The organism is Ktedonobacter robiniae (genome assembly GCF_016587375.1).
In the GTDB taxonomy this organism is placed as follows: Bacteria; Chloroflexota; Ktedonobacteria; order Ktedonobacterales; family Ktedonobacteraceae; genus Ktedonobacter; species Ktedonobacter robiniae.
Window position 1 is genome coordinate 1,033,725 of sequence record NZ_BNJG01000003.1, and the last position, 115,343, is coordinate 1,149,067.

The following is a 115,343-nucleotide window of genomic DNA, read 5'->3' on the forward strand; positions in this document are numbered from 1 at the left end:
GGCCTCTATAAGCGCGACCTTGTACGAACAGCCAGAGAAAGACAGGTCCACACTTAGATTTTCTCTGTTGCACAGGAGGTACTGAGCATGTTCAGTACCTCTTTTTGTATTGCGTAATCATCAGGAGTGAAGAAATCATATGTCGCTTTACGTTTATCCTCTCTTTGAACCGCTGCTCTACTATACCGTTAGCGCCAAAGAAGTTCGCCCTGATATGCCTACGGTCCCGGTGTTGCTTCCAGCAACAAGCTTTGTCACCAAACACACTGATGGGTCTGTCTCCTTGCGGAAGCCACGGCTTCCCGATCATGTTCGCTTACGAGGGGCCGATTGTGGAGCCTATACTGCGACCACGCGCTGGAATGGAGCATACCGCTTTACCCCACTCCAATATGTACAGTGGCTCTCATCATGGCACCCGCAATGGGCTTCGACATTCGATCTTTGCTGTATTGAACCAGATGGATCGTATCCAGGACCAGCAGAAGTGAAGCGACGTCAGCGCTTCACGACGGAGATGGCCTGGTATTTCTGGGAGAGAATGCGCCAGGCTGAATGGTGCTGGTGTCCTTCAATTCAGGGTTTCACGATGAGCGAACTGGAGCAGCATGCCTATGAACTCGCCCCTCTCATTCGTGCAATGCACACCTATTACTCCGACCCAGGATGGGGAGAGGAAGAGGATGGGTATCATTTCAGGATCGGAATTGGAAGTCTCTGTCGTCGCCTTCCTTCAAAGACAGTCCATGCCATTGTGCAGCGGGTATCCTCAATCATCGGCCCTGACATCTCTTTGCACCTCTGGGGTACAAAGTTGCGGTTTCTCCAAACACCCATTCAGCTTCGGGGGGCACTTTCACTCGACACAGGAGCTTGGAACGGTCTCTTTGGGCGTGAGCACGAAGCCCGGCGTCACAGCGGCTTAACGGTTGTAGAGTATAGTTGGCAAATCTCCCAGCCACGCTATGCCCACAAAATACAACAAGCTCTTGATGCTCCCAAGCAGATGCTTCTCTTCTCATAAACCAGGCTGCATTCACGTACCGAAACAGAGCCTGAGGTATGTTGTCTGCCCCCATGAAAAGCACAGCGCTACCTTTTATTGATCGGCTTGAGACTCATTTCCTCACTTTGACCAAACATCACCTTTTCGCGCTCATAAAATGAGCTTCCAGCAACAGAAACCTCTCAAACGTCAGGAAAGAAATCAAGTCAACACTTCTCCGTCCTTGAGGAGGCAAACACATATTGCCACTTCGTACGCGCAATAAATCTCCACCACAACGTTTCGCCTCTTTAAACATCTGAATCGCCTACGATTCAGATAAACGCTCACGCAATACCATCCTAAGGCCAGTTCTCGACAAATAGGAAGCTTGTCGAGAACTGGCCTCTTTTTGCAGAAAGAGAAGGCTCTTCTTGATGGAATATTATAAACAATTACATGACATAGAGCAGACCTTACACAATTACGAGTCAACACTCGCCTTGCTTGCCCCTGCGCTCAGTGCGACCGTACCACTCTACATCTATCGCATTCAGCAGCGAGGTGGCATTACAGATCTCGATATTGTACGTGTGCAATCATACACCCAAGACCTCATGACACGTGGTGAGGATCTCTACTTCCGCAGGGGAAAAGACGGGGAAACAGGCACGCGCTTTGACCAAGTTGCTGAAATTATTGCAGTCCTGGCCTTCTCCCCTGGCGGCATTACTGTCTTTGGACTCCATTTCAATGCTTATGTACAGCGGCATGTTCTGGAAGAAGAGTAAGATCCAGATCTCATAACTCGCTGTAGCAAGTAAGCTGTGTCCCTCTACAAAGAGCCGTAAATAGAGGGAGGGAAAAGAAAAGCAGGTGGTAGGGAATACTGCACCATTGAAGTACCCCTACCACCTGCTTTTAGGACAATTTATCGCTTACTCTTCCTCACCATTCTCCAAGGCGCTTCCAAAGCGACTTTGTATCTCCTGAATCGCTTTACTTCTTGCTACAACCATGGGAGCGATCTCTTTCTCTGTCGCATTCTTTCGTATTCGCTCTAGTTTCCAGCCCTCCTCAACATCACGATACAAGAGCAAATAAAAGCCGTTCCATTGAGGATAGTAACCTTCCTTGCGCTTATAAGGTCGACGAGCGAAGAAAGAAGCCCAAATATGAGGAAGCGGCGTAAACGCCTTTGCATCCGCGCGAGAAAACTCGATTCCTCCCATATCTTCTCTCTCGTCTACAAGCAAGCCTTCTCTCTCGATCCAGGCATCGAGCACCGTGAGAGCCTCTGCTGGAATCTGTGAACGGTCCAAAGGTATCTTCATCAGTTTGTATTCTTCAGGCGTCAAGCGAGACGGTTCTCTCATTTCTCTTTGTCCCTTGTCACTCATGGGCATCGGCTACGAGTCCGATATTGAAAGGCATACGTGGTGGTGCTGTCTTCCAAAGGACAGCAATTTCTTCCTCTGTGAGACCATACGCTTGATTGACCAGATCACCAATTTTGCGCTCTAGCCTCAATGCTTCGGCCTTATCCTGTTGTAAAGGCTCGATCTGCTCTGTGTAGCCAGCTTGCAAAGCTTTCAATGTGGCAGGGGTAATTTTTTTTGCCGTTTTTGAGCGTCGTTTGCGTACCTCATCCACAAATGTTTGGAAATCTAAGTCAACAACATTCATGAGTTGCCTTCCTGGTTCCTGTACCTCAAACTCCAAACGTAGCCAATCGAATAAGAGCTGCCGAGCTTCCTGGCTAGCACGTCCAATCTGAATGAGCCTTGTTACCGCTTGCTCTATCTCCATACGTAAAGTATCAGTGGGAGAAGCTATAGGTAGCACTTCCATTTTTTCTCCTATAGGACTCAAAGCTTCGTCTTTCATGTGTGGAAGATAACGCCAGTTATGCCACCACATGAGTGGAGAGTTTAAGACAGCGAGCAGGTAAAGATTTGGGTTTGCGAGAAAGAACACTTTATTGTTGGGAAACAAGCCACTCGTATCAAGACAATAGGCTGGATGGAACTGAATCTCTTGGTACATGATTTTTGGTCGCTCAAACAGAGACCAGTAATCAACGGCATCTTGTATTTCATACCATTGGTATGAGCCTGCTTTTCTACCAGCCCATTGCTCTCCTACCCAATTCTTAGGCTTAGGTTCTAACTGTTCTCGAAAGGGCAGAAGATAATTTTTAATTGCCGGATAGACATCAATATCAATACCTCTGCGAGTAAAGATCATCCAGACGCGCGCCCATTCCGCCGACCAACGTTTAATGTCTTGCCCACGCAGGTATGGCTTAATAATCTCTGCGCAACGCGGGTCATCATGTATCAGCCGATTTTTTGTTCGCTCATCAATTAAGAAAGCCTCGTTTAAACCTGTCAGCACACCGCGGTAGGGCTTCAAACCTGCGAACTCTGTGAGCGGGATACCGACACGTCGTATCTTTGCAAGCAAATCATCCACAGCTGAACCCTCTAGATTCCAGGGTGCGCTAGTAAAACGATAATGTGGAAGGCTATGGCTTTTCTCCTGAACATAACTATTCAGGCTTTGCTTTTTTTGAAGAATACGACTTAGTTCTTCACGTGGAAAGTTAAGTACATTTACCTGGCGTTCTGATGTATCTTCTAAATCATGTCGCTGTGGTTTATTAAGCACTAGAATGCAAGGGAAAACATCTGCATCTTCAAAAATGGGTGAGTGACCAAAGTCAATAATTCGCTCCAGAGCACCCTCCTGCGCAAATAAAGCACGGAGAGACTGCCCATAGCCAGCACGCATCCATTTGTTGGTCACGATGTAGGACATACGCCCCCAGCACACGTCAGATGCAACCCTTGTTGATAGAAATAGACATAGAGGTCTGCCACCCCATCGTATGTTTCTGGGTACTTCTTGGCAAAATATGGCTTAAACGGTCCCAATTCTTCTTGACGCACATAGGGAGGGTTGCCGATAACCACGTCAAAGCCTGCATCTGTACCCTTATGTTGACCGTACTGATTGAAAAAGACTTCGGGGAATTCTAGTTCCCAGTGGAAGAAGTGTTGTGTGTCAGCAATTTGTGTTGCTGCCTGCAGCCACTCCTCAAACTGAGGCGGTGCGATAGGAGTCCTTCCAGTTGCATAATCACTGAGCGGTTTCCAGAATGCTTGATCTACAGCCACGCCGAAACTTACCGCAGTGACAAGGTTTGCTAGCCTGCTATATTTATCTGTCAGTTTCTGACGTATCTCTTTATAGGCTTCTTCTTGCTCTTTCACTTCTTTGATGGTCTGGGCTGGACTCACTTCAATCATTAACATCTTGTCAACAGCGCTCGTCATGACCTGACGCAGACTTTCTTCATCAAAAAGCATAGGTTGAGCAACATCAGCACTCGAAAGTATTGTTTTGGCTTTTTTTCCATTCTTTTTTGCGTTGGTGGCATTAATTTTTAGCTCAGCCAAATGTGCAAACAACAACGCGTTGCCACAACGCAAGTGGTGATCTAAAAACGAGAGCGGTCGCCCTTTAGCAACGGTTGCAAGCCAGAGTGAGAGCTGGGCAAGATCAACGGCAAGTGGATTGAGATCGACGCCATACACGCAAGATTGAGCCACACGTCGCCGCCAGAAAGCAAGTTCGCTTTCGCCTCCAGTCTCGCTCAAGGTCTGCTCAATATGCTGTACCAAGAAGCGAGCAATGTAATCAACGACTTCGACAGGGAAATGACCGCTGCCCATTGCTGGATCAAGGGCTTTGACATTGAGTATGGCCTGTATCTTCTCCTGCTCACTCGTCGCACTGTTCACAGCCTGACGTAAAACTGGCCCGAGTGTTTCTTCGACCATATACTTCACAATGTAGTCAGGAGTGTAGTAGCTGCCAGTAACCTTGCGCTCACCCTTTTCGTTCTTCAGATCAATCGTCCACCCATCTTCAGGCTTCTCCAGCACTTCCAGGTGAAATTCCAACAATCCCTCATAAATGGTACCGAGATGTCGTTCTGCTAGGTCGCGATAATCGACAAATTTCCCTTCTACCCGTGCTAACTGATCAATTGCGCGCTGAAGATGGAAATCGCCAACTGTATAGTCTTCGAGAAATGGATGACGTTCTGGGTTAAAGAGACCTCCATTGAAGGTGGTAACATTCAGGTCTGAATCGCCCTTTTCAATAATCTTAAAAAGGGCCTTGAGTTGTCCCCACAGCGTTGCGGCGTTTGAGGAGAGTCGTATACCCATCTGCAAGTTTTGCTGAATACCTTTTTTGATATGATCCAAGCTATAATACTGACCATAGCCTGGACTCTCATGAATGGGAAGCAGATCGCGGGACTCTGCATACAAAATAAACAGCAAGCGATACAGGAGGATAAGGGAATTATTATAAATGTGCTTGAGAGTTTTCGCATTGGGTTGGAGTCGATTCGGTTGATAATCAAGGAACCCTTGTGCTACATGACGAAGTGCTTCAAACACCTGGGCTTTGAGCGAGTTGCTAACCCCACGCGCATAATCAACACTTGCCTCGCGAATAGTATCAATACTGAGGTTTCCAGGGTCAAATGCCTGACGGCGAAAGAACACATAAAAATACAAGAAGCGATTCACTTCATTGGATTGGAGCAATTCTGGAAGATTCACTTCATAAAAGCGATCCAACTTGTGGGCTGTGTCTTTATGATAAAGTCTCCAGAGACGACCATTGGTAAGAATGCCCCAATCTAAACCGCTGTGTTGCATATAAAAGGCGATTTGATACGAGGGGTTTTTATTGGTAAATGGATCACCACCTGCACGCTTGAGAGAGACATCTAGCGGACGATCCCAGTACTTAGCATCGCCAACAGCAAGAGCACGACCTTCTAAGAGGGTCTCATTCAGTTTCTTTTTTTTGTTTGCAACAAGTGTTACTTGATCTCGATACAAGACATAATCTGGCGTTTTCGTACCATCAGGCGTTTCCAGGGATGGTTGAACTTCAAATGTATGGCCTAGTCGTCGCAACACGGGCTTAATAAAATCTTCCTCGACCTGAGCTTCCTTATCACTAGGTGTATAGTTCTGAAACAAACGCTGAAGATTTTCCAAAACAAGCTTGGCTTCGTCCTTTAACCTCAGCCATTCCTCTTGAGTTGGCAAAATAGCATTTAAATAGTAGTCTGAAAAAAGCTGCTGATTACGGTGTGGTTCAGAGGTGAGCGAGAGTTGAACAAACTGTGCCGCATCATTTTTTTTAGCATGCCTGCTCGTATTCGTGTTGCTTCCCATTCTGGCTGCCTTTCTCTCAATATCCCTAGAATATTATCATACTATGCCAATTTGGCTCAAGAGAACGTCGTTTTTCATGATTTTTCGTTGTATCTGATCACCATTTAATTTTTTATGAGACGATACGTATGGAAATGAGTACTCATTCGACTTCTCTATTCTCTGCGAGAGACGTAAAAAGGGAAAATATGCACTCCTCCTAATAAAATTTTTGCTTTCACCATTTTCAAGACACACTCCTAAGATAGGCAAGTTTACTCAGAATAGCATCTACCGGAATTTTTAACCGTCACCAGTTTCTTGCCAGCTTTTTGGCCTTTAAAAAGAATAATATAGTAACTGCTATTATTTAGGAAGCAGCAAGACTGACTTTTAGCTATTTTGAGGTGGTGCAAGGTGAATGACAAAGAATGCGAAGATGTATATCACCAATTAGTAAGCATGTTGAGTAATCAGCATATGGAGTGGGTAGTGCAAGAAGCGGAAGAACGAATAAACAGGGAGCAGCTAAAGCCTCTTCATGATATAAGCGACATAGATCATGAACAGTTAACCCTGTTTGGGGACCTCAATGCCCTTCAAAAAGCTTCTCCGCCCAAAAAGATATCAGTTGCCAAAAGACGCTTAGTCACATTGATAGATGAAATAGATCATGCAGTCATCCATCCGGCAGAATGCCGACAATTCCTGTTCCGTTTTCTTCATAGAAAAGAGATTCGCGAAGTGATTTTTCTATCACCTAATGGAGATGGAAGAAAATTAGTGCTAGAGAAAGATTCTATTCAAGAGCAACGGCTTATTGCAAAGAAGCTTGGTCATATCTTGCACTCCTTGCGTGATGCTGTTGTTCAGGAGGCATAAATAGTGGCAACTCTTCCAAATAAAACTGCGCTTTTGAATCAAATTGCAAATCTTCTCCCTCTTGCACTTGATCCTGCGTATGCTACGCGAGCAGCAACAAATGACTTGTATGAGGTGGTTAACTTTTGTCTTGTTGTGCAAGCAGCTGAAGACGCGAAGGGAAATATAACCTTCAAAGATGGGGATGACAATGCTGTTACCTCTCTCTGTTTTAGTACTCAGCCACATAACATTTCAAGAGGTCCTTACACACATGCGTTAATTGAGTTCGAGAACAAGCTTCCCCTTGAAGCACATCTAGGCATATACGTCTCTCCGCAATCTGTTGTCGACCCTATGGAATGTGATGTGTGTGTCGTTCATAAAAGCGAGGCTGAATTTTTCAGAAATAACGCCAATCGTACAGTTAAAAACAGAGGAAAACGCAAAGGACCTGATGGGCTTAAACTTCTCATAGCAGTAGAATGCAAGTACTGGAAAAATGATCTTAACTCGGCTAAGGCTTATGAGTGTATCGGACGATTTGCGAGTCTTTCAGCAAAGCATCGCCACATTGTGGCTGCTACCCCATCAAAAAGTGCTGGCCGAAAAATCCTTGAGAGACTAAAATGTTATGTTTGGCAACCCGAATTGCTTCCAACTAACATTCCTGCAATGATACGCTTTCGCGGCCTTTTATCACAAGAGTTTATAGATTATCAGGCTGAAAGTAGAAATAACCAACCCTAAAGAGGATTTTCTTCAAAGAAAAGCTTTCTTCCTTGCAACATTGGTAATTATCAGGGCCACAAGGAGAAGAGTGAGTCTCTAAACAAAGTGTGCAGAGACTTACTCTTCTCCTCGCGGTTGTTTTGCGCTTACAAACTGTGGCGTTTGTAAGGGGGCTATCTACCACTATCCCAGGAATGTCATGCTCTCATACACATTTCCACAAGTCTTCTACCTGTCTATGAAGCAGACTTTAAGGCTTTCTCAGAGCGTGTAGACTCAGATGAAGCCGTTACCAGAGTTGGAAGTTAGCTGGCTTTTATTGACGTTGGAAAGTGCATATCCTCTGCAAGCACTCGCTATCAGCATCCTAACTGTTGACATTACCGTCATCACCTATATGAGAAGAAGAAACGAGGAGAGCGCAAGTTTCGCAAAATTCCTCGGCCCCTACGCTCTTCTGCCCTTATCTATGTATTATCACTCTAGATCTTCTGAACGTCCTTGTGTCGCAGCTACGCCTGTCGTTGTCAACACCTTTATGAGTATTGCTGGATGAAAGAGGGCCAGCGGCGAACGCAACATGTTAAGGACCTCTAAAAAGGTTAAAAACACTTTTGGATCCTTGGGCAAAAGCGCAATCACACGTTCAACATATCGTTGGAGCAAGCGCGAGCTCCCCTTTGCTTGCACATTATTTGTGGAAGGTGCATCAGACATGGTCGCTAATTGCCAGGGACCAGCTATCACTCGTGCGACCTTGCGTTGGAACGTGCGCGTCAATTGCCGCTGGGTCTTCTTTAAACAAGCATCAAGCACCTGGGCTTCAAGAATTGCCACGGTCATTCCCTGACCATAAATAGGATTAAAGCAACAGGCAGCATCCCCCAGTACAAGAAATCCCTCGGGTTGGCGTTGAAGACGTTCAAAATGTCGCCAACGATTCTCCGTCCGTCGATAGCTATAGATGGGGGAAATCGGCGTGGCCTCCTTCATGGCCTCATATAAGGAAGTGTCTGGGAGGCTCTTTGCAAAGGCTAAAAAGCCTTCATCATCGGTTGGCGGGTAATCTTTATTGACCCCGGCCAGCACTATCATCCACTGCCCTCCTTCCACCACCATCAAGACTCCCCCGCGTCGCTGTTCCGTTGTGGCTTGAATGGCAATACTTTTCCAATCATGTTGGATGGAGGCAACAGGCTCATAGGCACGTGTCGCATATCCCAGATATGTATTGATGGTTGTCTCCTCTGGAGAGGCATGGCCCAACATCTGCAACCATTGAGGTGCATGGGAATCTCGACCACTGGCATCCACGACGAGATCGGCCTGGAGGTCAGTTACATGCTCCTCTTCGCCAGGTACGCGCGGCTTGCGTTCGCGTACACGAACGCCAACGATACGGTGCTGTTCCTTTTCCTCGACCAGGCCTATTACTTCCTGTCCTTCAAGGAAATGTATTTGCTCAAAAGGCACCAGTTCCTGGCGGATCTGCCATTCGAGGAGCACACGTGAGGCATTCCACCCTACCAGGACAGGCGGGACTGTATGCGCAACGGGGGCGCCATAATAAAAGATGCCTTCCGCATAATCGCGTTCGATGGCCCCTTGTACCAACAACTTGCTTTTGAGCGCTGGGAACAAATCCTCCAGCACGCGTTGCCCCCTTAGCAAGATGGTATGCACATGCCGACCTTGCGGTACCCCTGGCCGAAATACCGGCTCTTCTGGATAATGGTCTCGCTCAATCACTGTGACGCGCTCATAATGCTTAAGCAGCACACGCGCTGTAACCAGACCTGCTATCCCTCCACCAATCACAATGGCATGAGTTCTTGATGTGACACCTTGTGCTCGCATACATCCTTCCTTAATAGTATTAATCCATCCGGTATTGCTGTTCTGTCTTGTGTTGACCATAAGTGATCAGTATATAACAACGGATAGAGATAGATGAATAGTGCCTATGCAGATGCAACGCGTTGTTCTCAAGCCTCATTCCTCACGTCGCAAACAGATAAGATCTATTCCAAAAGGCGTTCTGTTGTTGACGCATCCTTACGATTGGCAAAATGCTCAAGCAAGAGACCGTGTGTAAATATGTATCCTCCACCCACCCTTCTGAGCAAAATACGATCCTTGGCATATTGAAGAAATGCTGCGTAATTCCACGGTATATCTCCTCGCCGCCAGAGGTAATACCGCAGGATATAGTGCTCTACACAAGCGATACCTCCGTGAAATGCAAAGAACCGCGTGGCAAAAAGAATGCCAAAAACGATACCACATCCCATGCCCAAAGGGAACCATCCAGTCAGGCCTGCTGCCCAAAAGGCAAGATCGCAAGCCAGGCCGCTGACTATTCCTCCCACCACACCAAAAATGCCTCCTGCAAGGAGTCCATTGCGTAAGGAAAGCCAGATGCCTTGATTGGGAGAGGAGAATCGTTGTTGATCATCGACGAGCGTACTTGACCAACCACTGGTGAGAAAACCCGCAAGCGTGCCTGCCATTGCACCAATAAACCCAAGAATAGCTCCATAGATCAATCCAAAACGTACGCCGTACTCCAAGCCATAAAACGAGCCACTAATACCAGCCAGAGCAAGTACAGTAGGGAACATGATGCCTATCCCAAGAAGCACGCCCTTTTTTGCGTGGTGCCTGAACTGCCGCCATGTTCCCGACCAACGCACCACTTCTGCGGGCAGGATTCTGACACCAAGTTCAGGGAAAAGGCCTAATCCCAAGCCCGACCCAAAAACAAGCCCATAAAAGATGCCGAGAATCAGAGCATAACTCACAACCAACGCATTCACCGTTCTATACTCCCAAGCGTAGATCAATCCCGCCCCCACTCCCGCACATCCCGTAAACAGGAGGGTGTTAAGTAAGCGATCCTTCAACTTCTGCAAGAGAGAAACCTTTTTGAGAGGCGGATCTGCCCCGTGCATTGGTTGAGCAGGGACGCCAAAAAGCGTAATCAATCCACTCACAAAAGCTGTTAATACACCGCAGTATGCCCCGGTGCCAAGTCCGCGATAAAAACCATACCCTATTCCACCATCCAGGGCAAAAATCCCGCCTGAACAAAGGCCAACAATACTTCCGACAAGAAGCCCATGGCGAACGCCATGAAATAGTCCTCGCCCAATAGACTTCCATGAAACGGAAGGAATGCCGCTTCGACCCAGTAATGCCAAAAGCATCATGACGAGACCAACAACAATCTGAAGGGTGACGAAACCTTGAAATCCTCCCCCTAGTCCTGGTGCCATCCAGCCAAGAAGGGAAATGCCTTCTCCTCCTCCGAGCCAGGAAAACAACCCTGGCTGAGAAGGCAGCGCATCATCTCGAAAAAGCGCAAGCAGGCTTGCGCACACAAAAATTTCGATCCCAACCACCACTCTGATGACCATATTCTGATAATGGCGTTGCTCACTCTCAGGAAGCCAATCTGGCTGAATGCGTTCGAGATAGAATTCCACTTGTCGGTGTTGTTGCATCTGGCTGGCCAAGAACGCAAGGTACCGCTTCGTATCCACAGGTCTATATTCCTTTTTCGGCCCTCGTTCCTCCAGCACTCGATTTACATATCGTTCAAAAATAATGCTTCGCCGCATCTGTGGCTCCCCCACCACCAGAGGAGCTTCCTGTTCAACGCCAGTGTAGGTTACCGCTAAGATATTGAGCATCAATGGTGTTGATGCAAGTTCTTGCAACACACCATCATATTCGAGAGCCAGTCGTAGGGCAGCTAAATCGGCTCCTGATTGCGCGATAAATTCATCTATCTGCTCAATACTTAATGGTTTTACCGTGATGGCCTTATTGAGTATGAAACGAGCTGGTTGCGTGATATAGTCTTCATAACGACAGCACACAACGAGTGAAACAAATCCATGCTCCCGCCGATACGCGTTGATCGCTTCAATACAAGAAGAGATGTTTTCAATGCCAACATCATCCAATCCATCAAGCAGCAGAATCACCGACCCTGCATCCATCCAATCACGAGCAACTTTTAAAGGCACCCGATATCTCGCTACGATCTCCTCAATCAACCACACATGGAATGGTTGTCGCTTTGCTACCCATGACAATAAGTTAAAATAAATGGGAATAGGATGCTGGTTATATGATCTGGCCCGTTGAATGAGGGTACGCGTTAATTCCAAGATCAGCGTCGTTTTCCCTGCACCTGGTTCACCAAGGATCAAAAGTTCTCCATCCGCCGCATCATAGAGTTGCGTTATCCTCGTCCCAAGAGGCAACGTCCGTGATGGCAACAGCGTCTCTTGCATCGCCTCTTGCCAGGGATTTTCAAGCACGTCTGGCTGTTCGGAAAGTTCCAAGATCAGCAGAAACGAATGATACAGCGAGTCCTCAAATAATCCTTTGATCCATTTCTCATGCACACGGGTCAGCATACGCTGCCGGTTCACATCTTCATAGGCGTAGGGAAGGGCCTCTCGGTGATCAGGGAATGCAGGAAAGGAAGGCATTACCTGCGCATGCGTGTCTTCAGACTCTTCAGCAGAGAGCACGACCAGTGATACAGGCGCAGTCCCCTCTTCTCGATCCTGCTGGCCTGGTAGCAACTCGCCTTCTTCTTCAAGAAGAGGTACTCCCAGTTCCTCTGGAGATGCCCCCAAGATTTCACTCAACCGTTTACGGAACTCAAGCTGGGGCGCGTGTTTGCCTTGCTCCCAATTACTGATCGTTCGAGCATCAACGTTGAGTTGCTCTGCTAAGTCTTCCTGAGTCAGTCCGTGCTTTCTTCTCGCATTTTTAAGTAAGGTATTTGGTTGCACCATTATTCTACCTAAAGTGTAGTTCTGTCAAAATTAATGCATTACTATCACTTCTTATGTCTATACACAAAAATTATTTTGCTAATGATTCATAAATGCTGCGACTTCCTTCTAAAAAGGGTACCATAACCTTTTCTCATCAACAATGGGACAAACGATGTGAAGCCAAGAACAACGGCCCTATTGGGATGCAACATGGGTCCTGTGTAGATCTTTTCGGGTCCTTTTCGGGTCCTTTTCGGGTCCTTTTCGTTCTCTTTCGACGCCCAAACAGGCACAATACCCATCAGACAAGGACAGCGCGAAAGCAGTAGCACCTAGTTGGAAGGCAGGCAGATGAAAGAGCCAATCTTTGCAGAAATCCCAAACGAGGCACGAGTTTTACAGTTTGGTGACCGTGTTAGCCGCTTCACACCAACGGGTTTCCAAATCATCGGAATTTTGCGGCAGACATCGATTATCCGAAATAACCAACTCAATGAGATCTGTCAAAGCGGTTCTGCCTACGCACATATTGCCAATATCCGATGTAAGCTGCGCGCAACAGATATGTCTATCCGACACATTGCGAATCATGGCTATGTGCTCCTTACTCCCCAGACAGACAAGCCCTCTCCAAGGATCTGATGCTGTTTTCACACCTTGAGGAGAGTGCTTCTTTGTTCGGCATTCCTATTTTTTCTTCTTGAAGGATGGATGTTTATGGCTGATACACTTTCGGCACCCACTCTTAAACGACAAGAGCCACAGGAGAAGCGTCACCCAGTCGGGCTCGGCTTTCAAACGCTCCTGGCTCTGACCAATGCTGCTGCCTGGATGGCAATTATTCCGCTTTATCAGTTGTGCCTTCCACTCCAGGTGGAAGAGCGGGACTCGCTGTACAAGGAAAGTGAGCTTGCATTCGTAACCTTTTTAGCTGGCATCACCGCACTCGTTGCCCAACCACTTGCAGGTCCATTCAGCAACCGAACAAAGGGGTGCTGGGGATGCCGCCGTCCCTGGCTACTCCTGGGCACAGGACTCACAGTAAGTGCGATGCTTTTACTTGCCAATGCCCATAGCGTGCTTGCGCTCACCTTGCACAAGTCAAGGCCTCGTAACCAACACGGAGCCAGAGTATACGACCCCATACACTTACATTTTTGCGTGAGCTGTTATCCTACCAGTTCTTGCCGGTACGCCATCTCATCTATTAGAAACAATTGGAAGGCTGAGGATTACTTGTTGCCTCACTGAGCTTTTTTAGTTGGACAACCTTCAGGAATTCCATGAAGCATGGATTGCGAACGCCCCCAAGCAATTTGCTCACGGAAGAGCTTCTCTTTCTCGTGGCCGTTTGCCCAATACGTTTATAGCGATGGCCTTTCTATACCTTTTAGCTAGAGTGGAGAAGCAATTTTATGACAAACAAACGTTGGAATCATCATGCTATTTCTTATTTTCGTCGGCAATTGTCTCTTTCACAGCAAGAATTGGCATCCCTCATGGGTGTGAGCCGCAACACTATTCATCGATGGGAAACAGGATATTCATGCCCTCAAGGCTACTCTCGCATCAAGCTCTGCGAAATTTTGAAGGTAACAGCAGACGAATTAGGCTTCTTCTCGCCTCCTCGCGCTTCTACTCAGGCACCAACTAGTTTTTATTGTGATCTGGCTACGCCTCAAGTATCTTCAATCCCTCTCATAGGACGCGAGATAGAAATCAAACACCTTCGAGAATATCTCTGTCAGAACTTCCATTCTCTGGCCGCTCTTCATGGCTTGCCAGGTGTAGGGAAAACAGCCATTGCCAGCGCACTAGCTCATGATGAAGCTATTCGAAATCACTTTTCTGATGGTATTTTGTGGGCAGAATTAGGTCCGACCCCAATAATCGAAGAAACCTATCGTCGCTGGGGAAAGATGGTTTGCCTTTCGCCTACAGAAACATTCGCAAGTCAGAAAGCCTCTTTCATGGCACTGCGAAGCGCCATTGGCTTCCGAAAAATGCTCATCATCCTCGATGATGTCTGGAACATCGAAGATATCATCAGGCTCAAAGTTGGTGGCCCTAACTGTGCCTACCTCCTTACAAGTCGTTTTCTTCATATTGCGTCAAGTTTCACTGTGAACAGCCTGCTGACAGTTCCAGAACTCAACGAAGAAGATGGACTTACCTTGCTCAAAGCCCTCGTGCCATCGCTTGATATGCTGGTACCACTTGACGATCAAGCACGTTGCCTAGTACGAGCAATTGGCAGTCTTCCTCTAGCGCTCACCTTTATGGGTCGCTATTTACGCACTCAGGGAGTCTCTGGGCAGGCACGACGCCTTGAGGCTGCTTTCCATCATCTCTCTGATGTCTACGAACGCTTGCATTTAAGTGGTTCAGTAGAGTTGACTTCGGGAGATATCGATCAGATGCCATGTAGTCCATCATCCCTGTATTCAAAGATTATGATGTCGGATGCACTCCTCTCTGAGGGTATGCGTAGGGATTTTTACGCGCTTTCGATATTTCCATCCAAGCCTGCCAGCTTTTCAGAAGAGGAGGCTCTTACCAATGCTCAGTGTTCTCTTGAAACATTAGATTTCCTCACTGACATTGGTCTTATTGAAAGCGGTGGCTCTGGTCGTTACATGCTCCATCCAACAATTGCCGATTATATTCGCGTGCGTTTGGAAGAAACAACAGCTCAGAAAGCTTCGTAGTGACTCTCGACATCATCTCATGGAGTGGAAGAAAAAACTATGGAAAAACTGATTGTTCTTTATTGTTGCATATGTAACAGTAAAAATTTGATACAGAAAGTGTTACAGGTTGTGGCTTTCTTTTTGAAGCCGGAACAGGTATAACTAGAGCACAGAGAGAAATGCTCTCTGATGCGCTTGAAAGAAGCTTTCAGACAAAGACGAGAGGTATTGATCGACACTCAATAGAAAGGAGATTGCCTAGAGAACAATACGATGAAGTAGGGTGTTTTAACCGGAGAAAGAGCCTTTTCAGTCAACCCGGTGTATAGCATTCAAGCCATACATCAGGTTGACTGGTCATATGCTAGAAAATACTGATCACGATACTCCTCCTGTGTTTTCCCGGGACCAGCACCTTTTCAAAAGCCCTTCAATACATAGAAAAGAGGTGATTCTATGCTTTGGCAACCCTGTGACATAACCATTCAACGCTTCTCACTTCCACGACAACCACCTTCTGTTGTCTTCAAAGGATTTCGCATCACATTCATTTTCCTGGGACTACTCTTTGGTGGATGGGTCCTTCTCGGAACGATGTTCTCTCCATCCCCGTCCTCAAACACGCCAAGCAGGTTCACACCTGCTGTTGGCAGAGGAGGATACGCAGGGACAGAGAGGATAGAAAAAACAATATCGTCCACGAATGGCACAGAGACACCACCCACAAGGGAAGGTAGCTTCTCGAAAAACGCAGGGACGAGCACAAGTACGACTATTGATCCGCCCTGGAACTGGCATTTTGACCTCCCAGATCCCAAACAATGGGCAGTAGATAGCTTTAAGGGTCTGGTCAGGTATACGCTTCATGGCATCGCCAATACCTTGGAGGGGATTGTGCAGTGGGCCGATGGTTGGGGCGTCATCAATGCCACGCCAGCCAATCTGACCTACGAGCATGCTACCGTCAAACAGCTCCATGCCTGGAGCGTTGGTGTTCTGGATGCAGCCCTGGCACTCTTTCTGGCTATTGGTGGCTATACCTATATGCTGGGTGGCTATCGCGATTTTCGCCAGGTGGCGGTTCGCTTGCTGCTGGCAGTGATCGCGGCCAATTTCAGCCTGCTCTTCATCCCACAGATCATCGAGGTGCAAAATACACTGACCAGTGGCATGCAAACCTTCTTTGGCGGCAAGGTCAATCTTCTTCCAGGTGGCAAGATCGATACCGCGAGTAATTCTACAGCCTTACGGCTCTCGTGCTTCTACCTGGCAGAACTGGCAATGTCGATCATTATCCTGGCACAGCGAGTGATCTATCTGGCCCTCCTCGACTTCTTGATCGTGCTGGCACCGCTTGGGATCGCCTGTTTTGCCCTGCCACAGACGCAGGATTGGGGCAACTGGTGGGTCCAACTCTTTGTCTCGACCTTGCTCATGCCTCTCTTGCAGAATCTCTGCATCAACCTCTCGTCATCCATTCTGATGACGGTCGGTCCCAAAGGGGTCTCGATTGTGGGCATGTTGATCGGCATTGGTGGTCTCTATCTCGCCTTTAAGCTTCCCACGATGCTCGTCTCCAAGCCGCTGGGGCTGCTGATGCGCGGTGTGCCTGATGGCGTCTCTATAGGTATGGCCGGGGTCCAGGCCGTTCAAGGAGCAGCGGAAGGCACCGGAGAGGGCATTGCCAACATCGCCAAAACAGCGGCGACGCTGGCAGCCTGAGGAGCGGAGCGACATCTATGGGAATGTTGATTCGCTTCGGACTTGCGGCAGTGGCCTTCCAGGTGCTGGCCTGTATGCTCTTTGTCGTCATTATGATGGCTCCCCTGGCGGGAGTCTTCCAATCCTCCGAGCAAGGGAATGCAGTTACCATGACCATTGAGAAGGGGAAAGGCGCAGACTCGATTGTGGCGGCAGCTAAAGCGCTCTCGCAGCACATTTCGGGGTATCGCGCCAATCTCTATGATCCCAATGATCCCTTCATGCGCCCGGTGTATACCTACTGGGAGAGCATCTGCCCTGGGGTGAACGGTGATGTCTGCTGGTATGCCCATACGGGGAGTCTGCAATGTGTCTACTTTGCAGTAGGAGCGTATTTCCTGGCGGGCTATCCTGTACCCGACATCTACGATGCCGTCAATTTCTGGCCCAACTACCAAAATCGATCTGGGTGGCGAGAGGTTTCCTCCACGGAATATCCCGTGAGCCAGCGTGGCTTGCCTGCCCCTGGTGATCTCATGATCTGGAAAGGTGGTGATTTCGGACATATTGCCGTGGTACTGGAGGTCGTCCCACCTCACGATGGAAAAGATGGCTCCGTCACCGTGGCTCAGGGCAACGCGCCGGGAAATCGCTGGCCTGCCAGTCATGACACGGACCCGGCCAACTGGTACACGATGCCGCTACATCCTGACCTTTCGATTGGCACCTGGACCCAGCCTTACCTCTTTACCGTCCGTGGCTTCATACGCCATGTATAGCGTTCATTATGTTGAGCAGACAAACGTGTCAAATTTTTGAAAGGAAGCGTATTCTATGCATTTACACCTCACTGCCCTGGTGCAAGCGGCTGACATCAGCTCCGCCTTTAGCAACCTGACCACGCTCATTACGGGCTATCTCGCGCCAGTGGTGGGTTTCGCTCTGGCGGTGCTCGGCTACATGTACATTACCGCTCTCGATGACTACCAGCGCGCGGCACATATCAAACGCGCCATCGGCATGGTGATTGTGGGAGCCATCATTGTCGCTATTGCGGCCACCGCCTCCACAGAACTGGTCAACAACATCAAACGCTAAGGAGCACATGTAATATGGCGGTCTCATCACCACCGCAGAAGCAGAGTTATCAGATTCCAACCCATCTCAAGATTGCGGATACCTTTACCCTGGATCTCTTTGGCTTCTCTCTGACCATCACCATGCGCCAGGGGCTGATCGCCCTCATTGGTGGCAGTTTGGTCTATAGCCTGTGGAGACACCTCTTCTGGCTCGATCAATGGGCCGGAGGAGGGCCACTGCTGCATTACCTGCTTCCAGGGCTGCTCGCCTTTCTGACGGTGCTCCTGGCAACCTTCACGTTTCGGGAACGGCATCTCGAAACGTGGCTCATGCTCCTGCTACGGTATCTGGTGCGTTCGCGCACCATCGCTTGGCACGCTGCCACCCTCGTGTTTGCCGAAGACGAGCAGGGAGCATCCAGGGGGCAACATGCAACCCATCGCTTACATCAGAGCATTCACCACTCACCCCTTGTAGAGGAGGAAGAAGCATGAAGACACATCTTGTCATCCCCAAACACACAACAAAGCCCACAGCGAGCAAGCCTCGTTTCGGCCAAAAGCCTCGATGGGTGCAGGAAGAGATTGTCAAGGCACGTGCGATTGCCCACAATGTGCTCTGCCTGGCCTCGGAGACGCCTGGCGGCTTTGATTATGTTACCGTCCTTCAGGTCGAAGGCATCTGCTATGACCTGAAGGGAGAGGAAGAACAACAGCTCATCAACGAACTCTACCAGGCCTTCCTGGCCTCTCTGCCTTATGATATCCAGATCCTCTGGCGCGTCCTGCCCCTGGATATCCAGCAGTATGGCGCGCAATTTACGTTGAAGGAGAGCATAGTATCGCATCCCGGCGCTCCTGAACCAGTGATTGACGCTGACGAGCTACAGGAGCCATGGGAACCTGTGGCAGCAGATCATGCCACCTTGCTTTCTCATCTAGGAGCACAGCGTACACTGCTGGAACGGTCACTCTATCTTTTGCTTCGGGTCGAGGGGACGCCACGGAGCCAGGAATCGGTGCTCCAGCGCTGGACGCAGACCTCACGCTCCAAACGCATCAGTCAGGCGGAAGCCTTTGAGCAGGCTCGGATGGAACTCAATGTGCGTGTGCGCGAAGTCTCACGCCTGCTCTCCAATATGGGCCTGACCGTGAAACAGGTCGAAGGGATGCGAGCGCTCACTCGTTTCTACTCTTCCTGCCTCCTCCTGACGCGTCATCAGCAGGCCCCGCTTCCTGATGAGGTAATTGAGAGCCTGGGACGCCCACTCGATGTCACTGGCTGGCTTGCGCGGCAGAAGCGTTCCACAACGGCGGCGGCTTATTTCTTTGAGCAGAATCCAGCGGAAGCGCAGAATACTCTCTTGCTCTCCCAAGCACCTGGGCCAGCCCCACGCCGAAAGGGGAGGCATTCCACCCAAGAGCCAAGGATTGTGGGGCGTGACTTTACGCAGCTCGCAGACCTGGTTTCACCCGCTGGAATCTCCATCGAACGGGATTGTGTGCGCATCGAAGAGGAGTATGCGCGCGTGGTAGTTGTGCATCACCTGCCTCGGCGGGTACATGCAGGCTGGCTGAAACCCCTCGCCGATCTCGACGAGCCGATGGAAATCTCTTTCCATATTCACCCCTACCAATCAGCGCAGATGATCACGCAGTTCCGCCGACGCCAGATGGAGTTTGAGTCCTCCATGCTCGCCTCGCGCAAGGGCAATACGCCTGATCCTCATACCCAGGTCGCTGCCGCTGATGTCGCGTCGCTGATCACCAAGCTGGCATCAGGGGAGGAACGCATGCTCGATGTCTCCATGCACATTCTGCTGCGCGGCACAAGCAGGCGAGAACTCAACGAGCGCACGCGGCGGCTCCTCTCCATTCTTCAGAACATGCTGCTTGTGGCACGGCCAGCCCTCTTTGAGCAGGAGCAGGCATTCTGCTCTTGCCTTCCCCATGTGCGCAATCATCTCAAGAGCGCGGGGATGCTCCTCAATAGCCGCAGCGCCTCGGCCATGTTCCCCTTTCTCTCGAATGCGCTCTACCACTCCAGTGGCATTCTGGAAGGGGTCACGCCCGCTCGCGACCTCGTGACCTTCGATGCCTGGTCGCGTGATGTTCCCAACGCCAACCGCATCGTGCTAGGTCCTCCTGGTTGGGGGAAATCACATGCCGTCAAAAATGGGGTGCTGCGTCTGGCGCTCAAATATGCTGTCGCTCAAAAAAAGGCACGGCGGGAGAGAGAAGAGACGCCAGGCACCAATTTCCAGGCTATCATTGTTGATCCTGAGGGAGAATATGGCTACCTCTCCCGGCTCTTTGGTGGGAGTGTCATTCGTCTGGCTCCAGGCTCTGCCCAACATCTCAATCCCTTTGACCTGCCTACATCCCAGAACAGCGAGCATCAGCAGGTGGAGCATGGAGATCGGCTGGCCGATCATGTGCAAAAGCTGCATTCGCTGCTGGATATCATGCTTGCGGATCGCACACCCGATGGCGCGGGCAGGCTCAGCGCCGAGGAGAAAGGGCTGCTGGATCGTGCACTCTTTGAAACGTATCGCAGGGTCGGCATTACCAGCGATGTACGTACCCATGATCGTCAGGTCCCTTTGATGCGCGATCTCTACCAGGTCCTCGAAAGTGGCATCTGTGGACCTGATACGAGCGGCCTCCTGCAACGGCTCCATCGCTTTGTCTTCGGTAGCCTCTCAGGTCTCTTTGCCAACCAGACGAATGTGAACCTGGATGGCCGGGTCCTGGTCTTTGATATTCATGATCTGGAAACAGAACTGCGCCCGGTTGGCCTCTTTCTCGTCTCCAACTTCATCTGGACCCAATCATTCCACTCGACGATCCCGCGCCAGGTGATTATCGATGAAGCAGCCACCTTAATGCAGTACGAAAGTGGCGCGCTCTTTCTAGAAGATTTTGTGCGCCGAGCACGCAAGCACTACATCGGCGTGACGGTGATCTCGCAGCATCCACGCATCTTTGAGCACAGCTCCATCATCGCCAACTGTGCTGTCCATGTCCTTATGCGCCAGGATGCCAGTACGCTCGATCTCATGCGCGAGATGTTCAAACTCTCCACCCATGAGGTGCAGATCCTCCGGCGCTTAGGCGTTGGCGAAGCCTTATTCCTTACGAATGAGAAACGTTTGCAGCTCGCCTTTGAAGCCAGTTCTCTAGAGCATATCCTGGCGAGCACCAATCCACGCGAACTGGCCCAGTGGCGAGATGATCCCAGGTATCAACACATCGATCAGCTCTTAGAGGCACTTCATCATCCCCAAGGAGAACCAGCCATACTCCGTGCAGCGCTCTGTGCTCTGGCCGAGAGCGGATATCCAGAAAGCGAGGTGCGCTATGCTTGAGGCTTTATCCTTCCATCAGGGGCAAGGGAATGCCTCCTACGCGCTCCAGATCATTCCATCCTCGCAAAAACAGGACAATCCTAGCGCGATGGCCGCAGCGATTGGGAGCCTGGTTCTGGATCAGCGTCATCCCCTGGCCCTGGAATTGGTTGGAGAATCCCATCAGCGTTCGCTGCTTATTCGAGCGACCACCCAGGCGGCGTTACGTCATGTCCAGCTTCAATTGCGCGCTCGCTATTCACATGTGCAGATCAAGCCAGTAGAGCCAGGTGCGGACCCCTTTCGCCTTGAAGCAGGCGAGGCCGCATCAATGCTGGAATTACGAGCAGGGGCCGCATCCTATCTCCCACTGCAAACGTGGGAGGCGAATGGGAAACAGGATGCTGCGGCGAGCACTGATCCAGTTCTGGGACTCCTTGCCGCGCTCGATGCGATTCCAGAGGAGATGCGGGTCGTCGCGCAACTGGCGTTAGTGCCTGCCAGAGCAGGCTGGGCACGTCGCTATCAGCGCAAAGCCATCGAGCATGCCCTGGAGCCTGAGCGCCGCGAACAACAACAGCTTCTCTCTGAAACTCGGCAGGAGGCTGGCGTCCCCAAAACGGGGATGCTGCTTTTCCTGGCTGGATTGCTTGGCATCTTACTGGTGGTCAAGCAGCATGTCGTGTCTCTTCCATCCTGGATGCGCCAGCCTGTTCATGAACTGCTCCATGGGCAGGTGCCAGCGCTTTCTTCCATGCAGCAAAGCATGCTCATGGGAGGGTTCATCGCGCTGCTGCTCCTGGTCTTTGGTGGCTTTGTCCTCTTCGACCAGTTTCGTCGTCGCCTTTTTCAGCGACCGGTCTACGATATGCGCCTGGTAGCAAGTAAGACCGCGCATGCTGCCTATCATGTACGTCTCCGCCTCTACGCGATCAACCCTGTTTCATCTAGAGAAGGTAATGTCCACGATCATCGCAACGATGAGCAGGCCCGCCTGGAGATCTTACAGGGGGTAGTCGCAGCGTATCGGCAGTATCACCTGGAGGCAGGCAACTATTTCGTGCCAGTGAAGGCATCACGCTGGACCACATCGCGCTGCCTATGTGGCATCCAGTGGCGGCGCTGGTCCTGGGGCTGGTGGTCGGATGTGGCCCGTTCCTCGCATCTGATGAGCGTGGAATCGGTCGCCGACCTCTGGCATCTGCCCGATCCATCCCTCCTGCCACACCTGGCACAGGTCGCATACCGACAACATCGTTCCCTGCCATTGCCACTGCCACTAGCGAAAGCGGCACGGGATGGTATCCCGCTTGGATACTGTGAGCATGCAGGCCATCGCGTCCCGTTTCGCTTTCCAGCATCAAGCGCACGCCACCACATGCTCATTTGTGGCAAATCTGGAGAGGGCAAATCGACCTTGATGGAGCACCTGGCTGGCGACGCCATGCAGCAAGGAGGCCTCCTTGTCGTCGATCCGCATGGGGACCTGATTGATCATCTCTTGCCCCAGGTGCCAGCGCAACGTCTCGAAGAAGTCATGCTCATTGATCTGAGTGAGACCGACTATGCCATCGGCTTGAATCCTCTCGATGCCACGATGGGCAAAGGGCGTGATAAGGCTATCTCCGATTTGCTGCATACCCTGGCGCATATCTGGGCCAGCAGTTGGGGACCACGCATGGAAAATGCCTTTGAATATGCCTTGCGCACCCTCTACGAGGCCAATAAGGTCCTGTTGCAACAGGATGTCTACACGGGAGCCTCGAAGCAATATACTCTGCTTGATGTGATGCCACTGCTCACCGACGAGAGCTTCTGCCATTCTCTGCTTCAACATATCAGCGATCCCTATATCCTTCGCTGGTGGCACACCTACTATGAGCCACTCCCGCTCGCTATGCAGCGGGAGCGCATTGATCCTGTGCTCTCGAAGGTTGCCAAGTTTGAAAGCCTGATTGCCCGTCGTATTCTCGGCCAGGGTCAATCGACCGTCGATTTTGCGGCGGCAATTCGCGAGGGCAAGATCATTCTGGTGAAGCTTGCAAAAGGCGTCATAGGTGAAGATACAGCGCGCATTCTCGGTGCCACCCTGCTGGGTCTCCTCCAGATCACCCTTGAGGAGCAGGCAACGCAGGCGGAAAGTGAACGTCGCTTCCTCCCCATCTGTATTGATGAATTTCAGGTCCTCCAAGGCGTCGATTGGGCGGGACTGGCAGAGCTCCGTAAATACGGCGCGGCCTTTACCCTGGCGACCCAATCGCCAGAGTATCTCCGCGAGATGGATCAGCAACTCCTGCCCATGGTGCTCGCCAATGTGAAACAGATGGCGGTCTTCCATGGCTCAGCGCGGGACGCGTTCCTCCTACACAAAGAATTGGGCGTCGATGAGGAGGATATTCTGCACCTGGACAGCCATCAGTGTTATCTCAAGCTGACCTACGACAATCATCGGCAGCCCACCTTCTCTCTGGCTGTACAACGGCCTCCCGTTGGGCAGCCAGAACATAGCGAACGTATCCGCGTGCATGCACGTACCCACATGATGCTTCCAGTTAGCCAGGTAGATGCGCATCTCTTGGAAGCCATCGCTCGCCCCTTGAAAAACCAGCCCACGACGTTGCAGGAGCGTCTTCCCTTCTTCTCGCCACCCTCACGAGAAGATCCTGATCCGGCTCCTGAAGACAAACCATCAGTTATCGATGCCGATGGCGCTCGCGCCAATGGCTATCGTGGGCGCAAAAGCCAGGAGAAGCGTCTGAAAGAAACCACCATCAGGACGGAAAAGATCGCGATTATGGGTTGGGACGAGACCGTAGGAATGCGAGAGAGAGAAGCATCACAGATCAATGAACCCCATGAGGAGGAGATCCAGAATGAAGCCAGTGCGTGATCAACAGGAAGTCAACAGTACAGAGCCTCAGTCGATTTCTGAGAGAGAGGCGCATCTCACGTCAAAAGAGCGTGTGCTTCTCTGGTTGCTCAAGCATCCCTTTCAACGGATCGAGGATCTCGCCTTCGCGCTCAAACTGCACGTCTCTTCGGTCTGCCGCCACCTGGTCGCCCTTGAGCAGCAGGGCATGATTGAACAGGTCCGTCCACCACAGGTAGGAACAAAGCCACAAGCAACCTACTATCTGACAACTACAGGCTTGCACGCCATCGCCAACATTCTGGGAGCCGATCCCGCCAAGCTCGCTCAGATGTGGCGCGTTGGAGAAGGCCACCTGCTGCGCCTTATTCCTCGCCTCTCGACATTCATGCTCCTGCACGATCTGGTCTCTGGCATTGTGGCATATGCACCAACCCGGCTGATGCATCCAGGTGGATATCCTGCCACCATTCGCTGGCACTGGGTCCACGATTATATGCATTCCTTTGTTTGGAAAGGGACACGGGAACGCTGTCGGGCAGACGCAGTGCTCGCGATGACTCGTGCTCTACCTGGCACAGGTACACAAAAAGCCGAGACACTTTTTACGGCGTTGTGGATGGTCGATGCTGGCCTCCTTGGAGGAGGAAATCAGCGGCTCATTCAACAGCGACTGGAAGCTCTGCTGAAATTTCGCGAAAGTACCGAGCGCTGGCGCTCGTATTCCCATTTCCCACCACTGCTGGTCGTGACCAGGAGCGCGCGCAACCACCTCCTTTGGCAGCAGTGTGCTCTCGAAGCCAGTACACGGAAGCGTGTCGCTCCGCTCGCCGGGGCCATTGTGACGCTTGAGCCTGGTATTCCCAAGCAGAGTGGATTCCCATGGACGCTTCCCTGGCAACACCTCACCACAAGCCGTCCTTGTCGCCTTGAGGACCTCCTGATCCCAATACCAATAGACTCCGCTCTCCCGAATGTCCTGGCCCCGAGAATGATTCCCGAGGGAACATTCCAGCACAACCAGGACGACACCGAGCAGACAGACATTATCAAAGGGCGTTTTAGCGCACGATCACACCAGCGTACAGAAAGCGAACAAGAAGCTCTATCTCTGCTCGGTTTACAATTAGGATACCGGCATCTTGAATGTCTGCTCCAGCTCTATCAACATCCTCTCCTCTCACGGGAGGAGGTCGCCACGTTTGGACATCTTCAGCCAGAAACAGCGACCCGCTATCTCTACGATCTGCGCGCCCAAGCCTGCGTCGAAATCTATCACACCTCACGAGGGAAACGTTATGCCTTGAGCGAACGTGGTGGGCGCTTCATTGCCATGTACCTGCATATCTCCCAGCGACATATGTTTGAGAAGGAGGCGTCAGGAGTACGTGTCCAGCGCGGCGTTCCCTCTCTCCTCCAGAAGATTAAGCACACAGCGGGGATCTATCACTTTCTGGCTCGCGTGCAAGAGGAGGCCAGGCAAGAGGGCCATCTCCTCGAATGGTGGGAGGCGGAGGCTCGGAGCGCTCGGCGCTATCGTTCCCAGAAGCACTGGCACAACTTCCTGCCCGATGCCACTTTCGCCTATCGTGCAGAGGAAAAGCGCTTTAGCGCCTGGCTTGAATGGGATGAAGGCACGATGCATACCAGCGATCTGACCGCCAAGTTCGCTGCCTATGCTCATTTTCTAGAAACCAGGGAATGGATGAAAGACCACATGACCTTACCCATCCTGCTCATGGTCACACCTCACCCCGGCCAGGAACAGCGAGTGAGCCGCATTGCCCAGCGAACGCTTGCACATACTTCGCTAGTAGTTATAGTCACCACGCAGACGCGTCTGGGGGAGCATGGACCACTTGGCCCAATCTGGCTGCCAGTATTGCCGCATACATTCGAAGATCAGCGCCGAAAGCTCCTCGATCCTTCCTAGGACAAAGAAGCGTTAGTTAACCATCTCATCTGAAAGGAATGTGCAATGTCTACCGCTTTTTCTGCTCGCTTACGTCAGGCTCGCCAGGCGTGTCGGTTAACGCAGGAAACTGTGGCCGAATACCTGGATGTCTCGACGCTCACTATTTCCCGTTGGGAACGAGGCGAGATCGCACCGAATGTACTCTATGTCCAGCGTCTCTGTCAGATCTATCACATCACGCCCAATGATCTGCTTGCTGAAGGAAACATGCTCAGCACATGTACATCAATGCTCTCCCATGGGGAGCATCACATCACTGTTATGATTCAGCTCTCGGTAGTCGCGAAGACAGAGAAAGACAGAGGCTTGCCTCAAAAAGACGCTCATCTGTGTGCCTCTCCACCACTGCGTCTCCTGCCAGATACTGGCAAACAAGCCAGAGAACTAGAATCACCTGTGATGACCATTCACATTCAAGAAGTATCCTAAATGTATTTTTCACACACAATGAGGAAGATCATGATCCAATATCACCAACAAGCAGCCATTCATCCTATCAGTTGGGGCGTGTCACCGTCCTTTTTCAAGCCATTCTTGTGGAGAAAGCTCCTCCCGTTTCGGAAAAGCACAAGAGAAAAAATGGCGACGATGGCTCACCAGACTGACAGCGCGCACTCTTTATTGCCGCGAAATACCGTGGAAATGAAGAGACAAGATTTTCAGCATTATCTTCTTCGTGCTATACTCAAAGGAAATGCGCTGGCTCCCCTGCACAATCCCACCAGTATCTTAGACATTGGATGTGCGACGGGACGCTGGTGCCAGGAGATGGCAGCAACCTATCCTTACGCAAATATTGTTGGGTTTGATCAAGTCTCGCCGCTGGCCTTGCCCCGAAGTCTGGCGTTCCCTGAAAATTGCCGCTTTGTGCAGGGTAATGTGCTTGAAGAATTTCCTTTTGCGCCGCACAGCTTTGATTATGTGCATCAGAGATTGCTCGTCTTTGCTCTTCCCGTGGAGCGATGGCTGAGCGAGGCCAGGGAACTGGTCAAGGTCACACGCCCCGGCGGCTGGGTCGAAGTAACCGAAGTCGATATTGCCTTTGAACAGATGGGGCCAGCGAGCGCACAATTGGCAGCTTGGATCGCAGAAGCTAGCCGACGTCAGGGAATTGATCCCTCAATGGCCCGTCGTACTCATACACTGCTCGAAGCGGCAGGGTTTACCAATATCGTCTATCGACAGGTTCCCAATCCTATTGGCAAATGGGGAGGACATATCGGCACCATGGCAGCCACAGGTGTTCAGGCAATCAACAAAGCCATGCGCCCACAAGTGCTCTCTCAATTAAGCATTTCGCCAGCACACTATGACCAGGCTCTCGCAGCATCCCTGGAAGAATATGACAGCTACAAGAGCTATTCCTATACCTTTATTGCTTATGGGCAGCGGCCAGCATAGTCGTAATTGTTCAATGACTGCCTATGAAAAGCACAATATACATACTCACGGTTCGCTCATTTTTTTGTCAAAACCGCTTGCACAGCCGAATGCCATTGCTGAGTACTCGCTTCTTTTGCGAGTACAAATTGGCTTGTACGTTGGCTTCGCAAGGAACGAGCGAACGGAGAGTACATAGGCAGTCATTGCAGCTTTCTTGTTTGCGATGAACCTTAGAGAGGTTCCGACTCCTGCTCTTTCGCTTGATAGGGGAAATTGAGCGTAAGGGTATCCTTGAGTTTTTCAAGAGAGCGGGTTATCATTCCCGAGAATGAGATATTTTCTCTTGCTTCCTCTCTTTCGCTCTCCTCTTCTAAGAGTTTTACCTGATTTCGCAGCACTTTGATACTAAATGTCTTCTCCTTAAAGGTGGCAGTCCCATCAAGAACACTCAATTCTTTTATAAGCGGAAGAATATTCGTTTCGTAGCTGGTTGCAACACGATTAAATTCTGTGGTGACATCATTCACTGCTTTCCTTAATGATTGCCATTGACGGACCCACCCTTCTAACTCTTTGTGGAGCACTTTACTCTGATCAATAATCTGTTGGACATTTTGTGCACGTAATTCCTGGCACCATCCATGAGCTATCGCTTTTAAGAGCGCAATAAGGGTAATTGGCGAAGCAAGCAACACATTCTTTTGCGTCGCCACATCTAATAATTGCAGATCAAATTCGAGGGCCGCGCGGAACATGGCTTCATTGGGAAGGAACAAAATGACCAGAGATAGCGACGATTCAAGTTCTTGCCAGTATTCTTTTTTCGCCAGGTCGTTCATTCTGTCTCTTACCGTTCGTGCATACTCTTGCAGCTTGATGGCCCGTGTCTTTTCATCCTCACAACTCATAGCATCAATATACGCCTGACTTGGCGCCTTGGCATCGACAGCAATCGAACGATTATTATGCATATGAATGACAAGATCTGGAACCTTTCCATTTGGCAAACGCGGCTTCAGATCAAAATCACAGTGTTGTATCATTCCAGCCAATTCGACGACTTGTCGCAATTCTCGCTCACCCCAGACTCCTTGTTGATAATTCGTGCGAAGCGCACGGCTTAATTGCGAGGTCTCTTTTTGCCAATTGTTCATGAATGCTTGCGAATTGTGCTGAAGTGTTCTCACCTCTTGCATAAGTGTTTGTATAGCTTGTATCTCCTGGAGAAAGATCCTTGTTTCCTGCTGTGTTGTGGAAACCATGGTGCTGGTTGAAGCTTGAGCAATTTGGAGTTGCTTGATGTCTTGCTGGGTTGTCGCCTGAAGTTGTTGGATATCCTGTTGCGTTGTCGCTTGAAGCCGCTGAATATCTTGTTGTGTTGTCGTCTGAAGATGCTCAATGCTCGCCTGAGTGCTTATATGAGCAGTGTATAGTTGAGCGATATTACTCTGCATCGTTTGCACACGTCTCAAGACAAGAAGACAGATCACAAGAACGAGAACGAGAAAGATGGTCAAAATGCTTGCCAATCCTATACCCACAATGCTTGATGGTATGCTCTCTAAAGGCATCAAGTATTTCCTCTTCCAAAGCCTATCTGAATCTTTATACAAGAATTACATCTAACAACTAAAATATATCATATAATGCAACAAGGCATTCTTAACAGCAGAAGAGTTGGAGGAAATGATTGTGTCAGTCCAATCCTTTTCACATTCTCATGCGCCTCCGTCTTTTTCTGCATGTTTAAATTCCCTTCAAGGCCTGCAAGGTGTGGGAGGTAAGTTGATGCACATAGGGTGTAGAGCTTGCCTCAAAAAAGAGGAGTTCTTGCCGCATTGGTTGGCAAATACCTTCTCGAATTAGGGCTTCCAGGTGCGTAAGGCCTTCTTGGGCTATGCTCACATGAGCCAGCAAAGCCTGAGTAGCATCAGTCTCTTTGGCATCAATGGTCCAATATCCTAAACTAAGCAATGCTGAGCGGCATCTCTCGACATCGTCAAGAAGGTCGTCCACACACTTTATCACTTCACCAATATCTTCAAGTAGACTTGGCAATGGAACTCCTGATGGCATAGCTTGAAACACATCACTAGGAACTCTAGCGAAGGGTACGCATCTTTCATCGTCACTCGCCACTTTTTGATGTACTGTATTCAAGTCCACCTCTCCTTTTTTTCTACCATGTCTAATTTGCAAATTATTTTCAATCCTGTTTTTTTATGAAACGTGCTTATGGGCCTTCCTTTTCCTCGATGTGAAGGAGCTTTCCTTCTCCGTTTGCCTGGTTCTCTTCCAGAGACCTGCTTGTCTCTCGAAAGCGATAGCCAATCCCAACAACCGTTTCAAGATAGGAGCAAGCAGGGTCTTCTTCGAGCTTGCATCGCAGGTGCTTAATATGCACGCGTAGCAGCTTTATCTCATCTCGATACGCCTCACCCCATACCGTTTGCAGCAATGTGGCATGCGTCAACACTTTCCCAACGTGGGTGAGAAAGAGCCAGAGAAGCATATACTCTGTGGGGGTCAACAAAACCTCTTTTCCACGGACAATGGCACCTCTTTGTCGCATATCAAGGCGAATCTGATGATCCTGGCTCTCTACTGCTGAACGAGACAACGTGTAATTGGCTTTTCTGACATGCGCGCGCACACGAGCACAGAGTTCCTCCTGCCCACAGGAAAACGCAATATAGTCATCTGCGCCATCATTGAGTGCTTGCACAATCGATGTTGCGGCACCATCATCTGACCAGACGGCCAGGGGCATTGAGGGAAAGAGAGAACGCAATCGTGTTATTTCCTCTCGCCATCTTCCCTCAATGAGCAGAAGATCGGGCTGTGAGAGCAAGAGCGCGATCAGGGTCGGCTCGTGAACGTGAACTGCCTGAATATCCCCATGCTTCAAACAGGTTTTGAGTGCGCGATACAGCTCACGATCACAGACACACGCCACACACAAGCTCTCACTGTGGCAAGCATCAAGAAGATCTGGCATCTCTCATTCAGCCTTTCCGAGCAGATCCACCGAGATGACCTATACGCTTGTAGAAATCAGGCCCCTGATTCTGCTTCGTGGCATTGCCACCCTTCTTGTCCATCGCAGAGAAGTGGGCAGGGCCATACTTTTCGAGATTTGCACGCCCACCTTTCTGGGCAATACTGCGATAATATTCAACGCCACGCTTCTCCTTTAACGCGTTGCCGCCTTTTTTCCCGATACGCCGATAGTGGTCTTCATCATATATTTCATGAACCTTTTGCACTGCTTTCGACTCTGATGACGCAATGTTAGATAGTGTGCCGGTCGCGGATGAAGTGCTCTTCATCAGTTGCCTTTCCCTTCACATTTTTTGCAAAAGAGGAGCGCTTACCGAGCGAGTACCAGGAGCGCCGTTTCACAAACCGCAATTCCTCCAAGCCAGCACAACGCAGTACGCCACTCATGAAGAGCAGGAAGTGGAGGGAAGTCTTCTGGATGAGGAAGCAAGGTTTTCGTCTCTGGTTCTGCTGGTTCAAAGGTCAATGGCGTGGGCCATCCCGCTGTTTGCACAGAAGGACGTTTCCCCGATGGCGCTGATGATGCTCCTGCTCCAACAGCCACTCCCTGTCGTTGATATGCAGGCGACTGTGCCGCAGCCAACACGCGCCGCTGTGAGTTGTGGGCTTCCTCTAAGGAACGCTGTTCCCCGCCTAATGCCTGGTATAACTCTGCTGGATGTTGAAAGCGTTCCTCGGGGTGAGGATGTAAACCTTTCGCGAGGACAGCGTTCATTTGCGTACTGATGTTTGCATTGAGCCACTGTGCCTGTGGGATCGCTCCACCATCCTGTCGTTGCCTCCCCGGATGCGTTCCCGTCAGGGCATGATAGGCACACGCCAGAAGGGCATAGAGATCTGCTCGAGTGTCTCCACCTTGCCCTTGGAACTCAGGTGGATAGTAGGGAAACACTGATGATGAGACATGGGCCTCCCCTCTCATATTCATCACGCTACTGGCAAGAAGCAGAGAGGGCTGGCTCACGATCCAGCGAGGACCGAAGACTGAACGCGTGGCAATCACATGATGAGGGGTAATACCACCATGCGCTATGCTTGCCATCCCTTGCTGGGCCTGAACATGCGCAAAGGCATGAAGCGACTCGATGACTGCTAAACAGCACAAGCGCACATCTTCTTCTAACAACGAATTTCTCTGCATGAGTGTGCCCAGCGTTTGTCCGTGAGGGGACGCAAAGACAAAGTAATGAGAAGCGTGTTCCGAAAACATATCTTGAAGCTGAACATGTTGTGGATGCCCTTGCAACGCAAGCAGCGTTCGCAACATGGGTTGTAACTGTTTCGTGAGAGTTGCCCCGGTGAGAGGAGCACGTACTTCCGCAATCAGGCGCTCGGTCGAGGCCAGTCCCTGCTCATTTTGCCTCAATGTTGAGCGCGCCAACCACCAGACTTCTGAAAACGAGTCTGACCAGGCTGAGCGCTCCAGTGGGCGCACCAGGGTATATTGACCATCTTGTAAACGCATATGTTCCCTTGTCTGTAGAGACATATATCTTCTCCTCTTTCTTTTTTCTCCTTTTGAGAAGCTACTGAGAGATGAGAGGAGATGTAGCGCTCGTCGCCACCACATCTCCTCGAACCAGTGAGGTCGTATAATTTACGCCTCTTCTTCTCTGTGTGTGTGTACCTCCTCTTCTTCAGCGATCCCATGGTTCCCACCCTCAGCGCTTTCTTGCTGAATAATCAGGCCCAATTGCTCGTAGCGCTCTGGCGCTTTTCTTGAGAGATACCAGGCATACCCAAGGCCAAGGGCGACCCATAGGAGCACAAAGAGGGGCAATATATTCGTGGGGAAAGGCGTTGGCGCAAACCCAAGCGCTGTGACCCAACTCCCAATAACTGGTAAGGGAGGCAACACATACGAAGCGAGTGGCAGGAGGAGCAGGAGCGTACTCACGAGAGGTGCAACGGCGTGCGTAAACACGCGGAACTCGTGGTGCCGCCGCGCAAAAAGAGGCGAGGCCACATTCGTCATCAGGTAGACAAGCAGAATGCACATGGTGACGACACTGGCGAGCCATTGGAAGGACACGATGCCGCTCGTCTGTGTCCATGTGTCATGTGGGAAGCCCAGGGCAAAGGTGATACTCCCATCTGGATGGCTTTGTTGCAGGACCAGTCCGAGCAGGAGAATGACGATACCTGTAAAGCCTGTTTGTACGCAGGAGGCCAGGTAGGGGCTACGCCAGCGAGGGTGCGTTTGACCAAAGACCCGTGGCAGAATTCCCTCACGTCCCATCGCGTAGAAGTAGCGAGTCATCACCTGGTGCATCGCAAAGGCGCTGGCGGCATTCGACGTGATGACCAGAATCACTAACGCAGCTCCCAGCCAACTGCCGACGTACCGATTCGCCAGGAGAATATATTGCTGTGGTGCATCGGCCACATTACCTAAAATGTCACCAGCATGCTGCCAACCGATGCCAATGGTTGCAGCGTAGCTCGTCCAGATATACAGCACACTCAAGAAGGCAAGCAAGGCATAGGTCGCAATGGGAATGACACGCTTGGGGTGGCGGGTCTCCTCGCCATAGGCCGCTCCCGTCTCAAAGCCAATAAAGGCTAAGATGCCTAAGATCATGCCGAGGCCAATCCCAAGGGCGCCACCTGGTGCAACGCCATGCAGCGTTGAGCCTGCTGGTGTCAAGGTATGCAGGAGATCCTGGCCTCCAGATCCTCCCTTGAAGGTGATCACTCCATCAAGGACCAGCAATCCCAGAACTTCAGCGGCGGCAAAGGGAGCCATCACCCAAAGAGAAAACTTCACCCCAAAGTAGGCAATGACTCCAACAACTAACGTCAACAGCAAGGCATACGTCACCCATCCGCCAGGCAGATGAAATCCCAACGTAGCGAAATTGCTATCGAGTGAGCCTCCAACGGTCGCCTGTAATGCGGCCTCAAAGAGGGCATACGCTCCCATCATGAGCCAGCCGACCTGAAAAGCTGTTCCCTTTCCTAAAGCGTGACGAATCCAGGTATAGAAGCCCCCGGCGGAAGAAAGCTTGCTGGCAAAATAGATCACAGAGACACCGAGAAAAAGGACGCCAATCGCTGATAAGAGAAAGACCAGGGGAGATGCCGCTCCGGCTTGCGAAGCAATCACTGGCACATTGAAGAGCATTGAGGCAGCGGGCGCGATAGCTGCAATGCAGAGCAAAGCCAGGCCCGCTGGTCCAAGCGCATTTTGGCGCAGACCAGATGTGGGAACGACACCCACTCCTTCCTGTTGCTGCTCATGAGATGATACTATTTCTGGTGATGATGACATGTGACATGATCCTTTTCTGAAAAGTAAAGAGGAAACAAAAGATTTGATGACGCCTCCACGTTACCGCTACACATGTGTAGCGAGAGGCAGTTGCTGATAGGTGGTCCAGAGTGGCTCATACTCCCACCGGGACCAGAAACGCACCGCCCGTGGATTATCCGGGTTGTACCAAAGCACATAGCCATCGAGCGTCAACTGCTGCATGCTTTCCCACATCTCAAACGACGCGTGGAGGAGGAGGCGGCCAACGCCTTGCCCACGCCACTGCTCATGAACGCAGACATTATCCAGGCAGCCATACTGCCCAGGCGGGGTAAATCCTGGCTCGTCCATCACTTCAACCGTCAGAAGGGTGTTTTCGGCCATACCAAGAACGTTGCCCGCACGTTCCGCCACCACGATGAATGGTGCGCCTTCACTCACATTGCGGCCAGCCCACAGACGTGCAAGCTTTCCTTGAAAGGCGCTCAAGACGACGGAATTACTGCGCACAAAAGGAGTGTAGTGCTCATGAAAGGTCAGTTCTTCTTGGAAGAGGCCAATGAGCGCGCCTTCGTCCTCTTGACGTGCAGGACGCACCGTAAACGATGAGGCGTGCAGCTGTGCAAACACAGGCGGGTGAGGACGCAGCGCACACACACTATCGAGGGCGAAGCCATGAGCGATCAAGAGGGATTCGAACCAGGGATCACGACTGGGCCAGCGAATCAGATTCCCCGTGATGTGCTGTGTGTGCCAAAAGTCAGAGAGTGCGAGCAGGACGATGGCGGCGACCTCCTGCGCATCAGGCTCCTGTGGATCAGGAAGGACGAGCGCATGGGTAATGCCATTTTTTGGGGTGAGAAAGGCGTGAAGAAGACTGGTCTCAGGCAACGACCAGATTCCCGGGTGGGCATAGCCACGTACCTTCCCATCCTCTCCAAGCACGACAAGACCATGAGCAAGACCCTGTCGCACGCTGCGCTCCAGATCGCTCGCTGGCAATGGCGCATGCAATCGCGAATCGAGTTGCCGTTGGCGCTGCTCCTGTGCCTGCCACAGCGCGACGATGGAAGGAATGCTCGCAGGATGGTCCTTGAGGTTGTGGACATGAGAGGTTGCCATTAATTTGCCTGTCCTTTCTGCTGGTGCTGCCCTTGTGGGGCAAGGGCAACAGATGCTTCGATGTTTTGCTCTTGCAAGGCTTGCCACTGCGCCTCGCTATTGGAGAACATACTATAGAGAGCAGAAATCATCAGGCTGACACCCGCCACGGCTCCCACAACCCAGCTCCAGGTTTCATTGGGCAGGAGGGTAGGGATGAATGAGTTGGTCAGGGTCGTGACAAATGTGACCAGGCAGATGCAAACGCCAGTCACGACACTGATCGCGAGGAGAGGAAATGGAATGAGGCAGACCTGTCGAAAGGCTGGCCCTTGTCGTCGAGCCACAATCGCAAGAAGCAGGAATGGGAACACAAACGAGATGGCCCACACCAGGAGCAATCCAGCCCCTAAAACGTTATAGGCAATGCTACTGAGGTCTGCCGATTGTTTCAGGTTGAAGAGAGGCACGGCAATATAGATCAAGCCCGTAAATGTTATGGCGATGAGGACCTGGTTGCGCAAGGCTATCGCAGGCACACGCTGACGATTGAGCTGTGCAAAGTGCATCGAGATCTGTCGATGGAGCGCTGCCACCACCAGGAGGCGAGAGAAACAGAGATTAAGGGCGACAGGAATCATCAAGAAATAGAGCAAGAGGCAGAATGCCATGATGCTTCCGACAGCTTTGCCAAAGGCATGATCTACGGTCCCAATCAGGAGCGCCATCGGATTGAATGTCTGTTGAGCCGCTCCAGCACCTTCAATCACGAGCACACCCAGGGTAAAGACCAGGTATCCTCCAAGCGTCAGCAGGGTTCCCCAGGCCAGGTGGCGAGGAAGCGTTTTGCGATGCCTGACCTCACCGGCCAAAGCCAATGGCATATTGGAGCCAAAAAGCGCTAATGTTGCGCTTCCAAGGAGTGCGAGATTCCCCTGTGGACCCAGCGTCAGTCGCCAGCCTGCGGCATCCGCAAAATTGGTCATGGAAGGATGCCCACCCAACAGCCACATGCCAACTGCGGTCATCAGAAGACAGGTCGCGATCCCCATCGCGGCGACCGCGACATTCAGCATATGCTGCACCACACGCGTGCGCTGTGCAGATATCCCCCAGGTCAAAAGCAACAAGGCAACAATGGCACAGCCCTGCTGCCAGGGTTCTGACAGCCAGGTGGCATTGAGAAACTGAAGGAGAGAGATACTGGCCGCACAGGCATTAATCATGGAGAGAATACCGGGGAGCCAGGCACACAAGCCCACGAAAAAGGCCCAACGAGATCCCAGGATATGGTGGGTCCAGTTATAAATGCCGCCTACCGAAGGATAGAGATAGGCGAGTTGTGCCATCACCAGCGAGCAGGGGACAAAGAACAGGAGACCACAAATGGTCCAGTAGGTAAAGCTTACTGCTCCTCCAGCAGCAAGCGGGGTGATATTGGTCACCCAAAAGACATTCAGCAAAAATAAGCTGGTCATATCCAGCGAGCCAAAAACCGCAGGCATCGTTTGCTGGACGTAGCGCTCTGATGGCAACAGGGCATCGTGCGGCTGAGTTGAGATCGGCGGAGCCATCGGTCCTTGCTGGCTCACAGAATGCATAACAGACTCCAATCTATTGTAGAAGCACATGTACACCCATACGATGAGATAGGTGTGATGCGAGCATGCAACGCTCTTGCTGCTTGCTCGACGGTGTATGTATGATCGAAGAGATGAGCACGAGTGAACTGGCCTTCCCATCGGCTGGGGGGCGGTCCAAAGGAGTACCGAGAGAAAACCAGTTCACGCCTACTCACCCCTTTCTCGTGCCTCACTATGCCCTTCATGCGAAGAAAGGGCTTGTCTCATGTCGTCGTTGTCTTTCTCTTCTCTGTTGTTGCAAGATGACGTTGTGTTGGGATACGACGAAGACGCGTCGTTCGCCATCAAGCGTGGTTGCGAGCTCATAGAGGGCAGGCATGCGTTTTGTGACAGGAATAATCGCCAGGACGGTGACTTCAAGCAGAATCTCATCCGTCGAGATCTGAGTCTGCTGTCCTGCCAGGGTCGAGAAGGTGAGAACACATCGAGGAATCAGTCGGTAGAGATGCCCTGTTCTCACCCTGGAAGGGGTATGCCATTGATATTCCATGTCAAGAGTTCCTCATCCATAAAGCAGGCGTTGGGATGCTTGCTGATGGCTTATGTCTCCTGGTTTCGTCTGAGCTTCGCGGATGGCTTGTAACAGCATCTGCGTCGTAAAGGGCTTGGCGAGATATACTTTTGCTCCAGCAAGCCGGGATTTTAAGCGCTCGACCACCCCTTTATGCCTGGAGATCATCATGATAGGGACAGTTTGCCAGGCTGATTTCGAGCGCAAATATCTTGCAATCTCATACCCATTCATCTTGGGAAGCTCAATATCAAGAATCAGCAGGCCAGGGAGGTGCGCACCTGGCTGTTGCAGCGCAGCCATCGCTGCGACACCATCAGGAAAGCTCTCGACAAGGTATCCTTCTCGCCTGAGCGTAATTTCCACCAGCTTACGTATGGTCGCTGAGTCATCGATCAGCATGATTGTTCGTTGGGGTTGCATATACTTCTCCTCACCACCCTGTTCAAACACAGATGGTAGACGCTTGCTTAAGATGCTCAAGAAAGGGAGCGACTCCAGCATCGAGAACAACAACAGGAAGAGGCTCTTGAGATGCTGTTACTTTTGAGAGAACATTATTCTGAGCGCTCATTGGTTTTTCGCCCCACGCAGTAAATAAGTACAGTATTCCGCTAAAGGTATTGAGTATCTCCTGAGATGTTTGCTTGAATAGCACATCAAACATCTCCCGGCTGAGAAGATGTGCTTCAATCATGGTCGCTGCATGGTTCTGAAACCACAGCAGATATTCTGAAGCAAAGGCAAGATGCCCTTCCGTCCCGGCGGAATGGTCGATGGCTGCCGCCACGCCCTGAACCGCTTCAAATCCATGCCTCCGTAAGAAAGGTTGTAGGAGTGGAGTCAGGGATGTAGGTCGGTCGAGGAGCGAGAGTAGGGGAGGCTGAGCATGAGCCAGTGCCTCTAGCGTGAGCGAGAAGAGGCGAGCGAATGCTGCAGATACCATCCCTAGACATCCCCATTCCGCTTCCGTGATGCGAAGAACGCCTCCTGGCCGCAAGAGACGCTGACATTCTTGCATCAGTGGCTCCCATTGCTCAGGAAGAAGCGTATTCCCCAGGAGACGAATATTGACGAGATCAAAGGACGCATCCAGAAGTGGCAGGGGCTGTGTCACGTCCATCACCTGAAAAGAGGCATTTTCGAGTTCTTGGATGGAGGCAAAGCTACGGGCGCAGTGAATGAAGGTCTCGTTACAATCGACCCCCACAACAGTCATTTCGGGATAGCGATGAGCCATCTGCGCAGCCCAGCCACCACATCCACACCCGAGATCGAGTACATCGTAAATACGCTCCAGATGCTCTTCGCTTTGTTCTGCGAGGGGACCTCCCATCGCTTGGGTGAGAAGGACATCCCGGCGTAAAAGGTGAACATGTGTGTTCGTCTCGTGTATCAAACCACCTGGTATGTCCGTATTTCGGCTCATTGGTAACTGCATGTCTCTTTACTCTCGTCGCATAGATTTCTCAGGTACCAGATTCAACGCATCAACGCGTCCCTCTCCGGTTCACTTCTGAGCATAGCAGATCGATTGGGACAGAAGTGGGACGGTAAAGGCGTACAACATGCCAAATTTGGGACAGGAGTGGGACAGCAAGGAGAAAAGGAGAGAAAAGAGTAAACAGATACAGAGAAGCGTGATATACTTTGGACAAAAGAAAAAGCAGAGCGTTTTTCTCATGAATGATGTTGAGGGAGCAGGAGTAGACACCATGGACAATGAGCGGCCTGAGAAGCGGTACAGTCAAACTGAGGTTGACGTGCATTCTCTTTCCAAGGCCAGGAGTGAAGAGGAGAACCCGCTGCTACGTGTCTTTCTCTTTGGCCCCTTTCGCGTGGAATGGCTCACTCCATCACAAGACTCTCATGCTTGGGAGAGTCGCACCTCTGCACGCTCCCTTTTCAAGCTGCTTCTCTGTGCTCCAGGGCGACAAGCAACAAAAATCCAACTCGCTGGGATACTCTGGCCTGAGAGTGAAGAAGACAAAGCTCGTGAGTCCTTGCGTTCCGCATCAAAGACCCTGGGAAAGGTCCTCACCACGATCACTGGGGAAAAATTGTTCGATACCTCACAGCGAGATCGCTTAAAACTAGCTGATCAGTCGCGCCTCTGGGTCGATGTCGATGCGTTCGAACAATACGTTATTCAAGCAGGACAATATGAGAACCCGAAGGATGCAGTCGCTCTCTGGCAAGAAGCCAAAGACCTTCTTGGCGGCACGTTTCTGGTGGAGGATCGTCATCAGGAATGGGTGACGCATACCTGGGTCAAAGCTCGCAGACAAGGCTTGCTCAAAGACCGTCGCAAAATGATTCGTTCGCTGGCAGATGCGTATATTGAAATAGGACAACTCTCTGCTGCCGAAGACCTTCTCTCGAACCATCTTCTCCGCTTCCCAACGGATCAAGATGCGCTCCTCCGCCTGCTTGTTCTTCTGGTGCAGCAAGGATGCCCTGATGAAGCGCTTATGTATTATGAGAAACTGCAACGCTTGCTTTCAGCAAGTGGTAAATCTCTCTCCACTCATATCACGGCCTTTGTAGGCCAGCTTCGAGAATCACTGAAGGGTGGTGGCGAATATACAGCCCAAGCATTATTACATACAAGCACTTTTTCTTTTTCCCCAATTGGGTTGAGCGCTTTGAAAAAGGGAGATGAATTAGATGAACAGAATGTGAACAAACTGCGCCGACAACTGCTCGCTCAATTAGGAAGAGGCACCGCAGGGGCATTCATTAGTTCAATAGGGCCTTGGACGGATGGAGAGCTTATAGAGCGATTTGCCAAAGCAGTTCAAAAACCATCAAGCATTGAACAAGCATTTATTACCCATTTAGAGACGACTACAAAAAATAATCGTAAGCGCTTTGTTCTCTCGAAGAACTCAACTGAAGATATTCACTCGCTGTATCGAGATGCCTCTGCACATCTCCTGACTCTTATGCACCTGCTTGAAGAAACACCCGCGATGCGTTTACAATTGTATTCTCTTACAGGGGAAACATCACAGCTTCTTGGAGATATTTGCTTCTTTCAGGGGCAAAATGAGGCTGCTTATGGCTATTATGAAACTGCTTTAGCATCAGCACAACAAGCACAAAACGATGTTTTACAAGCGGTCATTTTAGGAAGAAGAAGTTTCCTTCCACTCTACACAGGAAATGCTTCCCTCGCACTCTCTTTCTTACAACAAGCACATTCTCTAGCAACTTCTAGGGGTTCCAATATTATTCGGGCCTGGTTAATGGTAGTTGAAGCTGAGGTACATGCAAGCCTTCGTAATGCTCATGCATGCCAAAAAGCTTTGCAACAATCGGAACACCTGCTTCGACAGCCTGAAACAGGCATGGCAACCTGTGCATTTTCCATAGAAGCTTCGTATGCTCCATTCAATTTGTCTCGACTACAAGGATATATCGGAGCTTGTTATCTCCGTCTTGGCCTTTTCCAACAAGCTGAGTCCCATCTCCAAGCAAACCTTAAAGCAATACCTGCATCTTCATTACATAGAAAATCAATTGCATACGTTGATCTTGCACAAGCATACGGCCTCCAAGGAGAAGTAGAGGCAATGTCTATTTATGCGACCCAAGCCATACAGGCCCTTGAGCAAACACAATCCCCGAGGGTTATCCAAAGGCTTTACGCACTTCGACAGCAATTGCAACCCTGGCACAATACCAGTTATGTGAAACAGCTTGACGAATATTTTACTGATGTTCCCTCATTCTTTCAGCAAAAATTGATGTGATATACTGCACGAAGGTAGCGAAACGCCTATTGAGGGAGCGCATCATCTTATGAAGAAGGTTCTCTATATTCTTACCTGTGCTAGCTCTTCAGCCCCGCTTGTCTATGATCTTATTCCGAAAGCGCAAGATGAATGGGATGTTTGTGTCATTCTGACTCCGCAAGCCAGAAAATTTGTTGATACTCCACTTTTGGAAAAAATGACGGGGCATCCAGTCAGAAGCGAATACAAACGCCCCGAAGAACCAGATGTGCTGCCGCGCGCTGATGCGATTCTTGTTTTTCCTGCCACCTTTAACACGATCAATAAATGGGCTTTAGGTATTAGTGATACATTGGCTCTTGGATTACTTGCTGAATATACTGGACTCAAAAAGCCTATTCTCGCGGTCCCCTGTTTCAAAACTGGCGGTGGACTTGATACCAATCCAGCCTTTCGGAGAAGTATCCGTCTGCTCAGGCGAGCAGGAGTTCAGGTTCTCTATGAGCCGGATATCTATCCACCTAAGAACCAAATACCGCCTTCTGTTCTGCTGCAAACGCTACATACTCTTCCGCGTTAAATGATGCCGACTAATATGCTTTACCAATCTCTTCATGAACGTTGGGCACATGAAGAATGTGTAAACAGAATCAAGCAAATTCTTCCTTGACGAGAAAAGAAGCATTACTTGTTAAAGGGGTCGAAACTGTTAGGTTCTTGTCGCTCGCTATAGATAGTCCAATCTACTTTTGTATAGGCGAGACGGAGGCCCAATCTCTCCATATTCCGCTGACTGATCGTTCCAACGCCAGCTTGCCCTACGACAAGCTGGCACCCTTGACTCGCTGCCTTCTCAATTCTCACCTGGAGGAGTGCCTTATGGCACCCATATCCACGAAACGATGGTAAGGTAGCTGCGAGCCCGAGGTAGCCAATCTGTTGCGTAACCGAAAGAACCGCGATGGCAGCAACTCTCTTTTCAATGAATGCAAAGAAGCACTGGTTGCTTGATATATCGATAAGAGTACGAATACTATCGCGGACATAATTGTTCGCACTTGTCTTCGAAACTCCAAAACTCGTGAAATAGACATCAGCGAAGAGGTCCTTTTCTTCTGGCTCAACAGCACGAATGTCTATATGTGGGAAACGCGCTGTCTCTGTACCTGGAAGACCATATAGCACATTATAAAATCCTGATTGATACAATCCTCGTTTCGCAAAATGCCAGAGCAGTGAAGGCGAGGTAAGAAGAGGAATAATTTCAAAGCTGCAAACAGCATCGTAGCTGCGATACCAATCAAGAATAGCATCCAGATAAGGAAGATCATTTTTACTGATGTGATGCACACGATTAAATGCAGCACTATTCGCTCGTTGAGCGAGGAAGGCATGGGCCTTGCCAAAGGAACGAATAAACACTCCATAGGGATTACCAGGCAGCAACGACAACATTCTTTGCTTCTCCGCAGAAAAAAAAGTAATACTGTTTTCTAATTGAGCGGCCAATGCTGGCGTCACTGCCGGGATGGTTTTATCTATGATCACAACCTCCCATCGCAGGCTATTGTTTCTTTTGTTTGTCCTAGAGCAGCAGGCTTCAGCATCCAGAAGTATTTTACTTGGTCTTCCTGGCAATTAAGGACCTTCGCAAGTTGCTTGATTGTGCAATGCGGCCTTTCAAATTCAGCCAGGAGGAAATGTTGACCGAATTTCTCAGTATTGTATCACCAAACGAGCGTAGAGAGCTATAGGGGGCTTCTTTATTTAATAGCGTCTCAACGGTATCTAAGTGTTCAGGTGAGAAGCAAGGTCTCAGCAAGTGAACGGACTCTTTCATCGCAACAAAATGTTTTCGCGAAAACATTTTGTTGCGATGAAAGAGTCTCGCTCTTGAAAAGTGCGCATGTTATGAACGCAGAGACACTCCCACAAGAACCATCAGCCAAATGAGCGCAGCCAGACTTGCAATAGCAAAGGTGGTCACACTCCAACCAAGGAAGATACTGACAATGACGACTGCTCCTACGCTACTCATCACCCATGCAGCAAGTAGCGTCCACTGCCACCACAAAGGCCGCCTGTGCAGATAGCGCAGCATAACCGGTGCATCTCTTGCCGTCTTCCTACGAACGTCGAAAGGAGCTACTTTCTTGATCGAAGCGACCTTGAGGAATATAGACGTTATAGGCCTCAAGATAGGTCATAAGGTGAGTCTTAAACGCCTGTTTTCGCTCTTCCGTATGCATGCCAAAAGCTTCAAGCGTTCCATCTAATCCCTGATCTAAAAGTTCATCTCCTGTCAGAGCATCTCCTGTGCGTTCATCCTGCTCTTTATCGCGATGAGCACACTGTTGTATCGCACGCTTCCAGGCAGGAGGAAGTTCATTCTTGCTCGTTAACTTTGCACCGTGCAAATAGCCCTCTTGATACGGTGCCTCAATCGTCTTCACAATGAGAGAAATTTCTTGCGTGAACGAGGCTTGTCGCTCAGGATCTTTCACATACTGCGAGGCATACATCATCGCTGCATCTTCGAGTTCACCTGGAGAGAGTAGAGCATATCTTTGCCGATCTTTCAACCCATGACTGTTTCCTTCAGCAAAGGCACTATTCCCTACATGGATCAGAGGATCAATGGCTTCTCGCACACGACCATTCGCATGTGAGGCATCAACAGAGCCTGGAGGAGGATAAGAGGCGCCAGCGCTTCCTGCTGTCCCTGGTACACCTGGATTCTCGTGATTCGCCAAGATGAGGACCACCCTTTCTATGGTAGGAGGAAGGTGAAGAAGGATGAAGACCATCTGTAATGGCGTGTGGTACTGTTCATAACGACGCTCTCTCCAACGTCGCCATGCGTGTGGGCCATGTCGTCCATAACAGTGGGCGTCATCTGCATGCATATCCATTAATACATCCTTGCACAGGATACAACCTACAGGAAAAACCTAAGCAGTGAGAGGCACACTACTAAGTTTAAGAACATAATAGGTGCAAGTCAACGTAATTATGTTCTAAACAAAGAATCTCTGCAAAAATGTTTTCGCGAAAACATTTTTGCAGAGATTCTTTCCTTCAAGTGATATAAGGCTGAAATCGAATAATAGACAGAAGGTGAGGGATATGGTAAACTTGGTCGATAGTTGGAGTATTGCTGTGAAGGTTCTAGATCCCTCTTTATACCAATGCAATATCCCTGATGCGCAGAGCGAGGAGCCTTCTGTGTCGTCGCAAACCTTCTTGGCTCTACGCATCGCTCTCATAAGAGAGAGTTTTCATGCTATTACCATTTGTCGCCAGTACAACAAAAAGTGTCTGTAGCTACAGACACTTCGCAAAATTTCAATCTCTTGATGAACCGATTCCGAGCTACAACCTCACTTCCCCTCGTTCAAAGGCACAGATTTGCTCTGCTAATAGCCTAAGCAAGAGAAGACTCTGTACAGATAAATGAGGCTCTCCATACTCTACTTCTCGACCATGTAGAATAATATTTCGATCTCCACCTAATTTTTGCTGAATCAATGCCGCCACGCCATCTAAGATTGGATGTGTTGCCCATTTTGATGTACGAATTAATCCACCTAAACCTGTTATCTCGTCAGAACGATTGGGTTTACCATTTTGCTTCAATTTAAACTGGCCATTTTCATCTCGACGATACAATTTGTTTTCTTGCTCTCCAACATCACCTTTGAGTATCAAAGCATCCCCTATCATCCCCTCCACTTGAGCTAAAAGTATGGGAATAGAAAGCAAGTATCGCTTCTCCTGATGAACTGCAAACGCCTCACGAATGACTGACAAGCGCCTTCGTAACACCTGCGACTCCTCCACCAGCCCAATAAACACTTTCATAAACCGCTCGTCATTCGTTTTTTCTATAAGCTTATTTGTGATTTCTTCTTCCCGTGTTCCATCCGGGTAAGAAGCAAATTCAAGTAACTCAGCATTAGTAAGAAGGCGACTCATGAAACCATAACGAGTTACCTTAAAAGTGGCTTGAGCCTGCTCTATAAGGTCTTCACTAGCTCCTTCTTGTAGGCTTAAGACCTCTGATTCTTCTATTTCTCCTAATTCTACAGCAACTTCATTTAGATCAGGCAGAGCCTGAAAGAAAGCTGTTGATTGTAAAATATGAGGAGACAAACGCTCCAACCAGTTAAGCTGTGGCTGTATTATATTGGTAATCAAATTTGCACTTTTGAGGCTTTGTTCGAAAAACTGAAGAGTTTCTTGGGACTGTCGAAACAAGGCGGAATAGCTCTCGCTCATACTCCCAATATGTGAGATAGCAGACATAAAACCAGGAGATGGCATGAATAAATTGTTTATTCTCGATACCGACGCTACAATGCTGTTAATGCCCAAAACAGACGCTGCCAAATTATTATACGAATCCGCAGCGCTCTGAATGCTTGTCCGTAGTGGGCGAATATGGGCATCATAGTAGTGAAGCAATGCAACTTTCACAGATTCTAGAGTTGCATCATCTGATAGCCTTTCCTCGTGCTGTAGCTCCTCCTGTTCATTCCACCACTTAACAGCAACGATCTGAAGTTGTTCATCTGGCCAGGCAGAGATAGTCTCTGGTGAAAGTGCTGGCTCCAGAAGATGATTCTGGATCAGTTGAACTACAAAAGCGCGAGGCGGGAGACTGTGTACGTGCTCATCGCTCAACCAAGCATAGTCGTTTCCTATAAGCACCAGCAACACAAAAGTGCCATAAGAATCAATAGCAAAGGAAATAGTTCTCTCATCTTCTGGAAAAAATGAAGCTGTTGATGTAGTCGTCATAATTTAATGCCTCTACTTAATTTTTACATGCTGTTTGGCAATACTTTGATCAAAGGAGAACCAAAAATGGAGCAAAGAGCTTCGCTCTGAGCCTCCCTTTCGCTCTCCATACAGGGAAGAGTAATCAATGAAAGTTATGGAGCAACTTCTGCTTGGTCGAGTAATCGCATCGTCAAGCTACTCAAACACAGGTATTCGTACGCTTGTTGTGAGTCATGTATTTTTGCATTCGAGGTATGACTTTTTTCATTCCTAAACATGTCTATAGCCATTGTTAAAAATTTTACAGCGGAGTTAAAATCGTTATCAACGTTTGGTGCTGCTGCACCTTTAATATGAATTTTGCCCTTTCCAAAGGCTTCTGCACCTTTCTCATATCCAGTTAGAGTCCTTAATTTGTCTCGCACTACTTTAAAGCTTTTTTCAACAGCTTCAGCGTAAGCTCCAGATTCAACTAAGTTTTGGCACTTGTTTTGTATTTCTGGGTGTAAAAGGAGTAAATTGGCATCTAGCAGCTTAGAGCCAGAAATGGTTGAAGCATAGGCTTGAAATTTGGGTAAGTTGACAAAACGCTCTACCAATTTTAAGCTTTTTCGAGCACTGGTAACAGCAGTCTCAGCTTGAAGAGCAAGAGCTTCATAGTAAATAATTACAGGAGTTATTATTCCCTGAGACACTGCCTCCATATCTCTTGTTATTAGATTTTGGGGCTTAAGACTTTTTATAAAAAGCTCTATCGGCTCAATCTTTTTTAGCTCTGATAGGACAAGTTGCGAACTGGAAGTTGGAGTAGCGGTTGCAAATAATTCTATTTGTGTTTGAAAGTCTTCAACATCATTTACCAACTCTCTAACTTTCTTTTCGAACTCATCTACATTGAAATTATCTCCAACTAATTGCCTTAATTTGGTTTTTACCTCTTTAGAGCTTCTCTCTCTCCATTCCGGTGAGAAAGTATATATCCCTCCCCATTCTATGCTAAACCTCTCATCTCTTGGTGGCTTACTAAAATTTCCGTAATAAAGTTTGCTATGATAGCCAAACCAAGATCCACTCCAAGAATCCTTAATCATCTCGCACGCCAGCATCATTTTTTCTCTATTGATAGCAATTTCTTCAATCAACGCAGAGTGATTGTTCTTGAAATCAGCTATGATTTCTTCTAATTGAAGCATATTATTTGCCTTTCCAGCCTAGTCGAAGAGTTCCTTGGGGATAATAAGGGATTTAGAATTAGATTGATCATGCTTGTAATAATCATTTGCGCCTCTTCTCCTGTTTTCCAACCGGCAACCCTTTACAGAATGTCGAAGATTGCTAGTGTTAACTCTGTAAAAATTGACAGAATTAACACCACACCCACAAAAGACACATTACGAAACAATAGTTTTCGTCTTGATTCCCTCGATGGCATACTTTAAACTGTCTGTAGCTACAGATAATTTGTTTTCGCTATGATGCACACTGCTCGCTTTGCTAACATCACTCTGCCCACCTAGTGGAGAAATGCGAGGCAGTGCTAACGGGATACTACCCACCCCTACCCAGACATGCACCCGCCTGCTCTGGCGCACTATACGCTATGATCAGATAGCTGCCAGATGCATGCCTGAGTAGGGTCCGTAATTAGCGTTTTTGGGTGGTAAGGGTAGCACCCAACATAGCGTAAATACCTCAAAGGCATCGATATCAACTCAGAGGCAAGATTGATCGGCAAGTTTCAGCACATCTCGTTGTGAAGTATCAAGGAGCGTTTTCCCGTCGTCAGTTGAAGAACGCGTCTTAGTACTTTCGAAGCTGAACGGAAGGACTCTCGCGCCTTCTCTTCATCTGAGTCGGGCCAAAGGATACCTGCCAATTGTGATTTTGATGCCTGCCTATGAGGTGCGCATAAGAGAAGTTTGAACAATTGACGCGCTGAGATACGACTATTCCATGCAAGGGGATAAACTGATGGGGTGAGCCATTCTACCTCAAAAGGCCCAAAGAGAAACACACGAATAGCAGGCATCGCCTGAAGCTGATCCTCTATGAAGCTCTTCTGATTCTTCTCGTCCTGCACTCTCTCTCTCCTCTGTTTTACGCAAAACCAGCCCCTTCTTCTACAATCCTATCTAGAAGGATTATAGCATGATTTTGTGCCTTTTATGAAAAAATGCCATACTATCCTGTCTCTGTCCCATTCCCGTCCCACTTGATCTGCTATGCTTTGTAAGCGAATCAGCGAAATAGTATCTAGTACATGGTCCACTCATTGTTTTTGGGCATGAAGGGAGGGAAGGAGGTCTATACCAACGAAAAAGATTTCATTCCTAAGAAATGTCTAAACACGTAGAGCTCAAATCTTTGATCAAAGACAGCAGCATGTTTGAGCATGGCGAAAGAAAGGATGTATGTATGCAGAACACATCAGACACGTTAAGGCGTTCTCGCTTCAAGCGCTTTGAGATTGTTCACGTCTCCCAGTTACCCGCCTCGGTCTCTCTTAATGAATGTAAGGAAACGTGTAAACTGCCAGCACCAACACCAGCCCCTGACACCTGCAAACTCGAATGCCACTCGGGATCACCATTCAAGGAAATGCGTGAGGATGCACCTCGACCCATCGTGTGTTAGCACCATGGCCGACACCTTGGCGAGGTAGCATGGTGAGAATAGGCAAGAGTCGGTGCAGCTTCTAAGTTTGATGTTATTGAGTGTTGTCTGTTTCGTGTCAGCGTAGATGTATCTTCTTACGGAGCGCCTTGTGGTCACATTGAGCTCAGGCCGCCCCGTAAGATCTTCACTTTGGCTGAGAAGGCTGATAGACACGAAGAAAAGGATATATACCATGCCTTTGACTATTTGTTTGATAGGAAAATATTTTCCGATCCAGGGGGGAGTAAGCAAAGATAACGTGTGGCTCTCGTATCATCTCGCAAAGGCAGGCTTTCATGTGCATGTTGTCACGAATGCAGAAGAAGTTGAGCCGCAGTATCGTAGCCTTCCCTGGTCTCCGCCCCCACTATTACCACCTGGCTGTACCGGAAGTATTACCGTTCATACCACTCAACTACAAGAGCGCCGGCATTATATCCCCTATGCAAATCCTTTTGTGTCTAAATTAGCATCTATCGCAACAGAGGTGGTTCGTACTCATCGCTGCGATCTCATCTATAGTTATTACCTCGAACCATATGCAGTAGCAGCTGCACTCGTCTCTCGCTGGACCAGAGTCCCCTACGGTGTGCGCCATGCTGGCAGTGATGTCGGAGCATTGTTACAGTCACCCGAATTACAAACGACGTACCAGGAGGTAGTACGAGGCGCTGACTACATTGTCGCAACTTCATCAACCTTCCGTCGTTTCCTGCACCTGGGAGTCCCCTTAGACCCACGGATTGCGCAACGAGTTGTAACTGGTAGCCCATCGGCGTAGAAATGTGGCTCCTTGAAGAGAACGATCACAACTGTTCTCAACAAGGAGGTCCAGGTATGACCAGTATCGCCGATGGTTCAGTGAAAATCCAGACCACTCCGGAGTCGAACCTCTCAACCCCATCGTGGTTTGGAGAAGTCGTGGTGATCAGCACGTATCTTCGCACGCAGGGTGTGTTCAAGAAGATCAACGAGCAGGTCCGCTTTGCGCGGAAGCGTTTTGGCCAGTATGAGGTGATTGACTTCCTCGCGGTGCTTTTCGGCTACGCGATCAGCGGAGAGCGCACGCTCGAGGAGTTCTACCAGCGACTCCAGCCGTTTGCCGTCCCGTTCATGGCCCTGTTTGATCGCGACCGGCTCCCCTCACGCTCAGCGCTCTCGCGTTTTTTAGCAGCGCTCACCCAGGCTCCGGTCGAAGCGCTGCGGACCCTCTTTCTCGATGATTTGCTCGCGCGTCCTCTGACCCCCGACAAGCAAACTGGAGGACTGGTGGATCGAAAGGGTGCCCCCTGGACCGTGTTCGATATCGACGGCACACGGGAAGCCGCCCGCCAACGTGCTTTACCCCAAACCGATGAGCTGCCCCCGCCCTTTCGCCGGTTGGATGAGGTCTGCGCACCTGGTTACCGGGGCCGCAAACGGGGGGAAACGGCCAGGACGAGGACCACGGTGTCGCAGGCGCACAGCTATCAGTGGGTAGGCACGTTTGGCAATCGCGGGAACGGACACTATCGCGAGGAACTGCGCAAGGGGCTTGCGGCCATTGGCCGGTATCTGGCGCCCCATCAACTCTCCCCAGAACGTACGCTGCTCAGGCTCGATGGGCTATATGGCAATGGGGCCGTGCTCGCCGAGGTGGCGGGGTTCGCGTTTGTGACCCGTGGGAAAGACTATCACCTGCTCGATCATCCGAGCGTCTCGGCCCGGTTGCATCTCCCACCTGATCAGATCCAGCAGCGTCCCGAAAGTCAGATGGAGCGCAGCCTCTACGATTGCCCAGAGATCCCGGTGGGATCTGATGGCGTCTCCTGCCGCGTGCTCGTCGCGACCCATCCGGCAGGCAAAAAGAAGAGTCCCATTGGGGTCACACGCGCAGGAGTGGTCTACGAACTCTTCTTCACCAACCTGCCCCAACAGGCGTTTACCGCCCGCGATGTGGTTGAGTTGTACCTGCATCGCGGCGCTTTTGAGCCCGTCCTCTCAGATGAAGACCAGGAGATCGATCCCGACCGGTGGTGCAGCCATTCGGCTTGGGGACAGGAATGCTGGCAACTGGTCTCCCAATGGGTGTGGAACCTGAGACTCGAACTGGGCCATCAGCTCACACCAGAGCCACTGCGTATGACCGAGTTTGCTCCTCCTCTCCCACCACCTCCACCACACGCAGCGCCTGCCTCTGGCTATGCTCCTCCAGAAGTGGGTTCGGCATGGAAGGCTGGTCGCTTTTCAGGCCAGGACTTTGCGCTCCAGCCCGATGGAACGGTGCGTTGCCCTGCTGGGAGCGCGCTCCTGCCGCATGAACAGCGCCGAGAAGCCGATGGGAGCCTGCGCGTGGTCTATGGGGCCAGCATTCGGAGTTGTCGTCCCTGTCCCTTGCGCGAGCAGTGCCAATGGAACGGCAGTACAACGGCCAAACCGCGCCAGGTCAGCGTTCTGCTTCATCCCCTGGTGGTGGGATCGGATCCGCTGCTTTGGCGGGACTGGAGCCGGCGACATCAACGGCAGGCGTGCTTGCACTTGCACCGCCAACGCCTGGACATCCAGATGGGGCCAGTTCTTCCTCCCACCCCAATCGTCTCCCCTCCGACGATCTCTCGGGCCCAGCGTGCTCATTACCGCTTGTCGTGGGATGAGCGGCTTGCACGCAATGCCCGCGAGGCTCAGGCTGGCCAGCTCACGTTCAAGCTGTTCGGTATCCCAGAGAGCTTTGCTATCTGGCTCGGTCTGATCGCGGTGTAGAGGGAACGCCAGCGGAGAAAGGTGGCTGATAGGCCCGGTTTCCACCTATCGATCCGGCCTTCTTTCTTTCCAGAACAGAGGCACGGAGCGCCTCCACATGCTTTCAGCTTGAAAAGGGTGCCCCGCCCCTTTCTGCTCTCTGATCCCAGAGCAATACATCCTTGAAGAATTCAGGAGTCGCCACCACAAAGTGAGCTTCGTATCCATCGTCTCCCATGTCCTCCGAGCAGTCAAGGATGTCGATCCAAGTGGTTTCCACTGGGAGATCATCAAGAGTGGTAATAGAGAGACGCTGCGTAAGCACATCTCGCTGTTGGTAGTACTGCTGCCAGGCACCTTCGTTCCGTCTCCCGCTCTCAAGCTCAGCAGCGATAAGCTGCCCAGAGATCTGAAACACAGCGCGAACGCTTTCATAAGCTGGAAACGGGACAAACGGGCCAATGACGATGCCCTGCCCAACATCCGCTTCTGGATGGGTGATTTTTGCGATTGCTTGGCCTTGATAGATGATCAGATACTCCATAACTCCCTCTGATGTCAGATGCAAGCGGGAAATCCTACTCGTTGAGCCAAATGAAGAGGATAGCTCTTCAACAGTATATCAGTAGTATATCATTTGGCTCAGTTGTGAGCGTACAGAGGACGTTGCTTCCTTCATATCCGACCGATTGATTTCCGCCTCAATGGGCTCGTCACACTCATTGCGCAATCCGTGGGTTAGAAAGACTCTATTTCCCGGTGGGCTCATGTCTTCCCGCTGAAATTTTTACACCAGAGGTTTCGCCGCTTGATATGCAAACGTTTCTTCCCTGGGTTCAAGATAATCTTCCCACAAATAGCTACTATGACGTGTTTCGCCGTTTTTTGGAGAAGCCATTTAACCCACACATCCCTACTATTGGAATCTATGGAAAAGCGGGAACGGTCAAAGGAACGTTTGACCTCGTGCAAGCATTGGGCTTACTCAAAAAACAACGTGTGCCTTTTCAGTTCCTCGCTCTCAATCAAGGAAGTGAGGCGACGCTGGCTGCGTTTGCCTCCTCCATCGAAGAACACGACCTCTCAGACGTGACCTGGCTTCTTCCCTTTCTTCCCCACTGGTCCGTGCCGCAGTTCATCCGATCCTGTCTTGTTGTTTGCTTTTTAGAACGGGACTTTCCCATCCCAATCCATACGCCCCTCATTCCACAAGAGGTTTTTGCCTGCGGAACCTGTCAGATTCTCTCCCATGAAATAGCTCAAAAGCAGACCTACCACGCGCGTCTTGAGCACGGTCGCAATGTGTATCTGGTTGGCCCACATGACCACCAGGATCTGGCTACCATCCTGAACACCGTTGTCTCTCATCCAGAGGCCAGTCGACACATAGGACGACAGGGATACGACGATATAGGCCGAGATCGAGGACAATTTGCAGCCGAGGTAGATGCCTGGGGAAACCTTTTTACGCGTATCCACAGCGAGGTCCAACAGAGGAGGAACTTGATGAGTATTGCCGAAATGCAGTCCTACCTGGCACAGCTCTACACGGATGACTCTTTACGGCGATTATTTTCTCTCGACCCAGATGTCTCTTTTGAGGGATATCTGTTGAGCGAGGAGGAAAAGCAGTCGCTGCGGGCAATCGATAGGAAATTGTTAGAGTACTTTGCAACTTCATTGAAAATGAAGCAACTAGAGCGTTTACGCTCGATCTACCCAGCGACCTTCACACTGCCACAATCGCTCCTGGAACGTCTCTTTGACCGCTTCTACCACCACTTTCCGGTCCACTCACATGACGAGACATTGATGCGGATTGACCAGTTTGGTGTGTTTTTTGAGCAGTCGCTCGCCATTGACGAACTTGCCCCATGTTATGCGAGCGATATTGTCCGCTATGAACGATTGCGTTACTACTATACCTATCAACCAACACTGGAGGATGCGTTTTCCGCGATCAACGCACCCTTAACGGTAGAGGGACCACCTTTCAAGAGAGACGCCTCTCTTGTTCTCCTACCAGGTGTCTATCGTGAAACCTTTTCCTATCCAGTCGTGGACCTTGTTGCTCCCCTGGTGCAACAACAGCCTCTGGACGACCACCTGATGCAACCTGGTCACTATCACCTGGTGTTTCAACGCGAGAGACATTCACTCACTATGAATGTTTTCACGCTGAACGAGGAAACAGCACTGTTATTAGATATCTGTCAGCAAAAAAAGAGCGTAGAGGATGTGATCCGAGAAGCTGAACAGCAATTAGGTGAAACTGACCTGGCCGATGATATTCTCGCTATGCTAGCATTGCTGCAAGAAAAGCATCTTGTGGGAGTACACGAATGATCAAAGGCGCTTTGGAAAAACAAGGTTCACACTCTCGGTTTCACCTTGAGCATGTTGGCAAAAATCAACAACAGGGTTTCATAGTCGATACAGGGTGCCAGCGCTGTCAGCAGTGCGCTTTATGGCGTCAGTTGGTGTCTGTCGACACGCGTACCAACCTTTCAAGCTCTCCCAGGACACAGGAGGAAAGGGATCACCAATGCAAGAAATAACCAATGATACAGCCGCTATCCCGGCGCTTGGGGTTGGAATTGGCTATCGTTCCGAACTGAGAGAGGGTATATTCTCCAACCGAGAGCATATTGATTTTCTGGAAATTATCACTGAGAACTATCTCTCGCACCCGGATGCCCATCGATCATTGGAAGAGTTGTGTGATCACTTCCCCGTCATTCCCCATGGCGTGGATTTGTCAATTGGGTCGATGATGCAGTTTGATAGAACATATCTCAAAGCCATCAAGCGCATTTCGGATATGACGAAGGCCCCTTACTATAGTGAACATCTGTGTATGACCAAAACACCAGGGAGATATATTGGTCATCTCGCGCCCCTGTGGTTCTCAGAGGATGTATTACAGCATAGTATCCGTCGTGTTCAGATGCTTCAGGAGTATCTAGAGAAGCCGCTTATCCTGGAGAATGTGACCTATATGCTAGAAATTCCCTCTAGTCCAATGGGCCAGACCGAATTCTTCCAACGGCTAGTTGAGGCAACAGGCTGCGGCATTTTGCTTGATGTCACCAATGTTTTTATCAATGCTGCTAATCATGGGTTTGATGCTCGAAAGTTTATAGAACAGATGCCACTCTCCCATCTGGTACAAGTCCATCTCGCTGGTGGATATCAGAGGGGTAGTTGGTACGTTGACGGACACAGCGAGCTTGTGCCACCCGATATTTTCCATCTTTTTGCATACCTGGTCTCACGCTGCCAGGTAAAAAGTGTCATCTTTGAGCACGATGCACATTTCCCTCCCATCGCTGATTTGCTCCAGCAGATCGATCAAGCACGCGCTATTGTACATCGACAACAGGGAAAGAAGATGCCAAACACACACGTTTCTTCAGAAATATTGACGGATGAGCACGCCAAGAGTAGGATACACGATATATGCAACAAAAGAGAGAGGAACAAAATCTAGATACGTATAGATGTGCTGTATCATACTGGCTAAATGCCGCATGAAAAGCGAATGTAGGCGCATATCTTCTACAAACAGCGAATAATAAGAGGAAGGTAAAAATCGTTTGAATCAGCCTATGACGAGTCTCCAGCTCAACCATTTTCTCATTGAGAGCGCTAATCATATGCATCCACAGCGATCTCAAAGCGAAGACTATGTTCTGGTCAATCATGAGAAAGGTCTGCTTGGGGTATTTGATTCAGTGGGAGGAAGAGATCAAAATCTCCTGGTTTCGCATCTTGCAGGCCAGACAATCTCATCCGCCTTTGACACTCTCCTTGAAACCGATAGTCAACTTGGGCCTACGGAAAGAGAAGCCGTCTTGCGGCAATTAATACAGCTTGCGGATACCGCTATTGCTTCACTCGCCCTTCCTCCAGAACAAAGAAGGCCCGCGACAACCATTGCACTTGGCATCCTCTCTGTTCTGAAATCGCAGGTCTTTTTCTCTTTGGCTTCTATTGGAGATAGCAGAATCTATCTGTTGCGAAACGGGCAACCCCTCCAACGACTCACGGAAGACCATGGATACTTCTCGTTCGCTATTGAGCAAGGCCGCTTGAGTGTAGACGAGAGCAGGCGTATTGAACAGGCCAGGAACGCACAAGATTTATCGTCATGTGACAAAGAGCATTTTGAAAAAAGAAATAAAATTACCTGTGCAGTAGGATGGTCTGACTTTACGTCGATTCCAACCCGTTCTCTTGCCCTTCTACCTGGAGATCGTGTTGTATTTTGTACGGATGGGATTCACGACAATCTAACTGATCAGGAAATAGAAGATATTCTGTTGGCTTCAACAAAGAATTCCGCGCAAAGGCTGGTATCTACCGCGTATCATCGCTCTCAACAACCTGATCTTCGCGCGAAGCCAGATGATATCAGCGTAATCCATGTGTTGTACCAACCACATTAACTATCCGTAGAGCGACATCATGTATGGCGGAAACACCGCTATTTGACATAAACTGACCTCCTCGGATAGCGTTCTCTAGTGTTAAGTTCGATTAGATTTTATAGAGGGATTTACAGGTACGTATCACGAGCAAGTCACGGTGGAGTACTCATCCAGCAAACAGCAAAAAGGTCTAGCGCGAACAGGTTACCCATTGCCTGAACGCATACGTTAGTCTTTGCTTTCTACAGTCGCTTCTTCTATTTTCTCCAGCATCTTCGTCCATGTAGGAAGTACTTGAATGTCAAGTATATGCTCCTCAAATGGATTAATTGGAACCTGTTTCGCTCCATACGCAAAAATAGTCATGCGCCCATACAAACTCATGGCAATATGTGCGTAATCGCACGCCAGCTTGCGAAAAAACGAATGACGTCTTCAGCATGATCATCGAAGAGAAAAATATATTCATCAGGGTCAGCAGCGTCATAGGCGGCAACATACTTGAAATGGTAATGATCGCAAATATAGACCTGCTCAGAGCATGGGAACCCATGGCGAGCAAGCCAGCTTTGCGTCAGGCCTTTGCTTTCCTGTTTCCGACAGGTTGCATAGATAACCTTACCTGCTTTCGCAAGTTGATTCACCACGCTTACTGCATCTCTTGTAGGAACCAAAGATTCTTGGACTCCTGGGTCATGCTGCGCTTCCTTGTAGGCATGTAGATAGCGTTCTTGATTACGAGGATTATTTTGAACGAAGGCCTGTACCGTAGGAAGTTGTGTGAAAGCCCAATAATTTTTGAGTTCTGCCAGGGTATCTTGAGAAAGGCCAAGTTCGAGATGCTCATTCAAATAGTAGCTATAACCATTAAATCCCTTGCCAAGGGTACCATCAATATCAAAGACATATAGCATTGATCCCCTCATCTCTTCCCACTTTTCTTTCTTTCATCATAGAGTGTCTTTCAGCTCGGTCCAATTGGAAGCAGATCGGATAGGAGTTCACACCTAGCTTGCCAATTGGGTAGTGGAATCACACGCAAGCCATGGGTACTCAGGTCATCGGGAAGTACATCTATTCCAAATGCAACCAAAGTCATTTGCTGCTGAAGGCCCAATACAGCCTTGTTATCAGGGTATCGAATCAAAAGTCGCTCGTACGCGGTTAAAACATCCTTCCATCTGTCGTCAAAAAAGACAATAGGAAGATTTCGAGCGTGTTTCCTAATGAGCAAAATTTTTTGTTGAAATGAAAAGGGAAAATACACCTCGCCAACAAAACCGTGTCTATTGAGCCATGCTCGTGTCACCGCCTCCATCTGCTGGGACAGGGCCTCCTGGCGGCTCTTGCGAATCGTATAGTACGTTACCTGAAATTGAGAGAGCATACCTTGCGCATAGGGGATAGGTATGCAGTCCTCTAACACTTGGAGACTTTGTTGTGACTCTTCATAAAACTGGATCAACAAGTCAGGGTTTGCTTTTTTCCAGGTACGAAACTTCTCCCCCCGAAACAGATCAGCATAAGTGCGCATCCCCTCTAATTCCTCTGGCGTCCATAGGCCCAGTTTCCCTTGCCAAAATACTTTGTAGGCCTCGACACGGTCAGCGATAGTTCCATCGACATCGCTGGCAACATACCACATACATCCTCCTGGTCGCTACGACTACAATATACTCACAAAAAACACACTTTTTATTCTCGGATAGTATCATAGGCAATAAAATAACGCAAAGCTTTTTTACCTTTTATCTAATACACTTTCCTTTAAAACATTATAAAGTAGATGAAGTTTTATTCTGCAATCTCCAATAGTAATAAGACCGCAACATCATATCTCAGGTATGACCTGGGTCATCATACCTAGCGCACAAGCATAGATATAGACATAAATAAGTGCAACAGACCCATCAAAGCGTCAAGCTAGCTCGTTCAAGCTCAAATGAATAGCATAAGCTGGCAATGCTTTTACAGCCTCCTGTAAGAAGCTGGGAACCAGGGGAAGAGCAGGAAGGGAATCAAGAGGTGTCCAGTAATACGTACTTTTGCCCTGTGTCCAGGAAACATCAAGAGGAAAAGGTTGATCAATTTGGAAGCCTTCGCAAAGAAAGTAACCACAAATCTCATGATATCGCCCCAGAGGCGTAGGGAAAAAATTCTCTACTGTCCACAGCAAACGCGTTCTCGGAAGCGTTACCTCAAATTCTTCACGCAATTCGCGTTGCAGTGCTTGCTCCATAGATTCCATCAACTGAACGCGACCACCAGGAAGAAAGCAAAAATTAAAACCTTCGACGTGCTGAACAAGGAGATGGTCCTGAGAAAGAATCACAGCCGCAACTCGAAAATTAAACCAATTCTGGCCTTCATGGAAGACAATATCTGTCATTTATGGCTCCTTGTCTCCTGGTATTCTGTGGAGACATCACAACTGGAGGTTTCTATAGCACTTCTATTCAGGGTCATTCCTCAGCTGCTGAAGATGTGAAATGCCAATGTTTATAGGAATGAGCCCAACCCCAAGCAGACAGCCCATGAGCCTGTACATACAAAGTAAGGTCATGTTCACACACAATACGTTGGCGTTCCTTCTGCGAATATTTATATCCACTCAGAACGTAGCGTGTCTCTCTAGTTTCAAGGATTGTGATATTGTGTATTGTTCCAGTCGCTGACTTTGCGGCAGTGAGAATCGGAGCAAGCTCCCAAGCTCGACAAATCTCTGAGAGCGAGTGCATCTCTTTTTCTTCTGAGGTCAAATGATACCACCTTTATCTATTGTGATAGGGATGCGAGCGTAAGGTATCGCTCTTGTAATTCTGTTGCCCACTCCTCGGTCTCTGAAAGAGGCATACGATTACATTCGTAACCTAACATATCCCGATAAAGTGTCATCGCCTCATCAGTAAAGACGACGGTTCCGTCTTCCTCGATGCCTTCAATGCCATCCAGGCGCAGTCCGGACTGGTTGATCAGGAGCGCTTTGTGCATATGTATCTGGCGAGGTAAGGCAATATCAATGCCCTGGGCATGGACAGCAACAGGATATCCTCCTGGTAGCCCACATGGACCAGGAGCATGCAATATCTCATGCGTATCTTTTACCATGCCATTAAACACTGCCATCGCTGATGCTGCCGTCATTAACAGCCCAGTATCCCCACCTGTACGCCGAAATGTCGTTAGCAATGCCTTAAACACTTGATCCACATCGACCTGAGGGGTGATGTCCTCTCCATTCCCCAAAAGAGTGATGTGGAAAGGCAGGCCCTTGATGCTAGCGCGAGACATTCTATAACTTACGGCACGAGCCATAATCAGACGCACATCCACTTGCTCAAGGGGCTGATTCACATATGAAGCTAGAGCCAGTTTTATGGCGGGAACATTGTTGGCAAGATCGCCAACGCCAGTTGTCGGAGCGAGTCCAACCTTCTGCAAAATAGGGTGAATCACATCGGGGTAAATGGCATTGAGCACAAGTGGCTTTGTCTCGCTGAGTTTTACCGCTTGCATCAGTTTATAGACCAGGGAGAGATGGAGCGGGAGGCGAGGACCCATCGGCGCACGCGCCAGTTGTGCGGCAAGTGATTGTGGCAGGTGTTGTGCGCCTCCTAAGCGTTGCCGCGTCGCGGCACAGACCACAATGGTTGGCTGGAACTGAGCTATCGTTTCCGCCACTTGCTCAATATTGTTGAGATCAAGAAACCTACATCCTACCTCTGGCGTATATCCTAATTGAAGCGCGCTCAAGAGAGAGAGGTTCACGCGTGGTTGAAGACGATCAGGCTGTCTTCCACCAACGAGGAACTGATGTTTTCCTGGGATACGCAGGAACAGATCCAGCATCAGGGACCCAAGATTCCCTAGTCCTACAAAAAGTATGCGATGGTTCACTCTGTCTCCTGAAGAAATGGATATTGCTCACCGATGTGTCTCAGCGACTTTTCATACTGCCAGGCCACTGGCACATCACGTTGAAAAATGGTAATGACTTCGTCTCGTCGTTTCTGGCTCTTGAGCGCAATTGCACCCGCCAGACCCTCTTTTAAACAGTGGACATAAGAGTCCAGATTCTTCGCGCCGATGGCTGCTCTGCCTTTGTGATTGAGAATCTCAAGCTGGTTCCGCTTTGGAACGTCATTTGGAGAAACAGCCGTGTGATAACCGTCAAAGGCTTGTAGTGCAAGCTTCGGTTCCTCTAAGTCGAGGTACGCGATACCCTGGTAGTATGCTAGCATATAGATGCCATGATCTGCCGAGAGGAAGTGCGGATCATCGTGTGGATTCTGAGGGAAGCAGGAATAGCCCATATCGATATACCTTTCCATTTCCTGTTTCCGTCCCTTGTGGGCAAAGGCAGCAGCGGCACCAGCATAAATGCGAGAGCGGATAAGTGGGGCTGCTTCTTGACAGAAGCCCAGCGCTTCAAGATAGGTTTGAAATGATTGCTCTGCTTGTTGATTGTATTTGTACGCCACAGCCAAGCCGTTGAGAGCTGCACAGATGATGCTCACATCGCCCGAAAACTTTGCATAGGTCGTTGCGTGACGACAAAGGGGAATCATGGCAGACACGTTGAGCTGATGGGCCTGAAGAATACTGCGAAGCACAAGCCCTTGAGCAGCAAGTCTGGCTGCTTCCTTATTTTTGGACGCTTTCAGAATCACCTCTGGTAAAAAACTGGAGAGCATGTACTCGGCCAAACCCCACTCACCAGCGTTACATAGCCCCCATCCATTTTCAATCAACTGCTGAAAATAGTGACCTTCCTCTTCTGTCAGAGACGGAGCGTTTTGTTGCCCTAGATGCTCCCACCAATCCAACGGAATGGTATTAGCACCTATGAGAGCAAGGAATCCTCCAAGAAGCTGGCGACGTGATGCGTCCATATACTGGAATGAACCTCCCTGGTGTATGGCTTCTGCAAACAGTTGCTGCACGTGTTCCTGTGATTGTTCCGGTCTATGTGACAGTGTTAATGAGAGCTGTGAGCGTGACGCGTCTGGCAATGATTGAGAAGGAACTCTTTCATATCCTGACTCCTTTTCAATCTCTTCTCTCACGCTCATCTGTCCCTGCTCTTTTAGAAACGTGATGCGTACCGTCTTCTTTGGAATATCTGCCATAAAGAGGTCAATGTGTTGCGCTGTTTTCTTGCCCTGGGCAAGCAATGAGCGCCTGGTTCGCTCATACAGTTGGAAGGCTTCATCGGGACATCCTCGCTGAACCAGGAGAACCAGGAGACGAAACAGAGCATCTTGATCAGTTGGAAAACGGACAAGATGTGCTTCTAAAATCTCTTCGGCGGAGGCTGATTGCCCTAAACGTAGGTGTGTGTCAGAGAGGTTTCTTACCATGCGGCAGCGTCCTAGCCACAACGCCTGGCGTCGCTTTTTGATCCACTGATATGTTGCCCATTGCTGTAACCGATCCTCAGCGAGCAGTTCCCCTCGTAAGAGATTTCTGGCTTGCTGCCAATACACTACTGCCTTCTGGGGATCTGGTGTATGCTCAGCGGATGAGACAAATAGTTCAAACGCGTCAATATCAGCCCATATATGGGACTGATCAGCAAGTTTTAAACGGTCTCGCTGTGAGGTATCAAGCAATCTCTCACCAGTAACCGTCGTAAGCACCTTTGCTAGTATCTTTGATGCTGAACGTAAAGACTCGCGTGCTCTATCTTCCGGACTCTCCGGCCAGAGTAGGCCAGCAAGCTGTGCTTTTGGAGCTTGTCGCCCAGGAGCGCAGAGGAGCAACTTGAACAACGAGCGTGCCGAGGTGCGGCTATTCCACGCGAGTGGTGCGATAGATGGAGTCAACCATTCCACCTCAAAAGAACCGAAGAGAAACACATGCACTATAGGATCATGTATTTCTGCTGTCTCATCCCTATCCTGCGCGCCAGTTGAAGCATGGAAGGTTATCTCTTCACGCATCTTGCCTCTCCTCTGTCTTGTCTATAAGTGGGCGTTCTTATCATCAATCCATTTAAAAAGCATTATAACATGGTTTGCACTACCTTAACGGAGCAAATTTGCGCTACCTTACTGCCCGTCCCATTGCTGTCCCACTTCTGTCCCAAATATGGCGTTTTCCCCTGCTATGCTGTCCCAATTTTGTCCTTCTCGGTTTGTTATGCTCATAAACACGAGTAAAACAAGCAGAAACAATCTCAGATAGCGCAAAACATATTTCCATCGTTGGGTTCCTATGTTGTTGCCTTGCTATCAAGAGGTGAGAAAGGATACAAGAGGAATGAATTTGTATAATCCACTGCAACATCGGCTTGGTGTGAAATCTCCTCAAGCTGAGGAGTTTCCCCCCGTCTTGCAACGTGTAGGAAATCAAGACATTGATGTTCATGCTCCATTTGTAACGACTGAGCGAGTGACCTACCAGGCCAATGAGGTGTGTAACCTTGCCTGCCCTGGCTGTTACATCGGGCAATGGCTAGAAAAGGATGGTCGCGTCTACGTTCAAAACGCACGAAAAGTCGTTCCCTTCGAGCGTGTCGTCGAACATCTGGAAGCTCTAGGAAGTGGATTGAAGGACCTCTTCTTATTGGGGGCAGAAGCAACCATGACCCCAGATCTTTCACGGAAGATTCTTTATCATGCATATGAGAAAGGTCTCTCGTTGATGAGTATCACCAATGGTGCTGCTCGCCCTGAAATCCTGGATCGAACGTTCCTTCTCGCTCTGAAAGAGCAGGCATTAGAGAAATTAATTATCAGCATCGACTCAATGGACGCTGCTCTCCATGACCGACTCCGAGGGAAGCAAGGGGCGTTACAAAGGACATTGGAGAGCCTGGATAAATATATTCAGAGTGGCTTTCCCATCAAAGTTCAAATGACTGTCTGGCCACAGAATTATGCAAGTATTCTGTCCAGCGTACAGAAACTCTACGAGGAGCATGGTGTGCGCCGATTCGCGTTTCACTGTGGTTCTTTAGAAGGTGTTCCTCCAGATCGAGACCTTTTTCATCTCCATCCCATTGCCTGGCGTGCGCTTGTTGAAATGCTCTACGCCTTTCGCGAAGTCTATAGTAAGGAGCAGGAAGCAATTACAGAATTTAATATCCCACTCATTGCTTTTACTGAGGAAGAAATGCGTCGCTTCGTCATTGGCGATGAGGAATTAGCTGATCAGTATTTCGCTCATGTGAATGCCATCGAACAAGGAAATCACAAGCCAATGCCGTTTATTGGTTGTCCTGCTGCTGGTAAAGCAAACGGCTACCCAAATCAAGTTTACCTGTTTGCCAATGATGGTCCAAATGGTGAAGGCGAGCTGTCCACCTGTATCGTTTTGAGCAATGCTCGGCCAGGCATGCATTATGCGCGTTACGTCCCGCAAACCCGAGCTTTTCAAGTGAACACTGATCCAGCCACATCACAAATGCAGGCGATCAAGGAATCTCCCTACTTTTGCCCAGCACTTGAAGGGGCAACTGGAGCAGGATCTGATAGGATACTCACAGAAAAGGGACCACTTTACTTTGCCTGCCGGTATTTAAGCACCAATCAAATCCCTTTTCTCTCGGGACAATTTACTCCCCAAGATTACTTTCGCTATGTGCGACTCTATCAAACACACATGCTCTCAATGATCCACAAGCGTCATGGAAGACAAGAAATAGATGGGGCCAACAAAGCCTTGTCTTCTTAAAGAGAGGGTCATTCATGAACATCTTGATTACCGGAAACCTTTTTTCCTCACGACACCATGATATGGTGAGACAACTTGGATATACTCTTCAATTGCCGGTTGACCCAGAGCTTTCCGAAAATACATTGCTTGAAGCTGTTGCTGATTGTGATGGATACATTGTTGCTGGCCATGAGCGAGTGACGGAGCGCGTTCTCAATGCGGCTGTGCGCTTGCGGGGCATCTCGTTTGTCGGCACTGGCTATCAACAGGCCATTGACATCGACGCAGCAACGAGACAAAACATTCCTGTAACCACTACTGCTGGTGCCAACGCGCGAGCGGTCGCCGAATTTACAGTGGGATTGCTTCTCAGTCTTGCCAAGCGATTCTCAACGTTGTGCCAATCTGTACATGACGGAAGTTGGAGGAGTCAGGAAAGCCTTCAGATGCAAGGAAAAACACTGGGAATCGTTGGCATGGGTATGATTGGTACCCAGGTGGCAATGATGGCAAAGAATGGATTCGGTATGCATATTCTCTATACCAGCCGTACGCGCAAATTGTTCCTAGAGAAGGAGAGTGGCATACAGTATGCTTCATTCGATGAAATACTCAGACAGTCCGATGTGCTGAGTCTTCATTTGCCCTCTACTTCAGGAACACGACATCTCCTTGGGGCAACTGAGTTGCAGCAGATGAAACCCGGTGCCATCATTTTGAATACGGCTCGCCCCTGGCATATTGACCCATTCGCATTGTACGACGCAATACAACAGCAACACATTGCAGCTATTGCGATGGATGGATACTACCAGGAACCACCCAATCTGAAGCAGGACCCATATCGCCTCCTGATGTGTCCAAATGTGATGATTACCCCTCATTCGGCCTATAGAACACATGAAGCAGTGGAACAGATGATAAGACAGAGTATTGAGAATATTCATTACCTTCTCTGTGGAGGGCAGATAGCTCCTCATTTTTTAGCAAACTCATACGTTCTGGCACGAAGATAATTGTCAGGAGCTCAGGTGTTATAATGTTTCATGATGTTCTTCTTTTTCTCCCTGCTGTTGCACTTGTATTACTCCTTTGATAGTGCAAAGATCATGAAGAAGAGGTGTTAGAAAAGACAGACCTTGCTTGGGCGTCGAGGGTTGTACAACTACCGTGAGCAGTGCTTGCCCATGCGTTGTCTCCGAATTGAGTGAGAGAATATTGAGTCGGGTCCTCGTCAAGAGATCTGCAACGTCTCGCAGGAGACCTGCACGGTCATTTGCGTGAATGCACAATGTGATACTTTTGGCGCCTGTTATAGCCTGTTCAGACTTGGCTTCCTTTGAACATTTCTGGTCGTCAATGGGCGTTTCTAGTTTCAGAGCATGTCGAATCTTGTTGCGGGCCGCCGCTGTATGCGCAAAGGAGAGCCATTCATGGTTGGGAGTCACATCTGGCTGGGAGAGAATATCAACAATATCCCCTTCTTTGAGCTCATAGTCCAGGGGAGCCAGGCGCGTCACAAGAAGGCCTTCCTGATTTCGTGTGGTGATGCGTGCTCCAGCACAATGATCGCCGATATCACTTCCCAAGCGATATGCCAAATCGAGCGGCGTGGCTCCGCGTGGTAAATCAATCACATTTCCTGCTGGGGTAAACACAAATACCTGCTTTTGAAACAGGTCATCTTGAAAGGCAGCGAGAAACTCGCCTGTGCTTTGAGGCAAGGCACGCTGCCACTGTCGTAACTGCTCCATCCAGTTGGTCATTTCACGATAAGATATCCACCAGCTCGCATAAGCACCTTGCTGAAGGCCAACCTTATGATACCGTTCACGCAGATACCAATAACTGGCTAATCCATAGTGCGCCAGGCGCAGCATGTCTCTCGTGTAAATATGGATCTCGACCAAGCTATTATGCGGGCCAAAGACCGTGGTATGCAGGGCCTGATAGCCATTGAGTTTGGGCGTGGCAATAAAGTCTTTGATGCCTCCATCTTTGGGGCGCCAGCAGGCGTGTAGCTGTCCCAATGCCAAGTAGCACTGGTCATCTGTTTCGACGATGATGTCAAGCGAGATGAGATCATGGATCTGGTGGAGCCAGTGCTCTGAACCATGTTGAAGAAGATGGGCAACTTTGCGTCGGATGCTAGCAAGATGTTTTTGCTGAGCCTGTATGGTGACAGCTATTCCAGTTTGAGAGAGACTGCTTTCTAAAAATTGTCCAATTTCATTCAAGCTGAGGAGTCGCCTTGGGACTTCTGCCGCCACCTCCTGTGCAAGTGTTGCATAGACTTCAGGCTCCAGGTACAGCAACGCCAGATCTTCTAGCTCAGCCAGAGCGAGCGACATCCCCAGGCGTCGAGCCAGAGGAATGTAAATTTCCCTCGTCTCACGAGCAGTCTTCTGTTGATGGGCGACAGACATCGCATCCAATGTCCGCATATTATGGAGTCGATCAGCAACTTTCAGCGCGATGACCCGAGGCTCTTGAGCCATCGCTGCAAACAGCTTGCGCACCGTTTCGGCATGCGCACGCTTCTTGTCAAATGATGGTCCCTGCGAGAGAACAGCAAACTTAGTGACCCCATCGACAATCGTAGCAACCGCCGGACCAAAGCGTGTCTGAAGCTCGTCCAGTGTCAGATTCGTGTCTTCAACCACGTCATGTAGCAAGGCCGCAATAATCCCGTCAGCGTCGATGCGCATTTCTGCCAGCAAGAGTGCCACCTGCACAGGATGAAGGATGTAAGGTTCGCCTGATTTGCGTAACGCTCCTTGATGAGCCTGATATGCCAGCGTATATGCATCCTGAATACGATCAAGATGTCGCTGCGTATGAATGTACTGATGTACTTCTTCCATGAGAGTTGCAATATCAGAAGATGAACTTTTTAATGCCTGCATATATCGCGGGCGCAACATCTCTGGCGTCAAGAGCATGGCTTTTTCTTCGCTGTTTCTTTCTGATTCTTGTCTTTAACAAAGAAGTGTTAATAAAGTAATTCTACATGAAAAGTCACAAGAATACATGGTCAACAGTAACAATAGCCTATAGTTGATACAGGCCACAAATCATTACTTTGCTGTTTTCTTAGCCTTGTTGTAGAAATACATCCTTACGCATATTCATATGGTATGGTATCTTTTCCTATACATACAGAGACGAGGAGCATGAAAAATGAATGCATTTCTGATAGGAGAGAAAGTTGTCCTGCGTTCTTTAGAACTCGAAGATCTAGAGCTGTTCTGGGCATGGTTTGCTGATCGTGAAGTCATCAGGTACTCAATGGGAACGTGGCTTCTTCCCTGGTCGAAAAAGGAGACGGAACAGTGGCTACACCAAACGCTTCAGGATAAAGCCACACTGACGCTTGGGGTCGTGAAAAAAGATGGAAGCCAGTTGATTGGATACGCAGGAATCACCTCAATAAGCCATATTAACCATTCTGGAGAATATTATATTTTGCTGGGGGAGAAAAGCAGTTGGGGGCAGGGATATGGAACAGCAGCCACACAACTCATTGTTGACTACGGCTTTGCCAGCTTGAATTTGCATCGCATTATGCTCACCGTTTCCTCACTGAATACAGGGGGAATAAAAGCATACACGAGGGCAGGGTTTCAGCAAGAAGGAAGATTACGCGATGCCTGTTATCGCGATGGAGCGTATCACGACAAGATCGTGATGTCCATCCTTCGCCCAGAGTGGGAAGCAAAAGGCTCGTAGCAATTTTCTCGCCACACGGAAGTTTGTTTGCTCATGAAAAATCCCAGAGGCCACTGGGTCAATGTCAGCCTATTTTTGTGATCATGAAAGCCCAAATAGGCTGTAGTTCCTGGCAGATAAAGCAGAGAGAGAACCAGGAAAACGAATGCTCTCAATCGCTTTCCTGGTTCGTTGTTATCAAAGTGAAAAAGATCAATTACGATGGGATCTGAAGAACAGCGCGTAATTCTGCAAGAATCTGGGCGGTGTCCTTGAAGTGAAGAGCATGAATTCCTAGCTCCTGTGCCGCCTCAACGTTGATTGGCTTATCATCCACAAAGACAGCCTCTTCTGGATTGACACCTAATCTTGCCAGCGTGCGCAAATAAATACGAGCATCTGGCTTCGAAATGCCTTCCTCCCCATCAAAAACCATCAGATCTACCATTTCGCCCAAGCGAAATTTGCGGTCCATCGCTTCACGCGAGCCACCATTACAGAGAGTTGCAATCTTATACAACGGACGCATCTGTACGAGAAACTGAAACAATGTTGTGTTTAGGGTCTCGTATGATGCCCAGAGATTGGAGATAGATACCCCACGACATTGATCTTCTTTGTATTTCTCCCAATCAATGTCAATCAAAACGCCTCCCAGATCAAAAATGAGAGCTCGAATAGCCATCAGAACACGCTTTCTTTCAGTCTGTATGCTTTTGTATCTGGAACTGGAGGGACGACATGATATTGTCCCTCTGCTCCTACATCGGCTGGACATTGATATTCTCTTCACCAAGAATGGTTGCTACCTGCTGATGAAGATGGGGCGTAAAATCAATGCTATTTTCGTGAGGAGTAAGGCGAACAGACCATTCCCCATTACAGACCTCAATTTCGTAGAGATCATGCCCTTTCTCAGCCTGATGCAAACAAGCATACAGGTCCTGCACCTTCATTTTGGCATCAGAGATGGCAACTTCATCGCCGCCCCAGGAATGCAACGTGAACCAGATCAGATGTCGCTGCCTGTTCATCTCCTTTTCTACCGCCTGAAGGGGCTCGATCTTGTTACAGAGAATATTCACCTCGTCACGTTGCTCTCGGTACTGAGTCTCACCAGTCAAGAGCACCACCTTGTCTTCCTCAATGTAGTCTTTCAAGATCTCATAATCACGAGGAAAGACGGTAATAGTGATACCACCTTGAACATCTTCGAGCGTAAAGCTGCACATCATATCGCCCTTTTTCGTGCTAAAAGCACGAATGTTGGTGATGACACCTCCCAGTGTCACGATTCCTTTTCCGACCTCAGCACCTTTTTCCAGCAATTCTGTCGTGCTATGAGTCACGCGACCATCAAAGAGGTGCGCCAGGTAGGTCAGGGGATGTGGCGAGATATACACACCAATCAACTCTTTCTCCCAGTCCAGGAGCTGCTTGCGCGAGATCTCTGTAGCCCCAGAAAGAGTAAAAGCAAGCGCTGCCGGGGCTGAGGCCAAGTCCTTAAAGAGACTAAAGACTTCTCGCTCTCGTGCCTGACGCTCTCGCTTGCCATAGGTAATTGCCGTTTCCACGGAGGCCAGAAGCCGATGGCGTTTCCCTTCACCTTCGAGGGAATCTAAAGCGCCTGCCTTGATGAGATTTTCAATCACGCCTTTGCCCACTGTGACACGAACGCAGAAATCGACGAGTGAGGTGAATAGCCCTCCCTCGGCTCGTGCACGCAGAATCTCTGTGATTGGCCCTTCACCGATGCCTTTGATGGCGAGCAACCCAAAGCGAATATTACCGTCTTCAACTGAGAAACCAAGTTCACTGGTGTTCACATCAGGCCCCAGTACGTTGACGCCCATTTTGTGAGCTTCGGCAATGAAGATGGCAATCTGCTTCGCATCACCGGCATCAGCCGTCAGAGCCGCTGCCATATATTCCGCTGGGTAATTGGCTTTGAGATAGGCAGTATAGTAGGCAACAACGCCATAACTTGCGGCATGTGCCTTATTAAAGCCATAGCCACCAAAAGGAAGGACTAAGGTGAAGAGCTTTTCCGCATCCGCTGCCTTCATGCCGTTATTGACACACCCCTGAATAAAATCACCTTTGTACCCCTCGACTTCATCCATTTTCTTTTTGCTGAGGGCCTTGCGGAACTTGTTGACTTTGCCCCAGGAGAAGCCTGCCAGGTTGTTGGCAATCTGAAGCACCTGGTCCTGGTAGACGATGACACCATACGATTCAGCAAGCCATTCTGCAAGGCGAGGATCAAGATAGGTGACCTTTTTGCGCCCGTTTTTGCAGGCGATAAACTCCGGAATGCTATCCATGGGGCCTGGACGATAGAGGGCCACCATCGCCATAATATCTTCAATACATGTCGGTTTCAGTTGTTTCAGATACTCACGCATCTTTGCCGACTCAAGCTGAAAAACCGCAATTGCATCACCACGCGAGAGCATGGAGAAGGTTTTCTCTCTCTTTTCACTCAAGTGAGAATCAGGCGTTGGATCAACCGGAATCTGTTCGAGAAGCAGTTCTTCCCCTTGCGTCCTGGCAACAAATCCGAGTGCCTCTCTCAGCACAGAGAGGTTCGCCAGCCCAAGGAAGTCATACTTGATGAGTCCTAGATTGTCTTCGAGCCACTTATGTTCATACCCACACACCAGAGGAGTCGTGGGATCTTTCGGATCTTTGCGCGAAAGAGGCACAATCTCGTTGAGCGGCCTGGCCGAGAGCAGCACACCTGCCGCATGAACACCAGTCGAGCGATTGAGGCCCTCCAACTGGCGCGCAAATTCAATGATTTCACGTACCTCTGTGTTTTGCGTATAGAGCGACTGGAGTTCAGCAACTTCATCAAGCGAGCTCTGAAGAGTTACTTTTGGCCCTGTTGGGATCAGACGCGTAATGCGTTCTCCAAGCTCCGTTTTCCCCAAAGCACGGGCTACATCTTTGACCGATCCTTTGGCTGCCAGCGTGTTAAAGGTAACCATCTGAGCTGTCTTTTCCAGCCCATAGCGCTGCATAGTATAGTTAATAACCTCTTCACGCCTGGAATCAGGGTAGTCCATATCGATGTCGGGCATATCGTTGCGCTCAGGATTCATAAAGCGCTCAAAGAGAAGGTTGTAGCGCAAGGGATCGACATTGGTAATTCCCAGACAATATGCAATCACACTACCCGCAGCCGATCCCCTGGCCAAGCAGGTAATGCCATGGTCACGAGCATAGTTGGTGATATCCTGCTGAATAAGAAAATAGCTGGCAAAGCCTTTCTGCTTGATAATGCTAAACTCATAGTCAATCTGCTCTTGCACACGCGTACTGACGTCCCCAAAGCGCCACGTTGCGCCTTTTTGGCAGAGATCATAGAGGTAGTCGTCGGGCGAGGAAAAACCAGTGGGAATATCGAAGATGGGCAAACCGGCCTTCTTTGCGGTAGGATCAATCTGGCAGCGCTCGGCAAGTGTCACTGTATTACGCAACACCTCAGGGATATCAGGATAGAGAAGGGCCATCTCCTGGGGCGATTTCAAAAAATATTCATCAGAGTCAAAGCGGAAGCGATCAGGGTCATCATAGCGATTATTCATCTGAATGCAGAGGAAAAGATCATGGGCTTTCGCTTGCTCTTTATTGACATAATGGAGGTCATTGGTAATGATACTTGGCACATGCATCTCTCGGTAGATCTGATAGAGACCAGTATTGCATGCATCTTGTGGCGATCCTTTGCCATAGTGTTGTTGGAACTCCAAATAAAAATTTTCAGGACCAAAGGTATCTTGATACCAACGAACCGCCCGTTGAGCAGCCTCCATATCCTGCTTCTCTACCAAGAGTTCCGGAATCTCACCACCCAGGCAGGACGACGTGGCAATCAGCCCCTCGGCATGGGTCTGGAGCATCTTCTTATCAATACGCGGTTTACCATAGTAGAGGCCCTGCGTAAATCCCAGAGTGGTAAGTTTCATCAGGTTTTCGTACCCGACCTGCGTACGAGCAAGCAAAACGAGATGCCAGTAGGCATTGTTCTTTTTGGGTTTGTAGTTGACATCTTCAACCAGGTAGGCTTCCATGCCAATGATAGGATGGATTCCTTGCTTCTGACACTCCAGATAAAATTCCATCGCACCATACATGGCACCATGGTCAGTAATCGCCAGATGTTCCATGCCAAACGCCTTGGCTTGCTTGACAAGAGTTGGGATACGACTGAGACCATCAAGCAAGGAATATTCGGTATGGACATGTAAGTGCGCAAATTCACTCGACATCATGCAATTTCTCTCTTCTGCAAATACTTATTGGCATTATAACAAATGCTGTTTTTGCTTTTAGAAAGCTATTTTTGAGAGAAACAGAGGAAATAGAGCGTGTGGAGCAAGTCAAAACAGAGAGTAAGAGAGACTAGATGCTCTCTGTTCTTTTACCAGAATTGCCTAGCTGTCCCACTCCCGTCCCACTTTTGTCCTAAAAAGCATGGTACACTAAGGGAAGAAAACACGTAAAAAGCCTGGATAGGTTGCAGAATGCAGGAAGAAAGGGTTGTGAGGTGTCAAGACACAGCAAAAAACCTTTTGGATATGCAATCCTCTTGGGCGCGTTTCTCTCGCTCTTGAAAGAATCTGCTGCGTCTATCATCAGCGACTTCCTGCCTCTTATCGTTCACAAACGCCAAGAAAGGAACACGACCCTCCCAATGAGACAGCAAAAAACAGCCCACTACCGCCAGCAGCTTGTGGAAACCATTGAGACCTCACTGAACCATCCGCTTTCCCCTCATGTTTGCAATGCCTTCCTCGCCATTCCACGTGAGCAATTTGCTCAGCACTACTACCGACAACGAGGCAACAGACTCGAATGGGACCTCATTCCCGAACCCACACTTGAAGAAATCTACCAGGATCACTATCTGGTGACCAGAATTGATGAGCGTAAGAGACCAAGCAGCTCAAGTTCACAACCTTCCATTATGGCCGCTCAATTGGAGGCGCTCGCACTAACACCAGGACAACAGGTTTTGGAAATTGGCTCAGGAACAGGATATAATGCAGCCCTTCTGGCTCACATAGTTGGGCCAACAGGAAGAGTAGTCAGCGTTGATATCACTGAGGATCTGGCACTGCGTGCTGCGGGTCGACTCAGAAAGTCTGGTATTCTCAATGTACAGACATATACAGTTGATGGCTACGAGGGGTACGCTCCATCTGCTCCTTATGACCGACTGTTAGCCACCTGTGGTGTGACGACCATTCCCCCGTTATGGCTACCGCAACTTCGAGAGGAGGGTATCCTGATCGCCAATGTACTTCTCCCCCTGGCAAGTATCTTTGTACGTATTGAGAAGGCCGGAAATATTGGTATTGGAACGCTCCTTCCCATCAGAGCTGGCTACATGCCACTCACTGGCCCCAATAGTGGTCCTCTCGTCCCCAGATTTCATTGGAAAGATTTATCAACTTTGCCCAGGCAAACACTTCAGCTTGAGGAGGATATTGAAACACTCTTGAAGAGGTCAAACGGATTTGCTGTTCTGCTCCACTGTTTCTGTCCCACCCTCACGAAAGCCTATTTTCGCCCTTCCAATCAGCCAGAACAGGCCTATGCCCTCTACTTGATCTCACAACCACGGCAGGAAAGCATTGTCTGTGTTCAGAAAGATTGTCTTACCTTCTATGGACAAACAGAACCCATAGCAAGTGCTATCGAGACCTGCCTCCAAACCTATCATGACCTGGGCGATCCACAGGTGGAAGATTATACCCTTTCACTTCGTGAGACACGTATGGTGCTTCACCACAACGAGCGGGAGTTCCCATTCCCACAGCACACGAGCACTCATCTTCTTTCTTGAAGGCTCAGGCAGAGGAGACATCGATGTGCTCTTATTATTCAACACAAGGAATTGGAGGGATTCATGACGCTACATCCATTCACCGCAGATACCCTCTTTGCACTCTCGCAACCAACCACATGGGTACCTTTGCATCTCTCTCCTGATGGGAACCAGCTCCTCGTGAGTGTACAGCACCAGAAACGCCAAGGTAAAAGCATAGGACACGAAAGTTATACTGACACTGGTATTCCACGACCAATGGTCAACAGTCGCGTCCTCCTCGTCGATACAACGACAGGAGCTGTTGATGAACCATTTCCTGATGGGACAAGTTGGGGAGCGCAATGGTCGCCAGATGGAAGCGCGATAGCGGCATATGTCCAGCAAGGCCAGAATCAGGCTTGCTTGAGTATTTGGACACGTGAGACCAGAGTATCTCGACGTTATCCTCATGTGCTGGTTCGCCCTTTCTTTGGCTTTGAGGTGCCTCGTTGGACGCCAGATGGTCAGTCTGTGATGGTGAAGCTCGTTGCTTCACCACCCATTACAGCACCAGAGCCAACCAACACAACCGCTGATGGCGCAAGAGTGACCGTTTTTTCCTTCACCCCTGGCAGTCCATCAACCGGGGCAACCACGCTCCCCGGATGGGCCGATGGCTATCGCTGTGACCTGGGAAAGATTGCTGTAAACACAGGCGAGGTGCAACAACTTGCCGAGAACTGGCACATTCTTGGCTGGAAACCCTCCCCTGATGGTTGCTCTGTTGCCGTGCTTCATTATGTTGAAGCAGAGCCAAAGTTACAACAGTTCTACTTTGATCTGACCTTACTTTCTCTCGATGGGGGTCCCTCACAAGTCATTGCACGCCGTATTCCGCAAGAATATGGCGTCTGCTTCAACTGGTCGCCAGATAGCCGCTGGCTCGCGTACACGACCCAAGAGAGGGGAAAACAAAACCGCGTATTTGTGGTTGCAGCAGATGGGTCTGCTGAGCCTGAAGAACTGAGCGATCCCACCTCTGATATGCAACTGCTGGGAGAGATTGAAGCTCCTCGCTGGAGTTCAGATAGCACACAGATCTACTGTGTAGCAAAACGGGGCTGTTGGGAATGGACCATACGAGATCATGCTCCTAAAGAAGAAATTACACGACGGTACATCACCCTTCACAGCGAGCATAAAGTGATCGGCTGGGTACAATCTCCTACGATGGGCACCATTCACATGACACGCCCCGATCATCTTTGCGTTCTGGCACGCAATCCTCGCACAAAAGAGACTGCGTTCATCGAGATAGAATTATCAAGTGGACATGAACGCATTGTTGCAGAACTATCCCAATATCTTCAGAGTCCTACGTGTGGAGTAGAAATAGCCCACCGTGAGGTATCACAAGGACATGAAGGGTATCTAATAGTAGAAGCAAGTCACCATCCCACCGAGATCTGGCGTTTTCAGTGGAATAAGCAACACCAAGAACAGGTCCTCTCGCTCAATCCTGCTCTCAGCCAGGTCGCGGTGGGAAAGAGTCGTCTGATCGAGTATCGCGCGCTCGATGGTCAACCAGGATTAGCAGCGTTGTTACTCCCGCCAACCTATAGAGAAGGTGAGCGGATACCCATCATCGTCGAAGTTTACGGCGGTGCGATGAATGCAAATCACGTGCACGACTTTGGTATCACTCAGGATGTGATCCATGGGCAGATCCTGGTCAATCAGGGGTATGGACTGCTTACTCCTGATATGCCTTTACAAGGCCATGATCCACTTTCTCAACTTTCGAGACATGTTCTTCCTGCCATTACGCGCCTTATCGACCTGGGAATAGCTGACCCGAAACGCATTGGGCTCATGGGACAGAGCTATGGCGGCTACTCGACATTGGCCCTCTTGACACAAACATCGCTCTTTTCAGCGGCAGTTGCTTGCGCTGGCTCCTACAATCTCGTTGCATCATATTTTACGCTTGGCCGGAATGGTAACGATCAATGGTTGGGGTGGTGTGAGTCAGGACAAGGCCGTATGGGAGGTTCAGTGTGGGAGAAACGACCTGCCTACATCGAAAATTCGCCTCTCTTTTATCTAGACCGTGTAACAACGCCGGTTTTGCTGATTTGTGGAGGACAAGATCCAGGAGCACCTGAGCAAGCCGCAGCAGCATTTATTGGATTACGTAGGCTGAACAAGAGAGTAGAATATCGCTGCTACCAGGATGAAGGCCACTGGTCTGGAACCTGGAGCGAGGCAAATTACCGAGATCTCTGCGAGCGAGTGTTTTCCTGGTTCGACGAGCATCTTGCACTGGACACAGGTATGTGAAAGCCTACAAACGTTTCTCCGTACGTGGGTGTGCTATCGGCAGAAGATTGCCTTTCTCGCGTTGTTGAAGATGATGAAGGGAAATACCCTGGTGGAAGATAGAAGCTTGCTCATGGAGAAGAAATATGAGCAATAGAATGTGAACTGTATTGCTGCTGTTTATCTTCTATTGAGCACGATAGATTGAAAAGGCGAAGAGTAGCGTTTTGAAGGAGATTTTTTGTTATGAAAAGATCGACTGACGTCCTTATTATAGGGGGTGGCATTATTGGCTGCTCTATCACCTATTTTCTGCGCAAGCAAGGTGTAGAGGTGTCCGTCTTAGAAAAAGAACGTCTTGGAGCGCAAGCATCAGGCGCTGCTGTAGGACTTCTTGCACCAATCCGCCCATTGGCACAACTCGATGCTTACAAAGCGTTATTATTGGCTGGTATGAAGCGATTTCCAGTCATTCTCCCTGAGCTCGAAGCAGTGACTGGCATTAATGTGGCATATGAACAGACAGGGACATTACGTCTTTTACCACGTGAAAAAGTATCCCCTACACAAACCTGGGTCAGAGAGTGGCAACAAGCTGGCTTTGATATTCAACTGCTTTCCCAAGAGGAGCTCTATACATATGAGCCTCGGATTCTTCCAGGTGTAGAGGGTGCAGTCAGCATCAAGGATGAAGCTCAGGTGTCACCATCACAACTAGTACAAGTATTCGCACAAGCGGCACGGATATTGGGCGCTCATCTCTATGAACATACGGAAGTTGTTGCGCTGCAACGATCTGACAGCACTTGCTGTGCCACTGGTGTTCGTACAGCAAAGAACGATATCATCTCTTGTGACACACTCATCATTGCAGCGGGAGCCTGGTCAAAAGATATAGGCTCATGGTTAGATATCCCTCTTCCTGTGCATCCTATTCGAGGAGAGCTCATTGCAGTACAACAACTCTCACCTCCCTTACAGCCTATTCTCTTTGATGAAGGTATTTTTGATGAGGATGTTTATTTGGCTCCTAAACCCAATGGTACGATTATCATTGGATCAACCAAGGCACATGTCGGTTTTGACACATCTGTTTCCAGCGGAGGGATCTTACGTTTACTGACGGTCGCAACACAACTTCTTCCAGCTCTTACTACATCTTCTGTTGATCGTATATGGGCGGGTCTACGTCCCAAAACACCTCACTCAAGACCAATCATAGGTCGTGTCCCCCACTGGAAAAATGTCATTGTCGCAAGTGGGCATGGAGGCTTCGGCATCACCTTAAGTATTCTGACAGGAGAGGTGATCGCCGAACTTATTACCACCACCAACACACCAGAGAGTATTCTCCCATTTCTTCCTGATTCTCGTCATCCTCCTTGGTAGACTCACTACTATGGCTGGCTAGCAGAGCTGCCCATCAAGGCTCTCAACGACATCTTTGTGACAACACCAACGAGGTTACCATTATGAACGAATACATTCTCGTCCACACATCAATAGATTCTGAACAGGCAGCCCACCAGCTCGCCGACACCATTGTTTCGCAGCGCCTGGCCGCCTGTGGATGGGTATTGGGGCCCATCACTAGCTCCTACTGGTGGCAGGGCAAACATGAACATGCGCAAGAGTGGATGGTACAATTTAAAACCCGTCAAGCACTCTATGGTGAATTGGAGCAGGCCATCCGCAAGATACACAGCTATGATACCCCTGAAATTGTAGCAACAGCTATTCAAGCAGGCAGTCCAGCATTCCTGGCATGGATTGACCAAGAAACAACCAAATAGGGGCATCGTTTCAACGAACAGCAAGGACAGAAGAGCACCAAGTGCATGCAAGCAAATATTCCCATCTTTCATACACTACTGGTGCTCAGAAGCAACCTGCCAAGTGTGGCCTACTCATGCTTTTCCCTATTGGTTTTGCTCTTATTTTATCATAACCTCTCTGTCTTCTCAGAGAATGTTGATATAGCATGAAAAACACAAGATTTTCACTTATATTAAGAAAGAAAAAGGCGAGAGAAAAGCAGGAAGAGAACTATGTCCTTTATTGCCTTACGGAAAGATACTGGAGAGCGTGTCGATATTACGCGCTATCCCCCAAAAAAAGAAGCACTAAAACACGTTGAATTGCTCTGCCAGGAATGCGCAGGAATTCTTCGTGTTAGAGAAGGTGATGTGAGAGTAGCTCACTTTGCACACCTGCCCGGAGCGCATTGTGAGGCTGCTGGAGAGAGTCAGGAACACAAAAATGGGAAAATATATCTACGAGATCACTTAATAAACATCTTTCCAGAGTATGCTGGAGCCGTGTTCGATTTTGAGTACCGTGTTCCAGAAGTTGACCGTATTATTGATCTTTTGGTCACGCTCCCAGATGGGAGAAGGATTGCCCATGAAGTTCAATTAGCTTCTATCACAACGAAAACATTACAACAAAGGACTGATGATTACGCCGAGGCTGGAATTGCGACGGTGTGGTGGCTGGGGGAAGTGCTCATACGATGACGAATGTAGAGTGGTGTCTTCGGCAATTTGAAGTGGCCTACATTCTTAAGTATAAAGAGAAGATGCCAGTAGCGACACAAGTTATGAGAAGGCCCTCGCCAAAAGTCATTCCACTTATGCAGAAGTCTGTGCGAGAAGAACAAGCGTTGTTGAAAAAGAGGGAAAGACGAGCGCCTCCTTCCCCTTTAGAGAGTCATTTTTCTGTTTGGGATCGATCAGAGAGGGTACGAACAGGTGTTACCAAGGATTTTGACGTTGCTCTCTGGATTCAGTGGCCCTCCCTTATCTGCGAATATACTGAAATTGTTCTTGCTGAAGATGGGCAAGAGGCGATTGAAATACTGATGAGAAAGCATCATGTCATGTACGTTCGCCGTGCAGCAGTACGGGCTGTAGGCGAAGAAAAAATAGACAGATATCATTCTTTATGGTTAACATCGAGGCAGCCTGATGAAACAAGCCACTAGTTTTTCTTCGCGTTCTGTACAAGTGGTGTGTGCAGAGTCTCTTTCCTCAAACTATTGGCTGTCTCTGTCCAAACATATACATCTGTACGCTTCGTGGATGAGTTGATCTTCCATCAGCCATCCTTCTTTCTTATTCTGTTGACTGACGGACAGGTTGCCAGCGAATTATAGGGACATGTAGAGTCCCTGCTGCCCTCTTTTTCGTGGCTTCAGGACGCCGATCATAGCGAGCCGTCGTGGTTGGTGAAGCATGCCCAGCCAACTTTTGAGCCGTCGAAAGATCGACTCCATTATCAAGCAACTCTCCAATAAAATTGCGCCGAAAGTCGTGGGTCGTGAGCCGAAGAATGCCTGCTTTATCCACGCGCTCCAGGAAAATAGCATAAATTCCCTGCTCAGTGAGTCCTTGCAAAGGTGCAGATGGCTGGGCGGGCTCTCCATTCCTTTCCTTATAGGAAGCACCATAGGAAGCACCTTGTGGAGTACTCGTTGCTCTGACCAGGTGCCCTCCTCGTCGTATGCATACAAACAGCAGCTCCCGCTCTCCCATGCATCTGATGCGCTCTCTTCCTCCACAATTGCTGGAGATACTGCCTGCTGATTTCCTCCCGTTCTTGATCTCGCAGGTGCTGGAGGTGGTTGAGAGCGAACCCGTCGTGAATTTGCTGCGCATCTTCCTCCCAGAATTGTTGCATCACACAGAGGCTCTTGAACCTCTACGCATGCAGGTCATCAGCCAGTTCGTGAGCTTTTTCCAGAACTACTACACACGCCAGCAAGAACTGGGTTGATTGGGAACCAAGTCTACCCAACCTTCCAGGCGCACATGACAATTAGCAGCCTGATCTGTTTTCTGCTGCGTCGTCAAATCGTGAACTTCTACTCTGGCTAACCCAAAGAGGGGTCGTGGCAATTCCCAAATTAGTCCGCAAGAAACGAATCGTGGAAAACTTCACCATCTTCGATTTCGATCTGAGCCAGGAAGACATGGCGGCGATCAGGACGCTGGACACCAAAACCAGTAGATTCTTCGACCACCGTCATACTTGCTGCTAATCAGCTCCCAGTTGATGGGCCGCGTCAGAATGGGTTGCAGGTTCTCTTACTCAGCCGGACTGCCCGTTTCTGGCCGATAGAGCTTCTGAGAGGCAATGTTCTTAAGGCGCGGCAGCAAGCGGAAGTCAAGGAGATGGCAGACAGCAAAAGCAGTGACTACCATGTAGCCATGTGAATACTATTGAAGGAGTTGTGACTTTTGTCCTTAACTTCTTCGGAGGCAAGTATCCCACCATTTCACTAACGAGAGAATAGCGACGATGAGCGAATCATCATGGTTCCAGCAAACACTTTTATGGAGTATCTGCCTGTTGGCTGTTTTGGCCCCAGTTCCATCGAACTGACACCCTCACCGTTATGGATTTTGACTGGAAAGCGATTCCAGATGAGCATCTCGGCACCTACTTCCAGGTAACAAAGCCTGTGAGCAGACCAATGTGGAAATATACTTCCCATGATGCTATTCATTGCCAAGCTGTAATCATGGAGGCAGTCAGGTCACGCTAGAGACTCATATGAGAGACACAACAAGCATGGAAAAAGAAACGATGGTCTCAGGTCTCTCAGCCCTCTGTAACACCGACGTCTGAAGTGAGGCCGATCAGGCTGGGAGGATGCAACTTGTTCCCTCGGTTGTTTTATGCTACAGTAGTATCGGTTTACACATTGGGTTTATACGGTAATCGATTTGCTTTGATAGAAAAGAAGAGAATAATGTCAATAACGAGACTCAGTACTTAAAATACTTTAAGTACGCAAGTTTATATGGTACGATATAGCATCAGAAATAAATCTTTATATGATTTTCGGGGGGGGAATAGCACGAAAGGCAAAATTATAGCAATCTTGATTTAAGATGATTACCACAACATTTTTGCCAGTTTCGCCCACCTTACCATAAATGGCTGCGAATCACTCATGCTCAAAAACTGTCGAAGGCTCTGGTTGTTATCGAGATAATACGAGCGCCATCCCCAAAGGTTATTGGCTTGTACCCACCCATAAATGGTAGCTGTGAGATGAAGTTCTTCCATAGGAAGCGGAAACACTTGCTGATAGGCATTGAGGAAGCGCTGACATCGAGAAGGATCAAGGGCAAAAACGTAGTGCAAGGTGCGAAGCAGTTCCCAAGCTCGTGGACCCGAACACGCTTGATCCCAATCAATGAGAGCACTGACCCTTCCGTGCGAAAAGAAAAGATTGGTTTCTTGGAAATCACCATGGAGCGACTGCCACGGTAAAGCATTCAACGCAGAGACATCCACATCCTTGGCCGTAAGAAGATACTGTTTCCGCTCTCGAAGCGCACCAAGCACCTGTTGATCAAGGTCATCAAGGACTTTTCTGATAGAAATGGCTGTTTCAAGCGCTTCAATTTTTGCGAGTGTCTGTTCACGATTCACAACGAGAGATAGTGGTCGAGGAGTGGGCAAATAATATGAAGAAAGGGCCAGGTGAACCTCTGCGAGTGAACGTCCCATCGCCGAAATAATCTCACCCACATCAGACTGATTTGAATTGAGCAGAGCACGTGAAAATTGCTCCCCTTGGGCAAATGGATACAACGCATAGAAATGTCCATCTCGCTCAAGAAATGTCTCGTGATTTGATGAGAAAGGCAAAGGAGCAATAGCAGGAAGATGATGAGACTGTACATAGCGAGCGATAGCATGTTCATTGACAATACGAAATCGTTTCTCTGGAGGATAGCTGTAGATTCGTAGAACGTATTTTGCTTCCCTAGTTATCAGAAGAAATACGTTATGAATGGTGCCACTCAGTGGCTTTTGCACCGAAACTAGAGGCGGAATATTCCATATCGCACAGATCTCATCATGATTGAGCCCCATAAACTCATTTTCAAAAAGCATCTTTTCCTCTGTTTTCCTCAAGAAAACACAATGGCATCAGGATTTTCAGCCTGTAAGAACACTATACTTCAAACATAGGAACACGTATTATGGTGTCAATTCGGCTTATTCACCCGTATTTTTATGTAGGCTCTATCATCATAGGACACATTTCCAGCTGCAACGCCTTTTGTAGAGAGGTATGTGCGAAAGAGGAGAGGATCTTCAGCCAGCAAGTCTTGCAACGCTTGCTCAGAAGATGCTACAGTCTCTTTCAAGACAGGGTAGCCATCTGAAGCCAGAATAATCGTTGTCGTCTCTTCGGGCAAAGAAAGAACACGGATGCCTTCATCTGGGACATGAAAGCCATCAAGGACGGGAAACCAGTACTGGCCTGCTGAAGGGTTGTTCTGGAAGATCATTTGCCGTTCTAGAAGCGGAAGGATAAACACTCGCCCAGTATCCTCCTGACGCAGTTGGTCAAGAGATTTTCCCTGAGCAATCTCTGCCTCTAAAAATAATGAGCGAGCCAGAGATGTGATACGGTCTACCTCTTTGGGATTGACAATGTGTTCCTGATTGAGCAGACACTGACAATCGCCAACCAACCACACCTCTCTGCGAAAAAAGCTCACAGCGATGAAGGATGCGACCGCACGTTGCACTGGATCAGCTTGCATGACATCAACAACCGTATGCTGCTCATATAACTGCTGGAGTGCCATCGTCAATTGATCTACTGCCTGACGCGCAGTTACCTCAGGTGGAAGCGAATCAAAAGCATCTCGTATGACTGTTGCACCAATACGACCCCCTGTGTGACCATCCCACCTTCTCGACGTTTTCGAGGTCGCTCCATCAACAACTGCAACAAAATGAGGGCCAACGTAAACAAGGTCTTCACACTCCTGCTCGATCCCCGTCTTGGCCGCGACAAACTGTTCTTCAACGGTGTATGAGTGAGCAATAGGGTCTGTGGCTTGTTGAAATGAGGAGTACTCTTCCTCTACCATAAACAATTACTTCCTCGTGTGGCATTACTATCAGAATCCGCCGAATCTCCCGCTTCGCGCTGCGCGATAATAGAAAAGACATGCCAGTGTTTGGGCGTACCATCAGCAATCGTCCCGTCTCTCTCATCTTCTCGAAAAACATGCACATCAAGGTCTTGGAGGAAGGCTTTCGCCTGCTGCTGGGTGAGAAAAGTGAAGGGGGTATCGGGAGTATTCCATTCGTCCTTCACGCCAAAAAAGTGACCGGTAAAAACGCCGCCAGGTCGCAGTGCTTCGCGAAGGCGGGCAAAGACTTCGCCAAAGATCGCTGGTTGCTGGAAAGGAAGCGACCACTGTGCTGTTATCAGGTCATACATCGAAGGCTGAAACGCAAAGTGTTCAAACGTCGAATGGACCCAATGAGCCTGCTCTGGCAAAAGTGCGGCAAAATACGGGTAGGCAGCTTCATTTTTATCAACGGCAGTGACATAAAAGCCACGTTCCACCAGAAACGTTGTGTCTCGTCCAGCACCACAGCCAAGATCCAGGGCTTGTTTTCCGGGTGGAAGCAGTGCAATAGCTTGCCTGAGAAGCGGTGAAGGTGCATCATCTTTGGTGCGCTCATAAAAAGAGTTGATGGGAGACATCTCTTATCCTCCACCCAGATCATCTACCCTAGCTTTCTCCAAACGAAAGAGCAATACTTCATGATCTGCTCCTTTGGAGAAATAATACTCTGGAACAAGCCCCTCGCAACACATTCCGACCTTGGTCAGTACACGCACAGAAGCCTGGTTTTCTTTCCAGCAGCGTGCCTCTACACACAATGACGGTGTCTGCTCAAAGCAGTAGGAAAGCACAGTTTGTAGTGCCTCCGTCATATATCCCTTTCCCCAGGTATTTCTGGATAACATATACGTGATCTGTGCACGCTGAGTCTCATTTCCTAGATGTTTGAGAAAAATGCGCCCAATGAGCCGGTACTGATCAAGCTGCTCGATGCCCCAACAAATCAGTTGCCCCTGGCACTGCTTGCGCAAAAGGGCTCGGACATAGGCTTGACAAGCGGCAAGGGTAGAAAAAGGCGTCAGGTTGAAGTAACGCAATGTTTCGGGATCAGCCATGATTTCGTAGAGCGTTGGTGCATCCTCTACCACAAGAGGCCGCAGGTGAAGCCGCGCTGTCGTGAAAGAAACTGGCTGAGGAAGCCTCTTATACATCGCTATGACATCCTTTCAAACAATGGTATGTATTTACGACCGGGCGTTTATCTATCACGATACTTCTGCTAGCTTCGGTCAAAAAACTCTTCTCTCGAGGTGGGATCTGGTTTGTGTTCAAGGCAAATGGCTGTCAGATAGGGATCAGCCTGAGCAACCAATTGATTGGCTTCCCAGGCTAGTAGACGATAATTGATGTGACCACCTGGCCGGATGCGTTGGTTTGTCATGTAAAGGACTTGCTTGGGATCACCATGGAGCCACAAATCCATGTGATGGGCTAGTGGGAACAAATTCAGCATAAAATCATATGAGAGTGTATCTTGATACGTTTGCCATATCCGTTCGAGAAAATTGCGAAGTGCCTGGTAATACTGAAGCAGGTCTTGCTCAAAGGCATCTCTTTGAGGTGCGAAGGCAGCAATCTCTGTGAGGTAGAGGGGCAAACCAAATCCCTTCGCGAGGAGGTCATCGACGGTCTGCTTTGTCATTGGCCCAAAAAGGAGAGGCAGAGGGAGAAAACGCCCCCAGGCACGGTGCCGATTAAAATCCCGCACCTCCCCAGGCAGCATCGCAGCGCAAGCGTCAGGCGTGTGGTACGCGCGAAGCTAGGCAGTTCCTGGTAGTGAGAATGTCGTGAGAAGAGCAGCGAACTTAGCGCATGCTTTTTCTCCAAAGGTTGCATGTGAATCCACTGGAGGAGTTGCTCCTGCTCCAGGCTCGGCCAGAGCAAGAGCAGATACTGCGCGAGCAAACGTTCTCCTTCAGTTGCGTCTGGATGAAGAAGGCGAACGTATTGTGCTTTCAACATGGGATCTTCTGTGATGACAGAAACTTCTTTGAAGAGATCGGTCTGTGTCTCAATATACTGCTTTAACGCCCGAAGATTCTGGTTGATAAGATCAAGAGGCTGAGTATGACGAAGAAGGCTAGGAGCCTCAGCTTTGTAAAAATGAGCCTCAATGTCCTTTGGAGGAGCAAGCAAGGTTTCTATCTGAAGCCCGATGCGACGATAGAGACGTCGCGGCGATGCTTTCAGCAGCGCAATGAGCCGTGACCAATCCCGTGCCGAAGACTCAAACGACATCCCGCTCCCTTGCCCAAGCAGTAAAAACGAGCGTGTACAATCAAGCACACGTGATTGAAGGGCTTGCCTTTGCTGTGCATCAGTCTCATCTACAGCAAAATAGGCCGCCAAGGCTGTGTGCAATGCCGCTTGGTGCTTGACAAAGAACGCTTGTGCCATGTACCCGAGCTCCTGATACTCTTTTTCAACCTGCTGAAGCTCTTCTCTGGGGAAGGTCTCAGGCACATACTGATGGATTGGTTGAAGGAGAGCATGGCGAAAAGCCGCTTGGTAACGGGTCGATTTTTCCTGTCCTGAGTTGATGACGCCTTCATGAAAAAGTGCCATGCACAGATGCATGGGAACATGGGCAAAGTCGATGGTTAATCGCGCCATATCTCCAACCGACGCATGTCCGTATCCACGAAACGTCGCTTCAATCTTTTGATCCGGGTCAACGCCTCTTTCTCCCATCTCACTCAGAATTTCCCAGGCCATCTTTGAAGAACGTGAGTGGCGAGCTGCCGCCCAAGCCCGATGGGCAGCTACACGTTTCTCAGGGTTCGCCAGTGTCGTTGAGAGGATGATCCCAGTCTCACGATCTTCAAGGCCCAGAAGCGGCAAGCCAGTAACCTGGATTGGAGAGCTGAACCAGCGATAGGCCCCTTGTTCCCATGCTTTTGCGGGAAGAGATAAGCTGTCTCTATTCAATGTTGCCCCTTTATTTCCAACATGCACAGAAAACTTTTTCGTTTTTTAGACCTGCGTTATTCTTGAAGCTGTTCGCATCATCACCCTTTAGCTAGACTTGCGTACAGCCTGCTCGTACTTGTTGGCAAAGACACGGCTGCCACAATATATTTTTCTTCGACGGAACTCCTCTGGCGATGTATTCTTGTAGCGCTCCCGTATGGCCTCACTTGGCGATGGGCGAACCGACATCACCCACTCTTCTTTGACCTCGGTGTACATGGAATCCTGGCACCACTCAGGTATTTGCAAATTATATTTGTTTGCATGGTACTCAGCCGAGGCTGCAAAGAAGACGGCCCAACGGAGTTGCTCTTCTGTCGCATTTTCTGGTACCACAATAGGTTCATCAATAAGTTCCTGGCGTTTTTCGACAAAGTAGCCATAGAAGTCATTCATGAAGTTGCCCAGTGCCACCCAGGGTGTTATTCCCTCGATGAGCAACTCATAGGCCCTTTTCAAAGTGTAGAGACCAGGCTCGCTCTGGAGTTTTCTTTTTTCTTGCATCTCGATCCTAAAAAGGGATGCCTCATAGGATAAATATATCCTACGATAGCATACTATTACTCAGGTTTTATCCCTTTGTTTTCAGCAGGCTAAGAAAATTTTTGTTTTCAAGAGCTATATTTTTCTATTTAGGTGTAGTAATATCAGATCATGTTGGATTAGATATTACTCTATTTGAAATAGAACATGCAAGAGGAGAAGAATGAAGAACATTTTGTTTGTGACAGGTAATAAGGATAAACTTCGTGAGGTCAGCGAATTAATACCCGCAGTCCAGGGTATTGACGTTGATCTTCCAGAGATTCAAGAGCTTGATGCACACAAGGTCATTGCCGCAAAGCTAGTAGAGGCACAAAAATACCACTCCGGTGCTTTCCTGGTAGAAGACACCTCTCTTTCTCTTAACGGCATGGGTGGCCTGCCAGGACCTCTCGCCAAGTGGTTTGTGCGCTCAATTGGAATCGATGGGGTCTACGCTCTCAGCAAGACATTTGGCGCGAGAGCGACTGCTCGAACTATCGTCGGCTACGCTGACGAAAACAACAATATGCTCTTTTTTGAAGGATCTCTTGGCGGGCTAGTGGTACCACCACGTGGCACAGATGGCTTTGGCTGGGATGCGATCTTTCAGCCAGATGGGCATGAAAAGACCTTTGCCGAAATGTCATTAGAAGAAAAAAGTCAGTGTAGTATGCGAAAAATAGCCATAGAAGGTTTACGGAATTACCTCAGCAAAAGAAATGCAGTAGAAGAGCTATCGCAGATAGACAGTTAAATTGCTTGGTTGAATATGGCCGAGTCAGTCCAACGTATCATCGTTCGCCGTGCCCCTTGCTGGTCAGCATCCCCAAACGACTGAAGAGATCATCAGTTAGCTTGAGGATACGTGACGGAATGGAACCGGCATCCAACCTCTTTGTCTGGGGAGGCAAACGTCAGCAATGGCGCCAACGAGCGCGGCTCCATCGTCTCGGGGAATCTGGTGCTGCGCTCGTCAATGGCTACTCAATTGTGGTTTGACCCTCTAGCGTTTTTCTGGTTAATGGCTCGTTTTATCTTTTCTCCTCTCCTCACACCTTGACGGAAAAGCCTCTCCAACTCCCATGTTGCAAGCAGCCATTGATCAGCACACCTGGTATTATAACCGTTCCGCATCGTCCAGCGTCACTTCACATGTCTTTTTATCCAGCGACCAATTCTGGGGAACATGGAATCGGAGTGGAAACAGAGCAAATGGAAAGACGCGTTCGGCTCAGCTATCTCCACTTTGCTCGTCGATGAGATCAAGGACAATTTCAAGTGCGACGGCCAGCATTTCGCCTGTCTCACGCGGTAAGATCTGTTCCTGTTGCGGTGTGATACGCCTCTGGAAAAGAGGACGCGGAGCGTATGCTCCGGCATGAAAATTTTCAATGCTTGAGCCGTTCCGCCAACACATATTGATGATCCCATTTGCGAGCATGCGAGTCGGATGCGCAAGAACCTTTTGCTGGATCTGTTCAACCCAGTCTGCTTCTCCTCTGGATGCAATAAGCTGAGAACGTTCTTGTGGGGGTGCGAGTGAACGCATGCATTCAGCGAAAATAGCCCATTCGAGGAGACGCTCCCTTTGACGAGGAGGAACGATGATACGCTTGAGAGGCAGCGGAAGCTGTTTGGCTGCTAATACTAAGACAAGATAGTGCTCTTTATCCGAACGGAGAATATTAAGCCATTGCTCTAGCGCTGCTAACGTTTCAATATTGATACGAGCCATCTCAGCATCTGCAATAAGGCTTATACTTTTTTGCTGGTTTGTCATCGGCCACAGTGTTTTGGCTTCATCTGCCAAAACAGCAAAACAGGACCCCCAGCGAAGACACACAGCTAAAATAGCTCTAACTTGTTCACTGAGAGTGAGTTGTGTCGTCGAGGGTCTGGGAGACTGAGCGACAATTGTTTCCAGATAGAGAAGAATTTGGTCAAACAATGTTTGTTTCGGGGGATAGACCATACGATAGCATGTTCCATCGCCTTCCGTAAGCTCTTCCCACCGCCCAACGTGGAGAGTTAGGTGGGGGTCTACATGAATGACCAATTCATGATTGCGCTTCCCCATCTCTTGCACTCCATCGTTGTAAGAGGCGTTGGGATCGGCTTCATTGGACAGTGAGGCATCTTGAGATCAAAAAGCCTCGCTGTTCCCCTCACCCTCTCCAATAATACGCACCACATTGGTTTCACCTGTATCTTTATCAATATAGCTCAGCTCTGTTGTGCGGAACTCCTGACTGCTCATAATATGAAGTTGCACCAGGACCCGCAGACGCAATTCCATAGCAAGCTCCAGGAGCAAACGTGCGTCTTCTTTTTCCATCACACCAGCAGGAAAGATCAGTTTGGTGAGCCCTGAGAACGTTCGATTAATACTGCGCTGGTCGCGCGCACTCCACTGGTTGACAGGAGCCTCAAACCATTGTTCCCAAAGGGTCCCGTAGTTGTTGATACGGCGTAGTTCCCGATGAAATAATTCACTGGTGTAATCAAGAATAAATCCAACATGCCGGGTAAACATCTCAGGTGTGAGTTTGGGCAGTTCCCAGCCAGGGAGGTAGGCGGCCCAGCGATCGTGAAAAGCCGTGTCATCACTAATGCTGGCTGGCAGTGGCTTGAAGAGATGCTCTGCTAACATTCCATTGCGCGGATCGAATTCAATGTTTCCATTGAATACAAAGCCAGCATCACCATTAACGGGAATCGTCCCTCGATTAACAGATCCATTTTCCATGTAGCTTTTATAGAGATTTTTGTCATCATCGGCATTAAAACTGCTTCCAGCTATTTCATCAAAGCCGACGACATCCGCATGAGTAACGAGACCGGGTTGCGGCGGATTGGTATTGCTCACAAAGAGTTTGGGAACCGTGATTGAGCCCCCTGCCAATAATGATCCATACGGACTAAACTCCGTAAAGCAAAACGATTTGCCCGTTTGCCTCGGTCCTAATTCAATAAGGTGATAATTATTTTCCACCAAAGGAATCATACGCACTAGATAAAGTAACTTGATTCGTTGTGTCATGCGAGGATGTTTGGGCTCATACCCCATAGTTCGTACCAGGACATCAATCCATTGGTCTCGCGTAAAGAGTGCTCTTCCGGCAAGATATTCATCTAGGTCAACATGGCTAATTTGGATCGGGTCGAGCCGCTGAATGACAAATGGATAGGTTCTTTTATTGTATTGAATATCATCATCATAAATGAGCACGAGCTTACACCAGACTCCTGCCAATAATAGTCGCTGGTGTTTTTTGACAATCTCCGGTGAAATATTGACGTTCTGGATGTTGGCTGTTCGCAAACTTGCCCAATACACACCGGCCCTCAATTTCTCATTGAGTTCAACCTGGACAAGATCAATTAGACGGTGTGGCGCATGCTCGCGAATGGCCGCTTTGACCATTTCGGTTTCGTCGCCACGCGGAATGTATCTGGCAATCTCTCCATTCACGAGGCGCAATCCCTCGCGCACTTCGTTATCATCGAACAAGTTGGCGCAATATTTGCCCAACATAAATTCAATCACATACGAGGGCGCCTTGCTTGTCCCACGAATTTCTTGGGTTAAATCCTTGCGAATAACCAGACCGGGAAATGCTTCAAAAAGGAGGTGGTCGAGTTGATTTGGTTTAAATTCTGCTTTTCCAATGGCCATATGTCCTGCTTCTCCTGGCGATGTCGATTGCATTGTAACATCTCTCCTCTCTCCAGTCCATTCTCATGTTTCTTATCTTACCAATCATTCTTTATCTCGACCATCAGAGTGGTTGTGGCATTTGCTATGACCTCTTCCGAATTCAGATCACGTACTTCAATCTTCAGATTAGTATTTCTCTCAAACTCTGATTCTGCTGGTAATTCAGCCAGTTCCATCGGTACGGTCAGCGTATTTCGCTCAGGATCAGGCGTCGCCATAACAGGCTTTGAGCGAAAGAGAATCAGGTTGCGTTCCTGCTCTTTTATACGCACCTCGATCTGCCGCGCAAGAGCTTGCTCAATGGAGAGCTTGCGCACAATCTCCAGCACAATTTTCGGACGCAGGCTGAGAATCTGGTCTATACGCTGAATGATCACGTTCACGTATTTCGCTTTTCCTGGCCACTCGATTTTCAGGCAGGGAACGATCCATTCCTGCAAAGAAGCACCGCCATGAAAGAACCCCAATCCTCCATAGGTGCGGAAGCAGGAAGCGCCACTGGCGACAGCAACCTGCCATTTTTTGCCCGGCACGCTTCCTTTCGGACCATCCAGATGCAGATCTCTGGCATAGGCCAGGGCGCGTCTGGAGGTGTAAGCCGGATCGGGGAGCGGCGGAGACACCTGCTGTTCGTTCGCGCCCGGCCAGTGAATAAAACCGTGGTCAGTGACAAGCACAATCCGTTCCCAGTGTTTTTCGCGCAGGTGCTTGATAGCCCTGAGATACCGCTGCTGGACATCCCTGGTTCCCATCAACTCCAATTCTTCATCGTGGCCCAGCTTGTCAATGATATTGTCAAACACAAAAAGACGGGTATATCCATCGTGTGCGTCAGGAATTTTTCCCTGTTCCATATCTTTGATATTCAACAGCGCTTCAGGAGCGACTTTCCCTTCAGTTCTCAACCACTCCCGACGGTTCTCGGCAATACTGAGATTGAGCGCAGGCTGCTTCTTATGGTAGAGTTGCCACTTGCCGTGATCAATCTCCGCTCGCAGATCGTCTTCACGCACTGGCAGGGCCATGCCCATCCCGAGAGCTGTGACGGTTGGCAGCGCAGTACGCGCTGGCGAAATATGTGCCCGCTCCGCGCCCTCATTCTCGTTGATTGTTTCAAGCAAGGCCATGGCGATATCGTAGCGCATCGCATCGACGACCAGCACGGCAACAGGTCGTTTATCTGCGAGTTGCTTCATGAGCCATTCGCCCTGGCTTGCCAACATAGGTCGGGGACAGCCAGCCTGCTGCCAGATGTTGGTCCACTGGAGCAGATACGGCTCCCAGTGGCTGAGATAGGCAAAGCGCAGCGGGTTAATTAGCTCAATGAGTTCAGCCGTGGCCCGGCTCAGATGGCGCATGACTTCTTCGCCGCTCTGATCGACGCGCCAGCCGGTCTGGACATACCACTCCAGGATTTCTTCAGGCCGCGACCAGGTGGATTGTGGGATCGCGCCGAGTAACTGATTAGCTGCGCGGCTGAGGCGCGCCAATTCGCCCCAGGGAATGATCTGGCTCTCCAGGTCAGATCCTTCGCGTGTAAAACGCTGACTATCGAGCGTATCGCCCCAGAACCCTTTCGCGTGGATTGCCAGCTCGTTTTGCAGCGCGGCCAGCGTTTCCAGCAAGTCACGGCCAGATCGCTTGGCCAGATTGATGCAGGTCTGAGCAAAGAGGGCGCGCTCCGCAGCGTGTGAGAGAAAGGCTTCCTGTCTGCCCACGGTTTCCAGTGTCTCTCGCTGGAGTGACTGGCCGAGCGTCGCCATGCGATCTGCTTGCAGAATACGCAAGGCCAGATCTTTGCTCAGGCGTACGCTGTCTACCCATTTCTCCAGCAATTCGAGCGCGAAGGCGCGCTTATCGCTAGCAAGGAGGTATTCGTGATAGGCAAACTGCGTTGGCGCAATCTTGTGCGCGTGCGTGGTCAGTAAACGAGCCAGGGCATTGATGCGCCAAAGTTCCAGCTTTTGCTCTTCTTTTTGCTTTTCCAGCGCCGAGATCTGTACCGCTTCAGAGAGTACAGGCAGTTCTGGCAGGCCAGCGGCCTCAATGGTATAGTCCAGGATCATCCGATCATCTTCAGGCCGGAGGGGCGCCCCAGCCAACAGTTCGAGCAGGAGCATGAGGTTGGGCGTCAGCCCACCTCCACCCCAATCCGCGGGATCTTGCTGAAAGTAGATGCGATTTTTCGCCATGCGAGCCAGTTCATCATTACTGGTTTTACTACTCTGCGCGCGCCATCCCCACTCTTGGAGCGCATCCCGCAGGGTGGTGCGATAGATGGTTTCGGCGCGCAAGGCCTGCACCCAAAGCCAGCCGAGCTCATGTGGAGGTGCAACCACATGCAGCACAAACGACTGATTCGCACTGAGGAGTTCCTTCAACTTTTTTCGCCAGACCAATCCACCAGGTTTGCCCCAGGTACAATCTTCTGCGGTGAGAGAATACAGGGTGAAGCCCTTCATCCCCGGCGCGCTCGCTGCCATCTGGAGCAGCGGCCCCCAATCGTTGCGCGGGTCGCACCAAACCATCCACTCACCCGGCCTGGTGAGATACTTGCCGATTTCTCTATAGATGCGTTGCTGAAGACTCTCGCTCATAGGAATTCCCTTCTTCTGCGCTATCCCTGGTTTCGTTCTCTGATTGGCCTGTCTGGAAGTCTAGTTGCTTCTGTTCGAGTTTTTGCTGCTCTGCCAAGCGCAGGAGTTCCAATTCATTCCATTGCGGGCTGGGAGGAACCTGCTCGTTCATCCAGCCGCAGCGGGGCAACTTGCCCTCGCGCACCCAGCGCCGCTCATCGGCGCGCCAGCGCGCCCGATCTGCGATGGCCTTGCGGGCATCCTGTGCTTTGAGCACATCGCTTCCCAGGACGCCGGCCAGTTGGAGTGGGGCGATATTCACCCGTACCCCATCGTTGATGTCCACGCGCCATGCCTCTTCCGCGCGCGCCAGCGCGTCCCTGTCAGCAGGGGGAAGGAGGCCATTGCCGGACCAACAATCCAGCGGTTCTTGCGCCAACAATGCGGATAATTCCTCACAGGCAAAGCCTAGCTGCTCAATGGCATAGAGCGTATCTAAAAAAGTCCTCAATTCACGAATGCGTTCGCTTGCGAGAACTGCTGCCAGATACTCTTCATCTCGGAGCGAGGTTTTCGGCCCCTGCTCCTGTGTTGCGGCAGACGCTACCTCGCTCAGCTCAAGCTGCACCGGAGGTTCTGCCTGCCCATTCTGGGAGGAGGTCGGTTGCTGATACTCTGGAAGTTGGAGCGTAATGGGGGCAAGTTGACCAAGTTCAAGCTGAATCAGCGGCTCGAGCAACTCACTTCGCACGCGCGCCAGAGCATTCGTTGAGCAGGCGTGATAATAGACCATACACTCAAAGGCTGGCCGGCGCTGCGGCCCTCCGCGGCTCTTTTTCCCATTGTTTTTCCCCTTGGGAGGAGTGCTAACCAGGTGCCAGACCACTGGGCGAGATTTGAACTGCGAGATATGACGAGGAAAGAAGCGGCGCCGTAGCCACTCATCAATATTAAACCCGGTGAGTTCCTGGAGCAGCGCCTCTGTGTGCTGCGCCCCCAGCACCCCATCCTCCTCGCGCAGCCGCTCGCGCAAGCGATTTCCTAGCGTCCTCTTGCCTGTCCCTCCCAGCAGCGGAACCACTCCGCTGCGCACGGCCCACCCTGGCACTTCTTCCCCGGCCTCGATTTGCTTCGGCCAGCGATGACCCATGATGCGTAAGATCAGCACACTCAAGCGATCTTCCAGCAGTCGCTGCTCCTCTGGCTTGCAGCGCCCCCCTCCGAGCGCAATTTCTCCAGCAGCCAGTAGACACTGATGGGATGGATCTGCATTTTGACACTCAATTCTTCCAGAAAGGTTTCGGTTGGAATGGGAATATGCGCTCCAGATGCCAATCGTTCCTCATCCTCTTCGCCCTCTGCATCCTCATGGTTCTTCTCCTGCTCAACGTTTTTGGCGCCTGGTCCTGCTTCATAGAGAGCGCGCAGATTGGCTTTGATGCGTGCGAGTTCTTTGGTATCTGGATGGATGCGCTCGTGGTTGGCCAAGTAATCGAGGAGTTCCTGCGGCAATGGCGGAATATCGAGATCATCGGGTAACGTGGGTAATGTGTCGTAGCCAACGATGAGGGGATACCAGCCAGCAGGGGTGCCTGTATCCTCAATAATGGTTTGGATTGCCTCGTCAGTTAATTTGTAGGCATAGCATACAAGGGTTTCAATGAAACCCTCTGCACTGTGCAGATAACAGCATATTTTTTGTTGTTCAGTTTCTTCTATCGTGGTTGTGAATGTTCTCTCTATAGAAGAACTTGCAATCAATAGCTTTTTTAGCGATTCTGCGTATCTCCCTAGCCATGAAAAATGCTGATAACTTTCTTCAGGTATAGGGGCTTCCATGAGCGTATTGAGTTCAAATGCTACTTGAGAACTAACAGTTCGAAGAAGAAACGCGAATGTGTGACTTTGCGCAATGACGACAAAAGACGGATTTTCAGTGTAAACTCCTGGTCCCTTATCTCCAATACAACCAGGAATATCGAAACTGCGAAATCCTAATTTTCCTCGACTAATGCGACTATAGGACCATCCAGACTGAAAATACCAGTTAACATTCCTCAGAAAACTTTTGCCAAAAGCTTTTGTTCGAGCTCCTGAAAATCCCCAATCGGTATGATACCAGTTTTGACCAAACCATTTTGTATATCCTCCCCCCTTTGTGTAAGTTGACCATCTAGATGAGGTATAAAGCACTTCCCATGTATAACGTAAAAAGCGGTTATCGTCGGACGTTGTAAGCCCTAACTTACCAATGACTTTACTCTTAAGTTTGGCATTGTTGATAAATATTGATAACAAAGCATCTTTCAAATAATAAGGAATTGTAGCATCTGGTAAGGCCAAAAAGTCTTTTTGTAAAGGAGTGAAGACTATATTACTCTGCTCTATTTGCTGAGTTATCCTCAAAAGCATCGCTGCTTGCTCTTGTGATGGTCTGCGCGCAGTTAATCGATAAGCTTTTAAATAATGTTGTGGTGCTGGTGTTGCATTTCCTAATACAACAAGAAGAGGATTACCAGGAATGTCGATTTCAGAGAAAGCGTATCTTCCTAACTCCGTCAAAGTTTCAATAGAAGTTTCTCTTAAAATGCCTGTAAATTTACCTTTTCTTATGGCATCAGGTAGCGCTTCCGTAGGTATAGCTCTGAAATTTGCATTGCTGCGTAAAAATAACCAGCTATGGGTAGTCACAATTGCAGCACGACCATGAAGTTTACAGAGTTCTAGGCAGCGGAGAACAAAAACCGTACACAAATCACGTTTTCCAGAAGCATAATAATCTTCAGCATATTTTCTTAAATAACTGCTCATGTATGCACTCCCCAGATACGGCGGATTCGTCACTACCACTGCATACTGCCGATCCAACAACTGAAACAGTCGCACTCCCTGCTCCGCTTCGCGCCCAAAGAGCATTTCACTCACATCCTTGACGTTATGGACTTCAGAGTGGAAGCTCTCGATGATGTGCTTGAAAGCCAGCTTTTTCAGTTCCCCTGGCTCTTCTTTGGCCATGGTTGCGATTTGGATGGGCAGTGTCTCATCGTGGAATGAAGAGAAGAGATCTAACTGTATTGCTGGCAGATTTTTTAGTTCCTCAATGGCCCGGTCCAAGTATTCACGGGGGCGCAGCAGGCTGCCCAGAAGTTCCGCCTGCTCCAGGCCGGCAAAAATCTCCTTGATCAGCGAGAGAAAATATTCGTCGTCCGGGTGACGTTTGAGGTGGCGAGCCAGCACGCCTTTATTCAGGTGTGTCGGCGTCGTGGCGAGATTCATAGTCGGACGAAAATCTGGATCATTGCCAGACAGGCGCTGCGCCCGGCGGTCTTCGCGTAGCAGTTCGCATGCTCTTAGATAAAGAGTCAGAGCAGTCAGTTGCGCTGCGCGCGGGTCCAGGTCGATGCCGAAGAGGTGCTGGCTCAGCACGCAATCGACGATTTCGCGCATGCTCCAGGTAGGATATTGCTCGCGATACATCTGGACAAACATATCAAAGGCCGCGCGCAGGAAATGGCCGCTACCCATACAGGGATCGAGCAAGGTCAGGCCATCCAGGGTGAATGCTGGGGCATCCAGCTTTTCCGGCTGGACATAGTACGGCCAGGTCGCGGGCAGTTTGCTCTGCGGAAAGAATTCATGGTAGCTTCGGCCCAGGCTGTTTTGCAGTAGCCACTGGACCATGTATGGTTCGGTGAAAAGCTGCGTTTTTGCCGCCAGCTCGGAGCGGTTGAGCACTTTGCCGCCATTTTTGCATTTGGCGTCAACGTTGGCTTTGCTCTCTTCCTGGTAGAACTGATAGGCCCAGCCGATCGCATCAGGATCAGCAAAAGCCGCATCTGACTCCTCTGGCGAAAAATCGTCCATCTGGCCTCCAACCAGCACGATGCATTGGACCAGCACGCCCGCGCCTGGCCGGAGGGCCGCCGCGGGATCGTCGAGCGCGAACAGGCCGGGCAAGGAAGCCACCAGTTCATTGCAGGTATCCTCGATCACTCCCCACCAGCCATTATCCTCGCCTTCGGCCCGCGCGAGCTGCGTCTCGCGCAAAATAAAGAGCTTTTCTGATGCGCCGCTATAGAGTTCGTCGCCGCGCAGGGTATTATCGATCAACCCACGCACTTCCATTGCGCGCAGGGCCAGCAGGCGATTGATCCAGGTATATGCCGCACGCTCGATGATCTCATCGCGAACCTCCGGGCGTTGTTCCTGGGGCAGATACACGAGTTGAGCCATCACGACCTGGTGGGCATAGGTCTCATGAGGCTGCGCATCTGGCAGCGTTTCGACCGGCTTGATGGTGCCATCGGGTGGAAAGCCCAGGCGCTCCAATTCACGATCCAGATTGCCACGAACCTCGGTCCCCTCAATCACCAAGCGGCTTCCCACCAGTTTCGCGCGCAATTCGCGCACCAGCGTGCGTAGGAGATCTTTTGAACGTTTCTGCATACCTATACTCTCTTCTTCTCAGACTGATTCAGCAGTGATAGACTTCTTCTCTTTTCTGCTTTCGCGCAAAGGCTCATGACCAGGCATAGCGCGAGACAGAAGAAAGCAGAACAGCAACTATTCAAGGATGACAATACGGCGCTGCTCTAGCTCGTTGTAGACCAGACGCTGAAGGGTATCTACCACCTGTTGCAACTCTGCTGGCGAACTGATGCAACGCTCTCCCAGCAGGCTCTGCCAACTAATATGGACAACAGATGGTGCAGGCGAGTCCTCGACTTCTGGCGTGGATGTTGTCTGGTAGCGTTGTGAGATTTCTCTGAGTTTCCTTCCTATCTCCACACGCCGATTGACCAGCGCGCTTTTCACACTTCTCGCCTCGCTGATACTCAACGACGCCTGGGCCAGCTTTGCGCGTTCTGGATCAAGCGACGCACGCAGGTCAGCCAGAGTCGCTTCTATCACCTCTGCCGGGATACTGGCCTGTTCTACTCGCTCTAGAAGTTCATCATCCTGCCTGGCGAGGTCTTGCTGCCCCTCCTGACGGAGCCGCTCGATCTCATCGGTGAGGGCCTGGCGGGCTTGGCGATACTGTTCTGTTAGCTCATGCCAGCGGGTCTGGGTTGTAATGGAGCGTTGCTGGGTTGCCTCCCGCCAGCCCTGGAGAAAGGCTAAAATCGCGGCTGGTGGATTCTCCAGATGATACATCCGATTATAGAAATCACGTTCCTCCTGATACAGGCTTCCGTGCTCGTCCTTAAAACGCAGCAGAGCCCCGAGTAGCGCCTTATACTCCCACAATCGTTCATGCTCCTGGATAAATTGAGGAAGACGAATATTTGGCACATTGCTCACCAGCAGTTCGCCCACCAGGGTGTGGCCCGTTTCAAAAGACAAGGGCAGTGCGCATCCCGCCGGATTTGCCCATGCTTCGACCTCTTCGGCCTGGATATGCAGAATTTGAAGTTGCTCTTTGAGCTTTTCATCCATCACCGCGAGAATCAGCTGCGGCTTGATCCCAAAAACATCATCCATACATTTTCTGATTTCAATCAAATCCTGCATACTGATTTCTGTGCGCACGCCCTGAACGCGCACAGTCTTAAAGCGCTGTGCTTTGGTGAGACACAGCAATACACTCGGATCGCCAGGATTCGTATAGGTCGTTCCATTCTCAAACAGTTTGCAGGCCCCCGCGCGCAACAGGAGTGCAAGGCCCACTTTCACACTATTTCCATCCCACCCATATGGCGGCCTCTCCAGGTCCTGCCGTAACTGATCCGCGTAGACGAAACCCAGATCTTCTTTCTCCAGAGGAATGCGCGAACGCAATCGGCTGAGCAGGGGGTTGCCCTCATTGAGCGTGCCATCTGCCTTAAAGACACCAAGCGCTTCCAGATCTTTGTTGGAAACCACATGGTTCAGCGCGTCCCTTACGGCCTTGGCATCGTCGTGGAGACGATGCGGCAAATCCGCATACGCAGAATAGATTTCTAAGAGGCGGGGACCAAGGGTACTGCGCACCATCGCGCCTGCATTGTCTCCGTTCGAGGGATAATAGATGCTGCCGCGAAAAAAGATCTGGCTGTTGCGCATTGCCTGTTCAAACAGATAGCGCACCTCGCGCTTATATTCTGGGATATCATATTTCTTTGCAAGTTTGGCAACCTCAAACTCGGCTTCACCACCTTGGCCAGTATGCAGAATATGCTCCGCCACCTCCTCTGTAGCGACCGCTAGCGCCAGTGCGCGCTGAAAACCAGCGAGAAATTCCATGCGTAGGAAAAACGTATTTTTTTGCTGAATAGACTGTTGCTTTAAGTCCACATCATTTCCAATTTCGGGGGCGATCAGCCGCTGGAGAGGGCTATAGACATGAATCGTGACATGTTCAGTTGGATTGCGCAGCACCCGATTATCCAGCACCAGGCGCAGCGTCTTCTGGCGCCCTCCCATGCCGGGCAGTGTGATCTGATCAAAGCGTAAGGCGTCATCACCTTTATAGTCATCGAGCTTGAGAATCAAATCGCCAATGCGTGCAAGCCATTCTTCTTGCTTATTTTGTACTTTCTCTTGAAAACTACGCTGCTGCGTGCTGAGAAAAGCATAGCTCTCCCCAACCTGCTTCGCATACCCAGCCCTCACCAACTGATCGAGCGCTCCCTTGATCTGTGAGCGCAGAATCGTCAGGTCTTCGTCAATGGACGTGACCAGTGCGCGTGTGAGGTTTTCGACGGTACAGGGAATGACTTCCACCTGGCCCAGGAGATAAAGAGCGCGCGCGGTGCGCTCAATTAATTCTTTGTTAGCGCCCGGAACCCGATCACCCACGCGTCGCAGATCGTTGCGTGTCTCAACGGCGATATCGGTATCGAACTGGTAATAGAGATCCGCCAGGCTAATCAGTCGGCCAACCTCCTCTTCCAGTAATCCCTTCGCATTGAGGATGCCAAGTTGTACCACCCCAATCATATTGCGATTGGACCCGGTCAGTTCCGCTCCTCGGCCTGTAGCCAAGGCAATACCCCTGGTAATATCGGGAATAATCGTGACAGTCCAGGGTAGGTAGGGGTAAAACTGCGCGAAGGTTTCTTCATCTGGCAGCGGGTAGGTGCGCGGTGCATCTTTCAATGTTCCCAGATCATAAATGGTGCTGCTTTGCTGCTGAAAACACGTGCGCAAGAAACTGGTCGCCGGGCCAGTCTTGCGCAACAAGCGCTCCTGGACAACTGCGTTGATATCTTCATTTGAGAGTTTACATTTAGCGATAAAGCGCTGGAGAATCTTCGCATAATATTCTTGTTGCACGTTTTGCTGGAGGCTCTGGATATCTCCATGAGCTGTCACTGCGATCCAGATACGCCCTTGCCCAAGTTCCGAAGCGGCCTCGACCAGCGCCTGGACTTCCATAATGCGTGCGTTGATATTGCTGCCCTGAAGCCACTGGCCAAGTTCGTCAAACTGAAGCAAGAGCTTCTGCCGTTTCATGCCCCGATCGTGCTCCCGACACCAGCGGCAGAGACGCTCAACGAACATTACCGGAGTGATCCCGTTGCTTTTTGCGCTTTCCACGGCCAGCTTGACCTGATCAGGACTGTTGAAGTGATCAGGAAGCACTTGCGCCGCCGCCTGGTACAGGCGGGCGCTATAAAACTCCGCGTCCTCCGCAATTTCAGACCATTCTTGCTTGCATAAACTACTGGCCACAGCGTGGAATTCTTCGGTGAGTCCGCGCGCATCAATCTGCGCTTCCACAGCCCAGGCAAAAGGCCAGAGGTGTGTATATCCTTGAGCTTGAGCGAATAACCGAAAAGCTAGAATTGTCAAAGGCTCATGACTTCCTGCCTGTTGAGTATGGATATTGCCGCCGATGGCCTGACACGCGATGCGTGTCTGACATATCTTCAGAAAACGTTTGAAATCGTCACGGATCTCACTAGAGCTTGTCAGAATACGACCCAGAAAGATTTCATGCACGCTCTGTCCGTCTAGCTCCCCGCCTTCCAGGAGTGCCCCTAGGATTTTCATGAGTAAGGATTTTCCTGACCCAAAGAACCCATTGATCCAGAAGCCAATCTCCTGCTCATCTTCACTATCAAATGCATCGATAAATTCTTGAAGCATAAGATGGAGATAGCGTTCCCATTGAGGTGTTACGACAAGGTTTTGGAGTTCATCCAGCAGGACTGCAGGAGTACGGTCGGATACTTTCACAACTGGCTGGATACGCTCCTGAATCTTCGTCCCGAACATCTCGCGAATCTTCATCAGATCTCTTCCCCTCTATAGAAGTTCTGGCGCAGATGCGCCTGCCCGAGAAAGTCATAGATATGGCTAGTTTGCGGTGGGACTGCACCAGGAATAAACACAACAATCGGTACCATGCGCTTGGTGCTGGGATGACGGGGTTCCTGTTCTGCCAGGTATTCAATCAACGCGGTGGGGGTGGTTAAGGGATGCAGGGCGGCCAGCCCCTGAAGAACTATCACTGGGCGCTCTTCTTCACCAGACTGTTGCAAAGCGGCAGCGATTGCTCGAAAAGTCTGGCGTTTCCAGAGACGCACAATCCCATCGGTGCTTCCTGTTGCATCTGGATCATTGAGCAATGCCTCGCGCTCCTCCTCCTGCCCGGAGAGACTCTCCAAGGTGATATCCAATAGATCGAGATGATGGAAGGTCAGGTGCTGATCGCTTTGCAAGTGTTGCTGCATTAATAGACGCACCCGGTTTTCCTTTTCAGGGTCGTACACAAAGTAGACAAACGGTCGTCCACTGCTGTGTCCAATCCCATCATAGGCATCACGCAGCCTTTCAATCAAAAAATCAAACCGACTTTGCAAATCCATACTCATGTGGAATGCTCCTGTTTGAGAAAGCGCGCAACAGCAGCCTGAGCCTGAGAGGCACTCCAAAGCCAGATGTGCCAATCAGGATGGTCAGCAATTTGCGTCTCAGGAATTCCTTCCGCCAGTAACAAACGAATTAAGTGAGTAACGACATGTTCCGGGATAGTTGGATAAACCAGATCCTTGTTGACTGCCCCTTTTAACAACCCATAATCCCGTAAGGTTGCCAGTACACCCCGTGCGAGACGTAGTCTCGTTTCAAAACTCCAATGACCTACTTCAGGATGGGCTTTTTGGGACTGATCAAAGAACGTTTGCACATCTGCAACCACTATTCTTCGGTCTCCTTGCAAACGTGGGACAATAACCTCTTGTACAAAATCGTACAAAAGATGATCTTGCCGTGCGACATGAAGTAACAGTGCAGCTCGCAAAGCATCCAGGTTGGATTCCTTCGCGAACGCTATTAAATCCTGGAGAACCCAATCGGGCGGATTCCAACGGACCAGACGGCTGCTAATGATCTCAGCAATAAGTGTGCGCGTTTTGCGCGAACGCTGTGCCAGAATATCCCTCATAAGTGTTTGTTTCGTGAGCACAACCTGTTTTTTCTGCTCATATGTTAAGAGAAAGAGACGTGTTTCTTCTAGAAGAGCGGCTTTCGATGCCATCGTTGGCAGATAGGAACCTACCATTCTCCATGTCGTCTGTTGCATTGAGATCACTGCCAGGGCCTTTCATTCCGGAAAGAGAGGGGTGAGCGCAAGAAATATGTGGTTGCAATGATATAGCTTGCTCTTGCACTTGTCAATCAAGCATTCATGCGATTCAGCTTGAAAGGTATTGGACTTGTTCTCCATCTTGTTGCTCTAGCCCATGCTCATGATGAATAATCCCCAACCAGCATTTTCAGATCAGCGAGTCGGCAGTGAGGGTTGAGTGCAATAAGCTCCGCAAGCACCTCTTTCTTTTGCTCAGGCGGCGTCCAATGGATATTCGCTTTCCTTGAAACAATGCGCACGATATCTTTATCCTGGGGCTCTAAACACAGAAACGCCCGTAACATTTGCCGGGTTTCCGGCAGGCCATGTTTCTGCAATTCATAGAGCCTGACATCGACGATGGTCTCAAACTGTTCCTCCCTGAATAGTTGCGAGGCCATACTATGCCCTTTGCCAACGTCCCATCGCCAGACAGCATCACTCTGAAGGATAGCGAATAATAGGGCAGTTTGCAGGTGTGTCAGATCTTTTCTCATCCGTGCTCTTGTGGGATTGCTCTCGTTCGTATCAAACACAAGGGTAAGCAAAAGATCTGCCAATTCTCCGGCAATGATTCCATTGAGCTTGAGCTCGCCACGCTCTTCCCTCGGATTCAGAGACTCCAGCACCTGGATCAACCTGGGAATCAGGAGAGAAGAAAAGGAAGGCGGAAGTGCGTAAAAAGAGCGAATGACGTCAAAGACCAGACGGCTCTCAGCCCAGGGAGGCTCGTTGTAAAGATCATCGAGCGCGTCAGGATACTGTATTCTTTCGAGCAGGAGATCATACGCACTCGCAGGGGCCTCTGGCCCGCGCGTTCGCGCCATTGCGGCAGCTAGGCGCACCAGGTCTGTCTGGCCTTTGTCTAGCCCCTTTTCTAACAGGTGCCAAGCTGTAGGAAACGCTTCCTCCTGCCTGGCAAGAAGTGTCCCCAGCGTGAAAAGCAATGAAGCCTGTACGCGCTGATCGTGCTCAGCAGAAAAACGCTCGACGAGCAAAGAGGCGATCTGAGCGGCCTCGCGGGATAACGATCCCAGCAAACGGAGCGCAGCCATGCGGAGTTTCGGGGCTGGGTCGCCAAGCAGTGAGAAATACAGTGGCAGGCCCGCAGACACCGCCTCATAGGTTTTCTCCACCCAGAGAATTCCTTCCTCTAACTCTGCATGAAGAGCAGAGTCATGTTTGCGCTCTTCGGTATAAAAATGCCAGCGCTGGCGATGATACGCATTTCCCTGAGCCAGATAGGCCAAAAGAATCAGAACTTCCTCTCGCTCAGGGACAGTCTCTTGTTGAAGAAGCTCTAAGAGGAATGGAATGGCATAAGCCGACGCCTGATAAACGGTTCCCTGGTGATAAACATTCGTGTACAACGCTCCCCGCGCTATTCCACGAAGCTGCTCATCAGGCGAGGCCAGATCACGAAGCATTTGAGGTACATCTTCTGCTGAACCATACGCATGAGAAAGGATACTCCAATTGATGGATGAGAGCTGTTCAAGCATCGTTTTCCTCCACATAAATCAGGCAAAAATGATTCAGACAGACAAAACAAACTTCTCCTTTCACTTCCTAGGTAGGCGTTAAAAAGTGGAAAAACCATGATGATTGGTAGAGCTACATTATCCGGTGAAGAGTTTAAAGAAACCGAGGAAAATGAGCTCGAACAATGAGACCTTCACCACTTAATGATATCTACCCAAGATAATCATTCCCATCAGATTCAAAAGAAGCAATTCCTCGGCAACTGCTAATCTTCCATTGCTGACAATGATGATATGACAAAACCAACACCCAGGCCAAAGAGTAGTATTGCCTGCTTAGCCTTCTTAAATACTCGGCATAATTTTATTCTGTATCGACAAAACATATATTGTTTTTATAACTTATAACTTATATTATTATTTTATGAACTCATTACTTTTATTACCGTTTTATTTGGCTGCAGAAAGAAGGGAGAAAGTAACGGTAGAGTTTTCTGCATATCTGCATGGAGGTAGAAATTGTATCCATTCTGGTCTCAGATGTGGAGCCGAAAAGGGCTTGCGTTCTTGCTCCTGGCATTATGCCTGGCTATCGTTCTTGGATGGTCATATCTCAGTCAGTTGCTTCACTGGATGGGCTTGCTCACAGCAATGATTTCGACCCCCTTTGCCCTGGTTTTACTTGTTGCTCCAATGAATGCGAAATCACCTTCTCGCATACAATCTGCAGCGCCACCTTCGCCAGGTCCAACGCCCTCTCGCTCATCCTCTACAGCAACAAAAGTTCCTGTAACATCAATACCTTTGGATAAAAATATTCCATATGTGCCACCAACGCTCAGAGAAGTGTATAAGCGCCTGAAACCCAAGGACTTCGAAATTTTCTCGGCAGCCCTAATCATAGCTCAGAAGGAGGGGCATCGTTTTCTTGAGCATTGTGGTCAGAGCGGCGACCAAGGAGTCGATACCAAACTACTCAACAGATTTGGAAACATCGTCATTGTACAAAGTAAACTGTACGCCTCCACCAATCGTGTCGGGCAGCCTGAACTGCGTGATTTTTTCGGATCTACGTACCATCATAAGTCTGTCTATGGCTACTTTGTAACAACTTCAACATTTACACGAGCTGCACGCCAATTCATTTATGCAAACGGCTCGCGTATTCGCGTCATTGACGGCCCACAAATAGAAATGCTCCTCCAGAAGAAGCGACAGAACATTGCTCTGGCATTACGTGATATTTATCAACAAATATCGGTTGCTAAGGCATAGAGCCTCATCCTTCATCTTTTGACGAAAGGAGTTTGACACGACCTCCTCAATTGCCAAACTCATAAGTAACAGGCAATTGTGTTATTGCTTGTTCTGTGAGTGACGTCTGGCACAAGCGTTTAGCTCCACCCCTTCTTCACCAGATGACGAATCTCAGTTTCGAAGCATACTCAAAAGGATATTCAAGTAGTTGTCTCTATCATACGCTCGTTAGGGCCGAGCAGAGGTGAAAGAGAGTGAAAGAATGGTTGCTGGCTTGCCTTGGCCTTGATAGCGTGCTACGCTCTGTTCCTCATGGAACAGGAGGAACAGAGTGGCCTTTTTTTAATACCTCATCAGCCCCTTTTTTATTCTTTTCAGATAAGTCAAGCTAACCATAGAGAAAGCTATTATACAACGCTTTCTGTTTCGTCTTTCTCAGATGTGTAATAAAACCGTTTAAAGAGGCCTAAGCTTTGCAGTTGGCTTAGTCGATTGCATTGTTCAGGCGTCAAAGGTTGCTCCAAACGAAAACGTACATGTCGTTGTCTTTCTCTTCTTGAGGGGTGAATGCCAAAACCTTCTAATTCAAAGAGTACCTGTTCCTCATCAAGAAGCGATTCGGTAAACCAAGCTTGTTCCTGTGCATCATCAAAGACAAATGCAATCCAACAGGGTCTTTGGCTCATAAATACCCCTTCCCTTTCAACTTCGTGTTCAACTTCGTGCGACTATAACCACTTTAGTGCTTGTGCAAGAAATTACGTTCTAGATAAAAATGTTACAATAAGTTTGCTTTTAAGTCAATACATATGTTGTACAATGTCGTATTCTCTATTTGATTTTGGCAATGAAATTGTGTAAAATATATGATAATACTGGTTAATATTCTTTTAAGTGTTGGCTCTGTGGTAATGCTTTCTTTTGTAGCGGATAGCCTTCGTATTCTCTAACAGGCACTCAAAGTGGTATTGGTCGAAAGTGAGCAGAAGGATGCCTCAACCACACCATTCACCTGATGACAATTCACTCGAAATTGTCTTTAGTCGTTTTGAACGCCATACATCTTTTTCTCCCGAAATTTTCACTGGCTTCTCTTCACTTCGCGTTCTTACTTATACTGCAAGTATCCCTATGATCGTTGATATGCTCAATCAATTTGAAACAGTCGAATGTGTCTTCGGCTTTGAAGGAGTACTTGCGGGTCTCTCCCATATTCTGGCGTCACAGCGGTTTATTTGCGAAGAATTAACGACTGCCATTCAGGGCCTAGAAGATCAACGCAAACGAAAAATCTTAGAGTATATTCACCTTGGGAAAGCACGTTTTTTTGTGATGCGGGGAGCAATTTCTCACTCAAAGCTCTATCTCTTAGAAAGTCCAACAAAGCGGCTTGTTATTACTGGATCAGCGAACTGGTCTAAACGCGCCTTCTCTGGAAAACAAAGCGAGGAGCTAGTTGCCTTCGAAAACGATGATAAGGCCTGGGCATACTTTGAGCGGCGATATCGACAGATACGAGAACGAGCTACGCTTGATATTGCATCCCCAACGTTGGTGAAGGAAGTTGTTCGCATCGAAGATGTGCCACTTATCCAGCATGCACAAGAAGCCAAAGAAGGCCTAACTGTTTTTGTTCATTCACCTTCAGCTCAGAATGTGCTTTCCCTCCCTCGTGTTCTGCACACGGTAGAACGATTATCAGATGAGTACAAGCATGCTTTACCATCTCTTGCTCAACCCAAAAATGGACGCATTCAATTCAATGCTCCACTAGCAGACAAAGTGGTCCAGCTTGTGAAGAGTCGAAAACAGAAGGGGCAAGAAGGAGAAGAACCAACTTGGTTGTCCATCAACAAGGAAACACGCAATGTTTTCCTGACAGGACAGGCTATACCTTTAGCACCCGAGTGGAGTGCTGTCGAGTCCGATGTCCAATGTCTTATCGAGTATTTCGAAAATTTCCGGCAGGGATTTGTAGGGGATATTGCCCAGCATCAGCGCGATTACTTTTTGTTTCTCTGCTGGTTTTACTGTAGCCCATTTGTGTGTGACTTCCGTAATGACGCAACTATCCAACACAATTTCTTATTTGACTTCCCACAGTTTGCAGTGTTATATGGAAAAAGTAACTGTGGCAAATCGAAACTGGTAGAAACGCTCATGAAATCCATGTTCGGGCATTATACATGCATGGATAAAGTGCATTTTACACGAACAAATTTGCAGGCGCTCCGTGATATACGTCGACGTTTTCCAGTTGTGTTTGATGATATTGATAAAAAACGTTTTACCGACCATGCAACAGAACTTATTAAGGATGAAGGATATCTGCGAACTGAATACCCAGCCTTCATCCTTTCTATGAATGCAGAAGACCACAGTTTTTCAACCGAAATTTACAAGCGTTGTCTCATGATCTACACGAGAGCTTCACTGCCTGGTTACAATGTTGCTGCTGCTCGATCACTACATAAAAGCGTAACTGCCATTCAGAATCGCCTGACTACAGCGCTTTATCATGAATATCTTCGGCGAATGCTCGACCGTCTCGCCATAAAACCTCTTCCTTCAGACATGCTTCACTATTCATCAGAAATTGTGACGAACATCTTTACTCAGGCCTCCTCCTCTCCTCTTCCTCATTGGTGTCGAACCCTCACCATTGATGATTATCAGGGGCGAGCCTATGACAAAATTCGTACTGAATTGAAGCAATTATATCTTAGCAACCCATCCATTTGGAAAATTGGGCGGTCGGAAATTGTGCTTCTTGTTCCTGGGAATAGCAGAGAGCTTCATCGCATTATTCCAGACTGGATTCTCAAGGAAGGAAGCAAAGCGGGAACCATTATCCTGGATCGCCCCCAATTAGAGAGTTTTCTCCAGATGTCATTTCGTCGAGCATGGTTGCAACGTTTCTTCCCAAAAAACAATGCTTAGAATAAGCATAGCACGATATGAGAACATATGCTCATAATATCTTTCTTCATCATGCTAGACTTCCATTAAGCAATGTATTCACAGAAACTTTTGAGCTATCTTGATATTATACACTGTTCGTATTGCATCTCGATATACATATGTGTTATCATAAATTTCATTCAGCAAAAGGAGTAGGGGTTTACCCAAAATACAGAAGCTAAATCCGCTTTTGATGTAGTAGATGAGGAAGGCAGGATCATCATGGCAAAAAATAGGCTTCAAGAACATGATAACAATCTCCCACCTGTAGAATATGAAGTTCTCTTAAAAGGAATTTTGGCCGTTTTGAAAAGCTGGATGCCACCTTTTCTCACCACTGCTTCTACACTTTCGCTTCCCATAGATAAGATTGCGCAAGAGGTTGTGAGCAATCTTCAGCGTACAAACTTCACTGATGTGCGCCCCTTTGTTCCTTCAAGGCAACTTACCCATGTAGCTGCACATTTCCTTGATGGAGAGGCATTCAATGAATTCCGTCTTCTTATTGAGCAGATTAGAGATCAGCTAGTCCATCACCTTACCTCCACGCTTACCTCTGCCTATCCTGGCAAAACGCTTGAAACATATGTTCAAGAATTACTGAATAGCCCAGCAGATCTTTCTGGAGAAACATTTTCTGATCAGACATTTTCTGCTCTCACCTATTCATTTGACAAAACTATCAAATTGAAGAAGCGTCGGCTTCATCTACAAGCTCGCCATAAACCTGGGCAATCAGGAACCCGTTTTCTCGGTCATAAACTCACTATTACTGTGCGCGACATGAAATTGTTTGAACAACAATTGATTAATGCTCTCTGTAACCAGTTAGAAGTTGCTGATCAACCTCCTAGCACACTAGAAATCGAACGTATACGCACCGTTTTGCATCAACGCCTCCAAGATGAGGGAAGCGAATTGGGTATTCTCAAACGAATTCTTCAAAAAGAGGCCTTTGGACGCCTACAAAAGGAAGCAAAAATCCGCTATCTTGAATACATTGCTCGTGCAATGGGAAAGAGTAAATCGTTCAACGGCGATAGGACACTCTTACTGCTCAAAAATCTGGCGCAACGCCTGCGTTTCCTTGAAGATTTTCTTCGCCAAGATAAGCCTGATAGTTACTATCAGGTCAGCTATAGTGGATGTGGTGCTAATTATTGCACTCTTTTTTCGCGGGCAGAGGTCTACGACTTGCTTCCAATCTTTTCTGATATCGAAGGCACCCTTGGCACAACGTTCAACAAGGACAAAGGTGAGCAGGAATTTATCCTCGGCGTTAAACTGAAACTGAATGGAAGATTTCGTACCTATACCTCCGTGTTCCACTACTACCTGACCCTTTTAGATCCCGCCAGTGAGGAACATAAAGAGCGCAAAAAAGGATCGAATTTTCATCGTCAGGCTTTTTTAGAAAAGGTGCTTAAGCTTGCACTCCTCTACTATTTTGTGTTTAAAAACATGGACGACCCTACCTACAATCCAGCTCAGGATGTTGAACAAGAACTTTTAGTTGACTTGAGACGAACAGATGATCAAGCAGATTTCCGAAAACAGCAACGATTAAATTGGCTTGTACGTGGCTTGAAAGCAGAGCAGCATTTCAGTAATCTAGACCTCTTACGCAATGACCTGAAAGAGTTTGTCAAAAATGCCAGTAGCGAATTTGAGCTGTGGCCGAAAACATGTTATTTGAGCGTCAGCGCAGATATTATTGACCCTGATGAAGAGAGGATGCGAAATGAAAAGAAATTTTTCCGCTCAGAAGCATTCTTAGAAAGAGGCATGAATGTACTCAAATACGTCACTATTGAAGGTGCCTCCGCTGCTGGAAATTCGCTCTGTTCACTTCCTGTTTCAATAGGATTTGAACCCATGTATTATTACAACACGCCACAAGAGGCCGAGCAACAGTTCTCAATGGCGTATAATACACGCTTCTTCGCATTCTTACCGATAGTCTACATACCAAATGCTGGTCCTGGCTTTACCCTCTGCCAGAGTACCTACAAATCCTACAAGCACCTCGAAATTCCTTACGCCCCTTCTCTTCCGTACGCAAATACACCCACAGCAGTGTTTGTCTATCACTTTACCTATCTCTTACTCAACTACCTCTGCTTAAAATTGCTCAGTACGATTGCCCAAGAACATATTGCGCCAAAGAGACGTCTGTTTGTACCATTGTTGCGCATTCATCAAGCTGCGAAGGCCACAGAGAAAGAAGAAAAGCATGGTGAGGAAGAGTTTCTTCGTGCGCATTCTAAGGCACTTGCACATATCCTCTCAGAACAAGATGTCCTTGCCAATGCCCAGGGCTTACATATCGGTGTGCTTCAGCATCTTTCGCAAAAAAATGACCAGAAGAAAGTGAAGGAAAGCCAGCATAAACTCAAAAACGCTTTGAGTTCGCTCTATAGCATCTTGCCCAAGGTCTTTACGCTCGATACGCAACCAGAATTAGATAATCTGGCTGTCATTGTTGTCTCCAGTCGCAAATGTGACGCACATAGAGACTCTAAACTCCATTTATCCAATATTTATGGAGAAGTGATTGGCATTCGCCGCTACCAAGAATCGAATCGTGTTCAAATCGTGCCGCTTAATACCTTCTCAGCGAACGAAGATTCAGACAATTTGTATCGGTTGCCTACTGTGCTGCAAGATCAAGCCAAGAAATGCTATCTGAGAGGATATAAGCACATTTTGTACGTGGCTCAAGCTCCCTATAGTAGTTCGCTCCATCTTAGCAGTGCTGAAACAGCAGAAGAGCAGTTTTTTATGTCTGGAAGTATCATCCAATCACTGAAGCATGGGCAGTCCGATCTTCACATTTATCCTGTATATTGCGATAAGTTCTATGTTGTCAAAAATATGGGGACAATTATCGAGTCACTCTACGTCGATGATACCCGTGAGCTGCGAAGCCTGGTCAATGATCCCAACCGTAGCTCCATTGTTTTCTTTAACTTATTGAATGGTCTTATTGTTGGCAAAGATCAAACACAGCGTTTTTACAATGGCGTTGTCTCCTATGCCACACTCATAAACGTCTACGACGATCCAATTTATGACCAGGATATTCGTAACAATTTGTTGGATGGAACACAGCCCGGTTCATTGAAAAAGAGCCTTCTGGACTTTTTGACACTCCTCCACTTTGCACGCTATGAGCGAGAGGCAAATACCATTAGTTTCAAACTTGATCCTTACGAAAACATTATTGGTTCCGATTCTGTCGGGACACTCAGTCTTATTGATCATATGGAAGCAAATGTACGCTTCAATATGCTGGCTTTCCTGACGGAAGTGCGTAGTGTCATGAATAGGTATTATACCGGCTATGTGAGTACGCTATTTAGTGATGACCAAGAGACTCCAGAGCAAGATGGCTCCTCTGAAGGATAGGAGTGGAGAGGGTTATGAACAAACAGAAGCAAAGCATTGCAGAGGATTGTGGGCGATTTTTCGAGAACGGTTTTAATATTGGGATTTTGACGTATATACGTCAGCACGAAAAGCAGTTCGCCCATCATCTGGACCAGCTCTATGTCAACGACTTACGCGAGTTACATTTTCCTGAGATGGCAAAAAACTCATTTAAACGCCATAAATTTACGATTGATGAAAACAAGCGAAAAATTGCGCGCCAATGGTTCCTCTTCTTCCTTCAGAAAGGCTTTCTCGCCGGACTCAATTTCTTTGCTGAGTATATTGAAGCGTTACCCTGGAGCGCTGATGAAGGACCAATAGAGATTACTTACTATCAATGCAGCTTTTGTGGTGAAAATAGCTTGTATACCAATCACAAAACGAACGAGCAGGAATGGGGTGAAATTCTTGCTCAACTCGCACACTATCACATTGATCCTAGCAGTATTCCGCTACAACAACATCAGCGCGCTGGTCGCTTTCTGAAAGCAGATACACTCTTGCTCCTCCGTCTGGGGGATACATGGCGCATGTTGTGCATTGATCTTTCAATCTTTTCCGTGACTACAGACGAGAATCTCCGCGATCCAAATGACGCACAGGTTCTTCGGGAACTGCTCATTCGAGATTTAAGCTACATGCGCTCAAAAAGTGTTTTTGCTAATCTGAGTATCGATACCGCAAGCGGATCACCCGATTTTACTTTTTCGAAAGGACTCAATACATACTTTACGGCATTCAAACATGACGATAAAGAGAGCGCAAAACTCATACAAGCAGGAAGCTACGCATTTGATTTCTATATGTTCCTGAAAGAGCGCCAACTTTTTACTGATACAAGCAATATCACATTTAACATTGTAGGGTATACTGACCGTGGTATTAACGCTATGACGTGTACTCAGCAAAATATGAATGTCTTGGCGACGTGTGCTCATATTTACCAGCATGACATAGGGGCAGAAACAATTCACCAAGCAAGATTGGAAGTACTCGAAACCATACGCTCCAACGCTGCAAGAAGCTTTGAGAATGGCGAAAATTTTACTAATGCAGTGATGTCAGTCGTCACTAATCATGAAGATGGGGTGCATTGGGTAACACCTGATTATCAGGAGCACATCGATAATTTTGTGAATTCCTCTGATCCTTTTGTACTCAGCTCTCTCTCAGATGACATAAAAGAACGCCTAGCCGCTTCGTTAAATCCTCTTTCTACGCTTGACCTTCGACAAGCACACCAAAATCTTATAATGCAAGAACTTGACGCATCGAGTAATACGACATTTCTGTTTTTAACAGGAAACCCTGGTATTGGGAAGACCACAGCTATTACCAAGTTTCTTGAGCAACATCGTAATGAAGGCTTTCTCTTTCTTTATGTGAGTCCTCGTACACAAGTCAATCTAGATATCGTCAATAAGTTTCGCGACAAAAAAACAAAAATCCTTCAAGGCGACACCTTTGCTCTTACATCAAATAGCGTCGTTATTCAAGAAAACCAAGGAAAACCTACAGTACACTATTACGCAGCCCAACGACGAGGTGATTTTATTCGGCAGGGCTTAAAAGATCCGGTTACCTTCATCGATGCGCACCAGCTTGAAAATGAACGTCCTAAACGACACACTCATCGCCTCTCTCAATTAAGTGAGGAACGCATCTGGGATCATGGCGAAACCAGTAGTGGCGTCCTCAATAGCGTTTGTAACGCATTATATATTAGCTTACGTGAGCAACTTTCGCGTCAATTAATCGCGACTGCTGCGATCCAGTCACTCAAAAAACTAGGGCATGGAAAAGATGCGCATAACACACTTACTCACCTCAAAAAAATTTTTCGCATGGCAACCAAGGGGAATCGCGTCCTCCCAGCAGAAATGCAAAAGTTGGCACAAGAAATTAAACACATCTTTATTATGATTGATGAAGTGACGGGAGATGAAAGTGGTGTAGCATTTCTCGATGGCATTCGCAAATTTGTAAAAGACTATGAGCTGACCCAGCATGGATTCAATACAAAAGTAATTATTGCGGATGCTTCTATTGTTGATCACGATGTGATTAAGCAGCATATACAGGACGGCGCCAACGAATACGAACCAGATAAAATTTTTTTTCGTAACGTCACTTCCTCCGATACTGTAGCACCACTTTCGCGCTTCGAATTCCCTTTTTACAAGAAGCAGTCTGTATGTATCAATGCCAACTCCTATCCAGCAAAGAGCCTCTCTCTCTCCTATCGCATTTGCTTTGAATTTATGAAATATGATGAAGAAGCGATGCTTCATGCCAAAGAACGTCTCATCGAGCAAATTCAGCAGCGTATGATTGAGGATATCGATACTCTGCTTCAGCGCCAGGACGTACCGCAAATCATCGTGTATATTCAGGATAAAAAACGCCTCGCACAGCTCATCGAAGGCCTCCGTCAACGCTATGGCCACTTCGAGAAAAAAGTTCATTACCTCTCCATCCATGCGAACATTTCGGACAAAGATAAAAAGGAAGTCGACGATTTTAAAGAGAAGGTCCGTGTTATCTTCATGACGGCCTCGGCAAGCCGTGGTCTCTCTTTTCCACTCGCTACGCATATTTTGGTGGATATTCCTCGTTTTGAAGTTGAACAAAACCTGATGGAGATTATTCAGGTCATTTATCGTGGCCGTGGTGATGAAATGATCGAACAAAAGGAGAAGGAGCTACTCTTTTATCTTTCAGATCGAGCGGTGTACTATGATGACAGTATGCGCGAAATTTCGCTGCGTGAAAGTGTCCTGAATGTATTCAATGTGCTTCTCATTTTAAAAACAGCCATCATGACTCGCATCGTTGGGTATGGGCAGGTAGGCAGGCAAAAGCTCATGATTATCCCAATCGGTGGAAAATCAGTCCTCGCAGCGGGAGAAACCTACATAGGCGTCCTCGAAAGACTGATCACAGAAGTACGTAAGGAGTACATGCGTAACTATGACCGTCCCTGGCTTAAAGATGTCTATAAAAGTCTACGCGAGCTACTGGGGCAGGCTGATTTTCGCCTGAGTACGTCAAAAGAAGACAGAGAGTCTTCAGAGCACGAGCAGACGACAACATATCTTTCCATGCTTCGAACATTTACAGCTCGTTTTACTGATGCCGTTTATAACGGACTCCATCGTCTCCTCACATGGGAACCAATGGAGCTTGGATACCTCGCTGGGGGCTTATTAATAGTCTCAGCCGGTCAGAAACAACTTCAGGAGCGCTATGTGATGCAGCTAGAGGATAAATTGCGCAAAGTGAGGGAGAGTAGCCTGTATAAGCGCATGCAACATATCAATTTAAGCGAAGATTATCCTGACAGCTTAAGAAATGCCATGTATAAAGCCCTTGAATTAATTGATCTACTTAACAATGCCTCTCCAGAAAAAACACAACATTTTACTCAGGATAGTAGAAACCCAGATCAATACTATGCAATCCCTTTACTTGCATTTCTTCAAGAAAATATATTAAAAGAGTATTTTTCGCGGTCACCCGAAGAGCCAGAAGAAGCATCTTTCCGCTGGTTGCTCGCTGCATATACGCGTACCTTTTACCCCATTACATCTGCACTTCCAATTGGAGATGAGTATGACGAATTTCCATTTCTGCTCTTTCGCAGCTTTAATCTCAAGGAAATTAGGAAGCGCATCTTCTCTGATACACATTTACTCATCTCCAATGAAATGAATGTTCTTAATATGCTACTCTCATATAGGGACTGAGAACTAGAGGACATAGAAGTAGATAGCATGTATACCCTCTGTCAGAAGCCCAAGGGAAATTTAATCCCACCAGAGGAAGAGGACACGATCATGTTTGTCATGAAATGCTTCCAACTGCATTTCTGCGTCTGCTTCAGAAGAAAATACTCCTATCTCGCTTGGCTCCCAGCGTTCTTCGATTCTCTGCCTTAAAAGAGGAAGAGAATTATCGTTGGTCCAGATATAGAGCGTATCTCCAATCCAGCTATTCCAACGAGCATGACGTAACATTCCAAGTTCTGAGTATGGATGATAGTGTCCATCATCGGGTTTAAAAGGGCAAAATGGCATACGCACAGGCAGGACACTATACCATAGATCACACCACTCAAGGAGATCAGACACAACACGTTCACCATCAAGCGAGTTATACTGGACGTGACGCAGCAATTCGAGGTGAAGGCCCTGAATAGTATTAATGCCTTCTGATTGTCGCTCTTCTGTTCCCATCTTCAATCATTCCTTTGCAAATCCCTGAACAGCTGAAGCTTTGTACTCAAGTGGTTACCTACCACATTGCTTCTCTAATGCCTAGAAAAAGGGTGCTCTCCTTCAACTTGAAGAGGAGAGAGGATGTACTGAACCATTCTAAACACTAGTTTAAGATCTCAGGATAACAACCTTGAGAATACATAATGTAAAGGATTTCTGGCCGATGCATCAAAGATAGTCCGGCTTTCCCAAAACAAGGGAGCAATCGCATCAATGCCTGAAGAGGCATACAATAGCCTCTCATCGCTCGGCAACCTCTCCAACGTTTCTGCCTTACAACCTGAACACGCCTTCCATATTGTTGTCTGAGCTCCTGAAAATGATTCTCTATCACATTCTTCACAACTCTATGACGCAGGCGGAGCGCAACACTAAGGTCGCCCGAATATACTGGAAGCCAATGATTTCCTACACGAGCCATGTTACTGTAGAGCCTCCGAAAATGTGTGCTTAATTCATCATATGAAAGTCGTTCGTTCATCTCTTCCCTTCACTATCATTGAGAGACAATTGTAACGGGCATGCATGAACCTCCTTGTGTGGTTCATGCTCTATTGCACTCTTCTTTTTGTGCTTGTACAAAAC

General features: G+C 48.9%; 86 protein-coding genes and 3 pseudogenes (1 of these 89 only partly in view). 40 read left to right on the forward strand and 49 right to left on the reverse strand.

Features of this window, described 5'->3' with window-relative positions:
• The 3 genes from JMJ04_RS37140 to JMJ04_RS37150 form a co-directional block, all read left to right on the forward strand.
• Window positions 1-11, forward strand: partial view of a hypothetical protein gene (locus JMJ04_RS37140; RefSeq protein WP_201375400.1) — the final stretch only. It extends 382 nt beyond the left edge of the window; only the last 11 of its 393 coding nucleotides appear in the window; the start codon falls outside the window, past its left edge; it ends in the stop codon at window positions 9-11.
• 128 nt (window positions 12-139) lie between these two features.
• Window positions 140-1,024 (forward strand): hypothetical protein, encoded by an 885-nt coding sequence (locus tag JMJ04_RS37145; protein ID WP_201375401.1) that lies wholly within the window; start codon window positions 140-142, stop codon window positions 1,022-1,024.
• A gap of 398 nt (window positions 1,025-1,422) precedes the next feature.
• Window positions 1,423-1,776, forward strand: coding sequence for a hypothetical protein (locus JMJ04_RS37150; protein ID WP_201375402.1), 354 nt, complete (start codon window positions 1,423-1,425; stop codon window positions 1,774-1,776).
• Window positions 1,777-1,923: 147 nt separating this feature from the next.
• Here the strand turns inward: JMJ04_RS37150 and JMJ04_RS37155 are convergent, their stop codons facing one another.
• From JMJ04_RS37155 to JMJ04_RS37165, 3 genes and pseudogenes are all read right to left on the reverse strand, one after another.
• Window positions 1,924-2,319 (reverse strand): hypothetical protein, encoded by a 396-nt coding sequence (locus tag JMJ04_RS37155; RefSeq protein ID WP_201375403.1) that lies wholly within the window; start codon window positions 2,317-2,319, stop codon window positions 1,924-1,926.
• A 58-nt stretch (window positions 2,320-2,377) separates the two neighbouring features.
• On the reverse strand, window positions 2,378-3,655 hold the full coding sequence (locus JMJ04_RS37160) for a TaqI-like C-terminal specificity domain-containing protein (RefSeq protein ID WP_420799566.1): 1,278 nt from the start codon (window positions 3,653-3,655) through the stop codon (window positions 2,378-2,380).
• Window positions 3,656-3,745: 90 nt separating this feature from the next.
• Window positions 3,746-6,252: pseudogene (locus tag JMJ04_RS37165) on the reverse strand (Eco57I restriction-modification methylase domain-containing protein); the annotation flags it as partial.
• Between the two features lie 396 nt (window positions 6,253-6,648).
• Between JMJ04_RS37165 and JMJ04_RS37170 the strand changes: the two are divergent.
• Both JMJ04_RS37170 and JMJ04_RS37175 read left to right on the forward strand, forming a co-directional pair.
• Window positions 6,649-7,113: a hypothetical protein gene (locus JMJ04_RS37170; protein WP_201375406.1), complete on the forward strand. Its 465-nt coding sequence runs from the start codon at window positions 6,649-6,651 to the stop codon at window positions 7,111-7,113.
• A 3-nt stretch (window positions 7,114-7,116) separates the two neighbouring features.
• The gene (locus JMJ04_RS37175; protein WP_201375407.1) at window positions 7,117-7,842 is read left to right on the forward strand and encodes a hypothetical protein; all 726 of its coding nucleotides are present in this window, start codon (window positions 7,117-7,119) and stop codon (window positions 7,840-7,842) included.
• 459 nt (window positions 7,843-8,301) lie between these two features.
• Here JMJ04_RS37175 and JMJ04_RS37180 read toward each other — a convergent pair whose 3' ends face one another.
• Both JMJ04_RS37180 and JMJ04_RS37185 read right to left on the reverse strand, forming a co-directional pair.
• Complete coding sequence (locus JMJ04_RS37180) at window positions 8,302-9,681, reverse strand: FAD-dependent oxidoreductase (protein ID WP_201375408.1); 1,380 nt, start codon at window positions 9,679-9,681, stop codon at window positions 8,302-8,304.
• A gap of 164 nt (window positions 9,682-9,845) precedes the next feature.
• On the reverse strand, window positions 9,846-12,638 hold the full coding sequence (locus JMJ04_RS37185; protein ID WP_201375409.1) for a helix-turn-helix domain-containing protein: 2,793 nt from the start codon (window positions 12,636-12,638) through the stop codon (window positions 9,846-9,848).
• Between the two features lie 699 nt (window positions 12,639-13,337).
• Between JMJ04_RS37185 and JMJ04_RS37190 the strand changes: the two genes are divergently transcribed.
• From JMJ04_RS37190 to JMJ04_RS37240, 11 genes are all read left to right on the forward strand, one after another.
• Window positions 13,338-13,871 carry an MFS transporter gene (locus tag JMJ04_RS37190; RefSeq protein WP_201375410.1) on the forward strand — a complete coding sequence of 178 codons (534 nt, stop codon included), beginning with the start codon at window positions 13,338-13,340 and terminating at the stop codon, window positions 13,869-13,871.
• Between the two features lie 164 nt (window positions 13,872-14,035).
• Entirely contained in the window at window positions 14,036-15,328 is a 1,293-nt protein-coding gene (locus JMJ04_RS37195) for an NB-ARC domain-containing protein (RefSeq protein ID WP_201375411.1), read from the forward strand.
• A 438-nt stretch (window positions 15,329-15,766) separates the two neighbouring features.
• Complete coding sequence (locus JMJ04_RS37200; protein ID WP_201375412.1) at window positions 15,767-17,032, forward strand: hypothetical protein; 1,266 nt, start codon at window positions 15,767-15,769, stop codon at window positions 17,030-17,032.
• 17 nt (window positions 17,033-17,049) lie between these two features.
• A complete protein-coding gene (locus tag JMJ04_RS37205; protein ID WP_201375413.1) occupies window positions 17,050-17,790 on the forward strand; it encodes a CHAP domain-containing protein in 741 nt (246 codons plus the stop codon).
• Window positions 17,791-17,845: 55 nt separating this feature from the next.
• Window positions 17,846-18,109 (forward strand): TrbC/VirB2 family protein, encoded by a 264-nt coding sequence (locus JMJ04_RS37210; protein WP_201375414.1) that lies wholly within the window; start codon window positions 17,846-17,848, stop codon window positions 18,107-18,109.
• 14 nt (window positions 18,110-18,123) lie between these two features.
• Window positions 18,124-18,585, forward strand: a complete 462-nt coding sequence (locus JMJ04_RS37215) for a hypothetical protein (RefSeq protein WP_201375415.1) — start codon at window positions 18,124-18,126, stop codon at window positions 18,583-18,585.
• Window positions 18,582-21,458, forward strand: coding sequence for a VirB4 family type IV secretion system protein (locus tag JMJ04_RS37220; RefSeq protein WP_201375416.1), 2,877 nt, complete (start codon window positions 18,582-18,584; stop codon window positions 21,456-21,458). Before JMJ04_RS37215 ends, JMJ04_RS37220 begins: the two co-directional genes overlap by 4 nt.
• On the forward strand, window positions 21,451-24,327 hold the full coding sequence (locus JMJ04_RS37225) for a DUF8128 domain-containing protein (RefSeq protein WP_201375417.1): 2,877 nt from the start codon (window positions 21,451-21,453) through the stop codon (window positions 24,325-24,327). The genes JMJ04_RS37220 and JMJ04_RS37225 overlap by 8 nt, the downstream gene beginning before the upstream one ends.
• Window positions 24,311-26,239, forward strand: coding sequence for a replication-relaxation family protein (locus tag JMJ04_RS37230; protein ID WP_201375418.1), 1,929 nt, complete (start codon window positions 24,311-24,313; stop codon window positions 26,237-26,239). Before JMJ04_RS37225 ends, JMJ04_RS37230 begins: the two co-directional genes overlap by 17 nt.
• Before the next feature lie 45 nt (window positions 26,240-26,284).
• Window positions 26,285-26,710 carry a helix-turn-helix transcriptional regulator gene (locus tag JMJ04_RS37235; RefSeq protein ID WP_201375419.1) on the forward strand — a complete coding sequence of 142 codons (426 nt, stop codon included), beginning with the start codon at window positions 26,285-26,287 and terminating at the stop codon, window positions 26,708-26,710.
• A gap of 213 nt (window positions 26,711-26,923) precedes the next feature.
• On the forward strand, window positions 26,924-27,682 hold the full coding sequence (locus JMJ04_RS37240; RefSeq protein ID WP_236038860.1) for a class I SAM-dependent methyltransferase: 759 nt from the start codon (window positions 26,924-26,926) through the stop codon (window positions 27,680-27,682).
• A gap of 212 nt (window positions 27,683-27,894) precedes the next feature.
• Here the strand turns inward: JMJ04_RS37240 and JMJ04_RS37245 are convergent, their stop codons facing one another.
• From JMJ04_RS37245 to JMJ04_RS37295, 11 genes are all read right to left on the reverse strand, one after another.
• Window positions 27,895-29,235 (reverse strand): DNA recombination protein RmuC, encoded by a 1,341-nt coding sequence (locus JMJ04_RS37245; protein WP_201375420.1) that lies wholly within the window; start codon window positions 29,233-29,235, stop codon window positions 27,895-27,897.
• Between the two features lie 175 nt (window positions 29,236-29,410).
• On the reverse strand, window positions 29,411-29,824 hold the full coding sequence (locus tag JMJ04_RS37250) for a Holliday junction ATP-dependent DNA helicase RuvA (RefSeq protein WP_201375421.1): 414 nt from the start codon (window positions 29,822-29,824) through the stop codon (window positions 29,411-29,413).
• Between the two features lie 73 nt (window positions 29,825-29,897).
• A complete protein-coding gene (locus JMJ04_RS37255) occupies window positions 29,898-30,662 on the reverse strand; it encodes a response regulator transcription factor (protein ID WP_201375422.1) in 765 nt (254 codons plus the stop codon).
• A gap of 7 nt (window positions 30,663-30,669) precedes the next feature.
• On the reverse strand, window positions 30,670-30,993 hold the full coding sequence (locus tag JMJ04_RS37260; protein ID WP_201375423.1) for a hypothetical protein: 324 nt from the start codon (window positions 30,991-30,993) through the stop codon (window positions 30,670-30,672).
• Between the two features lie 41 nt (window positions 30,994-31,034).
• Window positions 31,035-32,213, reverse strand: a complete 1,179-nt coding sequence (locus JMJ04_RS37265; protein WP_201375424.1) for a serine/threonine-protein kinase — start codon at window positions 32,211-32,213, stop codon at window positions 31,035-31,037.
• Between the two features lie 108 nt (window positions 32,214-32,321).
• Window positions 32,322-33,995: an APC family permease gene (locus tag JMJ04_RS37270; RefSeq protein WP_201375425.1), complete on the reverse strand. Its 1,674-nt coding sequence runs from the start codon at window positions 33,993-33,995 to the stop codon at window positions 32,322-32,324.
• A gap of 66 nt (window positions 33,996-34,061) precedes the next feature.
• Window positions 34,062-35,099: a GNAT family N-acetyltransferase gene (locus JMJ04_RS37275; RefSeq protein ID WP_201375426.1), complete on the reverse strand. Its 1,038-nt coding sequence runs from the start codon at window positions 35,097-35,099 to the stop codon at window positions 34,062-34,064.
• The gene (locus tag JMJ04_RS37280; RefSeq protein WP_201375427.1) at window positions 35,099-36,679 is read right to left on the reverse strand and encodes an APC family permease; all 1,581 of its coding nucleotides are present in this window, start codon (window positions 36,677-36,679) and stop codon (window positions 35,099-35,101) included. The genes JMJ04_RS37275 and JMJ04_RS37280 overlap by 1 nt, the downstream gene beginning before the upstream one ends.
• 223 nt (window positions 36,680-36,902) lie before the next feature.
• Window positions 36,903-37,211 (reverse strand): hypothetical protein, encoded by a 309-nt coding sequence (locus tag JMJ04_RS37285; protein ID WP_201375428.1) that lies wholly within the window; start codon window positions 37,209-37,211, stop codon window positions 36,903-36,905.
• Window positions 37,212-37,223: 12 nt separating this feature from the next.
• Window positions 37,224-37,655, reverse strand: a complete 432-nt coding sequence (locus tag JMJ04_RS37290; RefSeq protein ID WP_201375429.1) for a response regulator — start codon at window positions 37,653-37,655, stop codon at window positions 37,224-37,226.
• 22 nt (window positions 37,656-37,677) lie between these two features.
• The gene (locus JMJ04_RS37295) at window positions 37,678-38,661 is read right to left on the reverse strand and encodes a class I SAM-dependent methyltransferase (RefSeq protein WP_201375430.1); all 984 of its coding nucleotides are present in this window, start codon (window positions 38,659-38,661) and stop codon (window positions 37,678-37,680) included.
• Window positions 38,662-38,800: 139 nt separating this feature from the next.
• On the opposite strand from JMJ04_RS37295, the gene JMJ04_RS37300 reads away from it, so the two are divergent.
• Complete coding sequence (locus JMJ04_RS37300; RefSeq protein ID WP_201375431.1) at window positions 38,801-40,987, forward strand: ATP-binding protein; 2,187 nt, start codon at window positions 38,801-38,803, stop codon at window positions 40,985-40,987.
• 49 nt (window positions 40,988-41,036) lie between these two features.
• The gene (locus JMJ04_RS37305; RefSeq protein WP_201375432.1) at window positions 41,037-41,549 is read left to right on the forward strand and encodes a flavoprotein; all 513 of its coding nucleotides are present in this window, start codon (window positions 41,037-41,039) and stop codon (window positions 41,547-41,549) included.
• A 104-nt stretch (window positions 41,550-41,653) separates the two neighbouring features.
• Here the strand turns inward: JMJ04_RS37305 and JMJ04_RS37310 are convergent, their stop codons facing one another.
• The 4 genes from JMJ04_RS37310 to JMJ04_RS37330 all read right to left on the reverse strand — a co-directional run bounded on the left by JMJ04_RS37310 (window position 41,654) and on the right by JMJ04_RS37330 (window position 46,944).
• Window positions 41,654-42,517, reverse strand: a complete 864-nt coding sequence (locus JMJ04_RS37310; RefSeq protein ID WP_201375433.1) for a GNAT family N-acetyltransferase — start codon at window positions 42,515-42,517, stop codon at window positions 41,654-41,656.
• Window positions 42,518-43,095: 578 nt separating this feature from the next.
• A complete protein-coding gene (locus JMJ04_RS37320) occupies window positions 43,096-43,881 on the reverse strand; it encodes a hypothetical protein (RefSeq protein WP_201375435.1) in 786 nt (261 codons plus the stop codon).
• A 460-nt stretch (window positions 43,882-44,341) separates the two neighbouring features.
• The gene (locus tag JMJ04_RS37325) at window positions 44,342-45,769 is read right to left on the reverse strand and encodes a hypothetical protein (RefSeq protein ID WP_201375436.1); all 1,428 of its coding nucleotides are present in this window, start codon (window positions 45,767-45,769) and stop codon (window positions 44,342-44,344) included.
• Between the two features lie 134 nt (window positions 45,770-45,903).
• Window positions 45,904-46,944: a TIGR02391 family protein gene (locus JMJ04_RS37330; RefSeq protein ID WP_201375437.1), complete on the reverse strand. Its 1,041-nt coding sequence runs from the start codon at window positions 46,942-46,944 to the stop codon at window positions 45,904-45,906.
• Between the two features lie 1,655 nt (window positions 46,945-48,599).
• Between JMJ04_RS37330 and JMJ04_RS37335 the strand changes: the two genes are divergently transcribed.
• Entirely contained in the window at window positions 48,600-49,187 is a 588-nt protein-coding gene (locus JMJ04_RS37335; RefSeq protein WP_201375438.1) for a glycosyltransferase, read from the forward strand.
• Window positions 49,188-49,243: 56 nt separating this feature from the next.
• Window positions 49,244-51,145, forward strand: a complete 1,902-nt coding sequence (locus JMJ04_RS37340) for a hypothetical protein (protein WP_201370539.1) — start codon at window positions 49,244-49,246, stop codon at window positions 51,143-51,145.
• 103 nt (window positions 51,146-51,248) lie between these two features.
• On the opposite strand, the gene JMJ04_RS37345 is transcribed toward JMJ04_RS37340, so the two are convergent.
• Window positions 51,249-51,692, reverse strand: coding sequence for a hypothetical protein (locus JMJ04_RS37345; protein WP_201370538.1), 444 nt, complete (start codon window positions 51,690-51,692; stop codon window positions 51,249-51,251).
• A 245-nt stretch (window positions 51,693-51,937) separates the two neighbouring features.
• On the opposite strand from JMJ04_RS37345, the gene JMJ04_RS37350 reads away from it, so the two are divergent.
• From JMJ04_RS37350 to JMJ04_RS37360, 3 genes are all read left to right on the forward strand, one after another.
• Window positions 51,938-53,470 carry a PqqD family peptide modification chaperone gene (locus JMJ04_RS37350; protein ID WP_201375439.1) on the forward strand — a complete coding sequence of 511 codons (1,533 nt, stop codon included), beginning with the start codon at window positions 51,938-51,940 and terminating at the stop codon, window positions 53,468-53,470.
• Window positions 53,471-53,669: 199 nt separating this feature from the next.
• Window positions 53,670-54,614, forward strand: a complete 945-nt coding sequence (locus tag JMJ04_RS37355) for an MbnB/TglH/ChrH family RiPP precursor modification enzyme (RefSeq protein ID WP_201375440.1) — start codon at window positions 53,670-53,672, stop codon at window positions 54,612-54,614.
• A gap of 106 nt (window positions 54,615-54,720) precedes the next feature.
• Window positions 54,721-55,572: a PP2C family protein-serine/threonine phosphatase gene (locus JMJ04_RS37360; RefSeq protein ID WP_236038862.1), complete on the forward strand. Its 852-nt coding sequence runs from the start codon at window positions 54,721-54,723 to the stop codon at window positions 55,570-55,572.
• A 362-nt stretch (window positions 55,573-55,934) separates the two neighbouring features.
• On the opposite strand, the gene JMJ04_RS37365 is transcribed toward JMJ04_RS37360, so the two are convergent.
• The 5 genes from JMJ04_RS37365 to JMJ04_RS37385 form a co-directional block, all read right to left on the reverse strand.
• A complete protein-coding gene (locus JMJ04_RS37365) occupies window positions 55,935-56,468 on the reverse strand; it encodes an HAD hydrolase-like protein (protein ID WP_201375441.1) in 534 nt (177 codons plus the stop codon).
• A 50-nt stretch (window positions 56,469-56,518) separates the two neighbouring features.
• Complete coding sequence (locus JMJ04_RS37370) at window positions 56,519-57,199, reverse strand: hypothetical protein (RefSeq protein ID WP_201375442.1); 681 nt, start codon at window positions 57,197-57,199, stop codon at window positions 56,519-56,521.
• Window positions 57,200-57,472: 273 nt separating this feature from the next.
• Window positions 57,473-57,943, reverse strand: a complete 471-nt coding sequence (locus JMJ04_RS37375; protein ID WP_201375443.1) for an NUDIX hydrolase — start codon at window positions 57,941-57,943, stop codon at window positions 57,473-57,475.
• Window positions 57,944-58,329: 386 nt separating this feature from the next.
• Window positions 58,330-59,451: a hypothetical protein gene (locus tag JMJ04_RS37380; protein WP_201375444.1), complete on the reverse strand. Its 1,122-nt coding sequence runs from the start codon at window positions 59,449-59,451 to the stop codon at window positions 58,330-58,332.
• Window positions 59,448-61,496, reverse strand: a complete 2,049-nt coding sequence (locus tag JMJ04_RS37385) for an AfsR/SARP family transcriptional regulator (protein WP_201375445.1) — start codon at window positions 61,494-61,496, stop codon at window positions 59,448-59,450. The genes JMJ04_RS37380 and JMJ04_RS37385 overlap by 4 nt, the downstream gene beginning before the upstream one ends.
• A 319-nt stretch (window positions 61,497-61,815) precedes the next feature.
• On the opposite strand from JMJ04_RS37385, the gene JMJ04_RS37390 reads away from it, so the two are divergent.
• Window positions 61,816-63,231 carry a radical SAM protein gene (locus JMJ04_RS37390; protein WP_201375446.1) on the forward strand — a complete coding sequence of 472 codons (1,416 nt, stop codon included), beginning with the start codon at window positions 61,816-61,818 and terminating at the stop codon, window positions 63,229-63,231.
• Between the two features lie 14 nt (window positions 63,232-63,245).
• Window positions 63,246-64,229: an NAD(P)-dependent oxidoreductase gene (locus JMJ04_RS37395; protein ID WP_201375447.1), complete on the forward strand. Its 984-nt coding sequence runs from the start codon at window positions 63,246-63,248 to the stop codon at window positions 64,227-64,229.
• Window positions 64,230-64,247: 18 nt separating this feature from the next.
• Here JMJ04_RS37395 and JMJ04_RS37400 read toward each other — a convergent pair whose 3' ends face one another.
• The gene (locus JMJ04_RS37400) at window positions 64,248-66,077 is read right to left on the reverse strand and encodes a bifunctional (p)ppGpp synthetase/guanosine-3',5'-bis(diphosphate) 3'-pyrophosphohydrolase (protein ID WP_201375448.1); all 1,830 of its coding nucleotides are present in this window, start codon (window positions 66,075-66,077) and stop codon (window positions 64,248-64,250) included.
• A gap of 316 nt (window positions 66,078-66,393) precedes the next feature.
• Between JMJ04_RS37400 and JMJ04_RS37405 the strand changes: the two genes are divergently transcribed.
• Window positions 66,394-66,942, forward strand: a complete 549-nt coding sequence (locus JMJ04_RS37405; protein ID WP_201375449.1) for a GNAT family N-acetyltransferase — start codon at window positions 66,394-66,396, stop codon at window positions 66,940-66,942.
• 196 nt (window positions 66,943-67,138) lie between these two features.
• Here JMJ04_RS37405 and JMJ04_RS37410 read toward each other — a convergent pair whose 3' ends face one another.
• On the reverse strand, window positions 67,139-67,567 hold the full coding sequence (locus tag JMJ04_RS37410; RefSeq protein ID WP_201375450.1) for an HAD-IA family hydrolase: 429 nt from the start codon (window positions 67,565-67,567) through the stop codon (window positions 67,139-67,141).
• A gap of 115 nt (window positions 67,568-67,682) precedes the next feature.
• The gene (gene dnaE / locus JMJ04_RS37415) at window positions 67,683-71,198 is read right to left on the reverse strand and encodes a DNA polymerase III subunit alpha (RefSeq protein ID WP_236038865.1); all 3,516 of its coding nucleotides are present in this window, start codon (window positions 71,196-71,198) and stop codon (window positions 67,683-67,685) included.
• Window positions 71,199-71,620: 422 nt separating this feature from the next.
• On the opposite strand from dnaE, the gene JMJ04_RS37420 reads away from it, so the two are divergent.
• From JMJ04_RS37420 to JMJ04_RS37445, 6 genes are all read left to right on the forward strand, one after another.
• Window positions 71,621-72,775 carry a protein-L-isoaspartate O-methyltransferase family protein gene (locus tag JMJ04_RS37420; protein WP_201375451.1) on the forward strand — a complete coding sequence of 385 codons (1,155 nt, stop codon included), beginning with the start codon at window positions 71,621-71,623 and terminating at the stop codon, window positions 72,773-72,775.
• A 63-nt stretch (window positions 72,776-72,838) separates the two neighbouring features.
• Entirely contained in the window at window positions 72,839-75,079 is a 2,241-nt protein-coding gene (locus tag JMJ04_RS37425) for a S9 family peptidase (RefSeq protein ID WP_201375452.1), read from the forward strand.
• A 225-nt stretch (window positions 75,080-75,304) separates the two neighbouring features.
• Window positions 75,305-76,447: a glycine oxidase ThiO gene (thiO, locus tag JMJ04_RS37430; RefSeq protein WP_201375453.1), complete on the forward strand. Its 1,143-nt coding sequence runs from the start codon at window positions 75,305-75,307 to the stop codon at window positions 76,445-76,447.
• Between the two features lie 83 nt (window positions 76,448-76,530).
• Complete coding sequence (cutA, locus tag JMJ04_RS37435) at window positions 76,531-76,851, forward strand: divalent-cation tolerance protein CutA (RefSeq protein WP_201375454.1); 321 nt, start codon at window positions 76,531-76,533, stop codon at window positions 76,849-76,851.
• 255 nt (window positions 76,852-77,106) lie between these two features.
• Complete coding sequence (locus tag JMJ04_RS37440; protein ID WP_201375455.1) at window positions 77,107-77,574, forward strand: competence protein CoiA; 468 nt, start codon at window positions 77,107-77,109, stop codon at window positions 77,572-77,574.
• A complete protein-coding gene (locus tag JMJ04_RS37445) occupies window positions 77,571-78,041 on the forward strand; it encodes a hypothetical protein (RefSeq protein WP_201375456.1) in 471 nt (156 codons plus the stop codon). Before JMJ04_RS37440 ends, JMJ04_RS37445 begins: the two co-directional genes overlap by 4 nt.
• Window positions 78,042-78,171: 130 nt before the next feature.
• Here the strand turns inward: JMJ04_RS37445 and JMJ04_RS37450 are convergent, their stop codons facing one another.
• Complete coding sequence (locus JMJ04_RS37450) at window positions 78,172-78,591, reverse strand: tyrosine-type recombinase/integrase (protein WP_201375457.1); 420 nt, start codon at window positions 78,589-78,591, stop codon at window positions 78,172-78,174.
• Here JMJ04_RS37450 and JMJ04_RS37455 point away from each other — a divergent pair.
• On the forward strand, window positions 78,590-78,832 hold the full coding sequence (locus tag JMJ04_RS37455; protein ID WP_201375458.1) for a hypothetical protein: 243 nt from the start codon (window positions 78,590-78,592) through the stop codon (window positions 78,830-78,832). The two genes, JMJ04_RS37450 and JMJ04_RS37455, sit on opposite strands and share 2 nt — an antisense overlap.
• Before the next feature lie 85 nt (window positions 78,833-78,917).
• Window positions 78,918-79,097, forward strand: a pseudogene (locus tag JMJ04_RS49200) (aldo/keto reductase); the annotation flags it as partial.
• On the opposite strand, the pseudogene JMJ04_RS47455 reads toward JMJ04_RS49200, so the two are convergent.
• The 8 genes and pseudogenes from JMJ04_RS47455 to JMJ04_RS37495 all read right to left on the reverse strand — a co-directional run.
• Window positions 79,081-79,272, reverse strand: a pseudogene (locus JMJ04_RS47455) (Tn3 family transposase); the annotation flags it as partial. The pseudogenes JMJ04_RS49200 and JMJ04_RS47455 overlap by 17 nt on opposite strands.
• Window positions 79,273-79,957: 685 nt before the next feature.
• Complete coding sequence (locus JMJ04_RS37465) at window positions 79,958-80,968, reverse strand: phosphotransferase enzyme family protein (protein WP_201375460.1); 1,011 nt, start codon at window positions 80,966-80,968, stop codon at window positions 79,958-79,960.
• A gap of 95 nt (window positions 80,969-81,063) precedes the next feature.
• Complete coding sequence (locus tag JMJ04_RS37470; protein ID WP_201375461.1) at window positions 81,064-81,960, reverse strand: hypothetical protein; 897 nt, start codon at window positions 81,958-81,960, stop codon at window positions 81,064-81,066.
• Window positions 81,954-82,586 carry a class I SAM-dependent methyltransferase gene (locus JMJ04_RS37475; RefSeq protein WP_201375462.1) on the reverse strand — a complete coding sequence of 211 codons (633 nt, stop codon included), beginning with the start codon at window positions 82,584-82,586 and terminating at the stop codon, window positions 81,954-81,956. The genes JMJ04_RS37470 and JMJ04_RS37475 overlap by 7 nt, the downstream gene beginning before the upstream one ends.
• 3 nt (window positions 82,587-82,589) lie before the next feature.
• Window positions 82,590-83,159, reverse strand: a complete 570-nt coding sequence (locus tag JMJ04_RS37480; protein ID WP_201375463.1) for a GNAT family N-acetyltransferase — start codon at window positions 83,157-83,159, stop codon at window positions 82,590-82,592.
• A gap of 68 nt (window positions 83,160-83,227) precedes the next feature.
• Window positions 83,228-83,650: a hypothetical protein gene (locus JMJ04_RS37485; RefSeq protein WP_201375464.1), complete on the reverse strand. Its 423-nt coding sequence runs from the start codon at window positions 83,648-83,650 to the stop codon at window positions 83,228-83,230.
• Window positions 83,647-84,936 (reverse strand): hypothetical protein, encoded by a 1,290-nt coding sequence (locus JMJ04_RS37490; protein ID WP_201375465.1) that lies wholly within the window; start codon window positions 84,934-84,936, stop codon window positions 83,647-83,649. The genes JMJ04_RS37485 and JMJ04_RS37490 overlap by 4 nt, the downstream gene beginning before the upstream one ends.
• 87 nt (window positions 84,937-85,023) lie before the next feature.
• Window positions 85,024-85,482, reverse strand: a complete 459-nt coding sequence (locus JMJ04_RS37495; protein WP_201375466.1) for a hypothetical protein — start codon at window positions 85,480-85,482, stop codon at window positions 85,024-85,026.
• Window positions 85,483-85,684: 202 nt separating this feature from the next.
• Here JMJ04_RS37495 and JMJ04_RS37500 point away from each other — a divergent pair, with 202 nt between their 5' ends.
• Together JMJ04_RS37500 and JMJ04_RS48255 are read left to right on the forward strand one after the other, a co-directional pair.
• Window positions 85,685-86,257, forward strand: a complete 573-nt coding sequence (locus tag JMJ04_RS37500) for a non-canonical purine NTP pyrophosphatase (RefSeq protein WP_201375467.1) — start codon at window positions 85,685-85,687, stop codon at window positions 86,255-86,257.
• 119 nt (window positions 86,258-86,376) lie between these two features.
• On the forward strand, window positions 86,377-86,502 hold the full coding sequence (locus tag JMJ04_RS48255) for a hypothetical protein (protein ID WP_268887418.1): 126 nt from the start codon (window positions 86,377-86,379) through the stop codon (window positions 86,500-86,502).
• Window positions 86,503-86,734: 232 nt separating this feature from the next.
• Here JMJ04_RS48255 and JMJ04_RS37505 read toward each other — a convergent pair whose 3' ends face one another.
• The 9 genes from JMJ04_RS37505 to JMJ04_RS37545 form a co-directional block, all read right to left on the reverse strand.
• A complete protein-coding gene (locus JMJ04_RS37505; protein ID WP_201375468.1) occupies window positions 86,735-87,580 on the reverse strand; it encodes a hypothetical protein in 846 nt (281 codons plus the stop codon).
• A 66-nt stretch (window positions 87,581-87,646) separates the two neighbouring features.
• A complete protein-coding gene (gene brxL / locus JMJ04_RS37510) occupies window positions 87,647-89,212 on the reverse strand; it encodes a BREX system Lon protease-like protein BrxL (RefSeq protein ID WP_201375469.1) in 1,566 nt (521 codons plus the stop codon).
• Window positions 89,213-89,256: 44 nt separating this feature from the next.
• Complete coding sequence (locus tag JMJ04_RS37515; RefSeq protein ID WP_201375470.1) at window positions 89,257-91,818, reverse strand: PglZ domain-containing protein; 2,562 nt, start codon at window positions 91,816-91,818, stop codon at window positions 89,257-89,259.
• Window positions 91,787-92,965, reverse strand: a complete 1,179-nt coding sequence (locus JMJ04_RS37520; protein WP_201375471.1) for a hypothetical protein — start codon at window positions 92,963-92,965, stop codon at window positions 91,787-91,789. Before JMJ04_RS37520 ends, JMJ04_RS37515 begins: the two co-directional genes overlap by 32 nt.
• A gap of 2 nt (window positions 92,966-92,967) precedes the next feature.
• Window positions 92,968-96,168 carry an Eco57I restriction-modification methylase domain-containing protein gene (locus JMJ04_RS37525; RefSeq protein ID WP_201375472.1) on the reverse strand — a complete coding sequence of 1,067 codons (3,201 nt, stop codon included), beginning with the start codon at window positions 96,166-96,168 and terminating at the stop codon, window positions 92,968-92,970.
• A 192-nt stretch (window positions 96,169-96,360) separates the two neighbouring features.
• Window positions 96,361-100,011, reverse strand: coding sequence for a BREX system P-loop protein BrxC (brxC, locus tag JMJ04_RS37530; RefSeq protein ID WP_201375473.1), 3,651 nt, complete (start codon window positions 100,009-100,011; stop codon window positions 96,361-96,363).
• Entirely contained in the window at window positions 100,011-100,595 is a 585-nt protein-coding gene (locus JMJ04_RS37535; protein ID WP_201375474.1) for a hypothetical protein, read from the reverse strand. Before JMJ04_RS37535 ends, brxC begins: the two co-directional genes overlap by 1 nt.
• On the reverse strand, window positions 100,592-101,305 hold the full coding sequence (locus JMJ04_RS37540) for a BrxA family protein (RefSeq protein WP_201375475.1): 714 nt from the start codon (window positions 101,303-101,305) through the stop codon (window positions 100,592-100,594). The genes JMJ04_RS37535 and JMJ04_RS37540 overlap by 4 nt, the downstream gene beginning before the upstream one ends.
• A 164-nt stretch (window positions 101,306-101,469) precedes the next feature.
• Window positions 101,470-102,852: a hypothetical protein gene (locus tag JMJ04_RS37545; RefSeq protein WP_201375476.1), complete on the reverse strand. Its 1,383-nt coding sequence runs from the start codon at window positions 102,850-102,852 to the stop codon at window positions 101,470-101,472.
• 546 nt (window positions 102,853-103,398) lie between these two features.
• Here JMJ04_RS37545 and JMJ04_RS37550 point away from each other — a divergent pair.
• Complete coding sequence (locus tag JMJ04_RS37550; RefSeq protein ID WP_201375477.1) at window positions 103,399-104,106, forward strand: restriction endonuclease; 708 nt, start codon at window positions 103,399-103,401, stop codon at window positions 104,104-104,106.
• 389 nt (window positions 104,107-104,495) lie between these two features.
• Here the strand turns inward: JMJ04_RS37550 and JMJ04_RS37555 are convergent, their stop codons facing one another.
• The gene (locus tag JMJ04_RS37555; protein ID WP_201375478.1) at window positions 104,496-104,774 is read right to left on the reverse strand and encodes a hypothetical protein; all 279 of its coding nucleotides are present in this window, start codon (window positions 104,772-104,774) and stop codon (window positions 104,496-104,498) included.
• A gap of 304 nt (window positions 104,775-105,078) precedes the next feature.
• On the opposite strand from JMJ04_RS37555, the gene JMJ04_RS37560 reads away from it, so the two are divergent.
• The 3 genes from JMJ04_RS37560 (at window position 105,079) to JMJ04_RS37570 (ending at window position 114,227) form a co-directional block, all read left to right on the forward strand.
• A complete protein-coding gene (locus JMJ04_RS37560; RefSeq protein WP_201375479.1) occupies window positions 105,079-107,028 on the forward strand; it encodes a phospholipase D family protein in 1,950 nt (649 codons plus the stop codon).
• A gap of 243 nt (window positions 107,029-107,271) precedes the next feature.
• On the forward strand, window positions 107,272-110,457 hold the full coding sequence (locus JMJ04_RS37565) for a hypothetical protein (RefSeq protein WP_201375480.1): 3,186 nt from the start codon (window positions 107,272-107,274) through the stop codon (window positions 110,455-110,457).
• Between the two features lie 14 nt (window positions 110,458-110,471).
• Window positions 110,472-114,227 carry a helicase-related protein gene (locus JMJ04_RS37570; protein WP_201375481.1) on the forward strand — a complete coding sequence of 1,252 codons (3,756 nt, stop codon included), beginning with the start codon at window positions 110,472-110,474 and terminating at the stop codon, window positions 114,225-114,227.
• Between the two features lie 60 nt (window positions 114,228-114,287).
• On the opposite strand, the gene JMJ04_RS37575 is transcribed toward JMJ04_RS37570, so the two are convergent.
• A complete protein-coding gene (locus JMJ04_RS37575; RefSeq protein ID WP_201375482.1) occupies window positions 114,288-114,716 on the reverse strand; it encodes a hypothetical protein in 429 nt (142 codons plus the stop codon).
• Between the last annotated feature and the right edge of the window lie 627 nt (window positions 114,717-115,343).

Bases quoted from the DNA above. Each gene is read 5' to 3' on its own strand.
- JMJ04_RS37145 (WP_201375401.1), top strand. From the start codon at position 140: ATGTCGCTTTACGTTTATCCTCTCTTTGAACCGCTGCTCTACTATACC.
- JMJ04_RS37150 (WP_201375402.1), top strand. From the start codon at position 1,423: ATGGAATATTATAAACAATTACATGACATAGAGCAGACCTTACACAAT.
- JMJ04_RS37155 (WP_201375403.1), bottom strand. From the start codon at position 2,319: ATGAAGATACCTTTGGACCGTTCACAGATTCCAGCAGAGGCTCTCACG.
- JMJ04_RS37180 (WP_201375408.1), bottom strand. From the start codon at position 9,681: ATGCGAGCACAAGGTGTCACATCAAGAACTCATGCCATTGTGATTGGT.
- JMJ04_RS37185 (WP_201375409.1), bottom strand. From the start codon at position 12,638: ATGGTGCAACCAAATACCTTACTTAAAAATGCGAGAAGAAAGCACGGA.
- JMJ04_RS37190 (WP_201375410.1), top strand. From the start codon at position 13,338: ATGGCTGATACACTTTCGGCACCCACTCTTAAACGACAAGAGCCACAG.
- JMJ04_RS37195 (WP_201375411.1), top strand. From the start codon at position 14,036: ATGACAAACAAACGTTGGAATCATCATGCTATTTCTTATTTTCGTCGG.
- JMJ04_RS37200 (WP_201375412.1), top strand. From the start codon at position 15,767: ATGCTTTGGCAACCCTGTGACATAACCATTCAACGCTTCTCACTTCCA.
- JMJ04_RS37205 (WP_201375413.1), top strand. From the start codon at position 17,050: ATGGGAATGTTGATTCGCTTCGGACTTGCGGCAGTGGCCTTCCAGGTG.
- JMJ04_RS37210 (WP_201375414.1), top strand. From the start codon at position 17,846: ATGCATTTACACCTCACTGCCCTGGTGCAAGCGGCTGACATCAGCTCC.
- JMJ04_RS37215 (WP_201375415.1), top strand. From the start codon at position 18,124: ATGGCGGTCTCATCACCACCGCAGAAGCAGAGTTATCAGATTCCAACC.
- JMJ04_RS37220 (WP_201375416.1), top strand. From the start codon at position 18,582: ATGAAGACACATCTTGTCATCCCCAAACACACAACAAAGCCCACAGCG.
- JMJ04_RS37225 (WP_201375417.1), top strand. From the start codon at position 21,451: ATGCTTGAGGCTTTATCCTTCCATCAGGGGCAAGGGAATGCCTCCTAC.
- JMJ04_RS37230 (WP_201375418.1), top strand. From the start codon at position 24,311: ATGAAGCCAGTGCGTGATCAACAGGAAGTCAACAGTACAGAGCCTCAG.
- JMJ04_RS37235 (WP_201375419.1), top strand. From the start codon at position 26,285: ATGTCTACCGCTTTTTCTGCTCGCTTACGTCAGGCTCGCCAGGCGTGT.
- JMJ04_RS37240 (WP_236038860.1), top strand. From the start codon at position 26,924: ATGAAGAGACAAGATTTTCAGCATTATCTTCTTCGTGCTATACTCAAA.
- JMJ04_RS37245 (WP_201375420.1), bottom strand. From the start codon at position 29,235: ATGCCTTTAGAGAGCATACCATCAAGCATTGTGGGTATAGGATTGGCA.
- JMJ04_RS37255 (WP_201375422.1), bottom strand. From the start codon at position 30,662: ATGCCAGATCTTCTTGATGCTTGCCACAGTGAGAGCTTGTGTGTGGCG.
- JMJ04_RS37260 (WP_201375423.1), bottom strand. From the start codon at position 30,993: ATGAAGAGCACTTCATCCGCGACCGGCACACTATCTAACATTGCGTCA.
- JMJ04_RS37265 (WP_201375424.1), bottom strand. From the start codon at position 32,213: ATGTCTCTACAGACAAGGGAACATATGCGTTTACAAGATGGTCAATAT.
- JMJ04_RS37270 (WP_201375425.1), bottom strand. From the start codon at position 33,995: ATGTCATCATCACCAGAAATAGTATCATCTCATGAGCAGCAACAGGAA.
- JMJ04_RS37275 (WP_201375426.1), bottom strand. From the start codon at position 35,099: ATGGCAACCTCTCATGTCCACAACCTCAAGGACCATCCTGCGAGCATT.
- JMJ04_RS37280 (WP_201375427.1), bottom strand. From the start codon at position 36,679: ATGCATTCTGTGAGCCAGCAAGGACCGATGGCTCCGCCGATCTCAACT.
- JMJ04_RS37285 (WP_201375428.1), bottom strand. From the start codon at position 37,211: ATGGAATATCAATGGCATACCCCTTCCAGGGTGAGAACAGGGCATCTC.
- JMJ04_RS37290 (WP_201375429.1), bottom strand. From the start codon at position 37,655: ATGCAACCCCAACGAACAATCATGCTGATCGATGACTCAGCGACCATA.
- JMJ04_RS37295 (WP_201375430.1), bottom strand. From the start codon at position 38,661: ATGAGCCGAAATACGGACATACCAGGTGGTTTGATACACGAGACGAAC.
- JMJ04_RS37300 (WP_201375431.1), top strand. From the start codon at position 38,801: ATGCCAAATTTGGGACAGGAGTGGGACAGCAAGGAGAAAAGGAGAGAA.
- JMJ04_RS37305 (WP_201375432.1), top strand. From the start codon at position 41,037: ATGAAGAAGGTTCTCTATATTCTTACCTGTGCTAGCTCTTCAGCCCCG.
- JMJ04_RS37320 (WP_201375435.1), bottom strand. From the start codon at position 43,881: ATGGATATGCATGCAGATGACGCCCACTGTTATGGACGACATGGCCCA.
- JMJ04_RS37325 (WP_201375436.1), bottom strand. From the start codon at position 45,769: ATGACGACTACATCAACAGCTTCATTTTTTCCAGAAGATGAGAGAACT.
- JMJ04_RS37330 (WP_201375437.1), bottom strand. From the start codon at position 46,944: ATGCTTCAATTAGAAGAAATCATAGCTGATTTCAAGAACAATCACTCT.
- JMJ04_RS37335 (WP_201375438.1), top strand. From the start codon at position 48,600: ATGCCTTTGACTATTTGTTTGATAGGAAAATATTTTCCGATCCAGGGG.
- JMJ04_RS37340 (WP_201370539.1), top strand. From the start codon at position 49,244: ATGACCAGTATCGCCGATGGTTCAGTGAAAATCCAGACCACTCCGGAG.
- JMJ04_RS37350 (WP_201375439.1), top strand. From the start codon at position 51,938: ATGCAAACGTTTCTTCCCTGGGTTCAAGATAATCTTCCCACAAATAGC.
- JMJ04_RS37355 (WP_201375440.1), top strand. From the start codon at position 53,670: ATGCAAGAAATAACCAATGATACAGCCGCTATCCCGGCGCTTGGGGTT.
- JMJ04_RS37365 (WP_201375441.1), bottom strand. From the start codon at position 56,468: ATGCTATATGTCTTTGATATTGATGGTACCCTTGGCAAGGGATTTAAT.
- JMJ04_RS37370 (WP_201375442.1), bottom strand. From the start codon at position 57,199: ATGTGGTATGTTGCCAGCGATGTCGATGGAACTATCGCTGACCGTGTC.
- JMJ04_RS37375 (WP_201375443.1), bottom strand. From the start codon at position 57,943: ATGACAGATATTGTCTTCCATGAAGGCCAGAATTGGTTTAATTTTCGA.
- JMJ04_RS37385 (WP_201375445.1), bottom strand. From the start codon at position 61,496: ATGCGTGAAGAGATAACCTTCCATGCTTCAACTGGCGCGCAGGATAGG.
- JMJ04_RS37390 (WP_201375446.1), top strand. From the start codon at position 61,816: ATGAATTTGTATAATCCACTGCAACATCGGCTTGGTGTGAAATCTCCT.
- JMJ04_RS37395 (WP_201375447.1), top strand. From the start codon at position 63,246: ATGAACATCTTGATTACCGGAAACCTTTTTTCCTCACGACACCATGAT.
- JMJ04_RS37400 (WP_201375448.1), bottom strand. From the start codon at position 66,077: ATGGAAGAAGTACATCAGTACATTCATACGCAGCGACATCTTGATCGT.
- JMJ04_RS37405 (WP_201375449.1), top strand. From the start codon at position 66,394: ATGAATGCATTTCTGATAGGAGAGAAAGTTGTCCTGCGTTCTTTAGAA.
- dnaE (WP_236038865.1), bottom strand. From the start codon at position 71,198: ATGATGTCGAGTGAATTTGCGCACTTACATGTCCATACCGAATATTCC.
- JMJ04_RS37420 (WP_201375451.1), top strand. From the start codon at position 71,621: ATGAGACAGCAAAAAACAGCCCACTACCGCCAGCAGCTTGTGGAAACC.
- JMJ04_RS37425 (WP_201375452.1), top strand. From the start codon at position 72,839: ATGACGCTACATCCATTCACCGCAGATACCCTCTTTGCACTCTCGCAA.
- thiO (WP_201375453.1), top strand. From the start codon at position 75,305: ATGAAAAGATCGACTGACGTCCTTATTATAGGGGGTGGCATTATTGGC.
- cutA (WP_201375454.1), top strand. From the start codon at position 76,531: ATGAACGAATACATTCTCGTCCACACATCAATAGATTCTGAACAGGCA.
- JMJ04_RS37440 (WP_201375455.1), top strand. From the start codon at position 77,107: ATGTCCTTTATTGCCTTACGGAAAGATACTGGAGAGCGTGTCGATATT.
- JMJ04_RS37445 (WP_201375456.1), top strand. From the start codon at position 77,571: ATGACGAATGTAGAGTGGTGTCTTCGGCAATTTGAAGTGGCCTACATT.
- JMJ04_RS37455 (WP_201375458.1), top strand. From the start codon at position 78,590: ATGCATCTGATGCGCTCTCTTCCTCCACAATTGCTGGAGATACTGCCT.
- JMJ04_RS37450 (WP_201375457.1), bottom strand. From the start codon at position 78,591: ATGGGAGAGCGGGAGCTGCTGTTTGTATGCATACGACGAGGAGGGCAC.
- JMJ04_RS37465 (WP_201375460.1), bottom strand. From the start codon at position 80,968: ATGCTTTTTGAAAATGAGTTTATGGGGCTCAATCATGATGAGATCTGT.
- JMJ04_RS37470 (WP_201375461.1), bottom strand. From the start codon at position 81,960: ATGGTAGAGGAAGAGTACTCCTCATTTCAACAAGCCACAGACCCTATT.
- JMJ04_RS37475 (WP_201375462.1), bottom strand. From the start codon at position 82,586: ATGTCTCCCATCAACTCTTTTTATGAGCGCACCAAAGATGATGCACCT.
- JMJ04_RS37480 (WP_201375463.1), bottom strand. From the start codon at position 83,159: ATGTATAAGAGGCTTCCTCAGCCAGTTTCTTTCACGACAGCGCGGCTT.
- JMJ04_RS37485 (WP_201375464.1), bottom strand. From the start codon at position 83,650: ATGACAAAGCAGACCGTCGATGACCTCCTCGCGAAGGGATTTGGTTTG.
- JMJ04_RS37495 (WP_201375466.1), bottom strand. From the start codon at position 85,482: ATGCAAGAAAAAAGAAAACTCCAGAGCGAGCCTGGTCTCTACACTTTG.
- JMJ04_RS37500 (WP_201375467.1), top strand. From the start codon at position 85,685: ATGAAGAACATTTTGTTTGTGACAGGTAATAAGGATAAACTTCGTGAG.
- JMJ04_RS48255 (WP_268887418.1), top strand. From the start codon at position 86,377: ATGGAACCGGCATCCAACCTCTTTGTCTGGGGAGGCAAACGTCAGCAA.
- JMJ04_RS37505 (WP_201375468.1), bottom strand. From the start codon at position 87,580: ATGGGGAAGCGCAATCATGAATTGGTCATTCATGTAGACCCCCACCTA.
- brxL (WP_201375469.1), bottom strand. From the start codon at position 89,212: ATGCAATCGACATCGCCAGGAGAAGCAGGACATATGGCCATTGGAAAA.
- JMJ04_RS37515 (WP_201375470.1), bottom strand. From the start codon at position 91,818: ATGAGCGAGAGTCTTCAGCAACGCATCTATAGAGAAATCGGCAAGTAT.
- brxC (WP_201375473.1), bottom strand. From the start codon at position 100,011: ATGAAGATTCGCGAGATGTTCGGGACGAAGATTCAGGAGCGTATCCAG.
- JMJ04_RS37535 (WP_201375474.1), bottom strand. From the start codon at position 100,595: ATGAGTATGGATTTGCAAAGTCGGTTTGATTTTTTGATTGAAAGGCTG.
- JMJ04_RS37540 (WP_201375475.1), bottom strand. From the start codon at position 101,305: ATGCAACAGACGACATGGAGAATGGTAGGTTCCTATCTGCCAACGATG.
- JMJ04_RS37545 (WP_201375476.1), bottom strand. From the start codon at position 102,852: ATGCTTGAACAGCTCTCATCCATCAATTGGAGTATCCTTTCTCATGCG.
- JMJ04_RS37555 (WP_201375478.1), bottom strand. From the start codon at position 104,774: ATGAGCCAAAGACCCTGTTGGATTGCATTTGTCTTTGATGATGCACAG.
- JMJ04_RS37560 (WP_201375479.1), top strand. From the start codon at position 105,079: ATGCCTCAACCACACCATTCACCTGATGACAATTCACTCGAAATTGTC.
- JMJ04_RS37565 (WP_201375480.1), top strand. From the start codon at position 107,272: ATGGCAAAAAATAGGCTTCAAGAACATGATAACAATCTCCCACCTGTA.
- JMJ04_RS37570 (WP_201375481.1), top strand. From the start codon at position 110,472: ATGAACAAACAGAAGCAAAGCATTGCAGAGGATTGTGGGCGATTTTTC.
- JMJ04_RS37575 (WP_201375482.1), bottom strand. From the start codon at position 114,716: ATGGGAACAGAAGAGCGACAATCAGAAGGCATTAATACTATTCAGGGC.